At 70.0% G+C, this 115,343-nt stretch carries 103 protein-coding genes (1 of these 103 running past the window's edge); 49 read left to right on the top strand and 54 right to left on the bottom strand.

All coding sequences use genetic code 11. The features are described from left to right. Positions 1-736: the 3' portion of an isochorismate synthase gene (locus AAFO60_RS15305; protein ID WP_347957078.1), read on the top strand. The gene continues 383 nt to the left of window position 1, outside the view; the window shows 736 of its 1,119 coding nt (coding positions 384-1,119); its start codon lies off the left edge, out of view; the stop codon is at positions 734-736. Between the two features lie 257 nt (positions 737-993). Here the strand turns inward: AAFO60_RS15305 and AAFO60_RS15300 are convergent, their stop codons facing one another. From AAFO60_RS15300 to AAFO60_RS15290, 3 genes are read right to left on the bottom strand one after another with little or no spacing between them, the layout of a single operon-like run. Then, positions 994-2,193: an O-succinylhomoserine sulfhydrylase gene (locus tag AAFO60_RS15300; protein WP_347957077.1), complete on the bottom strand. Its 1,200-nt coding sequence runs from the start codon at positions 2,191-2,193 to the stop codon at positions 994-996. A gap of 14 nt (positions 2,194-2,207) precedes the next feature. Beyond that, positions 2,208-2,621, bottom strand: coding sequence for a rhodanese-like domain-containing protein (locus tag AAFO60_RS15295; protein ID WP_347957076.1), 414 nt, complete (start codon positions 2,619-2,621; stop codon positions 2,208-2,210). Further along, positions 2,618-3,094: a hypothetical protein gene (locus tag AAFO60_RS15290; protein WP_347957075.1), complete on the bottom strand. Its 477-nt coding sequence runs from the start codon at positions 3,092-3,094 to the stop codon at positions 2,618-2,620. The genes AAFO60_RS15295 and AAFO60_RS15290 overlap by 4 nt, the downstream gene beginning before the upstream one ends. A gap of 204 nt (positions 3,095-3,298) precedes the next feature. Between AAFO60_RS15290 and AAFO60_RS15285 the strand changes: the two genes are divergently transcribed. Then, positions 3,299-4,690 (top strand): FAD-dependent oxidoreductase, encoded by a 1,392-nt coding sequence (locus tag AAFO60_RS15285; protein WP_347957074.1) that lies wholly within the window; start codon positions 3,299-3,301, stop codon positions 4,688-4,690. 167 nt (positions 4,691-4,857) lie between these two features. Here AAFO60_RS15285 and AAFO60_RS15280 read toward each other — a convergent pair whose 3' ends face one another. Beyond that, entirely contained in the window at positions 4,858-5,361 is a 504-nt protein-coding gene (locus AAFO60_RS15280) for a hypothetical protein (protein WP_347957073.1), read from the bottom strand. Between the two features lie 133 nt (positions 5,362-5,494). Between AAFO60_RS15280 and AAFO60_RS15275 the strand changes: the two genes are divergently transcribed. Both AAFO60_RS15275 and AAFO60_RS15270 read left to right on the top strand, forming a co-directional pair. Beyond that, on the top strand, positions 5,495-6,481 hold the full coding sequence (locus AAFO60_RS15275; RefSeq protein WP_347957072.1) for a FecCD family ABC transporter permease: 987 nt from the start codon (positions 5,495-5,497) through the stop codon (positions 6,479-6,481). Next, positions 6,478-7,563 (top strand): FecCD family ABC transporter permease, encoded by a 1,086-nt coding sequence (locus AAFO60_RS15270; protein ID WP_347957071.1) that lies wholly within the window; start codon positions 6,478-6,480, stop codon positions 7,561-7,563. The genes AAFO60_RS15275 and AAFO60_RS15270 overlap by 4 nt, the downstream gene beginning before the upstream one ends. A gap of 137 nt (positions 7,564-7,700) precedes the next feature. Here AAFO60_RS15270 and AAFO60_RS15265 read toward each other — a convergent pair whose 3' ends face one another. Further along, positions 7,701-7,997 (bottom strand): hypothetical protein, encoded by a 297-nt coding sequence (locus tag AAFO60_RS15265; RefSeq protein WP_347957070.1) that lies wholly within the window; start codon positions 7,995-7,997, stop codon positions 7,701-7,703. Positions 7,998-8,140: 143 nt separating this feature from the next. On the opposite strand from AAFO60_RS15265, the gene AAFO60_RS15260 reads away from it, so the two are divergent. Beyond that, positions 8,141-8,560 carry a hypothetical protein gene (locus tag AAFO60_RS15260; RefSeq protein ID WP_347957069.1) on the top strand — a complete coding sequence of 140 codons (420 nt, stop codon included), beginning with the start codon at positions 8,141-8,143 and terminating at the stop codon, positions 8,558-8,560. Positions 8,561-8,619: 59 nt separating this feature from the next. On the opposite strand, the gene purT is transcribed toward AAFO60_RS15260, so the two are convergent. Next, positions 8,620-10,167: a formate-dependent phosphoribosylglycinamide formyltransferase gene (gene purT / locus AAFO60_RS15255; RefSeq protein ID WP_347957068.1), complete on the bottom strand. Its 1,548-nt coding sequence runs from the start codon at positions 10,165-10,167 to the stop codon at positions 8,620-8,622. 86 nt (positions 10,168-10,253) lie between these two features. Here purT and AAFO60_RS15250 point away from each other — a divergent pair, with 86 nt between their 5' ends. Then, positions 10,254-11,006, top strand: a complete 753-nt coding sequence (locus tag AAFO60_RS15250; RefSeq protein WP_347957067.1) for a DUF6544 family protein — start codon at positions 10,254-10,256, stop codon at positions 11,004-11,006. A 24-nt stretch (positions 11,007-11,030) separates the two neighbouring features. Here the strand turns inward: AAFO60_RS15250 and AAFO60_RS15245 are convergent, their stop codons facing one another. Together AAFO60_RS15245 and AAFO60_RS15240 are read right to left on the bottom strand one after the other, a co-directional pair. Then, complete coding sequence (locus tag AAFO60_RS15245; protein WP_347957066.1) at positions 11,031-12,572, bottom strand: adenylate/guanylate cyclase domain-containing protein; 1,542 nt, start codon at positions 12,570-12,572, stop codon at positions 11,031-11,033. Positions 12,573-12,612: 40 nt separating this feature from the next. Beyond that, entirely contained in the window at positions 12,613-13,899 is a 1,287-nt protein-coding gene (locus tag AAFO60_RS15240; protein ID WP_347957065.1) for an adenylosuccinate synthase, read from the bottom strand. 80 nt (positions 13,900-13,979) lie between these two features. On the opposite strand from AAFO60_RS15240, the gene AAFO60_RS15235 reads away from it, so the two are divergent. Together AAFO60_RS15235 and AAFO60_RS15230 are read left to right on the top strand one after the other, a co-directional pair. Continuing rightward, on the top strand, positions 13,980-14,615 hold the full coding sequence (locus AAFO60_RS15235) for a hypothetical protein (protein WP_347957064.1): 636 nt from the start codon (positions 13,980-13,982) through the stop codon (positions 14,613-14,615). Further along, positions 14,612-15,391: a site-2 protease family protein gene (locus AAFO60_RS15230; protein WP_347957063.1), complete on the top strand. Its 780-nt coding sequence runs from the start codon at positions 14,612-14,614 to the stop codon at positions 15,389-15,391. Before AAFO60_RS15235 ends, AAFO60_RS15230 begins: the two co-directional genes overlap by 4 nt. A gap of 7 nt (positions 15,392-15,398) precedes the next feature. Here AAFO60_RS15230 and AAFO60_RS15225 read toward each other — a convergent pair whose 3' ends face one another. From AAFO60_RS15225 to AAFO60_RS15215, 3 genes are all read right to left on the bottom strand, one after another. Beyond that, the gene (locus tag AAFO60_RS15225; protein WP_347957062.1) at positions 15,399-16,331 is read right to left on the bottom strand and encodes a cation diffusion facilitator family transporter; all 933 of its coding nucleotides are present in this window, start codon (positions 16,329-16,331) and stop codon (positions 15,399-15,401) included. Between the two features lie 69 nt (positions 16,332-16,400). After that, a complete protein-coding gene (locus AAFO60_RS15220; RefSeq protein WP_347957086.1) occupies positions 16,401-17,483 on the bottom strand; it encodes an FUSC family protein in 1,083 nt (360 codons plus the stop codon). Positions 17,484-17,580: 97 nt separating this feature from the next. Beyond that, positions 17,581-18,024, bottom strand: a complete 444-nt coding sequence (locus tag AAFO60_RS15215; RefSeq protein ID WP_347957061.1) for a DUF3151 domain-containing protein — start codon at positions 18,022-18,024, stop codon at positions 17,581-17,583. 117 nt (positions 18,025-18,141) lie between these two features. Between AAFO60_RS15215 and AAFO60_RS15210 the strand changes: the two genes are divergently transcribed. Then, a complete protein-coding gene (locus AAFO60_RS15210; RefSeq protein WP_347957060.1) occupies positions 18,142-19,218 on the top strand; it encodes a hypothetical protein in 1,077 nt (358 codons plus the stop codon). Positions 19,219-19,322: 104 nt separating this feature from the next. Here the strand turns inward: AAFO60_RS15210 and fbaA are convergent, their stop codons facing one another. Beyond that, entirely contained in the window at positions 19,323-20,357 is a 1,035-nt protein-coding gene (gene fbaA / locus AAFO60_RS15205; RefSeq protein ID WP_347957059.1) for a class II fructose-bisphosphate aldolase, read from the bottom strand. 148 nt (positions 20,358-20,505) lie between these two features. On the opposite strand from fbaA, the gene AAFO60_RS15200 reads away from it, so the two are divergent. Further along, positions 20,506-21,213 carry a DedA family protein gene (locus tag AAFO60_RS15200; protein ID WP_347957058.1) on the top strand — a complete coding sequence of 236 codons (708 nt, stop codon included), beginning with the start codon at positions 20,506-20,508 and terminating at the stop codon, positions 21,211-21,213. A gap of 187 nt (positions 21,214-21,400) precedes the next feature. Then, positions 21,401-22,291 carry a type IV toxin-antitoxin system AbiEi family antitoxin domain-containing protein gene (locus tag AAFO60_RS15195; protein ID WP_347957057.1) on the top strand — a complete coding sequence of 297 codons (891 nt, stop codon included), beginning with the start codon at positions 21,401-21,403 and terminating at the stop codon, positions 22,289-22,291. 32 nt (positions 22,292-22,323) lie between these two features. Here the strand turns inward: AAFO60_RS15195 and AAFO60_RS15190 are convergent, their stop codons facing one another. The 3 genes from AAFO60_RS15190 to AAFO60_RS15180 all read right to left on the bottom strand — a co-directional run bounded on the left by AAFO60_RS15190 (position 22,324) and on the right by AAFO60_RS15180 (position 24,670). After that, positions 22,324-22,989, bottom strand: coding sequence for a TrmH family RNA methyltransferase (locus AAFO60_RS15190; RefSeq protein WP_347957085.1), 666 nt, complete (start codon positions 22,987-22,989; stop codon positions 22,324-22,326). Positions 22,990-23,107: 118 nt separating this feature from the next. Next, entirely contained in the window at positions 23,108-23,668 is a 561-nt protein-coding gene (pyrE, locus tag AAFO60_RS15185) for an orotate phosphoribosyltransferase (protein ID WP_347957056.1), read from the bottom strand. 66 nt (positions 23,669-23,734) lie between these two features. Beyond that, positions 23,735-24,670, bottom strand: a complete 936-nt coding sequence (locus AAFO60_RS15180) for a hypothetical protein (protein ID WP_347957055.1) — start codon at positions 24,668-24,670, stop codon at positions 23,735-23,737. Positions 24,671-24,738: 68 nt separating this feature from the next. On the opposite strand from AAFO60_RS15180, the gene AAFO60_RS15175 reads away from it, so the two are divergent. Continuing rightward, the gene (locus tag AAFO60_RS15175; RefSeq protein ID WP_347957054.1) at positions 24,739-25,938 is read left to right on the top strand and encodes a M20 family metallopeptidase; all 1,200 of its coding nucleotides are present in this window, start codon (positions 24,739-24,741) and stop codon (positions 25,936-25,938) included. 108 nt (positions 25,939-26,046) lie between these two features. Then, entirely contained in the window at positions 26,047-26,502 is a 456-nt protein-coding gene (locus AAFO60_RS15170; RefSeq protein WP_347957053.1) for a hypothetical protein, read from the top strand. A 38-nt stretch (positions 26,503-26,540) separates the two neighbouring features. Here the strand turns inward: AAFO60_RS15170 and AAFO60_RS15165 are convergent, their stop codons facing one another. The 9 genes from AAFO60_RS15165 to AAFO60_RS15125 form a co-directional block, all read right to left on the bottom strand. Further along, positions 26,541-26,918 carry a PPOX class F420-dependent oxidoreductase gene (locus AAFO60_RS15165; RefSeq protein WP_347957052.1) on the bottom strand — a complete coding sequence of 126 codons (378 nt, stop codon included), beginning with the start codon at positions 26,916-26,918 and terminating at the stop codon, positions 26,541-26,543. Between the two features lie 422 nt (positions 26,919-27,340). Continuing rightward, positions 27,341-28,033 carry a response regulator gene (locus AAFO60_RS15160; protein ID WP_347957051.1) on the bottom strand — a complete coding sequence of 231 codons (693 nt, stop codon included), beginning with the start codon at positions 28,031-28,033 and terminating at the stop codon, positions 27,341-27,343. After that, entirely contained in the window at positions 28,026-30,572 is a 2,547-nt protein-coding gene (locus AAFO60_RS15155) for a DUF4118 domain-containing protein (RefSeq protein WP_347957050.1), read from the bottom strand. The genes AAFO60_RS15160 and AAFO60_RS15155 overlap by 8 nt, the downstream gene beginning before the upstream one ends. A gap of 10 nt (positions 30,573-30,582) precedes the next feature. Beyond that, on the bottom strand, positions 30,583-31,224 hold the full coding sequence (locus tag AAFO60_RS15150) for a potassium-transporting ATPase subunit C (RefSeq protein ID WP_347957049.1): 642 nt from the start codon (positions 31,222-31,224) through the stop codon (positions 30,583-30,585). A gap of 5 nt (positions 31,225-31,229) precedes the next feature. Continuing rightward, positions 31,230-33,314, bottom strand: a complete 2,085-nt coding sequence (gene kdpB / locus AAFO60_RS15145) for a potassium-transporting ATPase subunit KdpB (RefSeq protein ID WP_347957048.1) — start codon at positions 33,312-33,314, stop codon at positions 31,230-31,232. A 56-nt stretch (positions 33,315-33,370) separates the two neighbouring features. Continuing rightward, positions 33,371-35,149 (bottom strand): potassium-transporting ATPase subunit KdpA, encoded by a 1,779-nt coding sequence (kdpA, locus tag AAFO60_RS15140; RefSeq protein WP_347957047.1) that lies wholly within the window; start codon positions 35,147-35,149, stop codon positions 33,371-33,373. A gap of 11 nt (positions 35,150-35,160) precedes the next feature. Beyond that, complete coding sequence (locus tag AAFO60_RS15135; protein WP_347957046.1) at positions 35,161-35,259, bottom strand: potassium-transporting ATPase subunit F; 99 nt, start codon at positions 35,257-35,259, stop codon at positions 35,161-35,163. Between the two features lie 349 nt (positions 35,260-35,608). Continuing rightward, positions 35,609-36,397: an ABC transporter permease gene (locus AAFO60_RS15130; RefSeq protein WP_347957045.1), complete on the bottom strand. Its 789-nt coding sequence runs from the start codon at positions 36,395-36,397 to the stop codon at positions 35,609-35,611. Further along, on the bottom strand, positions 36,394-37,104 hold the full coding sequence (locus AAFO60_RS15125) for an ABC transporter ATP-binding protein (protein WP_347957044.1): 711 nt from the start codon (positions 37,102-37,104) through the stop codon (positions 36,394-36,396). The genes AAFO60_RS15130 and AAFO60_RS15125 overlap by 4 nt, the downstream gene beginning before the upstream one ends. A 231-nt stretch (positions 37,105-37,335) precedes the next feature. Between AAFO60_RS15125 and AAFO60_RS15120 the strand changes: the two genes are divergently transcribed. Continuing rightward, entirely contained in the window at positions 37,336-37,944 is a 609-nt protein-coding gene (locus AAFO60_RS15120; protein ID WP_347957043.1) for a hypothetical protein, read from the top strand. A 120-nt stretch (positions 37,945-38,064) separates the two neighbouring features. Here AAFO60_RS15120 and clpB read toward each other — a convergent pair whose 3' ends face one another. The 3 genes from clpB to AAFO60_RS15105 form a co-directional block, all read right to left on the bottom strand. Beyond that, entirely contained in the window at positions 38,065-40,620 is a 2,556-nt protein-coding gene (gene clpB, locus AAFO60_RS15115; protein WP_347957084.1) for an ATP-dependent chaperone ClpB, read from the bottom strand. Positions 40,621-40,891: 271 nt separating this feature from the next. Then, complete coding sequence (locus AAFO60_RS15110) at positions 40,892-41,341, bottom strand: hypothetical protein (protein WP_347957042.1); 450 nt, start codon at positions 41,339-41,341, stop codon at positions 40,892-40,894. Positions 41,342-41,668: 327 nt separating this feature from the next. After that, on the bottom strand, positions 41,669-41,983 hold the full coding sequence (locus tag AAFO60_RS15105) for a PaaI family thioesterase (protein WP_347957083.1): 315 nt from the start codon (positions 41,981-41,983) through the stop codon (positions 41,669-41,671). Here AAFO60_RS15105 and AAFO60_RS15100 point away from each other — a divergent pair. After that, positions 41,945-42,196, top strand: a complete 252-nt coding sequence (locus tag AAFO60_RS15100; protein ID WP_347957088.1) for a hypothetical protein — start codon at positions 41,945-41,947, stop codon at positions 42,194-42,196. The two genes, AAFO60_RS15105 and AAFO60_RS15100, sit on opposite strands and share 39 nt — an antisense overlap. A gap of 110 nt (positions 42,197-42,306) precedes the next feature. Here the strand turns inward: AAFO60_RS15100 and AAFO60_RS15095 are convergent, their stop codons facing one another. Further along, positions 42,307-43,488: an NAD(P)/FAD-dependent oxidoreductase gene (locus tag AAFO60_RS15095; protein WP_347957041.1), complete on the bottom strand. Its 1,182-nt coding sequence runs from the start codon at positions 43,486-43,488 to the stop codon at positions 42,307-42,309. Next, positions 43,485-44,024: a DUF2867 domain-containing protein gene (locus AAFO60_RS15090; protein WP_347957040.1), complete on the bottom strand. Its 540-nt coding sequence runs from the start codon at positions 44,022-44,024 to the stop codon at positions 43,485-43,487. Before AAFO60_RS15090 ends, AAFO60_RS15095 begins: the two co-directional genes overlap by 4 nt. Positions 44,025-44,221: 197 nt before the next feature. On the opposite strand from AAFO60_RS15090, the gene AAFO60_RS15085 reads away from it, so the two are divergent. The 7 genes from AAFO60_RS15085 (at position 44,222) to AAFO60_RS15055 (ending at position 51,518) form a co-directional block, all read left to right on the top strand. Further along, entirely contained in the window at positions 44,222-44,734 is a 513-nt protein-coding gene (locus tag AAFO60_RS15085; RefSeq protein ID WP_347957039.1) for a pyridoxamine 5'-phosphate oxidase family protein, read from the top strand. Between the two features lie 177 nt (positions 44,735-44,911). Then, positions 44,912-45,346 (top strand): hypothetical protein, encoded by a 435-nt coding sequence (locus tag AAFO60_RS15080; protein ID WP_347957038.1) that lies wholly within the window; start codon positions 44,912-44,914, stop codon positions 45,344-45,346. A gap of 104 nt (positions 45,347-45,450) precedes the next feature. Continuing rightward, the gene (locus AAFO60_RS15075; RefSeq protein WP_347957037.1) at positions 45,451-45,957 is read left to right on the top strand and encodes a mycothiol transferase; all 507 of its coding nucleotides are present in this window, start codon (positions 45,451-45,453) and stop codon (positions 45,955-45,957) included. 63 nt (positions 45,958-46,020) lie between these two features. Further along, a complete protein-coding gene (gene metA / locus AAFO60_RS15070) occupies positions 46,021-46,941 on the top strand; it encodes a homoserine O-acetyltransferase MetA (RefSeq protein ID WP_347957036.1) in 921 nt (306 codons plus the stop codon). A gap of 595 nt (positions 46,942-47,536) precedes the next feature. Continuing rightward, on the top strand, positions 47,537-48,811 hold the full coding sequence (locus tag AAFO60_RS15065; RefSeq protein ID WP_347957035.1) for a uracil-xanthine permease family protein: 1,275 nt from the start codon (positions 47,537-47,539) through the stop codon (positions 48,809-48,811). A gap of 33 nt (positions 48,812-48,844) precedes the next feature. Beyond that, a complete protein-coding gene (locus AAFO60_RS15060; protein ID WP_347957034.1) occupies positions 48,845-49,198 on the top strand; it encodes a WhiB family transcriptional regulator in 354 nt (117 codons plus the stop codon). A gap of 436 nt (positions 49,199-49,634) precedes the next feature. Then, positions 49,635-51,518: a YhgE/Pip domain-containing protein gene (locus AAFO60_RS15055; RefSeq protein ID WP_347957033.1), complete on the top strand. Its 1,884-nt coding sequence runs from the start codon at positions 49,635-49,637 to the stop codon at positions 51,516-51,518. 112 nt (positions 51,519-51,630) lie between these two features. Here AAFO60_RS15055 and AAFO60_RS15050 read toward each other — a convergent pair whose 3' ends face one another. Next, positions 51,631-52,188, bottom strand: a complete 558-nt coding sequence (locus tag AAFO60_RS15050; protein WP_347957032.1) for a TetR/AcrR family transcriptional regulator — start codon at positions 52,186-52,188, stop codon at positions 51,631-51,633. Positions 52,189-52,303: 115 nt separating this feature from the next. Between AAFO60_RS15050 and AAFO60_RS15045 the strand changes: the two genes are divergently transcribed. Next, positions 52,304-52,684 (top strand): hypothetical protein, encoded by a 381-nt coding sequence (locus tag AAFO60_RS15045; protein ID WP_347957031.1) that lies wholly within the window; start codon positions 52,304-52,306, stop codon positions 52,682-52,684. A 109-nt stretch (positions 52,685-52,793) separates the two neighbouring features. Next, positions 52,794-54,506: a dihydroxy-acid dehydratase gene (gene ilvD, locus AAFO60_RS15040; protein WP_347957030.1), complete on the top strand. Its 1,713-nt coding sequence runs from the start codon at positions 52,794-52,796 to the stop codon at positions 54,504-54,506. Positions 54,507-54,659: 153 nt separating this feature from the next. Here ilvD and AAFO60_RS15035 read toward each other — a convergent pair whose 3' ends face one another. The 3 genes from AAFO60_RS15035 to AAFO60_RS15025 are packed head-to-tail and all read right to left on the bottom strand — an operon-like array spanning position 54,660 to position 56,561. Further along, positions 54,660-55,631, bottom strand: a complete 972-nt coding sequence (locus AAFO60_RS15035) for a M56 family metallopeptidase (RefSeq protein WP_347957029.1) — start codon at positions 55,629-55,631, stop codon at positions 54,660-54,662. Then, positions 55,628-56,026 carry a BlaI/MecI/CopY family transcriptional regulator gene (locus AAFO60_RS15030; protein ID WP_347957028.1) on the bottom strand — a complete coding sequence of 133 codons (399 nt, stop codon included), beginning with the start codon at positions 56,024-56,026 and terminating at the stop codon, positions 55,628-55,630. The genes AAFO60_RS15035 and AAFO60_RS15030 overlap by 4 nt, the downstream gene beginning before the upstream one ends. After that, positions 56,016-56,561 (bottom strand): hypothetical protein, encoded by a 546-nt coding sequence (locus AAFO60_RS15025; RefSeq protein ID WP_347957027.1) that lies wholly within the window; start codon positions 56,559-56,561, stop codon positions 56,016-56,018. Before AAFO60_RS15025 ends, AAFO60_RS15030 begins: the two co-directional genes overlap by 11 nt. A gap of 121 nt (positions 56,562-56,682) precedes the next feature. Here AAFO60_RS15025 and AAFO60_RS15020 point away from each other — a divergent pair, with 121 nt between their 5' ends. The 6 genes from AAFO60_RS15020 (at position 56,683) to AAFO60_RS14995 (ending at position 61,463) form a co-directional block, all read left to right on the top strand. Beyond that, positions 56,683-57,387: a DsbA family protein gene (locus AAFO60_RS15020; RefSeq protein ID WP_347957026.1), complete on the top strand. Its 705-nt coding sequence runs from the start codon at positions 56,683-56,685 to the stop codon at positions 57,385-57,387. A 4-nt stretch (positions 57,388-57,391) separates the two neighbouring features. Next, positions 57,392-58,216, top strand: coding sequence for a cytochrome c biogenesis CcdA family protein (locus tag AAFO60_RS15015; protein ID WP_347957025.1), 825 nt, complete (start codon positions 57,392-57,394; stop codon positions 58,214-58,216). A gap of 429 nt (positions 58,217-58,645) precedes the next feature. Further along, positions 58,646-59,056 (top strand): helix-turn-helix domain-containing protein, encoded by a 411-nt coding sequence (locus AAFO60_RS15010; protein WP_347957082.1) that lies wholly within the window; start codon positions 58,646-58,648, stop codon positions 59,054-59,056. Between the two features lie 43 nt (positions 59,057-59,099). Then, a complete protein-coding gene (locus AAFO60_RS15005) occupies positions 59,100-59,960 on the top strand; it encodes a hypothetical protein (RefSeq protein WP_347957024.1) in 861 nt (286 codons plus the stop codon). A 1-nt stretch (position 59,961) separates the two neighbouring features. Further along, positions 59,962-60,516, top strand: a complete 555-nt coding sequence (locus AAFO60_RS15000) for a hypothetical protein (RefSeq protein ID WP_347957023.1) — start codon at positions 59,962-59,964, stop codon at positions 60,514-60,516. Next, entirely contained in the window at positions 60,513-61,463 is a 951-nt protein-coding gene (locus AAFO60_RS14995) for a hypothetical protein (protein ID WP_347957022.1), read from the top strand. Before AAFO60_RS15000 ends, AAFO60_RS14995 begins: the two co-directional genes overlap by 4 nt. A 12-nt stretch (positions 61,464-61,475) precedes the next feature. On the opposite strand, the gene AAFO60_RS14990 is transcribed toward AAFO60_RS14995, so the two are convergent. After that, a complete protein-coding gene (locus tag AAFO60_RS14990; protein ID WP_347957021.1) occupies positions 61,476-62,117 on the bottom strand; it encodes a hypothetical protein in 642 nt (213 codons plus the stop codon). A gap of 442 nt (positions 62,118-62,559) precedes the next feature. Here AAFO60_RS14990 and AAFO60_RS14985 point away from each other — a divergent pair, with 442 nt between their 5' ends. The 7 genes from AAFO60_RS14985 (at position 62,560) to AAFO60_RS14955 (ending at position 69,488) form a co-directional block, all read left to right on the top strand. After that, positions 62,560-63,558: an isopenicillin N synthase family dioxygenase gene (locus tag AAFO60_RS14985; protein ID WP_347957020.1), complete on the top strand. Its 999-nt coding sequence runs from the start codon at positions 62,560-62,562 to the stop codon at positions 63,556-63,558. A gap of 115 nt (positions 63,559-63,673) precedes the next feature. Continuing rightward, positions 63,674-64,537, top strand: coding sequence for a fumarylacetoacetate hydrolase family protein (locus AAFO60_RS14980; RefSeq protein WP_347957019.1), 864 nt, complete (start codon positions 63,674-63,676; stop codon positions 64,535-64,537). A gap of 54 nt (positions 64,538-64,591) precedes the next feature. Then, the gene (locus tag AAFO60_RS14975; RefSeq protein WP_347957018.1) at positions 64,592-65,242 is read left to right on the top strand and encodes an NAD(P)H-binding protein; all 651 of its coding nucleotides are present in this window, start codon (positions 64,592-64,594) and stop codon (positions 65,240-65,242) included. A gap of 162 nt (positions 65,243-65,404) precedes the next feature. Then, entirely contained in the window at positions 65,405-66,031 is a 627-nt protein-coding gene (locus AAFO60_RS14970; RefSeq protein ID WP_347957017.1) for a TetR/AcrR family transcriptional regulator, read from the top strand. 120 nt (positions 66,032-66,151) lie between these two features. After that, positions 66,152-67,072 carry a TIGR03564 family F420-dependent LLM class oxidoreductase gene (locus AAFO60_RS14965; RefSeq protein ID WP_347957016.1) on the top strand — a complete coding sequence of 307 codons (921 nt, stop codon included), beginning with the start codon at positions 66,152-66,154 and terminating at the stop codon, positions 67,070-67,072. A gap of 78 nt (positions 67,073-67,150) precedes the next feature. After that, positions 67,151-68,128: an ABC transporter substrate-binding protein gene (locus tag AAFO60_RS14960; protein WP_347957015.1), complete on the top strand. Its 978-nt coding sequence runs from the start codon at positions 67,151-67,153 to the stop codon at positions 68,126-68,128. A gap of 4 nt (positions 68,129-68,132) precedes the next feature. Then, positions 68,133-69,488, top strand: coding sequence for a SagB family peptide dehydrogenase (locus AAFO60_RS14955; RefSeq protein ID WP_347957014.1), 1,356 nt, complete (start codon positions 68,133-68,135; stop codon positions 69,486-69,488). 649 nt (positions 69,489-70,137) lie between these two features. On the opposite strand, the gene AAFO60_RS14950 is transcribed toward AAFO60_RS14955, so the two are convergent. From AAFO60_RS14950 to AAFO60_RS14905, 10 genes are all read right to left on the bottom strand, one after another. Beyond that, positions 70,138-74,700 (bottom strand): amino acid adenylation domain-containing protein, encoded by a 4,563-nt coding sequence (locus tag AAFO60_RS14950; RefSeq protein ID WP_347957013.1) that lies wholly within the window; start codon positions 74,698-74,700, stop codon positions 70,138-70,140. After that, a complete protein-coding gene (locus AAFO60_RS14945; protein WP_347957012.1) occupies positions 74,697-80,054 on the bottom strand; it encodes an amino acid adenylation domain-containing protein in 5,358 nt (1,785 codons plus the stop codon). The genes AAFO60_RS14950 and AAFO60_RS14945 overlap by 4 nt, the downstream gene beginning before the upstream one ends. 93 nt (positions 80,055-80,147) lie before the next feature. Next, positions 80,148-80,900, bottom strand: coding sequence for a hypothetical protein (locus AAFO60_RS14940; RefSeq protein WP_347957011.1), 753 nt, complete (start codon positions 80,898-80,900; stop codon positions 80,148-80,150). Between the two features lie 91 nt (positions 80,901-80,991). Continuing rightward, a complete protein-coding gene (locus AAFO60_RS14935) occupies positions 80,992-84,108 on the bottom strand; it encodes an SDR family NAD(P)-dependent oxidoreductase (protein WP_347957010.1) in 3,117 nt (1,038 codons plus the stop codon). Further along, complete coding sequence (locus AAFO60_RS14930; protein ID WP_347957081.1) at positions 84,101-85,411, bottom strand: polyketide synthase; 1,311 nt, start codon at positions 85,409-85,411, stop codon at positions 84,101-84,103. The genes AAFO60_RS14935 and AAFO60_RS14930 overlap by 8 nt, the downstream gene beginning before the upstream one ends. Before the next feature lie 8 nt (positions 85,412-85,419). Continuing rightward, positions 85,420-86,202, bottom strand: a complete 783-nt coding sequence (locus AAFO60_RS14925; protein WP_347957009.1) for a thioesterase II family protein — start codon at positions 86,200-86,202, stop codon at positions 85,420-85,422. Positions 86,203-86,561: 359 nt separating this feature from the next. Continuing rightward, a complete protein-coding gene (locus AAFO60_RS14920) occupies positions 86,562-87,209 on the bottom strand; it encodes a GNAT family N-acetyltransferase (protein WP_347957008.1) in 648 nt (215 codons plus the stop codon). Continuing rightward, positions 87,206-88,498, bottom strand: coding sequence for a SidA/IucD/PvdA family monooxygenase (locus AAFO60_RS14915; protein ID WP_347957007.1), 1,293 nt, complete (start codon positions 88,496-88,498; stop codon positions 87,206-87,208). The genes AAFO60_RS14920 and AAFO60_RS14915 overlap by 4 nt, the downstream gene beginning before the upstream one ends. Next, on the bottom strand, positions 88,495-91,986 hold the full coding sequence (locus AAFO60_RS14910) for an amino acid adenylation domain-containing protein (protein WP_424326307.1): 3,492 nt from the start codon (positions 91,984-91,986) through the stop codon (positions 88,495-88,497). The genes AAFO60_RS14915 and AAFO60_RS14910 overlap by 4 nt, the downstream gene beginning before the upstream one ends. 20 nt (positions 91,987-92,006) lie before the next feature. After that, positions 92,007-93,353 carry a salicylate synthase gene (locus AAFO60_RS14905; RefSeq protein ID WP_347957005.1) on the bottom strand — a complete coding sequence of 449 codons (1,347 nt, stop codon included), beginning with the start codon at positions 93,351-93,353 and terminating at the stop codon, positions 92,007-92,009. A 105-nt stretch (positions 93,354-93,458) separates the two neighbouring features. Between AAFO60_RS14905 and AAFO60_RS14900 the strand changes: the two genes are divergently transcribed. The 3 genes from AAFO60_RS14900 (at position 93,459) to AAFO60_RS14890 (ending at position 98,204) form a co-directional block, all read left to right on the top strand. Next, positions 93,459-95,099: a (2,3-dihydroxybenzoyl)adenylate synthase gene (locus AAFO60_RS14900; RefSeq protein WP_347957004.1), complete on the top strand. Its 1,641-nt coding sequence runs from the start codon at positions 93,459-93,461 to the stop codon at positions 95,097-95,099. Positions 95,100-95,852: 753 nt separating this feature from the next. Beyond that, positions 95,853-96,713, top strand: coding sequence for a hypothetical protein (locus tag AAFO60_RS14895; protein ID WP_347957003.1), 861 nt, complete (start codon positions 95,853-95,855; stop codon positions 96,711-96,713). 69 nt (positions 96,714-96,782) lie between these two features. Continuing rightward, the gene (locus tag AAFO60_RS14890) at positions 96,783-98,204 is read left to right on the top strand and encodes a sensor histidine kinase (RefSeq protein WP_347957002.1); all 1,422 of its coding nucleotides are present in this window, start codon (positions 96,783-96,785) and stop codon (positions 98,202-98,204) included. A 9-nt stretch (positions 98,205-98,213) separates the two neighbouring features. Here the strand turns inward: AAFO60_RS14890 and AAFO60_RS14885 are convergent, their stop codons facing one another. Beyond that, complete coding sequence (locus AAFO60_RS14885; protein ID WP_347957001.1) at positions 98,214-98,900, bottom strand: response regulator transcription factor; 687 nt, start codon at positions 98,898-98,900, stop codon at positions 98,214-98,216. Beyond that, entirely contained in the window at positions 98,897-99,736 is an 840-nt protein-coding gene (locus AAFO60_RS14880) for a sulfurtransferase (protein WP_347957000.1), read from the bottom strand. The genes AAFO60_RS14885 and AAFO60_RS14880 overlap by 4 nt, the downstream gene beginning before the upstream one ends. Before the next feature lie 142 nt (positions 99,737-99,878). On the opposite strand from AAFO60_RS14880, the gene AAFO60_RS14875 reads away from it, so the two are divergent. Beyond that, positions 99,879-100,451: a TetR/AcrR family transcriptional regulator gene (locus AAFO60_RS14875; protein ID WP_347956999.1), complete on the top strand. Its 573-nt coding sequence runs from the start codon at positions 99,879-99,881 to the stop codon at positions 100,449-100,451. On the opposite strand, the gene AAFO60_RS14870 is transcribed toward AAFO60_RS14875, so the two are convergent. Beyond that, a complete protein-coding gene (locus AAFO60_RS14870) occupies positions 100,436-101,305 on the bottom strand; it encodes an SDR family oxidoreductase (protein WP_347956998.1) in 870 nt (289 codons plus the stop codon). The two genes, AAFO60_RS14875 and AAFO60_RS14870, sit on opposite strands and share 16 nt — an antisense overlap. A 72-nt stretch (positions 101,306-101,377) precedes the next feature. Beyond that, positions 101,378-102,505: an amidohydrolase family protein gene (locus AAFO60_RS14865; RefSeq protein ID WP_347956997.1), complete on the bottom strand. Its 1,128-nt coding sequence runs from the start codon at positions 102,503-102,505 to the stop codon at positions 101,378-101,380. Positions 102,506-102,641: 136 nt separating this feature from the next. On the opposite strand from AAFO60_RS14865, the gene AAFO60_RS14860 reads away from it, so the two are divergent. Beyond that, positions 102,642-103,796 carry an FAD-binding oxidoreductase gene (locus AAFO60_RS14860; protein ID WP_347956996.1) on the top strand — a complete coding sequence of 385 codons (1,155 nt, stop codon included), beginning with the start codon at positions 102,642-102,644 and terminating at the stop codon, positions 103,794-103,796. A gap of 123 nt (positions 103,797-103,919) precedes the next feature. On the opposite strand, the gene AAFO60_RS14855 is transcribed toward AAFO60_RS14860, so the two are convergent. The 5 genes from AAFO60_RS14855 to dnaK form a co-directional block, all read right to left on the bottom strand. Continuing rightward, on the bottom strand, positions 103,920-104,318 hold the full coding sequence (locus AAFO60_RS14855; protein ID WP_347956995.1) for a DoxX family protein: 399 nt from the start codon (positions 104,316-104,318) through the stop codon (positions 103,920-103,922). A gap of 138 nt (positions 104,319-104,456) precedes the next feature. Further along, positions 104,457-104,873: a heat shock protein transcriptional repressor HspR gene (locus AAFO60_RS14850; protein ID WP_347956994.1), complete on the bottom strand. Its 417-nt coding sequence runs from the start codon at positions 104,871-104,873 to the stop codon at positions 104,457-104,459. A gap of 6 nt (positions 104,874-104,879) precedes the next feature. Next, entirely contained in the window at positions 104,880-106,058 is a 1,179-nt protein-coding gene (dnaJ, locus tag AAFO60_RS14845) for a molecular chaperone DnaJ (protein WP_347956993.1), read from the bottom strand. A 130-nt stretch (positions 106,059-106,188) separates the two neighbouring features. Beyond that, the gene (gene grpE / locus AAFO60_RS14840) at positions 106,189-106,791 is read right to left on the bottom strand and encodes a nucleotide exchange factor GrpE (protein WP_347956992.1); all 603 of its coding nucleotides are present in this window, start codon (positions 106,789-106,791) and stop codon (positions 106,189-106,191) included. Then, entirely contained in the window at positions 106,788-108,635 is a 1,848-nt protein-coding gene (gene dnaK / locus AAFO60_RS14835; RefSeq protein WP_347956991.1) for a molecular chaperone DnaK, read from the bottom strand. The genes grpE and dnaK overlap by 4 nt, the downstream gene beginning before the upstream one ends. 559 nt (positions 108,636-109,194) lie before the next feature. On the opposite strand from dnaK, the gene AAFO60_RS14830 reads away from it, so the two are divergent. The 7 genes from AAFO60_RS14830 (at position 109,195) to AAFO60_RS14800 (ending at position 114,446) form a co-directional block, all read left to right on the top strand. Then, positions 109,195-109,986, top strand: coding sequence for a hypothetical protein (locus AAFO60_RS14830; protein WP_347956990.1), 792 nt, complete (start codon positions 109,195-109,197; stop codon positions 109,984-109,986). 158 nt (positions 109,987-110,144) lie between these two features. Then, positions 110,145-110,651 (top strand): alternate-type signal peptide domain-containing protein, encoded by a 507-nt coding sequence (locus tag AAFO60_RS14825; protein ID WP_347956989.1) that lies wholly within the window; start codon positions 110,145-110,147, stop codon positions 110,649-110,651. 23 nt (positions 110,652-110,674) lie between these two features. Beyond that, positions 110,675-111,226: a hypothetical protein gene (locus tag AAFO60_RS14820; RefSeq protein WP_347956988.1), complete on the top strand. Its 552-nt coding sequence runs from the start codon at positions 110,675-110,677 to the stop codon at positions 111,224-111,226. Beyond that, complete coding sequence (locus AAFO60_RS14815) at positions 111,223-112,167, top strand: signal peptidase I (RefSeq protein ID WP_347956987.1); 945 nt, start codon at positions 111,223-111,225, stop codon at positions 112,165-112,167. Before AAFO60_RS14820 ends, AAFO60_RS14815 begins: the two co-directional genes overlap by 4 nt. A gap of 15 nt (positions 112,168-112,182) precedes the next feature. After that, positions 112,183-112,830, top strand: coding sequence for a SipW-dependent-type signal peptide-containing protein (locus AAFO60_RS14810; protein ID WP_347956986.1), 648 nt, complete (start codon positions 112,183-112,185; stop codon positions 112,828-112,830). A 7-nt stretch (positions 112,831-112,837) separates the two neighbouring features. Further along, complete coding sequence (locus AAFO60_RS14805) at positions 112,838-113,437, top strand: signal peptidase I (protein ID WP_347956985.1); 600 nt, start codon at positions 112,838-112,840, stop codon at positions 113,435-113,437. Beyond that, positions 113,430-114,446: a hypothetical protein gene (locus AAFO60_RS14800; RefSeq protein ID WP_347956984.1), complete on the top strand. Its 1,017-nt coding sequence runs from the start codon at positions 113,430-113,432 to the stop codon at positions 114,444-114,446. Before AAFO60_RS14805 ends, AAFO60_RS14800 begins: the two co-directional genes overlap by 8 nt. A 491-nt stretch (positions 114,447-114,937) precedes the next feature. Here the strand turns inward: AAFO60_RS14800 and AAFO60_RS14795 are convergent. After that, a partial coding sequence (locus AAFO60_RS14795) for an HNH endonuclease signature motif containing protein (RefSeq protein ID WP_347956983.1) occupies positions 114,938-115,343 on the bottom strand: 406 nt, incomplete at its 5' end.

The following is a 115,343-nucleotide window of genomic DNA, read 5'->3' as shown; positions in this document are numbered from 1 at the left end:
TGAGATGGTCGATCGGTTCGCGGCGACGGCGGGCGATTCGACGATCTTCGCCGCCGATCTGAGCGCGGCTCCCGGCCATGCCGGACGCTGGCTGATCGGGGCGAGCCCGGAGTTGCTGCTGCGCAAGCGCGACGGGATCGTCGAGTGCGTCCCCTACGCCGGGTCGGCGCCGCGGTTCGACGACGTCGGTCGCGAGATCATCGGCGCAGCAACAGCTTTGGAGCGTTCGGAGAAGGACCTGCGCGAGCACCGGTATGTCGTCGACTACCTGCTCGACGCGCTGCGACCGCTGTGTTCGACGATCACTGCGCCAGACGTACCGCAGCTCATCGCCACGCGGCACGTCTGGCATCTGGCCACGCCGTTGTCGGCGCAGCTGACCGATCCGTCGATCACCGCGCTGGAGTTGGCCGCGCTGCTGTCGCCCACGCCCGCCGTGTGCGGCACCCCGTCGCGGGCGGCCGCGCAGGTCATCGGCGAGGTGGAGGGCCACCGCGACTTCTACGCGGGCGCCGTCGGCTGGTGTGATGCGTCGGGAGACGGCGAATGGGTGGTCGCCATCCGCTGCCTAGAACTGGACGCCTCCGGCTCCCGAATCCAGGCGTGGGCGGGCGGCGGCATCGTCGCCGGGTCCGACCCGGACGCCGAGGTCGCCGAGACCACGGCGAAGTTCCAGACCGTCCTGTCGGCGCTCGGCGCGTCGAGTCGATCCCGAATCGCCGGGTTGGTCGAGTAGCCCACCAGGCTGGTCGAGTAGCCCGCGAACGAAGTGAGCGAGCACCCCAGGCTGGTCGAGTAGCCCGCGAACGAAGTGAGCGAGCGTATCGAGACCCCCACCACCGACGAACCAACCCCCAGGTCTCGATACGCCCTCGGCTAGCGCCTCGGCCTACTCGACCACCCTGAGGAGCGCCCCGGCAGGCCGGTCGAGCGCCCCATCAGGCTGGTCGAGTAGCCCGCGAACGAAGTGAGCGAGCGTATCGAGACCCCGCGTCAGCCGAGCGCGGAATCCAGGTCGCGGAGCAGGTCGTCGGCGTTCTCCAGTCCCAGCGACAGGCGGACCATCGAGTCGGTGAGGCCGATCGCGGCGCGACCCTCCGGCCCCATCGCCCGGTGCGTGGTGGTGGCCGGGTGGGTGATCAGGCTCTTGGCGTCGCCGAGGTTGTTGGAGATGTCGATCAACGACAGTCCGTTGAGGAACTCGAAGGCGCGTTCCTTGCCCGACGTGCCGGGCCGCTCCGCGAGCTCGAACGTGATGACCGTTCCGCCGCCCGACATCTGCGACCGCGCCAGCTCGTACTGCGGGTGCGAGGGCAGGAACGGGTAGATGGCGCGTGCGACCCGCGGGTCGGCGTCGAGGAACTCGGCGACGCGCAGCGCGGTGGCGACCGACTGGTCGAGTCGCAGCTTCATTGTCTCGAGGCCCTTGAGCATCACCCAGGCGTTGAACGGGCTCAACGCCGGGCCGGTGTGGCGCATCATGGCGCGGACCGGCCCGTCGATGAACTCGCTCGTGCCGAGCACGGCGCCGCCCATCACGCGGCCCTGCCCGTCGATGTGCTTGGTGCCCGAGTAGACGATCACGTCGGCGCCCATGTCGAGGCCGCGCTGCAGCAGCGGGGTGGCGAAGACGTTGTCGAGGACCACCGTCGCGCCCGCGGCGTGCGCCAGCTCCGACACCTTCCGCACGTCGACGAGGGTCTGCATCGGGTTCGACGGCGTCTCGAAGAAGACCGCGTCGGTCGGCTTGGAAAGGGCGCGTTCCCACTGCTGGAGGTCGTCGCCGTCGACGAACTCGGTCTCCACGCCCCAGGCCGGCAGGATCTCGTTGCAGATGACGAAGCAGGAGCCGAAGAGGCTGCGCGCGGCCACCAGCCGGTCGCCCTTCTTCAGCAGCGCGGCGAGCGCGACGAACACCGCCGACATGCCGCTGGCGGTCGCGAAGCACGCCTCGGTGCCCTCGATCTGACGCAGCCGCTCCTGGAACATCGCGACCGTCGGATTGCCGTAGCGGGTGTAGACGAACCGCTTGTCCTCACCGGTGAACGCCCGTTCGGCCGCTTCTGCGCTCTCGTACACGTAGCCGCTGTTCAGGTACAGGGCTTCGGAGGTCTCGAAGAACCCCGAACGCAGGATTCCCCCGCGCACGGCGACAGTTTCCGGCGACACCCAGTCGGGCAGCTCACGACTCATTGACTTCGAACTCCTTATGACTGTCGCCAAGGCAGCGACTCTGCCCGCCAACCGGCGCCGCCGCGATGTCCCGCGGCGTCGATCGCTCCTTCAAATCCGTCCAGAATGTTGTACGCCTGCTGGTATCCGGCCGCCACCGCGGCCTCCGCGGCGCCGATCGACCGGTGACCCGACCGGCACAGGAACAGCAGTTCGTCGTCGGCGGCGACACCCGCCTCGCGCAACTGCTCGACGAAGCGCGGGTTCAGCGCGCCGTCGGGGTAGTCGATCCATTCGATGAGCAGTGCGCGCTTGCCGATCGACGCGAGGTCGGGCACGCCGACGAAGCTCCATTCGGCCTGCGTGCGGCAGTCCACCAGGACGGCCTTGGGGTTGGCGTTCAGCCGCTCCCACGCCTGGGCGCACGTGAGGTCGCCGGTGTAGCTCATCGGCCGCACACCTTCCACTCGTCGCCCTGCTTGACCAGGGTGAACTGCGTCTGCTGCTTGTCGCTCTCGGTCTTCTCCCGGTGCCAGTGGGCGGTCACCGTCGACTTGTCGCCGACCACCTCGACGTCCATGCTCGGGACGACGACCTTGCCGTCGGCGTCGTTGGCGGTGCGGTTCTGGTCGGCGAACTGGACCGACGTCGGGAAGTCGGGGGCGCTCTGATCCGACTCGCAGAACGAGTTCCGGTACTGGTCGTAGTTCAGGGTGCCCATGGCGCTGTACATGTCGTTGACCCGATGCTGAACGAGCGTCGAATCGGTCAGCCGCTCGTCGGCCGGATTCACCAGATTGATGATCAGTACACCGGCGAGCAGGGACAGCATCAGCGCGCCTGCGATGATCATCGGCAGCGCGGACTTCCAGGAGCGCGGCTGGTCGTCGTCGTCGTCGACTGCCGGCTGATCTTCGTTCATGACATCCGATTCTATCGGCCCGCTTCCTGCGGATTCGAAGTGCGTACGCCCCACGAGGAGAAGTCCAACGGGCCGGATTCGTCAATAGTTTTCGGCACCCAGAATCCAACTGAGGCATACCTCACACGGAAATTTTGGCGCTGGGCAATCACGACCTAACGTGGAAGGCAACCTACGTCAAACCAGCTGAGGAAGCACCTGCTCATGAGTGACAACAGCCGCCCGTTGCGGGTCGCGATCATCGGCGCCGGCCCGGCCGGCATCTACTGCGCTGACGCGCTGATGAAGTCCGAGACCGCGTCCGAGCGCGGCGTCAGCATCGACCTGTACGAGCGCATGCCCGCACCGTTCGGTCTGATCCGCTACGGCGTCGCCCCCGACCACCCGCGGATCAAGGGCATCATCACCGCGCTGCACAAGGTCCTCGACAAGCCGCAGGTCCGACTGCTGGGCAACATCAATTACGGCACCGACATCACGCTCGACGATCTGCGCAAGCACTACGACGCCATCGTCTTCTCCACCGGCGCCACCGACGACCGCGGCCTCAAGATCCCCGGCATCGACCTGGAGCGCAGCTACGGCGCCGCCGAGTTCGTCGCCTGGTACGACGGCCACCCCGACTTCTCGCGCGAATGGCCGCTGGAGCAGGAGAAGGTCGCCGTCATCGGTGTCGGCAACGTCGCGCTCGACGTGGCGCGCGTGCTCGCCAAGACCGGCGACGAACTGCTGCCGACCGAGATCCCGGACAACGTCTACCAGGGACTCAAGGCCAACAAGGCCCTCGAGGTGCACGTCTTCGGGCGTCGCGGACCGGCGCAGGCCAAGTTCACCCCGCTCGAGCTCAAGGAGCTCGACCACTCGCCGAACATCGAGGTCGTCGTCGACCCCGAGGACATCGAGTACGACGAGGGTTCGGCGGTCGCACGCCGGTCGAGCAAGATCACCGACCAGGTCGCGACGATCATCGAGAACTACGCGATCCACGAGCCCAAGCAGGGTGCCATCCACAAGCTGTTCCTGCACTTCTTCGAGAGCCCCGTCGAGATCCTCGGCGAGGACGGCAAGGTCGTCGGCCTGCGCACCGAGCGCACCGAGCTCGACGGCACCGGCAACGTCAAGGGCACCGGAAAGACCCGCGACTGGGACGTCACCGCCGTCTACCGCGCGGTCGGCTATCTGTCCGACAACCTGCCCGGCATCCCGTTCGACGACCAGGCCGGCGTGATCCCCAACGAGGCCGGCCGCGTCTTCGACGACGGCGCGCACCTCACCGGCCTGTACACCACCGGCTGGATCAAGCGCGGCCCCGTCGGCCTCATCGGCCACACCAAGGGCGACGCGAGCGAAACCGTCGAGTGCATCGTCGACGACATGAAGAACGACCGCCTGAACACGGCGGAGGACGCGTCCGAGTCCTCGATCATCGAGCTGCTCGAGTCGCGCGACATCCCGTTCACCACGTGGGACGGCTGGTACCGCCTCGACGAGCACGAGCGCAAGCTGGGCGAGGCCCAGGGCCGCGCGCGGGTGAAGGTCGTCGAGCGCGAGGACATGCTGGCCGCGTCGGAGCCCGACAAGGTGAACAAGGGCTGATCGTGAACAGGGGCTGATCGACAACAGGGGCTGATCGACGCGCCGCGAAAGCAGACAGTCAGGGAGGGCGACCATCGGTCGCCCTCCCTGACTGTTTCGTCACTGCTGCGCGGCTGCCGCCGACCCGCGGTCCGCGTGGAGCGGGCGGCCGCGGGGAGCGTCGGCGACTACGACGAGGACGACGACGAGCCGTTGGAGTCGGGGAGGATCCGCTGCGGCGAGGCGCGACGCACGTTCTGCCAGAAGCCGACGTTGTTCATCGGGTTCTCCACCTGCTCACCGATGGTGTAGCCGGAGATCGACGACGGCCAGCAGCCCTTCCAGGTGGTGTCGAACGCGATGTAGGTCTTGCCCGGCTTCAGGGTGCCGACCTTGGTGCCCGCCTTCTTGTCGGCCGGGACCCACTTGGTGGCACCGTTGAACTCGGTGACGGTGACGCCGGTCATGGTCGATCCGCCGATGTTCTTGACGCCCATCCAGCGGTGCATCTGCCAGACGGGGCCGTCCTTCCAGTTGGGGCCCCACATCTTGAAGGTGCAGCTGACGCCTCCGATGATCTGAAGGTCGCCGGGGGCGTTCGCATGCGCCTGCGGGGTCGCGACAAGTGCGCCTGCACCGATTGCGCCGGCGGCGGCGACGGTCGCCGCTGCACGGGTGAGGGTCTTCTTCATGTCAAGAGCCTTTCGTCGTTCGGGCGGTAGGTCGACTAACATCTCCCAACCCTTACCCCTGTATCGAGGCCACGACGCCAGATCGTTACCCGATCGTTCACAGATTCTCTTAAGTTAGGTAAGGTAACCCTTCGTGAAGAAGGGGTTTGGGGCGATCCTCCTGGTTTTCGCGATCGGACTGGCGTTCATCGCGTCCATCGCGGTCGGCGCGCGTGCCGTGCCGCCGGCGGAGGTGTGGAATGCGCTCGTCGGTGCACCGACCGTCGGCGACGATCTGCCCGTGCTCGTGCACAGCAGGCTGATCCGGACCGTCCTCGGTCTGGTGGTCGGACTGGCGATCGGCGCGGCCGGCGCCCTGACGCAGGGGCACACGCGCAATCCCCTGGCCGACCCGGGACTGCTCGGCGTCAACGCCGGCGCCGCGTGCGCCGTGGTGATCGGCGTCTTCGTCTTCGGCACGTCCGGTCCGCTGACCAACACGGTGCTGGCCCTCGTCGGCGCGTTGATCGCGGCCGCCGCCGTCTTCGGGCTCTCGGCCGTCACCGGCTCGTCGCCGTTGACCCTGGTCCTGGCCGGTGCGGGCATCACGGCCTGCCTCAGCGCGGTGTCGTCGGCGTTGGTCCTGTCCGACGGCGCCACCCTCGACACCTGGCGGTTCTGGAACGTCGGTGCGATCGCCGGCCGCGGCGCCGACGTGCTGTGGACCACGCTGCCGTTCATCGCCGTCGGACTGCTGCTGGCACTCGCCGGCGGCTGGTTCCTGAACCTGCTCAGCCTCGGCGACGACATGGCCACCGCGCTCGGCGGCCGCGTCGGCTTGGCCCGCGCCCTCGGCGTCGTCGGAATCGCGCTGCTGGCCGGCGCGGCGACCGCGGCCTGCGGTCCCATCGTCTTTCTGGGTCTGGTGGTCCCGCACGTGGCGCGCGTGTTCACCGGCCCCGACTACCGCTGGATCGTCCCCTACTCGGCGCTCGCGGGCGCCCTGCTGATCCTGGTCTGCGACGTCCTCGGCCGCGTCATCGCACGCCCCGGGGAGGCGCAGGTCAGCGTCGTGCTGGCGTTGATCGGCGGCCCGATGCTCATGCTCATGGTCCGACGCAGGAGGCTGCCGACCGTATGACCGTCACCGCTCCCCCGTCGCACCCCGTGCCGACACGTCCGACGACCCTGCGGCTGGGACCGACCGTCTGGGTGATCCGGCCGCGCCTGGTCACGTGCAGCGTGACCGCGGTCGTGGTCGCCGTCGGCCTGGTCCTGGTCGGTCTGTCGGTCGGCTTCACCGGCCCGGTCGACGCCGCCCGCATCCTCCTCGGCGGGGGACGGGCGGCGGAGAACATCGTCGTCTTCGACGATCTGCTGCCGCGGGTGCTGATCGCCGCCCTCGCCGGTTTCGGCTTGGGACTGGCCGGTTGTCTGACGCAGGTGGTGACGCGCAATCCGCTGGCCACGCCCGACATGCTCGGCATCACCTCGGGCGCCGGAGCGGGCGCGGTGCTGGCGCTGACCTCGTCGACCACCGGTTTCGGCGCCGTGTTCACCCGGTTGGGGGGGCCGACGTCGGCGCTGCTCGGCGGACTGGTGACGGCCGCGGCGATGTACGCGCTGGCGTGGAGCCGCGGCCAGGTCGTCACGAGCACCCTGCGTCTGATCCTGATCGGCGTGGGCATGACGTGGATGATGCAGGCCGTCATCGGCTACCTGATCTCGCGCGCCGACGTCCACGACGCGGGCACCGCGCAGACCTGGCTGGTCGGCTCGCTCGCCGACACCGGTTGGCGTTCGGTCCCCGCGGCCGCGATCGCCGCCGCCCTCGGCATCGGGTGGACCGCGTTCACCGGCCGCGCACTGATCGTCAGCGGGCTCGGCCCCGACACCTCCCGGGGCCTCGGGGTCCGCCTCGGGGTCGTGACGTACGGAACCCTCGTGGCCGCCGTCGTCGTCGCCTCGCTGGCGGTCTCCGCGGCCGGTCCGATCGCCTTCGTCGGGCTCGTCGCCCCGCAGATCGCGCTGCGCCTGGCCCGCAGCGCCTCGCCGACACCGGTCTTCTCCGGTCTCGTCGGTGCCTGCATGGTGCTGGCCGCCGACGTCGCCTGTCGGTCGGTGCTGCCCGGCGGTCTCCCCGTCGGCGTGGTGACCGCGGCGATCGGCGGCCCGTTCCTCGTGTACCTGATCGTGCAGACCGCGCGAGGATCAAGCGTGTAGGTTTTGCCCACCTGGTGGACAAAACCTGCACGGTTAACCGCTGACCACCGCGTTTTCGGCGTTGTCCACAGAATTCGCCGATTCATCCACAACCGCCTCGTTCCCCTTCCGCGACGCCGTCGGCTCGGTCAGAGTCGTCACCCATGGGGACGGCGACGACGGGGAATGCACGACTCGACCGGCTGCTCGCAGCGCAGAACGGCGTCGTCACCCGGCGGCAGGTGCTCGGCTGCGGGCTCGATCAGGCGGTCTTCGACGCCGCGCCGGCCGCGCTCAGTCACCGGTCCGCGCTCACCGCCGCCGGCCTCGAGACCGGGCGCGGCACCGATCGGATCCAACTCGTCGTCGCGGCCGGCCGCCATGTGACGCCTCGGCCCGGCGGCGTCGTCCGACGGTGCGGTCGGTTCGCCGAGATCGCGCTCCTGGACGCTCATCCGCCGCGGGTGCGGCTGGAGGAGTCGGTGCTCGACGTGGCCGCGTCCGCGTCCGACGAGTTGGCGATCGTCGCTGTCCTGTCCGACGCGGTGCAGTCCCGTCGGACGACCGCCTGCTCGACGCCCTCGCGCGCCGCACCCGGATGCCGTACCGCGCGTTCGTCGCACAGGTCCTCGCCGATGTCCGCGAAGGCACCTGCTCGGCGCTGGAGCACCGCTACCTCACCCACGTCGAACGGGCACACGGGCTGCCCACGCCGGTCCGACAAGCGCCGACCGAATCCGGGCGGCCCGGCTTCCGCGACATCGCGTACCCCGAGTACCGGCTGGTCATCGAGCTCGACGGACGCCTGTTCCACAGTGAATCGGTCTCCCGCGACCGAGATCTGGAGCGCGACCTGGACGCCGCGGTCGGCGAACTCCTGCAGTCGGTGCGGCTCGGGTGGGGGCAGGGCGCGGTCCGTGTGTGCCAGGCGGCCCGCAAGGTCGCCGAACTGCTGCGGCGACGGGGCCGGTCGGGCACCCCGCACCCGTGCGCGACGCCGGGCTGCCCGGTCCGCTGAGTCAAGCGCGCGGGTTTTGACCACCTGGTGGTCAAAACCCGCACGCCTGATCCGAAACGCTAGAAGTGCCGCGGCGGAGGCGGCCCGGCCGGCCGCTGTCCGCCGGGTCCGACGGGGCCGCGCGGACCCGGCTGCACCATCGGCCCGGGGCGGTGCGGCGGGCCGGGCGGCATCGGCGGGCGAGGCATCGGCGGCGCCTCGCGCCGGATCGGCTGCTCCGGGAGGCGGACGACGCGGGTCTGCGCCGCCATCATGTCGGTGGCGACCTCGTCGGCGGGCGACGACGCCGTCTGCGGCCGCGACTGGGCGGACGCCCCATCTGCGGACGCCCCATCTGCGGACGCCTCGTCGGCGGGCAGCGGGTCGGCGGCGTCGGCGGGCAGCGGCGTCACCGCGGACGCCGCTCGGACGGCCTTGCGGCGCGCCAGCTCCGGGTTCGCCGCGGCGGCGACCGCGACCCCCATCCGACGACGAGCGAAACTCTCCGGCTTGCCGAACAGACGCAGGTCGACGTCCGGGTCGGCGAGGGCGTCGGCGACCCCGGCGAACTTGATCGCGGCGGCGTCGTGCCGACCGTAGATCACCGCCGACGCGCCCGGACTGCGCAGCATCGTGTTGACCGGCAGACCGAGCACCGCGCGGGCGTGCAGTTCGAACTCCGACAGCCGCTGCGTCGCCAGCGTCACCAGGCCGGTGTCGTGCGGACGCGGGCTGACCTCGGAGAAGTACACGTCGTCGCCCTTGATGAACAGTTCGACGCCGAACACGCCGCGACCGCTCAGGCCGGTGGTGTCGGCCGGATCGCCCATCGCGGTCGCGATGCGCGCGGCGATCGAGCGCGCCGCGTCGTAGGCGACGCGGCTCATCGGCTGCGGCTGCCAGCTCTCCACGTAGTCGCCGTCCACCTGACGATGCCCGATCGGGTCGCAGAAGTAGGTGGCCAGCCGACCGGTCGCCGGGTCGACCGCCCGCACGGTCAGCAGGGTGATCTCATAGTCGAACTCGACGAAGCCTTCGACGATCACCCGATCGTTGTTCACGCGGGCGCCGGTGCGCGCGAACTCCCACGCCGCGTCGACGTCGTCGGCGGACCGGACCACCGACTGCCCCTTGCCCGACGACGACATCACCGGCTTCACCACGCACGGGAAGCCCACACTCGACACCGCCGTCCGCATCTCCTCCAGCGAACCGGCGAATAGGTACGGCGAGGTCGGCAGACCCAGCTCCTCGTCGGCGAGCCGGCGGATGCGTTCGCGGTCGAGGGTCGCCGAGACCGCCTTGGCGCTCGGGATCACCTCGGCGACGCCCTCGGCCTCCACCGCTTCGACCGCCTCGGTGGCGATGGCCTCGATCTCGGGCAGCACGTAATTCGGCCGATGCTTGTCGATGACGGCCCGCACCTGCGCCGCGTCGGTCATGTCGATCACCTCGGCGTGGTGCGCCACCTGGTGCGCGGGCGCGTCGGCATAGCGGTCCACCGCGATCACCTCGACGCCCAGACGCTGCAGCGCGATCGTCACTTCCTTGCCCAACTCCCCCGACCCGAGGAGCAACACCTTCACCGCGGTCGGACTCAACGGCGTTCCGATCACCTTTGCAACCATGAGAAAAAGTCTACGGGGCGAACCGGACACCGGCCGCGCGCTGCTCACCCACGCGAATGACGACTCGGCGCCGATACACTCGGGCCATGTCCGGTTGGGAGGTTCCGCAAGCGGCCGCGCGGATTCGAGACCATTGGGACCGGTTGTCGGCGCCGACGGCCGACGTCGCCGGCCCGTTCTCGTCCGACGGCCTGCCCGATCCCGCCCGCCGCTGGCTGCGACACGCGATCGCGCCCGGCACCCCGCCGTCTCGCGCCGTGCTGCTGACGATGCACGGGAGAATCCGGATCGGATCGTGGCGGACCTTCGATGCCAGGCAGGTCATCGTCCCGTCAGCCGGGTTCATCTGGGCCGCCGACACCCGGATCGCGGGCCTGCCGGTCCGCGGATACGACCGCTACCGCAGCCCCGGGTACGGCGAGATGAGCTGGCGGGTGATGGGAGCGATCCCGCTCGTCCACGACGACTCCGCCGACATCGCGCGCAGCGCGGCCGGCCGACTGGCCGCCGAATCGATCTTCGTCCCCACCGCGCTGACCGGCGCGCAATGGCTGCCCGACACCGACTCGACCGTCGTCCTACGGCACCGGATCGATGCATTCACCTCCGACGTGACGCTGACCGTCGCCGACGACGGCGCCCTGCAGGCGGTGACGATGAAGCGATGGGGCCGACCGCCCGGTCGCGCGGTCGGCAATCACGACTTCCGCGCCCGGATCCTCGCCGAGGGCACCTTCGGCGGTCTCACCGTTCCGACGGAGGTCCGCGTCGGCTGGCCGACCGCCACCGACGACGGCGACTTCTTCTGCGCGACCATCACCGCCGCCGACCACCGCTGATCCCCGACGGTCCGAGCCGAGGACTCAAGCCGGCGTGAAGATCTCGGTCGGTTCGGCGCGGCCGCGCAGGGTGACCGTGGTGCGCGGTGCCCACCGCGACAGCTCGGGCTCGTGTGCGGCGTCCACCACGCGCGCCGACGCGAACGGCAGTCGGGGCTCCGCCTTGGCCTCCTCCGACAGTCGGGCGCTCTCGTTGACCGGGTCGCCGATCACCGTGTACTCGAATCGCTGGATCGCGCCCACGTTGCCCGCGACAACGTTGCCGTAGCTGACGCCGATGCCGGCTTTCAGCTCCGGCACCTCGGCGGCCAGCCGGTCGGCGATCGTCCGCGACGCGGCCAACGCCGAACCCGCCGGATCCTCGATCTTCAGCGGCGCCCCGAAGATGGCGAGGACGGCGTCGCCCTCGAATTTGTTGACCAGGCCGCGCTGCTCCTCGACGGCCTCGACGATCACTTGGAAGAACCGGTTCAGCACGTCGACCACCTCGGTGGGAGTGTGTTCGGTCGCCAGTGCGGTGGAGCCGATCACGTCGACGAAGACGACGGCGACGGTCCGTTCGGCACCGCCGAGTTCGGGGTCGCGTCGCAGGGCCGCCGCGGCGACGTCGCGCCCGACGTGGCGGCCGAAGATGTCGCGCATCCGTTCCTGCTCGCGCAGTCCGGCGACCATCGTGTTGAATCCGTACTGCAGCTCGCCCAGTTCGGAGGCGTCGTAGACCACCACGTCGACATCGGGGCCAACGTCGCCGCCGCGGACCCTGGCCATGCCGCTCTGGACGTTCCGGATCGGCCCGGTGACATCCCACGCGAACAGCACGGTCGCCAGCAGGCCGACGCCGCCGGCCACCATGACGAGCACGGTCACCGAGATGAACAGGCTCGCCAACGACACGTTGCCGCCGACCGCGACGAACAGGACGACGATGAAGATGCCGCTGAGCGGGACGCCGGTGCCGATGGCCCACGAGCTCAGCGCGCGCGAGCGCACCGAACTGCCGCGCACCGGGATGCCCGCCTGCATGATCCGCGCGTACACCGGCCGTAGCAGGACGTCGATGAAGACGTTGACCACCGCCGTCACCACCACGCCGCTCATCAGGATGATGAGCACCACTTTGGGCACGAGAGTGAGGTCGACGACGCCGTACCAGGTCCCCAGCAGCACCGCGGCGCCCGCCCACAGCAGGCCCTGCAGGGCGGTGAGACCGCGCCGGGCGCGCACCGTGCGGCGTGCGTCCTTGAGCGTCGGGATCTGATCGTTGATCGACCACTTCAGCGACCGGACGGTCATCACCGTGCCGATCACGACGCCGAAGACCATCGCGCCGACGATGTAGATCGGCAGCGCGACGGCATTGGCCCACAGCAGGTCCCGCCGCAGGAAGGTCGGCTCCGGGATCCCGACCACCGCCAGGGCGATGGCGATCCCGATGCCGATGGTCTGCGCGATGACCACGACCGAGGTCAGCAGCAGCTGAATCCGCACCCGCTGCCGGCGCGGTCCCTCGTCGACCGCGCCGAGCAGCGTGGAGCCGTAGTCGCGGCTCAGTCCGCGTCTGGTCACCGGAGCCGACTCATCGCTGCCGCCGACTCGTCGCCGTCGGTCAGACGAACTCGTGCCGGACGATCGTCTCGTCACGGCCCGGGCCGACGCCGATGCACGAGATCCGCGCACCCGACAGTTCTTCGAGTCGATGCACGTAGTCCTGCGCGTTCTTCGGCAGTTCCTCGAACGTCCGGCAGTGCGTGATGTCCTCCCACCAGCCGGGCAGGTTCTCATAGATCGGCTTGGCGTGGTGGATGCCGGTCTGCGTCATCGGCCACTCGTCGACCCGCTCACCGTCGACCTCGTAACCGACGCAGATCGGCACCTGGTCCAGGCCCGACAGGACGTCGAGCTTGGTGAGGAAGTAGTCGGTGATGCCGTTGACGCGCGTGGCGTACCGGGCGATGACGGCGTCGAACCAGCCGCAGCGTCGGGCCCGACCGGTGGTCACGCCCACTTCGCCGCCGTGCTTGGCCAGGTACTCGCCCCACTCGTCGAACAGTTCGGTGGGGAACGGACCCTCGCCGACGCGCGTGGTGTACGCCTTCAGGATGCCCAGGACCGTGGTGATCTTGGTGGGGCCGATGCCCGATCCGACGGACGCGCCGCCCGCGGTGGGGTTCGACGAGGTCACGTACGGGTAGGTGCCGTGGTCGACGTCGAGCAGGGTGCCCTGGGAGCCCTCCAGCAGCACGGTCTCGCCGCGCTCGAGCGCCTGGTTCAGCAGCAGCTGGGTGTCGGCGATCCGGTGCTTGAAGCCCTCGGCGAGCTCCAGCGTCTCGTCGACCACCTGCGCGACCTCGAGGCCCTTGCGGTTGTAGATCTTGGTGAGGATCTGGTTCTTGATCTCCAGGGCGGCCTCGACCTTCTGGGCGAGGATCTTCTCGTCCAGCACGTCGGCGACGCGGACGCCCACGCGGGCGATCTTGTCCTGGTAGCACGGGCCGATGCCGCGACCGGTGGTGCCGATCTTGCTGTTGCCCAGGAACCGCTCGGTGACCTTGTCGATCGCCACGTGGTACGGCATCAGCAGATGCGCGTCCGCGGACAGCATGAGCGCCGAGGTGTCGACGTCGCGGTCCTCGAGGCCCTTGAGTTCGGTCAGCAGAACGCTCGGGTCGACGACGACGCCGTTGGCGATCACGTTGTTCACGCCGGGCGTCAGAATCCCCGAGGGGATCAGATGCAGCGCGAACTTCTCGCCGTTCGGCAGAACGACGGTGTGACCCGCGTTGTTTCCGCCCTGGTAGCGCACCACCCACTGCAGCTTCCCGCCCAGCAGATCAGTCGCCTTACCCTTGCCTTCGTCGCCCCACTGGGCGCCGATAAGCACAATCGCAGCCATATCAGGTGCTCCTCCTAACGTGCTCACCCTACTGGGTCGCGCCCGATTCGTTGCCCTCAGGCGCGTATACCCTTGTCAGGGTGTCCTCTCTGCTGATCGCGATCGGCCCCGGCGACGACGTCCCGTCGGCCCTGACCCGCCGCCTGTCGAGCCTGCTCGATCTCCACGCTCCGACGCGACTGATCGTCTCACCCGGCACTGACACGACCATGGCGCCGGACCTGTTCCTGTCGCGCGTGGTGGCCGCCCTGATGAAGCTGGAGCGGCTCGACGTCGAGGTCGCCTATCTCGCCCCGCACGCCACCGCGGCCACCCGACGCTACGGCCTGCCCCACGGCGAGGCCGCCAGGCAGCTCGCCGAAACCGGTACCGCACAGGAGCTTCCGCTGATCCGCGACGACGCGGCGACCGTCCTCGTCGGACGGGCTCGGCACCTGGGCGCCGCCGGCGAGAAGTTGCACGGCGAGTGCATCGCCGATTCCGAGGTGATCTTCGACGGCACCGCGCGCGCCGTGGAGATCGAGCCGCTGCCCGTGGCACCGGGGGTGCGCGGGCGTCTGGCGCGGCGGCTGCCCGGCGGCTGGAAGACCGGTCGGGCGGTGCAGACCGGCGGCACCAATCTGATCGTCGAACGCGAGGGCGAGGTGACCGATCGGGTGGTGAAGCGCTCGACCTTCTACCGCCACCACGTCGACTGGCTGCTGGTGCGACCATGACCACCCCCGCCGTCGCCGCCCTGAAGTCGGTGCGCCCGGGCCCGGTCTTCCTCGGCCTGTGCGCGGCGTTCGGCGTCGGCGTCTACCTGCTGCTGCAGTCCGGCTCGCAGCGCAGCGCCCTGGGCATGTTCGGCGCGCTGCTGTTCGTGCTCAGCGGCTGGGTGATCTCACTGTCGCTCCACGAGTTCGCGCACGCCTTCACCGCGTTCCGGTACGGCGACCGGTCGGCGCAGATCCGCGGCTACCTGACGCTCAACCCGCTCAAATACACCCACGCCGGGCTGTCGATCGGGCTGCCGCTGCTGATCGTCGCGCTCGGCGGCATCGGCTTCCCGGGCGGCGCGGTGTACCTGAACACGGCGGGTTTCACGCGCGCGCAGCGCACCCGGGTGTCGCTGGCCGGCCCGGCAACCAACCTGATGCTCGGTCTGGCGCTGCTGGCGGTCCTGACCTTCACCGAGCCGTCGGCCCGCAATCTGAACCTGTGGGCGGCGACGGCCGCGCTCGCCTTCCTGCAGTTGACGGCGACGCTGCTGAACATCATCCCGATGCCGGGCTTCGACGGCTACGGCGCGATCGAGCCGTACCTGTCGCCGCAGACGCGGTTCACCGCGGAGAAGATCGCGCCCTTCGGGTTCCTGATCATCTTCCTGCTGTTGTTCATCCCGCAGCTCAACCGAGCCTTCTTCTCGGTGATCTACCAGGTCTTCGACGTCTTCGGGATCGACCCGGGCTTCGTCGGGTACGGCATCAGGCTGTTCGCGTTCTGGCTCTGACCCGCGCTCACCAGGTGAGCGTCTCGCACTGGCCTCCCGCACCGGGCCGCTCCACCTGAACGGTGGCGTGCTCGAGGCCGTGTGCGGCGAAGACTCCCTGGGCCGCGGCCAGCGCGTCGCAGTGGTCGCCGGAGCTGCGCAGGTGCACGGTCGCCACGTCCATCCCGGTGGTGACCGACCAGACGTGCAGGTCGTGGACGTCGAGCACCTCGGGCAGCTCCTCCAGTTCGCGGCGCAGCTCGTCGAGGTCGACGCTCTGCGGCGCCTGCTGGTTGAGGATCTTGAGCGCGTCGAGCGCCAGCTTCACCGCGCGCGGCACCACCCACAGGGCGATGAGCACGGCGACGATGAGGTCGGCGTAACCCCACCCGGTGGTCATGGCGACGACGCCGGCGATCAGCACGCCCACGCTGCCGACGGCGTCGGCGAGCACCTCGAGGTAGGCGCCGCGCACGGCGAGCGACTTGTCGGAGTCGGTGCGCAGCAGCGACATGACGACGATGTTGGCGATCAACCCGAGCGTCGCGACGACGATCATCGGCAGTCCGGGCACCTCGGGATTCGTCCCGATCCGCTCGATCGCCTCGTACAGAACGTAGGCGCCCACTCCGAGCAGCAGGAGTGCGTTGACCACCGCGGTGAACACCTCGGCGCGATACCAGCCGAAGCTGCGGCCGTCGGTGACGCTGCCGTGCCGCGCCAGCAGCAGGGCGACCATGCCCATCGACAGCGCGACGAGGTCGGTCGCCATGTGCCCGGCGTCGGCGACCAGGGCGAGCGACCCGAACATCAGGCCCGCCACCAGCTCGACGACGAAGAAGGTTCCGATCAGCCCCAGCGAGACGGCCAGCGGCCAGATCCGCCGGTGTGCGGCGTCGGGACGGGCCAGGTCCGCAGCGGTGGGCCCGTGAGAATGTCCGTGGTCATGTTCAGCACCCATGACCTCAATATATGCGTACTTACGCATATATTGCAAGGCATGGAGCTCCGGTCGGCGAGACGACGCCGCTCAGCGGTTCAGGTGCAGCTGCGCGATCGCCGAGGACCGCTTGAGACCGGCGACCATCAGCAGGTCCACCAGCAGCGACCGCAGTTCCACCAGCAGCGCCGCCTCCGACAGGTCTTCGACGTCGTCGGCCAGCGAGGTCCGCGCCTTCCGCACCACCGATCGCACCGCGCGGGCCGCGTCCGCCTGGTCGGGTTCCTGCCCCGGCTCGGCGAGCATCATCCGGCGCAGCACCTCGAAGACGTCGCCGATGTCGTCGATGATGTCGATCATCGGCTGCTCCACCTCGATGCCGCGCTGGGTGAGCCCGAGCGCGCGACGGGTGACGACGCGGAAGTTGCGGACGGCGTTGTCGATCGGATCGGCCGTCGCGGCGATCTTGCGCAGCCGGTTGCGCGAGGCCCAGTAGAGCGGCGAGAGCGTGCCGACCTCGCGGCCGGCGAGCACGTCTGCGCGCAGGGTGTCGATGGCCGCCTGGGTCCCTCGCGCCCGCGCCAACACCCGGTAGACGGCGTCCTCGTCGCGGGCGTGCAGGGCGCTGGCGAGGTCGTGGCTCAGGTCGCGGAAGGTGTCGAGGATCCCCGCCGCGTCACGCCGCGCGCGCCGCGCCGGATTGATCGGGACCAGCGCCCCCACCACGATGCCGATCAACCCGCCGACCAGCGCGTCGATGGCCCGCTCGTAGCCAGCGACGTCCCCGGGCGGCAGGAGCGTCGCGACCAGCACCGCCGACGACGCCGCCTGCGTCGGAAGCATCGGCCCCTTGTCGACGAACACGGCCACGGCCATCGCGGCGGCGACCACCACGCTGATCTGCCAGGCGCCCGATCCGATCTCGCTGATGACCAGATCGCCCACCAGGATGCCGATCGACACTCCGACGATCAGCTCGACCGACCGGCGCCACCGGCGGGCCAACGACAGTCCCAGCGAGGCGACGGCCGCGATGGGCGCGAAGAAGGGCCGGGAGTGATGCAGCACCTCGAGCGCGACGAACCACGCCAGGCCCGCTGCGATGGCGCACTGCGTGATCGGGACCAGCGACAACCAGAGTCGTCGGATGCGTGTGCCGAGGACCGGGTGCATCCCCTGCACCGCCTGCGAGCCGAGATCTCGCACGGTGAGCCGTTCGTCCGGCTCCTTCTCGGCGGGCTCGTCTACCGACACGCCGCGGCCCCGTCGTTCAGTTCAGGCCCAGTTCCTTGATGGCGCGCGGATCGCTGTCGTTGAGCAGATCCAGGCAACGCAGGTACTCGTCTTCCTCGCCGACCGCCTGCGCCGACCGTGCCAGCGCGCCGACGCAGCGCAGGAAGCCGCGGTTCTCCTCGTGGCTCCACGGCACCGGACCGAAGCCCTTCCAGCCGTTGCGGCGCAGCTGATCCAGGCCGCGGTGGTAACCGGTCCGCGCGTAGGCGTACGCCGCGACGACGCGTGCGAGGTCGGGTTCGGCGCCGTCGAAGGCACCGCTGAGCGAGGCCTCGGCGAGGTGGGCCCAGGCGATCGAGGCCGACGGGTGAGCGGCCGCGACGGCCGCGGGGTCGGTGCCGTTCAGCAATGCCGACTCGGCTTCGTCGTCGCCGGGCAGAAGCGTGGGCTGGGGTCCGAGCAGATCTCCGAATGACGTCACACCATCATTCAATCATTGACCTCCGACGCGCCGAAGAAGTCCGATCCGGACAGGTCCGATATCCTAGCGCTTGCGCGTCTAGCATCACCGACCCGACGAACATTGGAACTTGACTAAATGTCTGATTCGGACAACGACAACTCGGCGGCCATCGACAAGGCCGTCGACGCCTTCCGCGCCCAGCGAGAGCAGGGCAAGGCGAGTGCGCCGGAGGCAGACACCGATTCCGCGGCGGCGGCAGCCGAGCCGACCCCGGTGACCAAACTCGACGACAGCCCGACGCCCCGCGGCGGCGGCAGCTCGGATGCCCCGACCAAGGCGTTCAAGATTCCGGCCGCGCTGCTCGCCGAAGCCACGGCGAACCGGGACGCCGACAAGTCCGCGCTGGTGGAGCAGAGCGTCGTCGGCGAGCCGCTGTCGACCGAGCCGGCCGCCGAGCCCGCCCCCGGTGAGGCAGACCCCGACGAGGCGGAAGCTGCCGAGGCCGACGCGACCGCCGACACCGTCGAAGTCAAGAACGCGATCGTCGAGCAGGCCGTCGAGCTGCCGTCCCACGATGCCGCTCCGACCAAGAAGATCGCCGCCGAGGAGGTCGCCAGTGCGGCAGCGGCGACCGCCGCCGTGGCGACCCCGTCGTCCGCCGGGTCCGACAGCCCGACCGTGCCGATCCCGACGCCGAAGCAGCCGGCCGAGGCGACGCCCGCCGGGCCGACGCCGGCCGAGAAGCCCGCACCGCAGGTGGTCGCGCCCGCGCAGGCGACCGACGCCAAGCGCGGCCGCGGCAAACTGGCCGCGATTCTGGCCGCGGTCGCCATCGTCATCGTCGCGATCGCCGTCGGCCTCTGGTACGCGCTGGTCGGCAGCTCGACCGAGCACAAGGTCGCCGACGCCGCCAAGAGCTACCAGGACGCCATGGCCTCGGGCGACCTCGGCAAGCTGCGCGACGTCACCTGCGGCGAGGAGAACGCCTACTACGCCGACGTGTCGGACGCCGACTTCGCCAAGGCCGTCGCCGCGCAGAAGAACCGCAATCAGCTGATGACCTTCGACGACGTCAAGGCCGTCCAGGTCAACGGCGACACCGCCCGCGTCGGCGTCGACATGTACCCGTCCGGCGACCCGGCCAAGACGGTCGCCGCGCAGATCACCCTGCACAACGTCGGCGGCACGTGGAAGGTCTGCAAGCAGCCGTAGATCGTATCGACCGCACCGAGCCGAGATGGCAGAGGAGGGGCGCCCGGATCACTCCGGGCGCCCCTCCTCTGCTGCGCTGTCGAGCTCGCTGTGCAGACGCGGCGTCAGCGACCGATCGTCTTGCCCGACGAGCCGAGGTCGTTGCAGGCCTCGATGACGCGCTCGGTCATGCTCGCCTCCGCCTTCTTGAGGTAGCTGCGGGGGTCGTAGACCTTCTTGTTGCCGACCTCGCCGTCGACCTTCAGGACGCCGTCGTAGTTGCCGAACATGTGGCCGGCGACCGGGCGGGTGAAGGCGTACTGGGTGTCGGTGTCGACGTTCATCTTGATGACGCCGTAGCCGACGGCCTCTTCGATCTCACTCTTGGCCGAGCCCGAGCCGCCGTGGAAGACGAAGTCGAAGGGCTTGGCGTCGGCGTCGAGGCCGAGCTTGGCGATGGCGGCGTCCTGGCCCTCCTTGAGGACGGCGGGACGCAGCTTGACGTTGCCGGGCTTGTAGACGCCGTGAACGTTGCCGAAGGTCGCGGCGAGCAGGTACTGGCCCTTCTCACCGGTGCCGAGGGCGTCGACCGTCTTCTCGAAGTCCTCGACCGAGGTGTACAGCTTGTCGTTGATCTCGGCCTCGACGCCGTCCTCTTCGCCGCCGACGACGCCGATCTCGACCTCGAGGATGATGTTGGCCTCGTTGGTCTTGTCGAGCAGTTCCTTGGCGATCTCGAGGTTCTCGTCGATCGGGATGGCCGAGCCGTCCCACATGTGGGACTGGAACAGCGGGCTCTGACCGTTGGCGACGCGCTCACGCGAGATCTCGATCAGCGGGCGGACGAAGGTGTCGAGCTTGTCCTTCGGGCAGTGGTCGGTGTGCAGGGCGATCGTGACGTCGTACTTGTCGGCGATCACGTGCGCGAACTCCGCCAGTGCGACCGCGCCGGTGACCATGTCCTTGACGCCCAGGCCCGAACCGAACTCGGCGCCGCCGGTGGAGAACTGGATGATCCCGTCGCTGCCTGCGTCGGCGAAGCCCTTGATGGCGGCGTTGATCGTCTCCGACGAGGTGCAGTTGATCGCGGGGAACGCGTACCCTTCCTTCTTCGCCTTGGCGAGCATCTCGGCGTACTTGTCGGGGGTTGCGATAGGCATTCTCACGTCCTGTCGAGCAGGTGGATGTTTTCCACGCTTAGTATGGGGGTACCACCCCAGTTTGCCAGGTCCGCTGCCGGCCCGGGCCGGTCCCCCGCGTTCGGTGCGTTAAGGGTGTTGGAAGGTTTGCCCGGTAAAGTCGGAGCACGTGATCGACACTCTTCTCGCCGAGACCGCCACCAACGTGGCCCTGATGCCCGGCTTCATGGACCCGTTCAACCTGATCGGCTACTTCGGTGCCGCCGCTTTCTGGGGCCTGCTGCTGGTCATCTTCATCGAATCGGGCGTCCTGTTCCCGGTGCTTCCGGGCGACTCGCTGCTGTTCGTCGCGGGTCTCATCGCCGCGGGAAGTGCCACCGCCGAGCACGCCGAGAAGGTCGCCGACTCCGGCCTGACCCTGTGGCCGCTGGTGATCGGGGTGCCCATCGCGGGCATCCTGGGCGGCCAGGTGGGCTATTGGATCGGCCGCTACGTCGGCACGTCCATGTTCAAGCCGAACGCCCGCTTCCTCAAGCAGCGCTACCTCGACGAGGCGCACGTGTTCTTCGAGAAGCACGGTCCGATCATGATCTTCCTGGCGCGTTTCGTGCCGATCGTGCGCACCCTGGCCCCGATCGTCGCCGGCGCGGCCAAGATGAAGTTCGTCGTCTTCAGCATCTACAACATCGTCGGCGCGATCGTCTGGGGTGCGGGCATCGTCTTCCTCGGCTACTGGCTCGGCCAGTTCGAGATCGTCCAGAAGCTCATCGAGCCGATCTTCATCCTCATCGTCCTGCTGTCGGTGCTGCCGATGATCATCGAGTGGCTGCGCCGCCGCCGCGCGGGCCAGTCCGAGACGGCCGTCGAACTGGACTGACACCGAACTCCGGGTTCCCGCGGGCCGACGCCCGTCGATCACACACGGGCCGCGTCGGCTGCCCGGATGGTGAGCACCGCCTCGCAGGTCCCGCCTGATGCAGGTTTGAAGGTCCGCCCAGCAGCCCGATTCGCGCCGACCGGCGTGTCGGCGGAACCGGATCGGCGCCCGCTGCGTCCAATCCGATATGGGGGACTCAGGGGACGTCGCGGCCTTCCTCGCCACGCACGACGGGATCATCACCGCACCGCAGGCCTATGCGCTCGGGTTGTCGCGGGAGGAGATCCGCGGTCGCGTCGCGCGCGGTGAGTGGCTGGTTCCGGCACGTGGGATCTATCGGTCCGCGGCCAACGACTACTCCGAGGCGGCGATGGTTCGGATGGTCGTGCTCGCCTACCGGGGCGTCGCCGATCGCGGCACGGCGGCGTGGTGGCACGGCATGCTCACGGAACTGCCCGTCGGGATCACGTTGTCGTGCCGGTCGGCGCGGACCGACCTCCCGTCGTCCGTGCCCGTGCGGGCCACGCGTCGTTCGTACGATCCGCGCGACGTCCGCCTGGTGCGCGACCTCGCGGTGACCGCCAAACCGTTGACCGCGCTCATGACGACGGTCGACCTGCCCGACGGCACGGCCTTCCTCGATCGCATGCTCCAAGTCGGCGCGGTCGATCTCGCCGGTCTGCAACGCGCTGCCGACGATCACGCGGGCATGCGCGGCATCGGCATGGCACGCCGCATCCTGGCCGTCGCCTCCTCCGACAGCGAGTCGGAGGCCGAACGCCTCTTCGTCCGCCTCCTCGAGGAGCGGGGAGTCACCGGATGGGTGCAGCAGTACCGGACCGGACGTTGGCGCCTCGACTTCGCCTGGCCCGAGCGGCGGGTGGCCGTCGAGATCTCCGGCTGGGCGTTTCACCGCACCTCACGACGCCACGGAAACGACCTCGCCAAGGCCAACCACCTCGAGCACGAACGATGGCGGGAGCTGCAGTTCGACTGGCACATGCTCAACGACTCCGGCGCCGGCTGTGTTCAGCAGGTCATCGACCTGTTGAACGCCTCCGACCACTGCGCTTCCTGAACTTTCGTCGAACTACGGGGCGTGGAGACCCTTTAGTCGACGAAACTTCGTCCAGGGACTGACCAGGCGTGGTCGAGATCGGCGTGGTTCGCGATCCAGGTGTGCATGACGATCCCGGCGGCCACCCCGGCGTTGATGCTGCGCGTGGAGCCGAACTGGGCGATCGACACGGTGAGGTCGGCGCGGTCCTGGGTCTGCTCGCTCACCCCGGGCCCCTCCTGCCCGAAGACCAGCAGGCAGCGGCGCGGCAGCCTCGTGCGCTCCAGCGGCACCGAACCGGGCGTGTTGTCGACCGCGACCACGGTCAGCTCGTTCGTTCGCGCCCAGGCCATCAGCTCGTCGACGGTGTCGTGGTGCCGCAGGTGCTGGTAGCGGTCGGTGACCATGGCGCCGCGCCGATTCCAGCGTCGGCGCCCGACGATGTGGACCTCGGCGGCCATGAACGCGTTCGCGGTGCGGACGACGGTGCCGATGTTGGCGTCGTGCCCCCAGTTCTCGATCGCGACGTGGAAGTCGTGGCGGCGGGTGTCGAGATCGGCGACGATCGCCTCGCGTGTCCAGTACCGATAGGCGTCGACGACATTGCGCCGATCGCCGTCGGCGAGGAGGTCGGGGTCGTAGCGCGGATCGTCGGGCAGCGGGGCGCCGCGCTCGGCGAGCCACGGTCCGACGCCGACGGCGGGCCCGACCCCGGTGATCCACTCGGTGGGACCGGCGCTGGATTCGCCCGCTCCGGGCTCGACCGCCGCCGACCCGCCGGGTCCCGGCTGATCAGAACCGGACCGGTCGGGCCCGGATCGGTCAGGCCCAGATCGGTCAGGCAAGGCCGAGGTCGGCGAGGTTCAGCAGCGAACGGTAGGGCACGCCCAGCGCGGTGATGACGGCGTCGGCGCCGGTCGCGCGGTCGACGACGGTCACGACTCCGACCACCTCGGCGCCCGCCTCGCGGGCCGCCTCGACGGCCTGCGACGGGGACGCCCCGGTGGTGGACGTATCTTCGACGACCAGGACTCGTCGGCCGGTGATGTCCGGGCCTTCGATCCGGCGCTGCATGCCGTGGGTCTTGGCGGCCTTGCGGACGACGAACGAGTCGATGGCCCGACCGTCGGCGTGCATGATCGACGTGGCGACCGGGTCGGCGCCGAGGGTGAGTCCGCCGACCGAGGCGTAGTCCCAGTCCGCGGTCATCTCGCGCATCAACTGGCCGATCAGCCGGCTCGCCTCGGCGTGGAGGGTCGCGCGGCGCAGGTCGACGTAGTAGTCGGCGATCTTGCCCGACGACAGCGTCACCTTGCCGTGCACCACCGCCAGTTCGGAGACGAGTTCGGCCAGGCGCGCGCGGGCCGCGGGGTCGACAGCGGGAACGGCATCGGACATCGGTCACCAGCTCCTAGGAAAAGTCCGGGAAAGAAAAGGGTGGGGAGGATCTGCGGCGAGGCGCCGTCAGCGCTGCCGAGGGTCGTTCAGCGGCGGCAGGTCGGGCGGCGAGAAGCGGTCGCGGCCGGTGCGCGGCTCGGCGGCCGGGCGGGGCGCCGGTCGGCGGATCGGCTCGATCCGCGAGGTGCCGGTCGGCTCCGCGCGGCGCGGCTCGGCCGGGCGCGGCTGCGTCGGGCGCGGGGTGGCGTCGAGGCGCGACGGCCGCGGTTCGGCCGCGGCCTCCTCGGCGCGGCGCCGACGTTCCTTGTCGCGCAGCGACTCGGTCTTCTCGTCGGCCAGTTCCTCGTTGGTGGGGCCGTGCGGATCGCGCGGGTCGGGCGCGTCCTGCAGGACGGTCGCCGGCGGCAGCACCCGGAGCAGGTCGGCGAAGCGGCGGACCGCGTCGAGCGCGACGTCCAGGCGTTCCTCGTCGGTGGTGACGGGCATCGCGCCGAGCGCCCAGTTGCCCTCGTTCCACAGGATCTCGACGTAGGCCGGCGTGTCGGTGGCGAGGGTGACCATGCGGCGATCGCAGATGCGGCGGGCCGCGTCGAGGTTGCTGGCGAACATGACGCGCGAGCCCATCGCGCCGAGCAGGTCGACATCGTCCTCGGCCGGCGCCAGCACGTCCTCGTACCGCAGGTCGACGGTGACCGCGGAGGCCGCGGGCCGTCGAACGGCGACGACGGTGGCGGTCTCTTCGAGATCGAAGACCACGGCTTCGACGCCCTCGTACATCCCGTATGCGACATCACGCACCTGGACGTGCTCCGGGGCGTCCATCGCTGCGCGGTGGAACACGGTGCGCAGCTTGCTGTCGGTTTCGCGGAACTTGAAGGAATGCGTCTCGCCCCACACAGCACGCTGGTGGTGAACCTGTTGCGACCGGTTCCGGTCCAGCCACAACAGAGCGCCCGCCCCAGCCAGGGCGAGCACTGCAATCACGAAATACACAATGGCCATCGGGCATAGCCTACTATCGAGGGCCGCGTGTGCGCCCGACGACTCGTAGCTGTAAGGAGAATGGCCCGATGATCCCCCGATCGCGCGATGTCGTCGACTCGCTCGCCTCGTCCGTCGATCCCGCCGCGATCGAGGCGCTGACATGTGCGCTGGTCGCCGAGCCCAGCGTCAATCCCGGCGGCACCGAGGCGTCGGCCGTCGACGTGCTGGCGCGAGCCTGCCGCGACGCCGGTTTCGAGGTGGAGGTCACCGAAGCGGCCCCCGGACGCCCGAACCTGGTCGCGACCGTCAACGGCGCCGCCACCGGTCCCGGACTGATGTTCCTCGGTCACTCCGACGTGGTGCCGCCCGGCCCGGGCTGGTCGGCCGATCCGTTCGTTCCCCGCAGGCGGGGCGACCTGATCATCGGCCGGGGCACCAGCGACATGAAGGGCGGCATCGCCTCGGCGGTCGCCGCGATGACCGTCATCGGGCGGGCCGTGGCGCAGGGCGTGGCCGTCTCCGGGCCGGTGCGCCTGGTGGTGACGGTCGACGAGGAGGAGCACGGCGTCGGGATCGCGCACCTGCTGAAGAATCCGCCGCCCGGTGAGCACGTCGGCTGCATCGTCGCCGAGCCGACCCGGCTCGACGTGGTCCGCGGATGCCGCGGGGCGTCGTACTTCGACATCTCCGTGACCGGCCGCGCCGCGCACTCGGGTCGGCCAAGCGACGGAGTCAGCGCGATCGCCGCCGCGGCGAAGGTGATCGGACTGATCGGCGACGATCAGCGGGCGATGGCGGCCGACCCGGACCCGCTGCTCGGCCACGGCACCTGGAATGTGGGGACCATTGAAGGCGGACAAGGGATTTCGGTGGTGGCACCGGACTGCTCGATGGGCATCGACCGCCGGTTGATGCCGGGCGAGGACGTCGTCGAGATCGGACGCGTGCTGTCGGCGAAGATCCGCGACGCGGGCATCGAAGACGGCGGCGTCAGCGTCACCGTCACGCCCACCATGTACCTGCCCGGGTTCGCGACCGCCGCCGATCATCCGATCGTCACCGCTACCGCGCAGGCCGTCCGCGACTGCGGCGCGCCCAGCGAGGTGGGCGGGTGGACGGCCGCGTGCGACGGCGGGTGGACCAGTACCGCGCTCGGCATCCCGACGGTGGTGATGGGTCCCGGCGACATCAACGGCCAGGCGCATCAGCCCGACGAGTCGGTGTCGCTGACGGAGTTGGTGACCGCCGCGCAGGCCTACGTGCGCGTCGCGCTGGCCCTGCTGTAAACCCATCGCCGACCCGCCTCCCGGCCCGATTCGCGAACACCGGCAACGGTAGGGTTGCCCGAAAGATGCCGAATCCACCTGTTCGGGTGGGCATCAGGGGAGGAAGAAATGAAGAAGACCTTGACGACTGCGATCGCGGTCATGCTGACGCTGGTCGCCGCGATCGGCGTCAGCGTCGTCGGTGCCGGAACGGCCGAGGCCAAATGGCGCCCGACACCGATGTACTACAACATTTACGGCAACGAGATCTGGGCCGGGGGCGACTGCCGGGGATCGATGGGGATCGGCATCCGCAACGATCCCGCCAAGCCGGGCAAGATCCAGGTGACGGCCCGCAGTCACGGATTCGTCAAGGACGGCTGCACGGTCGGCTTGAAGGTCTACTGGATCAACGGTGCCTTCCCGCTCGGCGGCGAGCGGCATTTCAAGATCCGCAGCTCCCGCAAGGCCGGAAAACTGCTGCTGCAGAAGGAGATCTGGATCGGCTCCGGTCTGGCGCTCGTCGGTGTCGGCAACATCTACGCGCTGCAGAAGCCGATCAGCGGCTACATCTGGATTCCGTAGCGGCCCGTCGGACGCGCATCGGTCGGACCGCATCCGGGTCAGACGACGGCTCGGACCCGGATGCCGACGGTGCCCGATGCACCGCGCCGCAGCGACGATCCCCAGATCGTGAGTCGGCCGAGGATCCCGTATTTGCCGATGATCGCGTCGACGGCCGGTTGTCGGTTCTCGACGGTCGCGAGTCCAGCCACCTGCGGACCGATCGTCTTGCGGCCGCGTGCGTCGCACGCCTGCACCAGGACGCGATTGTCGCGCCGCAGCCGCTTCACCTTCCACGAGTCGGTGACCGTCCACAGCAGCATGTCCTCGCCGTCGGGCGCGGCCCACAGCGGCGACGACACCGGCGTGCCGTCCTTCTTGTAGGTGGTGAGCATGACGTACTGGGCTGCGGCGACTTCGACGACGGTTCCGGTCATGCCCGCGAGCGTACTTGCTCTGCCTCGCCACGCTCCCCCACTCCGTTCGCGCGTTACTTCCAGGGTTGTCGAGTAAGCGAGGGAGCGAAGCGACGAAGCGCATCGAGACGACGCCGGAGCCTCGATACACTCGCTCACTCCGTTCGCGGGCTACTCGACAAACCTGAGTGGCGGCCGCCGCGCAAGCGCCCACCCCAGGGTGGTCGAGTAGTCCGAGGCGCTAGCCGAGGACGTATCGAGACCCGGTGATCGCCAGAGGATTTGCGTCCGATTCGGTACCCGCAGCGAACAACTGCGGACGCAGATCGCGGCACGCCGTCTCGATACGCTCGCTCACTCCGTTCGCGGGCTACTCGACAAGCCTGGGTCCGTTCACGGGCTACAGCCTGGTGTCGAGCAGCGACGGAGCGCAGCGAGACGACTCACCGCACGAAGCGATAGCCCATCCCGGCTTCGGTGATCAGGTGCTCGGGGTGCGACGGATCGGCCTCCAGCTTCCGCCGCAGCGCGGCCAGGTAGACGCGCAGGTAGTTGGTCTGCGTCACGTACGTGGGACCCCACACCGCGGTGAGGATCTCGCGCTGGCTCACCAGATTCGGCTCGGCGCGCACCAGCAGTTCCAGCACGCCCCACTCGGTGGGCGTCAGACGCACGGGCGCGCCGTCGCGCAGGACGCGCTTGCCGACCAGGTCCACCTCCAGCGCACCGGCGCGCACCACGGGCGCCTCCGACGGCGCCGTCGTCGCGCTGCCGCGCCGGATCGCCGCCCGCAGCCGGGCCAGGAACTCCTCCATCCCGAAGGGTTTGGTGACGTAGTCGTCGGCGCCCGCGTCGAGCGCCTGCACCTTGTCGGCGGCATCGGTCCGCGCCGACAGCACGATCACCGGCACGGCCGTCCACCCGCGCAGACCGTCGAGGACGGTGAAGCCGTCCATGTCGGGCAGACCCAGATCCAAGACGACGACGTCGGGCGGATTCCGGCTCGCCGCGGCGAGCGCCTGCGCCCCCGTCGCCGCGGTGGTGACCTCGAATCCCCTGGCGCGCAGGTTGATCCGCAGGGCGCGCAGCAGTTGCGGCTCGTCGTCGACCACCAGGACGTGCCCGTGCTCAGCCATCGGCGGACTCCTCTCGCCCCGAATCCTCGACCGCTGGAAGCAGCACGACCATCGTGGTGCCGCCGCCGGGCGTCTGCTCGGCGGTCAGCGTTCCCCCGACCGCCGAGACGAACCCGCTCGCCACCGACAGCCCCAGCCCCACCCCCGACGACTGCCGGTGCTGGTCACCGTACTGGTGGAACGGGGTGAACACCCGCGACCGCTCCCCCGCCGGGATGCCCGGACCGTGGTCGACGACGCGGATCCGGCACCACGAGTCGTCCGACTCCCCCTCGCCGGCGACGAGATCGGTCCGCAACTCCACGCCGCCGCCACCGTGCCGCAGGGCGTTGTCGATGAGGTTGGCCAGGGCGCGTTCCAGCAGGCCCGCGTCGGTGGACGCCCAGTCGCAGGCGATCTCGATCGACAGCTCCGGAGCGCCGGGCTCCCAGCGCGCGACGGCCGCGCCGGCCCGGTGGATCACCTCCGGCAGATAGGTGCGACGACGCTGCGGGCGGACCACCCCGGCCGCCAGCCGCGACGAGTCGAGCAGATTGCCGACCAGCCCCGACAACTGGTCGATGGACTCCTCGACGGTCGCCAGCAACTCTTCGGTGTCCTCCTCGCTGAAGGTGACCTCGGTGCTGCGCAGGCTCGACGCCGCCGCTTTCGCCGCGGCCAGCGGCGTCCGCAGATCGTGGCTGACGGCGGTGAGCAGCGCCCGCCGCAACTCGTCGGTCCGGGCCAGTTCGTCGGCCTCGGCGGCCTCGGCCTCCAGCCGGTCTCGTTCGACGGCGGCGGCCACCTGGCTGGCGACCGCCGCCAGCACCCGCTGGTCGGCGGCGCCGACCTCGGGTCCCCGCAGCAGGAGCTGGTATTCGCCGCCCGCCGCCGGGCACACGGTGTCGGCTTCGGCCGCCGACCGGGGCGGGTCCTGCCCCACCGATTCGGCGACCGAGCCGCTCCGATCGTCGCGCCGGGCGACGGCGACCGCGGTCTGCTGGTAGGTCTCGCACACCCGCTCCAGCAGTCCGGCGACCCCGGCGCCGTCGAGGACCGCGCTGGAGAACAGCGCGAGCAGTTCGGCGTCGCGCCCGGCCCGCTGGGCCTGCCTGCGCCGGACCGTCGCCGAATCGACCAGCGCCGCAACGGCGATCGCGATGATCAGCATGACGGCGATCGTGATCACGTTGTCGGGTTCGGCGATGGTGAAGGTGAAGCGCGGCGGGGCGAAGAAGTAGTTCAGCAGCACCCCCGACAGCACCGCCGACAAGGCGGCCGGCACCACGCCGCCGAGCATCGCGACGGCGAGGATCACCACGAAGAACAGCGCCGTCTGACTGGCGAAACCGAGGTACGGGTCGAGGAGGGCCAGCAGACCGGTGAGGGCGAAGGGCGCCACCACGGCGAGGATCCAGCTGCCGGGCCGATGGAATCGAGTGTCGCGGATGTCGAGCCGGTTGCGCGCCGCCGCCTTCTCGTGCGTCACCATGTGCACGTCGATGCGGCCGCTGTCGCGGACCACGGCGGCGCCGACGCCCTCGTCGAACACCCGCCGCCACCGCGGCCGGCGCGACGTGCCGAGCACCAGCTGGGTGGCGTTCATGGCTCGCGCGAACTCCAGCAGCGTCTGCGGGACGTCGTCGCCGACCACCGAGTACACGCCGGCACCGATGTCGGCGGCCAGCGATCGGAGCGCGCCGAAGTCGGCCGAGCCGCGCTCGGCCAGGCCGTCGCCGCGGACGACGTGCACCACCAGCAGTTCGGCGCTCGACCGCGAGGCGATGCGCCGTGCCCGCCGGATCAGCACCGGCGACTCCGGCCCGCCGGTCACCGCGACCACCACGCGCTCGCGTGCCTCCCAGGTGTCGGTGATGGCGTTGGCCGCGCGGTAGGCGGCCAGCTTGTCGTCGACGCGGTCGGCCAGCCACAGCAGCGCCAACTCGCGCAGCGCCGTCAGATTGCCCTGCCGGAAGAAGTTGACGAGCGCACCGTCGATGCGGCCCACGTCGTACACCTTGCCCGCGGCCAACCGCTGCCGGAGCGCCCGCGGCTCGATGTCGACCAGCTCGATCTGGTCGGCGCCGCGCACCACCTCGTCGGGCACGGTCTCGCGCTGGGTGACGCCGGTGATCTGCGCGACGACGTCGTTCAGGCTCTCGAAGTGCTGGATGTTGACGGTCGAGAGGACGTCGATCCCCGCGTCGCGCAAGACCTCGATGTCCTGCCAGCGCTTCTCGTTGCGCATGCCGGGCGCATTGCTGTGCGCCAGCTCGTCGACCAGCACCACCGCGGGCCGGCGGGCCAGGATCGCGTCCAGATCCATCTCCGACAGTCTGGTGCCGCGGTAGTCGACGGCGAGCCGGTCGATCACCTCGAGGCCGTCGACCATCGCGGCCGTCGCGGCCCGACCGTGCGTCTCCACCACGCCGACCACCACGTCGACGCCCTCTTCGGCGAGGGTCCGCGCCTGCGCGAGCATCTCGTAGGTCTTGCCGACGCCGGGCGCGCACCCGAGGAACACTTCGAGCTGCCCGCGCTGCTCGTCCGATCCTGGCATGTCGCCGATGCTATCGGCAGCCGGCGGGTGCGGGCAGACGCGCAGCGATTCCGAGGTCACGATTCACCTGCTGAACGTTGACGCGCTCGGTCCCCAGGAATCCCCACTGCCTGCCCTCGGTGTGCGCGGCGACGATCCCGCGGACACGGTCGGGCGACAGTCCGGTGACCCGGGCGATGCGCGGCACCTGCAGGGCGGCGTACGCGGGGCTGATGTCGGGATCCAGACCCGACCCCGACGCGGTGACGGCGTCGGCGGGCACCTGCGCGGGCGACACGCCCTCGCGGGCGGCGATCGCGGCCCGACGCGCGGTCACGATCCGCACCAGTTCCGGGCTGCCCGGACCGAGGTTGCTCGCACCCGAGGCTCGCGGATCGCCGGGCGCCATCGGATCGTCGACGCCGCCGGCGACACGGTTGTGCAGGAAGGGATCTGGATCGCCGGGCCGGACCTGCTGGTCGACACCGAGCAGGTCGGAGGTCCGACAGCCGCGGGCGTCGGTGACGAACGACCCCTCGGCCGCCGTCGTGTCGAGGCGCGACAGGCCCCACACCGCCGCCGGGTACAGACCGCCGACCACCGCGGTCAACGCCAGCAGCGCCACGAGCGCGACGACGCACTGCCGCAGCAGTCCTCGGAAGGTGCTTCGCATGGTCCTCACCCCATCCCCGGCAGCAGCCGGACGAGAAGATCGATCAGCCAGATCCCGACGAAGGGCGTCACGACGCCGCCGAGACCGTAGATCAGCAGGTTGCGCCGCAGCAGGGTCGCCGCACCCGCGGCGCGGTAGCGGACTCCCTTGAGCGACAACGGGATCAGCGCGACGATGATCAGCGCGTTGAAGACCACCGCGGAAACGATCGCCGACTGCGCCGAATGCAGCCGCATGATGTTGAGCGCATCGAGCTGCGGGTACACCGAGCTGAACAGGGCGGGCAGGATCGCGAAGTACTTCGCGAGGTCGTTGGCCAGCGAGAAGGTGGTGAGCGCACCGCGGGTGATGAGCAGCTGCTTGCCGATCGCCACCACCTCGATCAGCTTGGTGGGATCGGAGTCGAGGTCGACCATGTTGCCCGCCTCTTTGGCCGCCATGGTGCCGGTGTTCATGGCCAGGCCGACGTCGGCCTGCGCCAATGCGGGCGCGTCGTTGGTGCCGTCGCCGGTCATCGCGACCAGCCGTCCGCCGGCCTGCTCGGACCGGATCAGGTCGAGCTTGTCCTCGGGCGTGGCCTGGGCGACGAAGTCGTCGACGCCGGCCTGCGCGGCGATGGCGCGGGCGGTGAGCGGATTGTCGCCGGTCACCATCACCGTCCGGATGCCCATCGCCCGCAGTTGGGCGAAGCGCTGCGCCATGCCGGGTTTGACGACGTCGGACAGTTCGATGACGCCGAGCACCGCGGCGTGGGCGCCGCCGTCGCGGACACCGACCACCAGCGGGGTGCCGCCGCGCTTGGAGATCTCCTCGACCTTCGTGGCGACCAGCGGGTTCACCGTGCCGCCGGTGTCGCGCACCCAGCGTTCGACGGCGTCGGCGGCCCCCTTGCGGTACTCGACCCGCGTGCGGTCGTCGAGCACGTCGATCCCGCTCATCCGGGTCTGCGCGGTGAACGGCACCACCGTGAACCGCGGATCGGCGCCCGATCGTGCCGCGGCCACCTCCGCTGCGCCCAGCGACGTCACCTCGTACCGCTCGAGCGCCAGGTCGATGACACTGCGGCCCTCCGGGGTGTCGTCGGCCAGGCTGCAGCGGTAGGCGACGTCGGCCAGTCCGACCACGGTCTCACCGCGCGCCGGATGGAACTCGGTGGCGCGCCGGTTGCCGAAGGTGATGGTGCCGGTCTTGTCCATCAGCAGGGTGTCGACGTCGCCCGCGGCCTCCACCGCCCGGCCCGACATGGCGAGCACGTTCCGCTGCACCAGCCGGTCCATGCCCGCGATGCCGATCGACGACAGCAGCGCCCCGATCGTCGTCGGAATCAGGCACACCAGCAGGGCGATCAGCTTCAGCGGGTCGGCGGCCTCACCCGCGAAGGCCTGCATGGGGCCGATCGCGACCACGGCCAGCAGGAAGATGACGGTCAGCGCGGTCAGCAGGATGTCGAGCGCGATCTCGTTGGGCGTCTTCTTGCGCGAGGCGCCCTCCACCAGCGCGATCATCCGATCGACGAAGGTGCTGCCCGGGTCGGCGGTGATCTGCACGACGATCCGATCCGAGAGCACCACGGTGCCGCCGGTGACGGCCGATCGGTCGCCGCCCGACTCCCGCACCACCGGGGCCGACTCGCCGGTGATCGCCGACTCGTCGACCGTGGCGATGCCCTCGATCACGCCGCCGTCGCCGGCGATCGTCTCACCGGCCTCCACCACGATCCGCATCCCGCGCTTCAGCTCGGAGCCGGGCGTCTCGGTGATGCCGCCGTCGTCGCCGAGGACGCGGGCGACGGTGTCGCGCTTGACCTTCCGCAGACTGTCGGCCTGCGCGCGGCCGCGTCCCTCGGCGACGGCCTCGGCCAGGCTCGCGAAGACCACGGTGAACCACAGCCAGACCGTCACCAGCCAGGCGAACACCGACGGGTGGATCACCGCCAGCACGGTGGTGATGAGCGCGCCCAGGTAGACCACGAACATCACCGGGTTGCGCGCTTGGTCGCGCGGACCCAGCTTGCGCAGGGCCTGCGGGAGCGACGACACCAGTTGTCCGGCGTCGAAGGCTCCGCTGCCCACGAGATTCTTGCTGTTCATCGCGTCCTTCTCGGATTCGCACTCGGATTCACGCATCGGCGTCGATCGGTACGTCGTCATCCCACGGCCTCCGCGATCGGTCCCAGCGCCATCGCCGGGAAGAAGGTGAGGCCCGCGACCAGCAGCGTGGTGCCCAGCAGCAGCGCCCCGAACAGCAGTCCGCTGGTCGGCAGGGCGGCGACGGCCGCGTCGGCGCGGGCGCGGAGAGCGACGCCGCCGGCCGGCGTCGCCTCGTCGGTCATGAGCGGCCCGGACGCGGTCGCATTCGGTTCGGGCGCGTTCTCCTTCGGTCGCTGCCGGGCCAGCAGCCCGGCCAGCGACAGGACCAGGACGATCGGGACCAGCCGCCCCAGCAGCATCGCCAGGCCGAGGGAGATCTGCAGCCAGTCACTGGTGGCCGTGAGGCCGCCGAAGGCGCTGCCGTTGTTGTTGGCGGCCGACGCGAAGGCGTACAGCACCTCGCTGAAGCCGTGAATCGCGCCGTCGGAGCCGCGCGGGCCGTCGTTGCCCAACGCCGACGGCGTGGCACCGAGCACCACCGTGATCGCCGTCCCGGCCAGCACCAGGGCGGGCATCACCAGCACGTACAGGGCGGCGGCGGTGATCTCCCTCTGTCCGATCCGCTTCCCGAGGAACTCCGGTGAGCGGCCCACCAGGAGGCCGCCGACGAAGACCGTGATGATCGCCAGGACCAGCATCGAGTAGAGGCCGGAGCCGACACCGCCGGGCGCCACCTCGCCCAGCAGCATGTTCCAGATCAGACCGCCGCCGGCCGCGGCGGAGAAGCTGTCGTGCGCGGCGTTCACGGCGCCGGTCGACGTGCCGGTGGTCGAGACCGCGAACAGCGCACTGCCCGGGATCCCGAACCGGTACTCCTTGCCCTCGAGCATGGCGCCCGCCGCCCGCGAGGCGAGCCCGTCGGTCCGCGACTCGAAGGTCCAGACCAGGGCCAGCATGGCGCCCCAGATGGTCGCCATCACCCCGAGCAGGGTGAGGCCCTGGCGCCGGTCGCCGACCATCGTCCCGTAGGTGCGGGTCAGGCTCACCGGGATCAGCAGGATCGCCAGCACCGACAGCACGTTGGTCACCGGTGTCGGATTGGAGAACGGGTGCGCCGAGTTGGCGCCGTAGGTGCCGCCGCCGTTGGTGCCGAGAAGTTTGATGGCCTCCTGGGAGGCGAAGGGACCCAATGGAATCCGCGAACCGGCGCCGTCGAGCATGGTGAACTCGGTGGCCGCGTGCCACGACTGGACCGCACCCTGGAAGACGAAGATCACCGCGAGGACGATCGCCAGCGGCAGCAGGACGCGCAGCGTGCCGCGGACCAGGTCGACCCAGAAGTTGCCGATCTGGCCGGCGCCGCGCCGCGCGGCGATCCCGCGGATCAGGGCGACCGCGACCGCCATGCCGACCGCCGCGGACAGGAAGTTCTGCGTCGCCAGACCCAGCATCTGCGGCAGATCGCTGATCGCGGTCTCCGGCTCGTACGACTGCCAGTTGGTGTTGGTGACGAACGAGATCGCCGTGTTGAACGAGGTCGTCGGCGACATTCCCGGCTTGCCGTCCGACCACGGGAGGTGCCCCTGCAGGCGCAGCATGGCGTACAGGACCAGGATGGAGACGGCCGAGAAGCCGAGCACCGACAATCCGTACGCGCGCCAGGTCTGATGGCTGCGCGGGTTCACCCCGATCGCGCGGTAGATCCACCGTTCGGGCGGCAGGTCGCGGGCGGAGCGATAGGTGCGCGCCATGTAGTCGCCGAGCGGTACGTACAGCACCGCCAGGATGGCGAGGACGAGAGCCGACTGCAGCAGGCCGGCAGCGAGGTCTGACACTGTGCGCGCCCCTAGAACTTGTCCGGATACAGCAGCGCGCCGATCAGATACGCCAGCACCGCGGCCGCCGCGATCAGCAGGATCACCGCCAGCGTGCCCGCCCCCGTCATCGATCCGCTCCGCGTTCGAGCGCATACAGCAGCGCCGCGCACGCGGCGATCGCGAGCACCGCGACGCCGACCATCACGACATCCATCTTCCGTCTCCTCGATCCAGTGCCCGCGCCGTCGGCGGGTGCACCTTCACGCTCGTCCCGCCGATTGCGTTGCGCCAGATGTCTTAACGCGTTCCATACGGGACCGGCCGAGATCTTGACGAACGGTTCACGGGGCCGCGCCCGGATCGCCCCGTGGTCGACGCGATCGCCGAATCCTACGAGTCGGCGGTGGTCTGGGCGGCTACGGCTCGCCGATCAGACACCGCCTCGCCGGGCCCACGATCCGCCCCGCCGACGCCCGGTCACGGTGTCCGGCGCCGCAGCGTCGCCGCGGCCGAGGCGAGCGCGACGACGATGCAGCCGAGGATCACCGCGATGTCGCGGACCATCAGCCCGGTGAGGGACGGGTGCGCGGCCACCTCCTGCAGGGCCTGGACCGCGTAGGTCAGCGGCATCGCCCGCGACAACCCCTCCATCCATCCCGGCAGCGCGTCGCGCGCCACGAACAGGCCGCACAGGAAGAGCTGGGGTATCACCACGATCGGCAGAAACTGCACGGCCTGGAACTCGGTCTGGGCGAAGGCGCTGCACAGCAGGCCCAACCCGACGCCGAGCATCGCGTCGAGCATGGCGATCAGGAAGACCCACCAGATCGATCCCTGCACCGCGAGCCCGAGGAACCAGTACGAGACGCCCACCGCCAGGATCGCCTGCACGGCGGCGACCACTGAGAAGGCGAGGCCGTAGCCGCCGAGCAGGTCGACGCGGCTGATCGGGGTGGTCAGCAGGCGCTCGAGGGTGCCCGACCGCCGCTCGCGCAGCATCGCGATGGAGGTGATGAGGAACATCGTGGTGAAGGGCAGGATGCCGAGCATCACGGTGCCGATGCGGTCGAACGGGTCGGGGGCCGCCGGGCTGTGCGGCGCCTCGGAGAACATGTAGTGGAGAAGCACCATCAGCAGGACCGGGATCACCAGGATCAGGCCGACGGTCCGAGGGTCGGCGCGCAGTTGGCGAAGCACTCGCACCGCCGTGCCCGTCAGGAGCGCCGGCCGCAACGGCGCCGGGCGTGCCGAGGTCTCGGCGGTCATGCCATCGCCCCCTCGATCAGCAGCAGGAAGGCGTGTTCGAGGTTCGTCTCACCGGTCCGCGATCGGAGTTCATCCGGGCTCAGCTGCGCCACCAGGGCGCCCTCGCGCATCAGGATCAGCTCGTCGCAGTGCGCGGCCTCGTCCATCACGTGGCTGGAGATCAACAGCGTCACACCGGATCTCGCAAGGTCGGCGAACCTCCCCCACAGGTCGGCGCGCAGCACCGGGTCGAGCCCGACGGTCGGCTCGTCGAGGATCAGCAGGCGCGGCCGGGTGACGAGCGCGCAGGCGATCGACACCCGGTTGAGCTGGCCCCCGGACAGGTCCCCGGCCCGCTGGTCGACGTACGGCCGCAGGCCGACGGCGTCGATCGCCTCGTCGACGTTCTGGCGCGCACCGAAGAGCATGGCGAAGTACCGCACGTTCTGCCCGACGGTGAGGTCGGTGTAGACCGACGCCGCCTGCGTCACGTAGCCGATCTCGCTGCGCAGACCGGGCGCGCCCGCCGGTCGGTCGAGGACGGTGATCCGACGGCGGACGTTCTTCTGCGTGCCGACGATCGCCCGCATCAGGGTCGTCTTTCCGCAGCCGCTGGGGCCGAGGAGGCCGGTGATGGATCCGGTGGGCACCGAGACGGTCAGGTCGTCGACCGCCATCGCACGGCCGCGTCGCACGGAGACGTTCTCGCATCTGATCGCTGAACTCATCACGGCCTCGATCCGTCGGAACGAATTAATTCATCACATGGTGAATTAAAGCCCCGGTCGCGCAGCGCCGTCAAGGGCTACTGCGCCACCAAGGGGGACGGGGATTCGAGCGCACGCTCACCGGCGTCGATTTGCGCGCATCGTCCGGACCGGTTCTAGTGGAGTGTGATCCAGCACGTTCCAGATGACTCGACATGTCCAGTGGGAGTCATGACACGAAGGAGTCATCCGTTGAAGCGCAGTCTCAAGCTCGCCGCCGTGACCGCCGCCGCGGCAGCGGCCGCCACCACGGGCGTCGCGCTTGCCCCGGGCGCCGCCGAAGCCGGCACCGTGGGCAAGTACCAGCAGCCGGCGTCGGGCGCGGTGTCGATCACCTCGGGCATCAACGAGATCAACGTGATGATCATCAATCGCAAGGACGCCGACGAGTGCACCGTCACCGCCACCCGCAAGGACGGCGCGACCGGCACCAAGGAGCTCAAGCGGACGGTCAAGCTCACCAAGCTGAACCAGCGGACCGCGATCGCGAACTTCGCCGGCATGCTCGACAAGACCGACTACACGGTCTCGGGGACCTGCACCGGCCCCAAGGCCACCGCCCCGGATGCGACCGAGGGCGACCAGGCGGCCACTGCCACCAAGGTCGCTGAGACCACCGAGACGGTGACCACCAACCTCCTCGGCGGCACCAACAAGGTCGTCGTCAAGGTCGACAACTCGGTCGTCCCCAAGTACGACCAGTGCCTGCAGATCGTCAAGGGGATCTCGTGGGACCTCGGACTGCGCGGCGCCCCGCTTCAGCTCGTGATGAGCATCGCGACCGGGTTCTGCCCGCGGTAAGCCCTCCAGACGAAAATTGCGTCGACTAACGGGGCGTGGAGCCCGCTAATTCGACGCAACTTCACTCGACGATGCGAACGGTCCCGCTTCCCCAACCCCGGGGAAGCGGGACCTTCGCTGTCAGCCGACGACCAGGCTCTCGCCGTCGCCGCTGACGTCGACCGGGACGGTGTCCCCGTCGCGGACCCTGCCCGCCAGCAGGGCCTTGGCCAACTGGTCGCCGATGGCCTGCTGCACGAGCCTGCGCAGCGGGCGCGCGCCGTAGAGCGGGTCGAAGCCGCGCTCGGCCAGCCATTCCTTGGCCTTGGGCGTGACCGCGAGTTCCAGACGGCGCTGCCGCAGCCGGGCCGCGAGGTTGTCGAGCTGGATGTCGACGATCCGAACCAACTGCTCCGGGCTCAGCGCATCGAAGATCACCACGTCGTCGAGGCGGTTGATGAACTCCGGCTTGAACGCCGCGCGGACGGCCGCCATCACCTGGTCCTTGTCACCGCCGGCGCCCAGGTTGGACGTCAGGATGAGGATGGTGTTGCGGAAGTCCACCGTGCGCCCCTGGCCGTCGGTCAGACGCCCCTCGTCGAGGACCTGCAGCAGCACGTCGAAGACGTCCGGGTGGGCCTTCTCGACCTCGTCGAACAGGACCACCGAGTACGGGCGACGCCGCACCGCCTCGGTCAGCTGGCCGCCGGCCTCGTAGCCGACGTAGCCGGGAGGCGCGCCGACGAGCCTGGCGACGGAGTGCTTCTCGCCGTACTCGCTCATGTCGATGCGGACGATCGCTCGTTCATCGTCGAACATGAACTCGGCCAGCGCCTTGGCGAGCTCGGTCTTACCGGTGCCGGTGGGGCCGAGGAACAGGAACGAACCCAGCGGCCGGTTGGGGTCGGCGACGCCGGCGCGAGCGCGACGGACCGCGTCGGAGACGGCCTTGACCGCATCGAGCTGCCCGATGACGCGCTTGCCGAGCTCGTCTTCCATGCGCAGCAGTTTCGCGGTCTCGCCCTCGAGCATCTTGCCCGCGGGCACGCCGGTCCACGCCGAGACCACCTCGGCCACCTGGTCCGGACCGACCTCCTCCTGCAGCATCACATCGCCCGTCTCGGGGTCGCCGCCGCTCTTCTCGATCGCCGCCTCGAGTTCCTTCTCCAGGCCGGGGATCCTGCCGTAGCGGAGTTCGGCCGCCTTGCCGAGGTCGCCGTCGCGTTCGGCGCGATCGGCCTCGCCGCGCAGTCGTTCCAGCTCCTCCTTGACGTCGCGGACGGCGTCGATGGCGGTCTTCTCCGACTGCCAGCGCGCCGACAGCTCGTTCAGCTTCTCGCGGTGGTCGGCCAGTTCGCGGCGCAGCGCCTCCAGCCGTTCCTTCGACGCGGCGTCGGTCTCCTTCTCCAGGGCGACCTCCTCCACCTCCAGGCGGCGGACGATGCGCTCGACCTCGTCGATCTCGACCGGGCGCGAGTCGATCTCCATCCGCAGGCGGGAGGCGGCCTCGTCGACCAGGTCGATGGCCTTGTCGGGCAGGAATCGCGAGGTGATGTAGCGGTCCGACAGCGTCGCGGCCGAGACCAGCGCGGAGTCGGTGATGCGCACACCGTGGTGCACTTCGTAGCGTTCCTTCAGTCCGCGCAGGATGCCGATGGTGTCCTCCACCGACGGCTCGCCGACGTAGACCTGCTGGAAGCGCCGTTCCAGGGCGGCGTCCTTCTCGATGTACTGGCGGTACTCCTCCAGGGTGGTCGCGCCGACGAGCCGCAGTTCGCCGCGGGCCAGCATCGGCTTGATCATGTTGCCCGCGTCCATCGCCGATTCGCCGGTCGCGCCGGCGCCGACGATGGTGTGCAGTTCGTCGATGAAGGTGATGATCTGGCCGTCGGAGGCCTTGATCTCGTCGAGGACGGCCTTGAGCCGTTCCTCGAACTCGCCGCGGTACTTGGCGCCGGCGACCATCGAACCCAGGTCCAGGGAGATGACGGTCTTGCCGCGCAACGACTCGGGCACGTCACCGGCGACGACGCGCTGGGCCAGCCCCTCGACGATCGCCGTCTTGCCGACGCCGGGCTCGCCGATCAGCACCGGGTTGTTCTTGGTGCGCCGGCTCAGCACCTGCACCACGCGCCGGATCTCGGAGTCGCGGCCGATCACCGGGTCGAGTTCGCCGTCGCGGGCCCGCTTGGTCAGGTCGGTCGAGTACTTCTCCAGGGACTGGTAGGTGGCTTCCGGGTTCTCGCTGGTGACCCGCGCGGTGCCGCGAACGGCGACGAACGCCTCGCGCAGCGCCTCGGGGGTCGCCCCCGCGCCGGTCAGCAGCTTGGCCGCGTCCGAATCGCCCGTCGCCAGCCCGACCATCAGGTGTTCGGTGGAGACGTACTCGTCGTTCAGCTCGGTCGCGAGCTTCTGGGCGGCGGTGATCGCCGCGATCGACTCGCGTGAGAGCTGCGGCTGCGCGCTGGCGCTGGAAACGGTCGGCGCCCGATCGACGAGGTTCTTGGCCTCGTTGCGGATGCGCACCGGGTCGACGCCGACGGCCTTGAGCAGCGGCGCGGCGATGCCGTCCGTCTGCTCCAGCAGTGCGACGAGAATATGGGTGGGCCGCACGTCGGGGTTGCCTGCGGCGGCCGCGTCTTGGACGGCTGCCTGCAGCGCAGCCTGCGTCTTGGTGGTGGGGGTGAAGCTGTCCACTGACATTCGCCTCTCTGTTGGTCTGTCACGCTCGACTCACTGCCGAACTTAAGTCTACGAGGCTCAGGTTGGCCTCACGGCTGGTTCAACCTCATTGGAGTTGAGCGTATTCCACTAAAGTTTGAGGTTTTGGTGATGTGCGCCACGGAGTCGGAATTGCTGCCGTCCCGCACCTCACCCAGCGCGTTCGCCGAAGCGCCGCTTGACCGTGTGTCCGCGATCTGAGACCGAAGCGAGGTGTCCGACGACAGCGGCCGAAGTCCGGCCGCGACTATTTCCCCGTTCGGGGCGTATCCGCGAGTCCGCGAAGGTATGCCGACACCGTTGGGGCGATCTCCACCGGTGCCCCTACGATCACCGACCGCATGAGGAGCGCATCACAGAGAGTCATCACCTCTCGCGCATGGTGAGCCGGCGCTTCGATGTCGCACACCTCGAGGGCGTCGGCGAGCCGCTGCACCACCGCTTGCTGAACCGGAGACTTCTCCGCGAGTGTTGCGCGTGCAGGCTCGTCTTCGTCGAGTTCGAGCAGCAGGGCGTACCTGGCCTTGAGCTCGTCTGGCCGTCGGGCGAATGCAGTAACGGCTGATTCGAGGACATCCAAGAGCTCCTTGCGGGCATCGGGCACCGACATCCCGCCGGGCATCACCAAAGCGCGCGCCGCCTCCTCGAGATCGGCAATCGAATGCTCGGCCAACACCCTCACGATCTCGTCGATCAATGCGCGACGCGTCCGGGCGTAGTACGAGGTCGATCCGAGGGGGAGGCCCCGTTCCTCGTCGATCGCTCGGTGCGTCAGCGCGCGAACGCCGCGCCGCGCGATGATCCGGATCCCCGCCTCTGCGATCTGGTCTCGGCGCACACTCCGAGTACCTGAGCGGTCGTCGGCTGATTGCTTCACGCACCAGACTTTACATGTGTAGTGGACGCCGCCGGACTGCTACTACATAAATAGAGGATCTGTCTTCGTGCGGATCGGAATCGTCGGTGCAGGCATCGCCGGGCGTTGGGGCTTCGGACGGATTACGACCTTCCCTGGTGTCCTGTATCAGATCGGAGCCGTCTGACGTCCGACGGTGGATGCGGCGCCTTGACCGACTGCACACGTGCGAGTCGAACCATCCCGCCGCACCTCATCGACGGTCACGGTCGCTACTGCATGGCGGTCGGTGTGGGCGGTGACCGTGGCGGTGGCGCGAAGCTGTCCGTCTCGCGCACCCTCGAGGTAGGTCACGCTCAGACTGCGGGTAACGATGTCAGGCCCGAGGATCGATCCGCACGCGAACGTGAGAGCGTTGTCGACAAGGTATGACAGGACGCCACCGTGGACCAGACCGTGTTGTTGGCGGTGGTGGTCGGTGATCTCGATTTCGAGGACTGCTCCACCTGCATCGAACCGGCTGATAGTCGCACCGACAAGGTTGCTGAACGGCTGAGCCCGAAGGACCGAATTCCCCAACTCCAACGTCGCCTGGGTCGTTTGCCTTCCTGCTGCGGGTGCCGACCGATCGTGGTTTGTCACCTCATGCTCCCTTCTTGGTTCCTGTCTGCCATCTTCTTTGCAACGAGAGGTTGATATCGGCGATTACCGCCAATGAAGTCGCGGCTCATTCGTTGTCACACCGGCCGACGACCTTGATTCGGTCGCCGTCGGCTTGGCCGGAGGCGACAGACGGTTCGCCGTCGTCAGACGACTGCTTTTCGGCGCGGCCTCAACCCGGTCACCTGCCACGTGACGAAGTAGTTGACGAGTTCTTTGAACCTGGCCGCGGTCCGGCCGGAGAGGAAGATCGGCAACGGGCGGTCGTCCCAGTGAGTGAATTGAGTGATCCCGTCACGTCGGCCGAGACTCATGTTGCGCCACACGAATCGTGGATGGTGGGCCTGCACGGGTTTGCCTGCGATCTCTCGGCCGAGTCGTCTGCCCAGCCAGGAAGCCATCACCACCGCGGTCTGGCAGCTCATCCTCGCCAGGCCGTCAGGCCCATCGATGACTCCGGCGTCACCGATGGCATAGATTCTCGGGTCATCGATTGACCTGAGACGGTCGTCAACGATGACTCTCCGTTGTCGGTCCACACGGAGACCGGCGTTCGCGGCCAGAGCCGATGCGATGAACCCGACCGACCAAATCACCAGGTCCGCATTCAGGCGCCTCGCATTCCCATCTGCGTCGACTTCGTGGAACCCGCCATCAGAACCGGCTTCAACCCGGACTCCCTCTCGGACCGAAACGCCGAGGGCGTGCAGGGAAGCGCGTGTGCGACGCCCCGCACCGGGCGTCATGCCTGCATCGACAGCGCCGCGGCTGATCAGGTGCACGTCCAGGTCATTTCGTCGTTCGGCGATCTCACTGACCGTCTCAAGGCCCGTCAAGCCGCCGCCGACGACGACTACCCGACCGCTTCGCAGGTCGGACAGTTGCTGTCGTAGCCTGCTCGCTGATTCCAAATCGGCGACGGCGATGGCGCCTTCGGGCGCCCGCAGAGATCGGCTGCCCAGCGCGTAGACGAGGTAGTCGTAATCGATTCGCCGACCGTTCTCAAGGCTTACGCACCGGCCGTCCGTATCGAGCGAATCGACGGTACCGATGACGACGTCGACCCCGGTGTCGCTCATCGACTCGGTGAGGGGAATGTACGGGAGGACCTGCCCTGTGGCGAGTTGGTGCATTCGCATGCGTTCGACGAATCTGTCGAGCTCGTTGACCAGAGTCAGCTCGGCGCTCTCAGGCAGATGCCGCGCAAGAGACCGAGTGACGAGCAGGCCCGCGTACCCGGCCCCGAGCACGACGACTCGTTGCCTTTCACCGCCTGCCGCGGCGTTACGACCCGCCTGACGGGAAGCCATACGATTCGTGCCGTTCATGAGTCCTCCCGGGTCGCGCTCGCGAGACCTTTGGCGACCATCCGCGGAACGGCGAAGCCATGGAGAGGCTCGATCACCTTCCAGATGACCTTTCCGCGAGTGGTGTCGAAACGCACGCAGGTGATCGATTCGACTCGTTTGTCGACAGCAGTCACGATGACTCGCAGCGACAGCACCGAGGACGGCGTCTCGAGTGAGATCCGGTGGTCATCGCGATGCGTGATCCGCCAGCCGGCGACCAGATCTCGAGAACGTCGGCGATCCAGCCGTCCGCGGAACGCCACCTGCCAGATCAGGATCTCCGGCAGATTCGGCACGTCGCCGAGAATCGTCCGGGCCCAAGACTCCGCAGTTCGGCTGGGTCCTCCTTCGACGGAGACCACGTCGGCGAAGTCGATGCGATCGAGCCCGCAGTACTCGCGAACCTCAACTGGCAGTGCGGCCACGCCGACAGCCCGGAACGGCGGCGGCGATTTCGCCGATGCTCCGGCCCGAACAGTCGACCGCAGGTCGTGTTTCGGTCGTTCGATTGCCATGGAGTCAACTCCTCGATTGGGATGGCGGCGGTTCGCGTCCTTGACTGCGATTGAGGTTTCAGCTCCCCTGATCACTCCCTCTATTTTTGTAGTAGAGTAGCACGTACATCTACATTTGTAGAGACTCAGTACGGCGCGATCAGCCCGACGAGAACGGGAGTCGGCGCGGGCGTCTCGAGCGGCCGAGGAGGCAGGCAATGGGGCTCACAGACGAACAGTGGACTGCGGCCAGGCGGGTGGTGCACCGAGCCATCCGCAGCTCTTTGCACTGCAGCATCACATCGCTCAACGCCGATGGATCGCCGCATGTGACGCCGATCGGTTCGTTCTTGCCGACAAGCAAGGGGCGAGGCATCTACTTCGACGCCTTCAACAAGCAGCTCGCCGCGAATGTCGATCGTGACCCCCGCGTGACGATTCTGGCCGTCGACAGCGGCCCCGTGATGTGGGCGAAGTCGCTGCTCCGCGGTCATTTCGTGTCCGCACCCGGTATCCGACTCGTCGGAACGGTCGGTGAGCAACGTGAGTCCACCGAGCGAGAGGTCCAACGATTCCACGACCTCGTCGGCCCACTCCTCAAAACGAAGGGCGGGGTGCGAATGTGGGGGTCGCTGCCACTGGCTCGAGATGTCGTCATCGAAAGCATCGAGCCGATCCACATGGGGCCGATGACAGCAGACTTCCGCGCCTTCGGCTCGGCAGGTCAGTGACAACCCGCCTACACCGCAGTCAAGTGCCGGCCCCCACCGAGCAAGGCTGAGCACATCAGTCCCGGATGCGCACCGAGGCTGCGTCGGACGCCAGGTACCGCGCGCAGCTCCCGCGCGTCGGTCCGGGAGACTCCCAAACACGCCATACCCGTGCAAGAACGTCGATACGCTCGGTCAATGCAGCTTCGATCAAAGTTCGTTCGCGTCTTCGGCAGCTGCCTGGCTGCGACCGCCCTCGGCCTGACCTTGTTGACCGGAGCACCCGCGAATGCGGCCCCCGCCGCGCGACATGACGCAGCCACCGTCGTGCGCAGTTGCTCGGGCGCCAAACAGGTCCAGCCGCGAAACCTCACGTCGATCTACTGCGGCGACATGGGCGTCTACGTCACCGACATCACCTGGCTCGGCTGGACCGACAATTGGGCGGCCGGATTCGGGACCGAGCACCGAAAGCTCTGCGTTCCCAACTGCGCTTCCGGCGGGGTCGCAACCGCGCCGGTGGGGATCTGGTTGTTCGCACCGCACCGGGGCGACTTCACGCGCGTCTCGCTGTACTCCTCGGTGACCGCCCCGCCGCAGACCCATCAGCTGACGGGCCCACGCTCGCGCTGACCCGATTCCGACGCCGAGTCCCGAGCCCCACGGCACGACGAACCAGGCCGGCTCATGGCGCCAAGTGCCCTGCATAACGGCGAGCGCAAGCGCAACAATGGACTATGGACGTCACCGACCTGCTCTCCGACATGGCGCAACGACCCGTCGCCGCCGCCGAAGCCCTCCCGCTGCTGACCGTCGACCAGCTCAACGCGCACCCCGGCGATCACCCCAACTCCGTCGCGTGGCTGCTCTGGCACAGCGCACGCCAGGCCGATGTGCAGTTGGCCGACCTGACCGGGGCTCCGCCACGCTGGTCCGACTACCGCGACCGCTTCGACCTCGGCCCGATCGGCGACACGATGGGGTACGGCCACACTCCCGAACAGGCAGCGCAGATCAGGGCCGTCGACCAGCAACTGCTGATCGACTACCTGCGCGAGGTGTTGACCGAGCTGAGCCGCTACGCCGCCACCCTCTCGCCTGCCGACCTCGACGCCATCGTCGACCGCCGATGGGATCCGCCGGTCGCTCGCGGCGTCCGGCTCGTGTCGATCATCGACGACGCCGCCCAGCATGTCGGCCAGGCGGCCTACGCCGCGGGAATCCTCACCGCCGACGACGTGTGACGCCGACCGCTCCGACCGCGTCCGATCCCCGACAGCACAATCGAACAGTGGCACCATGAACTCATGCCGGTGAACATTCCGCGAGATCTTCCCGCCCGCACGATCCTCGAAGACGAAGGGATCTTCGTCATGTCCGACGAACGCGCCCGTTCGCAGGACATCCGGCCGATGCGCATCGCGATCCTCAACCTGATGCCGACCAAGAAGACCACCGAGACGCAGTTGCTGCGCGTGCTCGGCAATACGCCGCTGCAGGTGGAGGTGACCCTGCTGCACATGGCCAGTCATGCCTCGCGCAATACGCCGGCCGAGCACCTGAAGGCCTTCTACCGGACCTTCGACGACATCGCCGACCAGTACTTCGACGGCATGATCGTGACCGGCGCCCCGATCGAGCGGCTCGAGTTCGAAGACGTCGACTACTGGCCGGAGATGACGAAGATCCTGGACTGGAGCCGCGACCACGTCTACTCGACGATGCACATCTGCTGGGGCGCCCAGGCGGGCCTGTACCGGCACCACGGCGTGCAGAAGTACGAGCTGCCGAGCAAGCTGTCGGGTGTCTTCGAGCATCGCGTGGTCCGCCCGGACTCGGCGCTGCTGCGCGGATTCGACGACACGCTGGTGACGCCGCAGTCGCGCTTCACCGACGTGCATGCCGCCGACATCGAGGCGACCGGTGCCGTCGACATCCTCGCGGTCGGCGACGACGCCGGCGTGCTGCTCGCCGCGACCCCGGACCTGCGGCAGATCTTCATCACCGGCCATCCCGAGTACGACCGCGACACCCTCGACCTCGAGTACCGACGCGACTCGGAGGCAGGCATGAACCCCGCGCCGCCGACGAACTACTACCCCGACGACGACCCCGCCCGCGAACCCGCGGTCACCTGGCGCAGCACCGGCGTCCTGCTCTACGGAAACTGGCTGAACCACTGTGTGTACCAGCGGGTCCCGTTCGAGCAGGAGCTCGGCGAGCGCTGACCGACGGGTCTCGATACGCCGCCTCGCTGCGCTCAGTGGCTACTCGACCAGCCTGAAAAGGCACGCCAGACTGGTCGAGTAGGGCAAGGCGCACCCTGAAAGACGCACACCCAGGCAGGTCGGAGCAGACCCCGCCCCCAGGCTGGTCGAGTAGGGCGAGGCGCTAGCCGAGACCGTATCGAGACCCCGCAGGTCTCGATACGCCGCCTCGCTCCGCTCGGTGGCTACTCGACCACCCTGAAAGGCGCCCCAGACTGGGCGAGTAGGGCAAGGCGCACCCTGAAAAGGCACGTGCCCCAGGCAGGTCGAAGCAGACCCCGCCCCCAGGCTGGTCGAGTAGGGCAAGGCGCCAGCCGAGACCGTATCGAGACCCCACAGGCCTCGATACACCGCCTCGCTCCGCTCGGTGGCTACTCGACCACCCTGAAAGGCAGGGCCCCAGGCCGACCGGAGCAGACCTTCAGGCTCATCGAGTAGCCCGCGAACGGAGTGAGCGAGCGTATCGAGATGCCGGCCCGCTCCACCGCGAGCCGGCTCCGCGCAACCGGGGAGAACAACGCTCCCGGCAGCGGTTTCACCGGTTAATCTGCAACGCATGCTCACGTGGAAGCAGGTCCCGGCCGACGCCGCCGTCGTCGCCCCCGATGAACGTCTGTCATGGGCGCGAACCGTCGGCATAGGCGCCCAGCACGTGGTCGCCATGTTCGGCGCCACCTTCCTGGTCCCGGTTCTGACCGGCTTCCCGCCGTCGACGACGCTGCTGTTCTCCGGCATCGGCACCATCACGTTCCTCCTCGTCACCGGCAACCGGGTGCCCAGCTATCTGGGTTCGAGCTTCGCGGTGATCGCTCCGGTGATCGGCGCGGTCGGCGCACACGGAACCGGCAGCGCTCTCGGCGGCCTCATCGTCCTCGGCGCGACGCTGGTCGTCATCGGCGCCGTGGTCCACGTGGTCGGCACGCATTGGATCGACGTGGTGCTGCCACCGGTGGTCACCGGCGCGATCGTCGCGCTGATCGGGTTCAACCTGGCTCCGGCGGCGAAGAACAACTTCGAGAAGGGGCCGGTCGTCGGCCTGGTCACCCTGGTGCTGATGGTCCTGGTCCTGGCCTTCTTCCGCGGCCTGCTCGGCCGGCTGGCGATCTTCGTCGCGGTCGTCGCCGGGTATCTGCTGGCGCTGGCGATGGGCCAGGTCGACACCTCCGCCATCGCGTCCGCGGCGTGGATCGGCCTGCCCGACTTCCAGGCCCCCACCTTCCACCTCTCGGTGCTGCCGCTGTTCCTGCCCGCGGTGATCGCGCTGGTCGCCGAGAACATCGGCCACGTCAAATCGGTGGCGCAGATGACCGGACGCGACCTGGATCCGGTCACCGGCCGCGCCCTGATCGGCGACGGCCTCGCGACGATGTTCGCCGGTGCGGGCGGCGGCACGGCGACGACCACCTACGCCGAGAACATCGGCGTCATGGCCGCCACCCGCGTCTACTCCACGGCCGCCTACTGGATCGCGGCGCTGGTCGCCATCGCGCTGTCGCTGTGCCCGAAGATCGGCGCCGTCATCTCCGCGGTGCCGGCGGGCGTCCTCGGCGGCGCGACCGTCGTTCTGTACGGGCTGGTCGGCATCCTCGGCGTCCGGATCTGGCTCACCAACCACGTCGACTTCTCCCAGCCGATCAACCAGATGACGGCCGCCATCCCGCTGATCATCGGAATCGCCGACTTCACATGGCGCATCGGCGATCTGACGTTCACGGGCATCTCCCTCGGCTCGATCGCCGCGCTGGCGGTCTACCACGGGATGCGGCTGGCCTCGGCTGCGCGCGGCGGTGCCGACGACACCGTCGAATCGACAGCTGCGCCGAGCCGATAGTGCCGGGCCGCGCAACCTGCCGCAAGCGCGATAATGACAGTCATTACCATTAGATGCATGGAGAGCCCCGCCCAGACGCCCCGCGCCGCACGCGGAACGACCATCGCACGACCGTCGCCAACCCAGCGTCACGGCGGGCGCGACTGGCCGAGTCGCGCCCGATGCCGAGACAGCCCGGTCGACGCCTTCTACCCTCCCACCGGCGAGAGCCGAGGCCTGCGCAGACGGCGAGAAGAACTCGCGAAACAGGTGTGCGCCGAGTGCCCGGTGCGACGACAGTGTCGCGACTACGCGCTGGCCGCCGACGAACCCTACGGCGTCTGGGGAGGGATGACCGAGACCGAGCGCCGACGGCAGATTCACCGAGGTCGGCCCGGGCCGGAATAGGTTCCGCTCCCGCGCGGTTGACTCAGCTGGATCGGTTGCGTTCGTGTCCCCCGGGCTCAACCCTTTGCCTTCGCAGAGTTCCGTTCGGCTGGAGCTGCGTTGCGCCTTTCGCCGAGAGGCGACCGAGCGCGCCGGTCCCCTACTTCGCCGGAGCCCCAGGGTTCAGAAGGTCGGGTGCATCTGCCCGGCCCCACGCCGCACAGATGCACCCGAGACCCTCGCGATCTACCGGCGGTGGCACCCCGACGCCAATCCGGGCCGAATGACGCCAATCCCGGGCCACCCTTGGTTACCCGCGAGTAACAACGGCGCCGAGGTCGGCTACGATTGCCGCACATGTCCTGAACGCATCGGGGCCGCCGGTAGTCTCGACGACCCTGGTCGTCGACTCGCGTGCCGCTGATGCGATGTTCGTCGATCGCCTCGGGAGCAAGCCATGACCACCGCACCACCCACACCGAAGATGCAGAGATCGCGGCTCGTCCGGCTGATCGTCGCGTTGCTGGTGACCATTCCGCTCGTGTTGGCCGCCGTCTACATGTGGGTTCTGTGGGATCCGACCAAGAAGGTCGACCAGATGCCCGTCGCGATCGTCAACAGCGACGCCGGCTACGTCAAGGACGGCGAGCCGCTCGAAGCGGGCGCCCAGGTGGCGAAGAATCTGGTCGACTCGAAGTCGTTGGGCTTCAAGCTGACCGACAAGAACGACGCGTACTACGGGCTGAAGACGGGCCACTACTACTTCGTCATCGAGATCCCCGAGAACTTCAGCGAGACGCTGGGCACCATCGCCACTGCGGCGCAGGCCCCGGCGCTGATGACCGTCACGTTCAACGACTACGACACGCTCAAGGCCTCCCAGATCGGCGGCTCGGCGATGGAGAAGATCCAACAGTCGGTACTCAAGGGCGTCGCCGCGACCACCGTCGGCGGCCTGGTCGACGGCGTGCAGACGCTCGGCGACGGACTGCGGACGGCGGCCGACGGTTCGGTGCAGCTCTCCGACGGCACCAAGACCCTGTCCGAGGGCACCCAGACTCTCGTCGACGGCATCACCGGCGAACTGCAGCCCGGCGTCGGCACGGCGCGCGAGGGCGGCGCCAAGCTGGCCGACGGCGCGGGCACCCTGTCGGCCGGATTGGTGACGCTACAGGGCGGCACCGACAAACTCGGCGACGGCGCCACCCAGGTGGCCGACGGCATCGAGAAGCTGACCGGCCAGATTCCGCTCGCCGAAGTCGAGAAGCTGCTCAAGCAGGCGCAGGCCGCGCTCCCGAACTCCTCGCAGTTGTCCACCGTGATGACCCTGATCGACGGACTGCAAGCGCTGAAGGCGGGCAGCCGTCAGATCGCCACCGAGCTCACCGACCCGAACGCGCAGTACCGCGGCGGACTGAACAAGCTGGTCGACGGCGGTGCGCAGCTCAGCAGCGGCGCCTCCGAGCTGTCGGCCGGTCTGGTCAAGATCGACGCGGGCGTGGCCAAGGTGGCCGACGGCGCGGTCCGCCTCAACGAGGGCGCCAAACAGCTCGACGCCGGCGCAGGCAAGCTCAGCACCGGCCTGGTGGCCGGGTCGGAGAAGGCCCCCGACTTCGGCGACCAGGACGCCCGCGTCTCGCTGGCCCAGCTGATCTCGACGCCGGTCGCCAAGCAGACCGTGCACGTGGCTCAGGCCCAGTTCCAGGGTCCGGGCGGCGCGGTCACCATTCTGATCATCGCCACCATGCTGATCCCGATCGTCGTGTTCATGAGCTTCCGCGGCCATCGCTTCGTCACCGACGACGAGAGCCCCCGCAGCCTGCGGACCGTCGCCCGCCGCGGCCTGGCCGTCAGCGCCATCAGCCTGGCCGGCGTCCTGGTGGCGGGCATCGGCGCCTGGCTCTGGCTCGATCCGGCACCGAACCCGGTCCACCTGTGGCAGGTGATCCTGATATCGGCGGCCGCCACGTTGATGAACGTGGCCCTGATCTCGATCCTGTTCACCCTGTTCGGGTACATCGTGGGTGCGCTGAGCTCACTGGCCTGGATGATGCTGCAGCTGTTCTCGTACGGCGGCATCTGGATGATCCAGACCGTGCCCGCCCCGTTCCAGTGGCTGCATTGGATCTCCCCGATGACCCTGGTGCGCCACGGCTACATCGCCGCGTTCAACGGGGTGCCCGGCTTCGCCCCGACGCTGGTGAGCCTGCTGCTGCTGGCCGTCGCCGGTGCGGGTGCGACGCTCGCCGCCGCCCGCTACCAGCGCAAGCGGTACGCGGACGCGGTGTCGCCGGAGGCCGACCCCCGCGACGAGCAGGTGCCGGAGCCGACTCCGGTGTAGCCGGACCGTCGCGCCGTCACCGAGGCCGCATCTCGCCCCACTCGGGGCCCGAGGTGCGGCCTCGGCGCATTCGGCCCCCCCGCGCGTCCGACGGTTCCGTCCCCGTACCCGACTACCGCCCGTCGACCACGACGCCGCGGTGCAGTGCCACGAGCCGGTCGACCAGATCGCCGGCGATCTCACCGGTCCGGCCGTACTCGGCCAGCACCGCGCCGACGATCGAGTCGACCATCGTCTCGATGTCGCCCTGCAGTCGCAGTGAACCGTCGTCGATCCCGGCCTGCAATTCCTCGGCGAGCGCTCGCCGATGGACCTGCAGCACCGAGCGGAAGGTCGTGGTGAAGGAGGGGTCCGCATTCGACAGCAGCGCGGCGAAACCGCCGAAGCCGATGCCGTCGAGGATCATCGCGACAGCGTGCTCGACCACCCAGCGGAGTCGGCCCTCGCCGGAGATGTCGTGCTCATCGGGCCCCAGCGGGTCGGCGAGCTCGGTGAGCGCATCGGCCAACATCTCGTCGCGGTCGGCGAACCGCCGATACACCGTGGTCCGGGCGACGCCGGCGTGCGCGGCCACCCGCTCGATGGTCACCGCCGACGGCCCTTTGGTACGCAACAGTTCTCGTGCAGCATCGGCGATCTTGGCCGAACTGGCCGAACGCGGCGTCGTCATCTGAGCACTCCCACCGTCGAATTGAGACTCATCGGCCCTAACGGTACACTGCGTGTATCGCTACACTACATGTAGCGTTTTCTTCCAACTTTCTCTGAGCCTGGGAGGTTCCCGCATGTCCTCATCCGCTTCCGCCGCCGTCGCACCGGCAGACGTCGCCCCCGCCAAGGTCACCCCGCTGTTCATCGGCTACGCGCTGATGCTGGTGCAGTTCATCCTGCTCGGCCTGTTCCTGGCCGGCCTCGCCTTCGACGTCGCCGCGAGCACCATCACCGCCCTCGGCATCGCCTGGGGAATCCTGCTCGTCCTCTCGCTGGCCGCGATGACCTTCCAGGCGGTCGTCAACCGACGCCAGGAGGCCGACGGCGCCTTCCCGAGCCCGCACCTGCTTATCCCGACCGAGTCGCAGCACCGCGTCTCGCAGTACATGGTCCTGTACCGCGACGAGGCGAGCGCCGCACCCGCCGAGGTCGAGACCGAACGCATCGCCGCCTGACCACGGCTATCTCGCGGGCGGCTGCGACGGATCGACGGCGGCGCCACCGTCCGTCCCCGCCCCCGCCGAACCCGAACCAAACCCGGCGCACAGTTCTATCGTGAGACTCATGGCCACCGACGAGAACAGCACCGGTCCGGATCTCAAGCCGCGCAGCCGCGACGTCACCGACGGTCTGGAGCGGTCCGCAGCACGCGGCATGCTCCGCGCCGTCGGGATGGGTGACGACGACTGGGCCAAACCGCAGATCGGCGTCGGTTCCTCGTGGAACGAGATCACCCCGTGCAACCTGTCGCTCGACCGCCTCGCCAAGGCCGTGAAGGAAGGCGTTCACGAAGCGGGCGGCTATCCGCTCGAGTTCGGCACCATCTCCGTCTCCGACGGCATCTCGATGGGTCACGAGGGCATGCACTTCTCCCTGGTCTCGCGCGAGGTGATCGCCGACAGCGTCGAGACCGTGATGAGCGCCGAACGACTCGACGGCTCGGTGCTGCTGGCCGGCTGCGACAAGTCGCTGCCCGGCATGCTGATGGCGGCGGCGCGGCTGGATCTGGCCTCGGTGTTCCTGTACGCCGGCTCCACCCTGCCCGGCTACGCCACGCTCTCGGACGGCACCGAGCACCAGGTGACGATCATCGACGCCTTCGAAGCGGTCGGCGCCTGCGCGCGCGGACTGATGAGCCGCGAGGACGTCGACACCATCGAACGATCCATCTGCCCGGGCGAGGGCGCCTGCGGCGGCATGTACACCGCCAACACGATGGCCAGCGCCGCGGAGGCCCTGGGCATGTCGCTGCCGGGCAGCGCCGCCCCGCCGGCCCCCGACCGTCGCCGCGACCGTTACGCCCGCGAGTCCGGCGCCGCCGTCGTCGAACTGCTGCGCCGCGGCATCACCGCCCGCGACATCATGACCAAGGAGGCCTTCGAGAACGCCATCTCGGTGCTGATGGCGCTCGGCGGCTCCACCAACGCGGTCCTGCACCTGCTGGCGATCGCCTACGAGGCCGACGTCGATCTCACGCTCGCCGACTTCTCCCGCATCGGCGCCCGCGTCCCGCACCTGGCCGACGTCAAACCCTTCGGCGCGCACGTGATGACCGACGTCGACCGCATCGGCGGCATCCCCGTGGTGATGAAAGCCCTGCTCGACGCGGGACTGCTGCACGGCGACTGCCTCACCGTCACCGGGGCGACGATGGCGCAGAACCTCGCGCACATCGCGCCGCCCGACCCCGACGGGCAGGTCCTGCGTGCCCTCGACTCCCCGATCCACCCCACCGGGGGCATCACCATCCTGCACGGCAGCCTCGCCCCCGAGGGCGCGGTGGTGAAGTCCGCGGGCTTCGACACCGACGTCTTCGAGGGCACCGCCCGCGTCTTCGATCGCGAGCGCGCCGCCATGGACGCCCTCGAAGACGGCACCATCACCGCCGGCGACGTCGTCGTCATCCGGTACGAGGGCCCGAAGGGCGGTCCCGGCATGCGCGAGATGCTGGCGATCACCGGCGCCATCAAGGGCGCGGGACTCGGCAAAGACGTGCTGCTGCTGACCGACGGTCGGTTCTCCGGCGGCACCACCGGCCTGTGCGTGGGCCACGTGGCGCCCGAGGCCGTCGACGGCGGCCCCGTCGCCGCGGTCCGCGACGGCGACCGCATCCGTCTCGACGTGTCGGCGGGCACCCTGGACGTCCTCCTCGACGACGCCGAGATCGCCTCGCGCCTCGACGGTTTCGAGCCGCTGCCGCCGCGCTACACCCGCGGCGTGCTCGCCAAGTACGCCAAGCTCGTCACCTCGGCGTCGCAGGGCGCGATCTGCGAGTGAGCCCTGAGCGACCGCCCCGTCGGCAGCCGCGATGCTCGGGTTCACCCGCGATGCCGGACGACATTCGAGACGCTCCGGAGCATCTCGAATGTCGGTGAGCGTCTCGAACGCCACCGCGGAGCGTCGGCACGACGGCGGTCGGCACCGCGACCCTCACGCGCACCCGCTCGTCATTGCGACCAGCCAGGGCAGCAGCACCGAGCCGCTGAGGACGGCCAGCACCACGCTCTGCGCAGACGTCGCGACCACCGTCGTGCGACCGCGCGCGGGCCTGTTGTCCCCGACCAGCGTGCGGATCCGATGCGGCCCCACCGCGTGCAGCGCCGTCCCGTGCATCCGAGCCGGTCGGTCGGCATCGTCGGCGCTCAGACGCAGCAGCGCCGACACGAGCGGGCGGGTGCCCGAGCGGGCGCGGGCGGCGTTGTCGGCGGCGATCTCCAGATACAGCGGAATGGCCGCCGCCACGGCCCGGATCAGCGGAACCGGCCGCAACACGACCCCGACGTGCCTGCTCAGCGCTGCGATCAGATGATGCCGCTGGGCGATGTGCGCATGCTCGTGCGCCAGGACCGCGTCGAGCTCCTCCGGTCCCAGCGCACACAGCGCGCCCTCGCTCACCACGATCCCGCCGCGATGCGCCGGCAGCGCGAACGCCTCGGCGCAGTCGTCGTCGATCACCAGCACCCGGTGTCCGCTGATCGACCGCACGACCGCGCGTTCGCGGATCCGGGCCGCCGCCTGCCCGGCGCTGATCTCGCCCGCGGCCAGCCGCGCCCCGACGACCACCAGCGCACCGAGCACCAGGAGCGTCGGCCCGGCCAGCATGACGAACGCCGGAATCCCCAGATCGAGCACCGGCTCGGCCCACGGGTTCGACGACTCCAGGCAGCGCCGACAGGCCCCGTAGCTCCCCTCGGCGGCGGTGCCGGTCAGCAACCACGCGAACAACGGCCCGACCGCCACGAAGGCGATCAGCCACACGAGCACCGTCGTCGTCAGCAGGGCGACAGCCGCGCGCGGCCACCGAGCCAACGCCGGCGACGCCGCCTGAATGAGCCGCGGACCGGTCAACGCCGCGGTCACCAGCACCACGACGAAGGCCGCCGCCGACATCGCCGCGGTCACGGCTGCTCGTCGGATTGCGCGTCGGGCTCCTCGCCGGGTGGCGCGGCGCTGAGGTACCGGCGCAGCAGCTCGGCGTCGTCGTCGGAGATCCCCTCGACGAAGTGCAGCATCGACGCGGCGCGGTCGCCGCTGGCGGCCAGGGCCTGGCTCATCAGGTTCGCCGCGTGGACGTCGCGGCTGTACCGGGCGTGGTAGTGAACCGAGCGGCGCCGACGGTTGGCGCCGACGAACTTCTTGCGTTCCAGATTCCGCAGCACCGTCGCGATCGTGGTGTAGGCGGGGGTCGTCGGCAGCGCCTCGATGATCTCCCGGACGGTCGACGGCCCGTTGTCCCACAGCACGTCGATGACCTGCTGTTCGAGGGTGCCCAACCGCACGGGCTTGTCAGCGGCCATCGGTCGCCCCTCCCACTCGGACCGGGCACTGCTCGCGCACCTGCAGTCGGACCGCGATCGCGGTCCACAGCAGGCCGAGCCCGGCGACGGCCAGCACCGGCTGCATCGGCGCGAACCACGTCTGCGCACCCGCGTAACCGAAGGCCAGGAGCGCGAGCTTGTTGCAGACGGGGCAGCCGACGGCGAACCACGACGCCACCGCGCCCAGCCCGCCGAGCCTGCCCGAACCGGCGTCCGACGAACAGTCGCGCCCGTCGCCGGTTCCGGTGCTGTCGACCGACACATAGGTCGCGGCCAGCAGTCCCGACAGCAGCGACGCCGCCACCAGCACCGGGTAGTTCCACGCGACCGGCGCGATGTCGCGGCCGAAGACGTCGTTCGGGATCAGGACCGTGGCCCATCCGACGAACAAGCCGACCGTGAGGGCCACCACCGCGGCCGTCAGCGCCTGCCGCGGCGTCGCCGAACGCACCGCGTCGAGGGCGAGTCGTCCGGATTCCCGCCACGCGCGACCGAACCGAACCGAGGGAGCCATGCCGTCGATTATGCACAGTTGACGACTATCTTGCATAGTTGATTACTATCCGACTTAGTAATACCGGCGAGCGCACCGCGCCCCGACCCCCTCGGCGATTCAGATGGAAGTGGAGCAACCCTTGTCCCAGCACTCGACGAAGCGCAACCGCTGGCTGGTGCCCGGCCTGGTCGTCGTGGTCGCCGCCGCCCTGATCGGTTTCGTCGCCTTCCTCAACACCGGCGACGACGACGGGGCCGCACCGCAGGCCGATTCCGGAGCGACGTACCCGTACGACATCGGGGTGGAACGGCGCGACGCCGCCGATCCCCTCGCCTTCGGCCCAGTGGACGCGCCGGTCACCATGGTCGTGTTCAGCGACTTCCAATGCCCCTACTGCGCCAAGTGGTCGCAGGAGGCCTTCCCCGCACTGCTCGAACGCACCGAGAAGGGGCAGCTGCGCATCGAGATGCGCGACCTGAGCATCTTGGGCGAGGAGTCCCGTCTGGCGGCGCAGGCCGCATACGCGGCCGCCCTGCAGGACCGCTACCTGGACTTTCACGGCGCGCTGTTCGCGAACGGCAAAAAGCGACCGGCCGACGAGCTGACCACGGACGCCCTGGTCCGGACCGCCACCGGCCTCGGCCTCGACGCCGACCGATTCCGCGCCGACATGCTCTCCGCGAGCATCGATGCCGCGGTCGACGAGAACCAGCGGACCGCCGAGGCGGTCGGGGCGTACTCCACCCCGTCGTTCATCCTCGGCGGCCAGCCCATCGCCGGCGCCGCTCCCGCGCAGACCTATCTCGACAAGCTCGACGCGCTTCTACCGTCGGACGGAGAGTGACCGCGTGGACATCGGTCTGCTCGCCGCCTTCGTCGGCGGCGTCCTCGCTCTCCTGAGCCCCTGCAGCGCACTGCTGCTGCCCGCCTTCTTCGCCGCGACGGTGGGGGCGCGCGGCAAGCTCCTGGTGCACGGCGCCGTCTTCTACGTCGGACTGCTGATCACCCTGCTGCCGGTCGGCATCGGGGTGGGCGCGCTCGCCGGGACGCTCGCCGCGCACCGGACCGCGGTGATCGCGGTCGCGTCGATCGTGATCGTGGCATTGGGCGTCATCACGATCGTCGGCCGCGGCTTCGATCTGAGCCGAGCGGTTCCCGGCGTCCCGCGCCTGCAGGAGCTGTCCATGCAACGCGCAGGCCTGGTCAAGACGCTGCTTCTCGGTGCCGTCAGCGGCGTGGCCGGCTTCTGCACCGGCCCCATCCTGGGCGCCGTCCTGACGATGGCGGCATCGCGCGGGATGGGCGGGGCGGGAGTCCTGCTCTGCGTCTACGCGTTGGGCATGGTGGTTCCCCTGCTGCTGATCGCCGCCCTGTGGAGCCGGATCGGCGACCGCACGCGCACCCTTCTGCGCGGCCGCGAACTCTCGTGGGGTCGGGTCCGCCTTCACACCGTCAACCTGGCGACCGGACTCCTGCTGATCGTCGTCGGCGTGATGTTCTGGTTCACCAACGGATTCATCACGCTGCCCGAGCCGGTCGATTCCGACACTCAGTTGCGCCTCCAGGACGCCGCGTCGTTCCTGTCGAATCCGGTCGTCGACGTCATCGCCATCGTCGTCCTCACCGCGGCCGTCCTCGGCCTGTGGTGGCGCGCTCAGCGACGCGCCGACTGATCCTCCCGACCGACGGTACTCGAGGCCCGACGGTGGAGGGCCGGTGGCGGGCGCTCCCCCCAAGGATTTCACCCGCCACCGACCCGGACACCGCACGATCCGCCGACAGTTCCGGATCGGCCGTGCCCGTCGTACTCAACCGAGCACGCAGTTATCATACAGCAAACACCTACCGGTGAGTAAGACGAGGCCTGCGAGAAAATCGGTCAATGAGGTGAACCCCGGCGAAACACTAAGTCGGACCGCGGAATCCGCACAGCAAACCGGCCGAGACGACCGCCGCTGCGCCACACCGGAACGGTGAAACCACACAATGCGCCGCACGGTTGCTAACATTTGCCAGGGCAGTGCAGGCGGCCCGACCACGGAGCGGCCGCAGAATCGCTACGCGATCGTCCGCCGCACCACACGAACGAGCAAGAAGGCATGATGGACAACGGCTTTGCAGACCGGCTCAACCGGCTCTTCGAGACGGTGCATCCCCCGGGCCGGAAGCCGCACACCAACGCCGAGGTCGCCGCCGCACTCTCTGCGGACGGCTACAAGATCTCCAAGCCGTACCTCTCGCAGCTTCGCAACGGTCACCGCACCAATCCCTCGTCGGAGACGGTCACCGCGCTGGCCCGGTTCTTCAAGGTCAAGTCCGACTACTTCTACGACGACGTGTACGCGGCACGGATCGATCACGACCTCGAGCTGCTCTCCCAGCTGCGCGGGCACGGCCTTCGCCGACTGTCGAGCCGGGCGTTCGACCTCTCGCCGGAGTCGCAGGAGATGCTCTCGGCGATGGCCGACAAGCTGCGACGAGGCGAGGGACTGCCGGAGAGCACACAGGACTGACAGCTACCGTCTCGCGATCTGAAACCGAAGGTAAACTGACTCGATGCTGGTTCAGAGTTCCTCGCGTGCGAAGCGGCCGCTGATCGTCGCCGCGATCGCTCTCGGTTTCGGTCTGACCGTCCCGGCTGTGGCAGCCGGCGCCCCACACCACGACCACTGCCACCGGCACTCGTGTGACGACGGCCCGACGAGCACCCCGTCGACGACGAAGACGACTCCCTCGACCACGGTCACCTCGACTTCGACCCCTTCGGTCACCTCGGTCACCACCGCGACGGCCGAGTCGACCGGTGACGAGCAGCCGGACGAGACCGGTTCGACGTCTCCGGAGCCCCCGACCTCGACCGGGTCGAGTTCCACCAGCACGAGTTCGGCAGGCACGAGTTCGGTCAAGCCGACGAGCGGCCGACCCCCGGCGGGCGGCGGGTCCGGCGGACCGAACGTCGACATCGGCCACGTCGGCGACGGAGCCGGCGCGAATCCCACCGTGACGGTGACCCGCGAGCCGCAGCGCCCGCCGCTCCCCGACTCCGCGCCCGTCCCGAACGCCTCGTCCAGCAAGTCGCCGCGCCGGACCGGCTCGGCCCGCGAGTCGGGCAGCACTCGGGCCCGGGCAGACCGCGCTTCTGCAGACCGGGCCTCGACGAGCCCGCCACGCAGTTCCGCCGACCGGTCGACGGCGCCCGTCGCACCCGTCGACACCGCCGGCGGTCCGCCGGCCGCCACGTCTACGGCCGCCGTGCGCCTGACCGCCGCCCAGTACGCCGCGGCGGGCGGCGGCGTCGCCGCGCTCGTCGTCGTCGCAGGCTGCACCGGAGTGATGACCTTCCGTACCGCGCGGGCCGGGCGGGCCCGGATCGACGCCGCCCGAGCCGAGTTCCTGTCCCCGAACGGGAGGCCGTGACATGGGCGCCGACCACGACATTCCGCAGCGGCGCTCGCACCGCCGCGTGCACGCCGCCGTCGACGCCGTGCTCGACGTCGCCACGCACAGCAGTCCGGGATCGCTCGAAGACCTGGTGCGCGCGGTGGGCGAGAGTCGGCGCCGCCCGATCGTCGTCGCCGTCGACGATCTGGCGCCCGGGGTGTGGGGACAGCGTCGCGAGTACGCCGATCACGACGAGATCGTGTTGGCGCGGTCGCTGCCGAGCGATTCGCGCACGCTGGCTCACGAGTTGGGCCACGTCGTCTTCCGACATCCGGGAGCGACCGTCGCCGCGGCGACGGTCGCCGCAACGGACGACCTGATCGCCTACATGCTGGGCATGTCGACCGACGCGGGGCCGACCGCCGAGACATCGGGCGCCGAGACATCGGGCGCCCCGGTCTCGGCCGCTGAGGCCGACCTGCACGAATGGGAGGCCGAGGCGTTCGCGGCACGTCTTCTGCAACGGTTGAGTCACCTGGACCGCGGACGGTCCTGGCGCCCCCTGATCCGCTACGACGAGGCGCTCGGATGACCGCGCTGACGTGGGTCATCGCGGTCCTGTGCTCCGCGGCGGTCGGGGCTCGGCTCGGGCGACTGACGGTCCGACCGCCGTCCCTGGGACGCACCTCCGTGGCGATCGCGGCCGTCGCGACGTCGGCGGCCGCCGCCGTCCGCACACCGACCGTGTCGGTGATCCTGGGACCGCCGGGCAGTCAGGCGCCGACGCTGGCCTTCGCCGCCTGCTGGGTCGCGGTCGCGGCGGCGACCGCACTGATCGCGGTGTCCGCGTGGCCGCCGATGGGTCGCCGATCGCTGCGGGTCGCGGCGGTCGTCGTGCCGACGGCGGCCGTCGCCGACGTCGTCGCCATGTCCGTCACGGGGCAGGTCGCCGTCGCGTCGGTGTTCGTGGTGGCGGCCGGGCTCTTCTCGTTGGCGGTCGGCGCACGGTACGTCGCATGGACTCCGCTCGGCCGGGCCATCGCCTACTATCTCGCGGGCGTGGCGATGGCCGTCGCCGTGCTGCTCACCGACCTCACCCGCATCGATCCGACCAGCGGCTGGTGGGCCGCGGTGATCATCGTCCTGAGCGCGGCCTGCTGCTCGGTGATGGTCGAATCGTGGTTCGTCGCCCGCCGCGACCTCCGCAAGACCGACGCCCTCTGGGCCACCATCGAGGCGTCCCACCCCGAGATCGCCGACCCCGACTACCGGTCGACGACCACGGTTCTGCAGGCCGACGACCGCGTCTCGCAGATCCTCGACGGGTTGTACCTGCACGCGGGCGCGGGACTGGCGGCACCGACGGCCTCCGCCGACGAGGCCGATCCGCGGACGCGGGCCCGGCAGATCGCGGCGTGGCTGGGCGAGGGCGCGGGTACTCCGCTCGCCCCGGAGATCCTGACCACCCCGGAGCAGTTCTCCGATCGCCGTTGGGTCCGGTTGCTTGCCCACGAGTACGCCCGCGTCGACGCCCGGTAGCCGCGCCGGCGGCTACGACGCGGCGTGCCTGCGCGGGATCCGCACGGCGGCCGGCGGTCGGTCGGACATCATTCCGTACATCATTCGCCCGCCCCATTCGGCGGTGTCGAACTGCTTGCCGTCCCAGAGGGCGCACAACCAGTCGCGAAGGGGCGGCGAACCGGTCCACGCGTAGAAGGGGCGGTCGTTGGCGTGGCAGAACTCCTCGACCGACGACATCATGTCGATCAGCACCCGCCCGCCGCGATCGCCCTCGTCGACCACGGCGAGCACGACGTTGACGGCGTCCTCGACCGGCAGCGGCAGCGGCTGCGAGGTCCACAGGGTCAGGAGCCGCTCGCGCAGACCCGGCGTCCGGGCGGCGACGGCGACGTCGTCGGGGGTCAGCGGCGGGGTGCCGTCCGGCGAGAGGTTCACATCGTGCGGCTGCCACGCGAGCAGACCGACGAGCGTGCCGTCCAGCCACCCGCCCGTGACGCAGCCGACGCGGAGCAGCGGCCGCAGGATCAGCCCGGCGAGCCATTCACGCATGTCGGCCTCGTCGACGTGGGGGCCGAGGAGCCATTGATAGAGGGGGATCTCGCCGATGCTGCGAGCGGCCAGTCGGACCACGTCGTCCGCATGTGACTCGTCGAGGGTCGATATGTCTGCCATGTGCTGATTCGCCACCTTCGTGATCGTCTTGAGTCGGGACGCAGCCCGCGTCAGAGAACGAGACGGGCCGCCCCGCGTGAGCGAGGCGGCCCGTCTCGTGGGTCAAGTCGACTTACGTGTCGCTGCTACCACCCGAGGAGCCGAGCGCTTCCAGGATCGGCCCGAGGAAGTCGATTTCGAGGCGGAGAGGTCCTTCAGCCATTTGCGTGCTTCTTTCTATTTAGGGAGGGTGATACGTCCGATTCTGTCGATTGAACGCATCCATCACGTTGTACCCCCGTGTCAGATGGATCACGTCGAATGTTTCATTCGTTATCGAACCGTTATATCCGACGAACTGGTCGATCGTCACGATTCGCGATGCGACAACCCGGACGATTCCGCAACGACCCGGTGTCACCTGACGAGATGACGAACTCGTGCCACCTGGCAGGATGGGGAGATGGCCTCCCCTGCACTCCCCGTCGTCGACATGGCGGCCGCCGCCGGTGACGCCGCCGCCCGCGCCGAGTTCCGCGCCGCGCTGCGGGCCGCGACGCACGACGTCGGCTTCCTGTACCTCACCGGGCACGGCATCCCCGACGCCGTCATCGCCGACATGTTCTCCGTCGCCGCCCAGTTCTTCGCCCTCGACGACGACGCCAAGGCCGCGGTGGAGATGACGAAGAGCCCCCAGTTCCGCGGCTACACGAGGTTCGGCGGCGAGTACACGCAGGGCCGGATCGACTGGCGCGAGCAGATCGACATCGGCGCCGAATACCCGTCGCTGGGCGACGAACCCGACTATCTCCGCCTCGACGGCCCCAACCTCTGGCCCGCCGAACTGCCTGCGCTCAGGACCGCGATCGACGATTGGCAGCGGCGATGCACCGCGATCGGCCGGGTCCTGCTCCGCGAATGGGCGGCCTCGCTGGGCGCGGCTCCGGACCTGTTCGACGCCGCCTTCGGCGATCGCCCCTCGTCGCTGATCAAGTTGGTGAAGTACCCGGGCCGCGACTCCGCCGACACCCAGGGGGTCGGCGCGCACAAGGATCCCGGCGTGTTGACGCTGCTGATGGTGGAGCCGGGCAAGGGCGGCCTGCAGGTCCAGCGCGGCGACCGATGGGTCGACGCGCCGCCGGTGCCGGGCGCCTTCGTGGTGAACATCGGCGAGTTGATGGAGTGGGCCACCGACGGCTATCTGAAGGCGACGATGCACCGCGTCGTCTCCCCGCCGCCCGGGCAGGTGCGACTGTCGATTCCGTTCTTCTTCAATCCCGCGCTGTCGTCGACGATGCCGCACGTCGATCTGCCTGCCGACCTGCGCGCCCAGGCCCCCGGCGTCACCCTCGATCCGGCCAACCCGATCTCGGGGACGTTCGGCGAGAACATGCTCAAGGCGCGCCTGCGCGCTCACCCGGACGTCGCGCAGATCCACCATCCCGACCTGCTCGGACGCTGACGCCGACCGCGAGGGAGCTCCCTCGAACCGCCCCGAGGGCGCATGTCCGACCCGAATGCGATGATGAGGACATATCGACCATCGCATTCGCCCGACATCTCGTGGAGGAGATCCCATGCACCTGGCTACGATCCGGACCGGCGACACCACCGTCGCCGTCACCCGCACCGAACGCGACGGCGCACAGGTCCTCGTCGCGCTGCCGCACGCGGATCTGGGCGAGCTCCTGAGCGATCCCGACGGGCTGTCGACGGCAGCCGCCGTCACCCGCGGCGAGCAGCCGGGCGGAGCCGTCTACAACGAGGGCGCGGTCGAGTTCGCCGCGCCGGTGCCGGCACCGAGCAAGGTCGTGTGCGTCGCCCACAACTACGGTCAGCACCTCACCAAGCTGGGGCTTCCCGTGCCGCAGCACCCGCGGCTGTCGACCAAGTTCGCCAGTTCGCTGATCGGCCCCCACGACCCGATCACCCTTCCCGCCGACGCACGAACCCTCGACTGCGCCGCCGAACTGGCCATCGTCATCGGCGCCTCGGTCCGGCACGCAGACGACGCCTCAGCGGCCGCGGCCATCGCCGGCTTCACTGTGATCAACGACGTCGTCGACCGCGACCTGGAGTTCGAGGCCCACGAGTGGGGAACGGGCAACGTCTGGGACGGCTGCACCCCCGTCGGCCCCTACCTGGTCACGCCCGACGCCCTTCCCGGTGCGGAGTTCCCGCAGGTGAAGCTCTCGACCACGATCGACGGCACCGTCGTCCAGGAGGCGTCGACCGCCGACCTGCACTTCGACCCGATCCACCTGGTCCGGCGGATCTCTCGATTCCTGACGCTCGCGCCCGGCGACATCATCGCCACCGGCAGCCCGTCCTCGCCCGGCGCCGACCACGGCCTGCACCTGACCCCCGGACAGGAGATCGTCACCGAGATCGAGGGCATCGGCGCCTGTCGCAACCGCGTCGCCGCCATGGCCGTCGACTGATCACGGGACCCGCACCTCGCGTCACAGCGCCGGATTCGCGAGTACGGTCGGGACATGCCCGACATCACGATCATCGGCGGTCACGGCAAGATCGCCCTCCTACTGGCTCCGATCCTCGTCGCTCGCGGCGACACCGTGACCTCGATCGTGCGCAACCCCGCGCACGCCGACGACGTCGCCGCGACCGGCGCGACACCGCTGGTGCTCGACATCGAGACCGTGACGCAGCAGCAGCTCGCCGACGCCCTGCGCGGCGCCGACGCCGTGGTCTTCAGCGCCGGCGCCGGCGGCGGCGATCCGGCCCGCACCTACGCTGTCGACCGCGACGCCGCGATCACGTCGATGCACGCCGCCCGATCGGCGGGCGTGCATCGCTTCGTGATGGTGTCGTACCTCGGCGCGGGCCCCGACCACGGTGTGCCAGAAGACGATTCGTTCTACCCGTATGCGCAGGCCAAGGCCGCGGCCGACACCGCGCTGCGGGCCACCGACCTCGACTGGACCATCCTGATGCCGGGCCGCCTCACCCTCGACGAACCGTCGGGTCGCATCGATCCGGCCGCGGTCCGCGCGGCCGACAACCCGGGCACCTCCCGCGCCAATGTCGCGCAGGTGGCCGCGGCCGCCCTCGCCTCGCCGTCGACGATCGGCAAGGACGTTCCGTTCACCGACGGCGACGTCCCGATCGACGACGCATTGGGTTGACCGACAAAGCACGGGGCTGATCGGAAAAGCCGTGGGCTGACGGGGAGAGGCACGGGGCTGATCGACACAGCACCGGACCGATCGGCGCACAGACCCGACACCGGGACGCCAGGACGCCGAGGTTCCACGACGCCGGCCGTCGACCACTAAACTCACCTCCTGATGCCTCCCCAGAAGTCCCGCCGACAACGCGCCGAGCACCTCGGACCAGAACGCCGCCGACCCCAGATCCTCGACGCCGCACTCGACATCGCCGCCGACGACGGTGTCTCCGCGGTCACCGTGGCGTCGGTCGCCGAACGGTTGGACGTCACCCGACCGGTGGTCTATGCCTGCTTCGCCAACCGCGTCGACTTGATCGCCGAACTCGTCGAACGGGAGGAGGGGCGGCTGCGCGGCGCGGTCACCACGATTCTGCGGCGACGCGCGGTCGACGCCGACGAGGCCGTCTTCGTCGACGTCCTGCGCGCGCTCCTGCGCACGGTCGGCGAGCAGCCCAAGACCTGGCGGCTGGTCTACGGGTCACCGGACTCGCAGGTCGCCGAGTTCTTCGGTCGCGGCCGCGCCGACGCCATCGCCCGGTGCGCCGACCTGCTGCGCCCCACGCTGGTGGCGTGGGGAATGCCGGAGCCCGACGTCGAGAAGAAGCTGTTGCCGCTGGTGGAGCTGTGGGTGTCGGCCGGTGAGGCCGCCGTGCGAACCCTCCTGGCCGACGACGCGTGGACCCCGGACGAGCTCGCCGAGTTCCTGGGACAGAGCGTCTACCGCGCTCTGCGCCACGCGATCTGACGTATCGCACCCCTTCCGTTCTGCGCCCCGTGTCGCGACCGGGTGCGCTGACCGAACGTGGTGCGAGTTCGTCCCGACTAGGATCGACAACCAAGCAACTCGACCACAGGGAGCTTCGGCATGCAGATCAGCGTCGTCTGGACCATCAACGCCCGTACTGCCTCCGCCGATCGCGCGGTGGAGCATCTCGCCGAGATCGCCGAGGAGGGCTTCCGGCGCGTCTGGTGCACCCAGATGCCCAACGAACCCGACGTGCTGACCATGCTCACCGTGGCCGGCTGGGAGGTCCCGGAGATCGAGTTCGGCACCAGCGTCCTGCCGATGCAGGTGCAGCATCCCATGCTGCTGGCGCAGCGCGCCCTGACCACCAACGCCGTCATCGGTCCGCGACTGCACCTGGGGCTGGGACTGAGCCACCAGGTGGTGACCGAGGGGATGTGGGGCGTGTCGTACAAGCGTCCGGTCCAGCGGACCAGCGAGTACCTCGACGGGCTGCTCCCCCTGTTGAACGGCGAGAAGGTCAGCGCCGCAGGCGAATTGATCACCACCCGCGGCTCGCTGACACTGCGCGACGTGCCCGCGCCGCCGGTGTACCTGGCCGCACTCGGCCCCAAGATGCTCGGCATCGCGGGCAGCCGGACGTCGGGGACCGTGACCTGGATGACCGGTCCCAAGACGCTGCGCGACCACATCGTCCCGAACCTGCGCGCGGCCGCCGTCGGCGCCGGTCGCGAGGAGTCGGCGGTGCGGACGGTGGCGATGCTGCCGGTCGCGGTGACCGACGACGTGGACGGCGCCCGCGCGGCGGCCGGCGAGCAGTTCGCCATGTACGACAACCTGCCCTCGTACAAGGCGATGCTGGACCGCGAGGGCTTCACCGGACCGGCCGACGCCGCGATCATCGGCGACGAGGCGAGCGTGGCCGAGCAGATCACCACGTTGGGCTCCTACGGCGTCGACGAGTTCGTGGGCATCCTGTTCGACCGCGACCCCGAGGTCCGTGCCCGCACCCGCGCACTGCTGCGCACCCTGGACGAGTGAACCGGCGCCGGACGCGACCCACCGATACATGAGGGCTGCCTAACTTCAATTAGGGCAGGCTACGTTATGCTGTCCCGCATGAAGTCGACCGCGAAGACTCTCGTCGCACTGATCGCCGGCCTCCTGGCCGTGATCCTGGCCGTGTCCGCCTGCAGCCCGCCCGCCGAAGAAGAGGCCGCCGGAGGCCCGATTCAGGTCAACACCGCGCAGGGCCCGGTGACGATCAAGGGCACGCCCAAACGGATCGTCGCCCTGGGCGCGCAGTGGATCGACACCGCGCTCGCGTTCGGCGTCCAACCCGTCGCCTACCTCGACAACATTCAGATCCTCACCGGCGCACCGTCTCCGTGGACCGCCGACAAGCTCGACGGCGCGACCGCCCTGAACCCGGAGAATCTGGTCGCCGACATCGCCAAGGCCGAGCCCGATCTGATCCTCGCCGAGGGTTACATGCCGACCTCGCAGCCGGCCGACTTCGCCAAGATCGCCAAGATCGCGCCGACCATCCCCGGCGTGACCGGCAAGCAGGTCGACCCGTGGCAGGACCTGGTGGCGCTGCTGGGAACGCTGCTGCGCCAGGACGGCAAGGCCAAGCAGATCACCGATGGGGTGAACACGCAGATCGCGGACTTCAAGAAGGAGCTGCCGGGCCTGGCGGGCAAGACGTACGCGATGGCGTACATGTTCTCCACCGATCAGATCCAGGTGATGGCCGACCCCGCCGACGGCGCCGCCTACCTGTTCAACGAGCTCGGCATGAAGGTCGCCCCGAAGTTGCTCGCCGAGTTCGAGAAGACGAAGAACCCGCGGTTCCCGATCTCCGTCGAGAACGTCCCGATGCTCGACGCCGACGTCCTCATCGTCACCGCCAACACCCCCGCGTTGCAGCGAGCCCTGCACGCCCTGCCCGGGTACTCGAACCTGCGGTCGGTTCAGAACGGCGCCGTCGCCGATCTGTCGGTGGCCGACATCAGCGGTCTCAATCAGCCCACGCCGCTGGCGATTCCGTATCTGCTAGGCAAGCTGAAGCCGGCGTTCACCAAGGCCGTGAAGTAGCCCGGTGTCCGCCTCGAACCTGCGGACCGTCTACACCTGGCGCACCGGGTGCCGAGCCGTTCTCGGTGCGCCCGGAACGGCGACCGTGCTGCCGACCCGGCAGCGCCTCACCGAGCTCGACCCGACGGCGGGCGGCGCGCTCCTGGCCCTCAACGCCGGTCCGATCGCCTTCGACGCCGTCCCGCCACCGCCCGTCGCCGCTCTGCTGTCGGAGCTGGTCTCGGCGGGTTCGGTGCAGGTGAGCCTCGCACGCGGCGAGCGGCCGCTGTACACGCTGCGCCCGTTCCGCGCGGCACCCTCACCCCGCCCGGAGCCGGGACCGCATTCGGGCGTGCTGTCGAAGTTCACCGTCCTGCGGCGCGACGGCGACGAGATGGTCGCCGAACATCCGCGGTCCTGGTGCGACGTGGTGTTCCACGACGCGGAGACGATCGCAGCGGTCGTCACCGGCTCCGGGGACGATGAGGCACTGACCGAACGACTGTGGTCCGACCTGCACTGGACCGGACACGGTGTCCCCGACGCCGGAACCGAGGACGCCGAGTTCGAGACCGCGTCGTGGAGTCCGCACGAACTCTGGTTCCATCGCCGCAGCACCGTCGGCGATCGCGGCACGAGTTGGGCGCATTTCGGCCCCACGCGCTGGGCCGACGGCCGGTTCGCGCCGATCCCGGCCGAGCCCGATCCCTTCGCGAGCGAGCCGCTCGCTCTGCCGCGGCCCGACCTCGACCGGCTCGCGACCACCGACGTCCCCCTCACCCGCGTGGTCGAGGAACGTGTCTCCACGCGCAGTTTCGACGACGCCTCGCCGGTCACGATCGCCGAGCTCGGCGAGCTGCTGTACCGCGCCGCCCGGACCCGCGGCACGCGCGTGGTCGACGATGCAGGCACCGCTCGAACCGAACTCCCCTCGCGCCCCTACCCCTCCGGCGGCTCGATCTACGAGCTCGAGCTGTACCCGGTGGTGCGGACGGTCGCCGGCGCGGAGCCGGGCATGTACCACTACGACTCCGTCCACCACACGCTGCGCCGCGTCGCCGACCTCGCCGATCCCGCGGTGCAGCGGCTGCTGTCACCGGCCGCGCTCACCCTGTCGGACGGCGAGCTGCCGCAGGTGATGCTGGTGCTCGCGGCCCGCGTCGGCCGGATCATGTGGACTTATGAGCAGATGCCGTACGCGGTGATCCTCAAGCACGTCGGGGTCTTGACCCAGACGCTGTACCTGGTGGCGACGGCGATGGGTCTCGGCGGCGTCGCGCAGGGCTACGGCGACACCGCCGCCTTCGCCGCGGCGACCGGCCGCGACGAGCTCGTCGAGTGCAACGTCGGCACCTTCGTGGTCGGCCGCCCCCGTCGCTGACGGCGACGTCTGCGTCTCCTCCCCCAGGTCTCGATACGCTCGCTCACTCCGTTCGCGGGCTACTCGACCACCCTGAAACGAACCGAATCCCAAAGGCTGGTCGAGTAAGCGGAGGAGCGCATCGAGACCCACGAGCCGCACCAGGCCTCGATACACTCGCTCACTCCATTCACGGGCTACTCGACCACCCTGGAACCGACCCGCGCCCCCAGGCTGGTCGAGTAGACCGAGGTGCTAGCCGAGGACGTATCGAGACCCCAGGCCTCGATACACTCGCTCACTCCGTTCGCGGGCTACTCGACCACCCTGGAACCGACCCGCGCCCCCAGGCTGGTCGAGTAGACCGAGGTGCTAGCCGAGGACGTATCGAGACCCCAGGCCTCGATACACTCGCTCACTCCGTTCGCGGGCTACTCGACCAGCCTGGAAGGACCCGCGCCCCAGGCTGGTCGAGTAAGCGGAGGAGCGAAGCGGAGGAGCGCATCGAGACCCACGAGCCACCCCAGGCCTCGATACACTCGACCTCCCTGGAACCGACCCCGAAGGCCGAGTCCCCCGAAGACTGCCGATCGGCAGGGATTCGCGTCGGATGTTGTACCTCCAGTGAACAACTCCCGACGCAGATCGCGGCGGCGGGGACCGCACCCGGCTATCCCGCCGCAGCCAGGGCGATCACCGACCTCGACCACAGCGCCGACAGTCGCGCGACGTCCGGTTCGGACAACACAGTGGAGCAGTACCGCCAGTTCGTCACCAGTTGCGGACCGCTGTCCGTCCCGCGCACCACGGCCACGACGTCGAGGGCGTAGCGCAGCGGAAGGTCGGGTTCGGGATCGGTGGGCAGGTTCTCGTTCAACTCCAGGTCGAGAACCGGCTGCCACGCGCCGGGGGCGCCGTCGGCGGCGCCCAGGTCGAATCGGCCCAGGTAGTTGAACTCCACCTGCGGATCGACACCGCCCACCAGCCCCGGATCGGGCTGCGCGTATCGCAGCAGACCGTAGTCCAGACCTCGATTCGGAATCGCCTCCAGGTCGGCGATCACCCGATCGAGGAGGCGACGCCCCACCCGCGCATCGGCCTCGACGTCGGCGACCGTCACGGTCTCCCCGGCCGCGAGCCGGACCGGAAAGACCGTGGTGAACCAGCCGAGCGTACGGCCGGTGTCGACGTCGTCGCCGACCGTCGCGTCTTCGCGACCGTGCCCCTCGAGCGCGATCAGCGAGCCGGCCGCACTCTCCTGCCCGCGCTCCGAACGCCACGACGCGAAGGTCAAAGCCAGTGCGGCCAGCAGGAATTCGCGCATCCCGATCCGCTGACCGACGACGTCGAGGATCCGCGCCGTCAGTTCGACATCGGTCCGCACGGGCGCCGACCGCAGCGCCGCCCACGTGTCGCGCCCGACCTCCGGGACCCGGGAACCGATCACCGGATCGGCGCCCGTCACCTGGCGCCGCCAGTACTCGCGCTGCGCGAGGACCGGTTCGGTGCCGGCCCGGCCGAGCAAGCACCGGCTCCACGCGCGGTAGTCGGTGTACTCGGCGGCCAAGGCGATCGGCTCGCCTGCCGCGACCGCCGCCCCGGCCCGGGCGAGATCGCCGAACAGGATCTGCCAGCTCACCGCATCGACGGCCAGGTGATGGATCGCGAGCAGGAGCAGATCGTCCCCGTCGCCGACGACCACCCGCACCGCCGCGACCAGGTCGCCGCGGTCGGGATCGATCGACTCGTTCGCCTGCCGCGCGGCCTCGGTCACGGCGATCCCGAGCGAGCCCCCGAGCGAGCCGCCCTGCCCCACGTCGAGCGCCCAGAACCGGTCCGCAGCGACCACCGCACCCGGCGCCCGAGTCACCACCGTGCCGGATGCGCGCGTGGCCCGCAGCATGTCGTGTGCATCGAGCACCGCCTGCAGCACCTCGACGACCTCCGCATCGGCGCACCCCGCGGGCAGCCGGAACAGGACCGTCTGCGTGAACCGACGCCAGCGGCCACCCTCGTACATCCACTCGACGACGGGCAGCGGCGGCACCTCGCCGTATTCGCGCTGCGCCGCGGCTCGGGCCAGACGGTCACCGCGGCGCACCGCGGCGGCCAGATCGCGCACATTGGGGAACGCCATCACCTCGCGGGCTGCGATCTCGTCGCCTCCCGCACGCAGCGCCGTGACCAGCGCCATCGCGACGATGCTGTCCATGCCGAGGTCGAAGAAGTCCTCGTCGAGGCCCGGGCGTGATCCGAGCACGCCCGCGGCGGCGTCGGCGACACGCTCCTGAACCTCGTCGAAGCGCTCGTCGGCCCCGCCGCCCGCCAGCGCGGTGCGCGCCGACTCCCGCAGGACCGCCGTGTCGAGCTTGCCGTTCCGGTTCACCGGCAGCACCGGCAGCGTGATCACCCGACTCGGAATCAGGTGGGCGGGCAGCGTCTGCGCCAGCACCGACCGTACCGACGCCGCCACCAATCCCGCCCCGGCGACGAAGCCGACCAGCGCGGCACCGATCGGGCGGTCGACGACGATCACCGCCGCCGCCCGCACTCCCGGCACCGCCCGCAGACCGGCCTCCACCTCGCCGACCTCGATCCGATACCCCCGGATCTTGATCTGGTCGTCGCCGCGCCCGACGAACACGATGTCCCCGCCACCGTTGCGTCGCACCAGGTCGCCGGTGCGATACATGCGTGCGCCGGGGCGGAGCGGGTCGGCGACGAAGGCGGCCGCCGTCTGGCCGGGACGGCCCCGGTAGCCGCGGGTCACCTGGTCGCCGGTCAGGTACAACTCGCCGACGACCCCGTCGGCGACGGGCCGCAGCCGCGTGTCGAGCACCCGCGCGCTCATCCGATCGGTGGGACCGGCGATGGTCGGCACCGGGGAGTCGGACACCCGCGCAACCATCGCCTCGACGGTGGTCTCGGTGGGTCCGTAGCAGTTGAAGACGGCTGTGCGCGGCAACGATCCGAGTGTCCGCCACAGCGCCGGTCCGATGGCCTCGCCGCCGAGGGCGAGCACGGTCAGGGTCGGCCGCCCGGGCTCGCCCGACACGAGTCCCGCCGCCGAGAGCTGGCCGAACATCGACGGGGTGGTGTCGATCATGTCGATGTCGCGGTCGCCGAGGGCGGCGACCAGACGGGCGGCGTCTCGCATCTCGTCGTCGGAGAACAGGTGGACCTCATGCCCGTCGAGCAGTGCCGCGAGGGGCTGCCAGGAGGCGTCGAAGGAGAAGGTCCACGCGTGCGCGACCCGCATCGCTCGCCCGAGCCGCTCCCGGCCGACGGCGAGGACACGATCGCGATGATCGCGCGCATAGCCGGCCAGCGCACCCTGCGTCCCGACGACGCCCTTCGGCTCCCCGGTCGATCCCGAGGTGAAGATCACGTACGCCGCGTCGTCCGGACCGAGTTCGGTCGCGACGAACGACTCCGCTCGGCGTTCTGCCAGCCCTGCCCAGTCGGTCAGCACTGTCAGCTCAGCCGGCACTGCCCGATCAGTCGGCGCGGCCCGACCCACTCCTTCGGCACGACCGGCGAACAGCGGGACGAACTCCGGGTCGGTCAGCACGACGGCGGCCCCCGACTGTGCCAGCAGGTTCTCGATGCGTGCGGCAGGCAGCGCGACGTCGATCGGCACGTAGGCGGCGCCGGCGAGCATCGACGCCAGGATCCCGGCGACGGTGCGGCCGGACCGCTGCGGCGCGACGGCGACGACGCTGCCGCGCCCGATGCCCGCCGCCCGCAGCCGGGACGCCAGCGCGGCCGCCCAGTCGTGCAGTTCGGCGTACGTCCACGACCCGTCGTCGGCGACCAGTGCGACGGCGTCGGGCGTGGCCTGCACCTGCCGGGTGAACAGTCCGACCGCCGTGGTGCCCACCGGGAGCGGCTGCCCGCCGGGCGGTCGCCCCACCCAGTCCCGCTCGTGGTCGAGAAGCACTTCGAGCGAGGCGGCCGGTGCGTCGGCGGCCGCGGGCAGCTGCTCGAGCACCGCGAGCACCCGATCGAGCACTTGAACCGGGTCGATCGATCCGAGCGCGCCCGGCACCGATTCGCTCATCACCACCAGTTCTCCGTCGAGTTCGTAGGCGACGACGGTCAGCGGGTAGTGCGACAGCGATTCCATCGCCAGCGGCAGGAATCGGGTGCCGTCGGCAGCGGTGACGGGGTCGGTGGCCGAACCGATGGGCGCGTTCTCGTAGACGAAGAGGGTGTCGAAGAGGTTCGGGCTGCCTGCGGCGCGCGCGATGTCGGCCAGGCCGACGAAGCCGAGGTCGCGCATCGTCGCGGCCGACCGCTGCAGTGCGACCGCCGCCGTCGCGACCGTCGGCTCGGCCCCCAGATCGATTCGGACGGGCACCGTGTTGATGAACAGGCCGACCGTCTCGCCGGCCCCCGGCAGCTGCTGCGGGCGACCCGAGATGGTGGTCCCGAAGACGACGTCGTCGCGGTCGGCGAGGCGGCCGAGGACCACCGCCCACGCGTACTGGGTGACGGCGGCGGGGGTCAGGCCGTTGCCTCGCGCCCACCGCAGGACGCGCGCGGTGGCGGCCGCGCCGAGGGCGCGACGATGCCGCACCGGCTCGGTCGCGGGCGTGCCCGGCGCCCCGATGAGCAGCGGCGACGCGCCGTCGAGGTACTCGGCCCACGTGTCCAGCGCGGCCGTCGAATCCTGCTGCGCCAGCCACGCGATGTAGTTGCGATAGGGTCTGGCCGGCGCCAGCCCCCGGTCGCTGCCGCCCGCGTCGTAGACCGCGAGGAGTTCACGGAAGAACAGGGCGACGGCCCACCCGTCCATCAGGATGTGGTGCGCGGTCAGCAGCAGCCGATACCGCCGGCCGGGCAGGTGCGCGAGCACCACGCGCATGGCGGGACCGCGCCGCAGGTCGAAACGCTGTGCGCGCTCGGCGCGGGCGAGTTCGTCGAAGGCGCCGGGTTCGGTCCGCACCTCGCGCCACGGGACGGTGACCTGCGAGGGCACGATCTGCACCGGGTGTGGAACGCCGCGGTCCCACAGGCTCACCCGCAGGTTGGGGTGGCGGCGCAACAGCACGCCGACCGCCTCGCGCAGCAGTGCGGCGTCGAGCCGGCCGCTGATCTCGACGACGAACTGCATGCTGTAGACGTCGAGTCCGTCGCCCGCCATCTCCGACAGCGAGAACAAGCCCGCCTGCAAGGGTGAGAGCGCCAGAACGTCTTCGACGGCGGCCGCGCGCTCGGTGTGTGCGGTCACTGCTGGGCCTCCCACGCCGAACCGAGGGCCGAGAGCAGATCGGCGGACAGCCCGGATGCCGACATCGGTGCCGCGTCGGACGGTGCGGCGTCGGCCGGTGCCGCGTCGTCCGGACCGTCATCGCGGGCGGCGTCGACGGCCGCAGCCAGCTCGCCGATTGTGTAGTGGTCGAAGATCTGCTGCGGATCGAGCGCGATGCCCGACGCCGCCGCTCGCGCCGACCACTGGATGGAGATGACGCTGTCGCCGCCGACCGCGAAGAAGTTGTCGTCACGTCCGATTCCCGTGACGCCGAGCAGCTCTTCGAGCATGACGATCAGGGCCCGCTCGGTGGCGGTGTGCGCGCCGCCGCCGACGGTGAACACCTCGGCGACCGGCGAGGAGGGCGCGGCCGCGTGGTTGTCGATGACCAGCGATCCCGGGGACAGCGCCCGCAGGGTCTCGGTGAGGGCCCCCGCGGCACCCGGACCGTCGACGATCCAGGTCGCGACCGACGCACAGTGCGTGAGCCCGGCGTGCGGGAGCCCGGCCAGCGTGGCCGGCTTCGCCTGCACGCGCCGCGGCGAACCGGCGGCGATCAGCTCGGCCAGCCGAGCGGGGTCCTCGGCGTGTGCCGAGGCGTCGACGGCGCCGGGCATCGGACGCAGCGCGACGTCGGCCGGCGTGCGGTCCGGGTCGTCGGCGAGGGCGTCGAGCAGTCGGGTGAACCGGGCGGCGATGCCGCGCGCGGCGTCCTCGTCGTAGAGGTCGGCGCACGCGATCAGGCGCCCGCTCAGGCCGCCGTCGTCGCGGCTGGTGACGATGAGATTCAGGTCTAGGTATGAGGTGTCGATCGTCATCGGAAGCAGCCGCATCGACGTGTCGTCGGCCAGCATCACCGGAGATTCGGAGGCGGCGTCGCGGAAGTGGATCATGCTCTGGAACAGCGGATTGCGCGCGCGGGTGCGGCGCGGATTGAGCGCTTCCACGAGTCGCTCGATCGGCACCTCCTGATGCGCGAAGGCGTCGAGGACGGTGTCGCGGGTGCGGCGCAGGAGTTCGGCCAGGGTGGGCTGTCCGCTCACATCGGTGCGCAGCACCACCATGTTCGCCAGCAGCCCGACGAGCCCGTCGGTTCCCGGGTCGACCCGTCCGGCGGCCGGGGTGCCGACCGCGATGTCGGTGCCCCCGCCGAGCGTGTGCAGGGCGGCCGACCACATGGCCGTCACCGCCATGAAGTCGGTGACGCCCGCGGCTCGGATCACCGCCTTGAGCTGCGAGACGCGTTCGGCCGGAAGGTGGAAGTCGACCGCGGTGCCGCGCCGACCGAGACCCTCCGGTCGAGGTCGGTCGGCGGCCACCAGGATCTCGTCGGGCAGGCCCGCGAGCCGTTCGCGCCAGTGGTCGAGCTGCGCGCGACCGTAGCGTCCCGCGGCGCTGTCGGGGTCGGCGTTCAGCCCGAACACCGCGTGCTGCCAGCGCGCGAGATCGGTGTATCGGGGAGCGGTGTCGAGCGGTCGGTCGGCGGGCCGCACCGCTGCCCCGGTCCGCGCCCGATAGGCGGCGGCGAGGTCGGCGACGATCGGCGCGACGCTGCCGTGGTCGACCACCATGTGGTGCATCACCAGCACGAGCTTCGAGGTCGCGGGGGCGCGCACCAGCCGGGCTCGGACCAGCGGGGCGTGAGCCAGGTCGAAGAGCACGTCGGCCGCCTCGTCGAGCAGCCGCGCGGCCTCGGCCTCCTCGGCGGCGTCGACGACGGCGAACTGCACGTCGACCGCGGCGTTCACCAGTTGGACGGGCAGACCGTCGATCTCGGTGAAGGTCGTCCGCAGCGACCGGTGGCGCGCCACCACGTCGTCGACGGCGCCCCCGAGGGCCGCGGCGTCCACCGGACCGTCGATCGCGAAGGTCAGGACGATGTTGTCGTCCGCGCGGGCGCCGGCGATGCGCTGGTTGAACCACATCGCCAGCTGGGAGAACGACAGCGGCACACGGTCGCCGGGACCGTCGGCCACCAGCGGTGGTCGGGCCGCGGCTGCCGGGGCGACCGCGGGAGCAGGAACGGTCGCCGGAGCGCCCATCGCGACTCCCCCGAAATCGGCACTGGCCCAATCACTTCCGGCCCAGTCGGCATCGGCCCAGTCGGCGCCGACCGGCGATTCGGTGTCCGCGTCGAGGTCGATGCCGAGCTCGGCGCCGGCCCGCTCGACGAGGTGGGCGGCGAGTCCGGCGACGGTCGGTGCGTCGAAGGGTGCGCGGACGTCGACGGCGAGGCCGAACTCGGCCGACAGCGCGGTCACCAGACGCGCGGCCAGCAGCGAGTGACCACCGAGGTCGAAGAAGGAGTCGTCCGCACCGATCGTGCGACCGCCGAACAGTTCCGCGAACACCGCAGCCACGCGCCGCTGCGTCGGCGTCGCCGGCGGGACGAAGTCCGGTGCGGCGAGTGCGGGCACCGGGAGCGCGGTGCGGTCGAGCTTGCCGTGCACCGTGAGCGGCACCTCGTCGATGACGACGACGGCGTCCGGCACCAGGTGGTCGGGGAGGCGTCCGGCGAGGTCTTCTCGCACGGCGACGGGGTCGGGGTCGGCGCCGACCTCGACGATCACGTACGCCAGGAGTCGGTCGTCGATCACCGCCACCAGGGCGCGTTGCACGTCTGCGCGCGAGTTGAGGGCCGCCTCGATCTCGCCCGGCTCGATGCGGAAGCCGCGGACCTTCAGTTGGTCGTCGGACCGGCCGACGAAATGTAGTTGACCGTCGCCGCCGCGGCGGGCGAGGTCGCCGGTCCGGTAGAGCCGGGCGCCCGAGCCGAACGGGTCGGCGATGAAGCGCGCCGCGGTCGGTCCGCTGCGCCGCAGGTAGCCGCGCGCCAGCTGGCGACCGCCCAGGTACACCTCCCCCACGACGCCGTCGGGCACCGGCTGCAGGTCGGGGCCGAGCAGATGCGCGGTGACGCCCGGATTGGGGCGCCCGATCGGGACCACGGCGCCGCCGCGCGGACCGTCGACGCGATGGTGGGTGGCGGCGACGACGGCCTCGGTCGGCCCGTAGTTGTTCGACAGGTCGGCGGTGAACGCTGTGGTGAAGGCGTCGGCGACCTCGCCGGGCAGTGCTTCGCCGCCCACCGGAACGGTGCGCAGGGTCGTCCACTGTTTCACCTCGGGGATCAGCAGCAGGGTGGAGAGCATGCTCGGCACCATGTGCATCACCGTCACATTCGCGCGGACCAGCAGGTCGGCGAGGTAGGCGATGTCGGTGAGGGCACCGCGCCTGGGGATCACCAGGGTGGCGCCCGCCGTCAGCGTCGCGAAGATCTCGAAGACCGACGCGTCGAAGCTGACCGACGAGGTCTGCACCAGCCGATCGTCGCGGCCCACCACGCCGGTCGCCGCGAAGGCTCGCAGGTGTTCGGCGATCGCCCGGTGTTCCACCGCCACGCCCTTGGGCACGCCGGTCGATCCGGAGGTGTAGATGAGGTAGGCCAGGGACGCGGGGGCCGGCACCGGCAACTGCGCGCCCGCCACCGGTTCGGCGCGCAGCCGGGCGACGTCGGCGGCGTCGAGGACGAGGACGGGACGGGCGTCACCGAGGAGGAGGGCGGCGCGGTCGGCGGGGTAGTCTGGGTCCACCGGCAGGTACGCGGCCCCGGCCTTCAGGACGGCCAGCGCGGCGACGACGAAGTCCTCACCGGCCGACATCCGCAGGGCTACCACCGAATCCGCGGTCAGAGTCGCCCGTCCCGCATCTTCGACGATGCGCCGGGCCAGGTGATCGGCGGCAGCGTCCAGATCGGCGTACGTGACGGTGCCCTCGTCGGTGACGAGCGCAGGGTGGGAGGGGCGCTCGGCGACGGCGGCGGCGAACATCGCGACCAGCGTGTCGGGCGCCTCGTCGACGGTCGGACCGCTGGCTGCGGCTATCGCCGCCCGTCGCCCCGGGCCGTCGAGCAGCCGAGCGTCGCGGATCGGCGCGTCCGGGTGGGTCAGCGCGTCGGCGAGGAAGGTCGCATACGCCGACAGCAGGGCGCGTGCCTCCGGTTCGGCGAATCGCTCGGTCCGGTACTGCAGTTCCAGGATCGGCGCGTCGCCGGTGACGACCGCGAACTCCAGCGGCAGTTGGGCGTTGGGGGCGTGCAGGTGATCCAGGTGGGTCGCGGCAACGTCCTCGAGATCCGGTCCGGTCAGTTCGCGGCGCAGGGTGAGGCTGGCCGCGGCGAGCCCGGCGAGTCCGGCGCGGCGGTCGTCGGCGACCTCGGCGACCACTCGGTCGACGGGGACGCGACTCGCGGCCAGTGCCGCGGTGAGCGCGTCGTGCGCGGCGTCGGCCAGTTGTTCTGTCGAGGCGGTGGCGGTGACCGCGCCGCGGAGCAGGACGGTGTTGCCGAAGTAGCCGATCAGGTCGTCGGCGCCGGCCGGCCGGACCGCCGTCGGCACCGCGAGGGTGACGTCGTGGGCACCGTAGATCCGGTGCAGGAAGGCCTGGGTGGCGGCGATCAGGACCGCGAACACCGTGGTGCCGCGGCGGCGAGCGAGGTCGGCGGCGGCCTCGGCGATGTCGATGAGCTCGCCCGCGTCTTCGGTCTGCGCGAGCAGGCTCCGGTGCAGACGACCGCTTCCGGCGGCGGAGTCCGCGGCCGGCAGGTCGAGCGGCTCCGGCGCCGGGCGCAGAACGGCGGTCCAGTGCGCGAGGTCGGCGGCGAGGTGATCGTCGGTGGGATCGAGCAGGTCGGCGTACTGCACGGCGAGCGCGGGCAGCGGCCGACCGCGGTAGGCGGCGGCGAGGTCATGGAAGAAGACCGCCCATGATTCGTCGTCCCAAGCGATGTGATGGACCGTCAGCAGCAGCACCCGGTCGTCGACGGCGCGGGTCACCAGCCTGACGCGCAGCGGCGCGTCTTCCGCGAGCCGGAACGGCGTCCGCGCTTCGCGGGCGGCGAGAACCTGCAGCCTGCGTTCGGCCGCGGACTCCGACAGCTCACTCAGATCTGTTTCGGCCCAGTCGATCTCCGCACTGGCGCGGTGCTCCATCTGGGGTTCGCCAGCGGCATCGGGGAGGTAGCGGGCACGCAGCGTCTCGTGTCGCGCCACCACCGCACCGAGCGCTCCGCGCAGGCGTTCGACGTCGAGCGCTCCTCGCAGGGCGAAGGCCACCGAGACGTTGAGCGAGGTGTCGTCGGGGTCGCGGTGGCCGACGAACCAGAGACGGTGCGCCGCGATCGGGAGGCGGGTTCGCGCCCGGTCGGCGCGAACCGAAGCGGGTCGGCCCGACCGGCCACCGGCGGCGTCGTCGCTGCCCCCGTGAGTCAGACCGCGGTCCTCGAGTCGCTTCCGAAGCAGTTCTCGTCTGCGGGCGGCAAGGTCATTCGTCATGGCTAGATTTTAGCGTAGCCTTACCTAACCTATAGCCTCGGGTCGGCCTCCGGCCTCCCGGCAGCGAGCTGCGGAAGCCGTCGCGCCGCTCCGTCACAGATTGCAGGGGATGCTCGCGTACGAGCCCAGCTCGCAGACCGAGCCGTTCGTCAGCTTCCACCGGCCGTCCTGCCACACCCACTTCAGCGTCAGGTAGGTGGGCTGATAACCGGGCGAGCTGAACTTGATTCGCGCAGTGGCCGTTTCGCCGCTCACCGCGACCGGGTCGACGACCTGGTACGCGAAGCCCATCGGCTTGAACCGCTTGGCCAGCCCGAGGATGCCCTGGGCCTGCCCGACCGCGCGGGCGCCGCCCTCGAGGCGTTGCGCCTTCTGCGCATTGGAGGCGCCGGAGCTCAAATAGTCGAGATCGGCCTGCAACTGCGCCGCCGTCGGTGCGGTGGGCGCACTCGCAGCCTGCGGCTCGGCCGTGGCGGGCGTCCCCGCGGACGACGCTGCCGGCGCCGGGGCCGCCTGGGCCTGATCCGGCGCCGCAGCCGCCGGCGTCGGGGCGCTCGGCGCCTCCGAGGCCGCCGCCGAACTCGTCGCCGCGGGCGCGACAGCTTGCGGCTGCCCTTGCTGCGCACCGAGATTCACCACTGTCGCCGGCGCCTCCACAGCCGCCGCCCGACCGTTGCCGACGTCGCTGAGCAGCAGCCCGACGAGGCCGATCGCCAGGACGATCGCCGAGATCACCGCCGACACTCCCGCCGCCATCATCACCGTCGGCCAGTTCACCGACGATCCGGTCTCGACGGTCGCCTGCTCCGTCGGCGATTCCGGCCCCACCTGCTGTTCGTCATACATGCGGCAATTCAACCAAACCTAAGGAAGGTAAGTCTAGCCTTACAAATAGGTTGGTGGTCACACGCGACGGCGCCGGCGTCGCGCTCCGAGATCACGCCGAGGCGCCCATCAGCGTCACCACCTCGTCGAGGCTGGCCCCGCCCAGAATCGCCTCGACCGGCAGCTCGCGCGCCAGCGAAGTCTGTACGCGCTTGCGGAAGTCGAGGGCCTGCAACGAATCCATGCCCAGCGCCACCAGCGGGACACGCGGATCGACCTCGGCCGCCGCCAACCCCAGGGCCACCGCCAACTCGTCGACGAGACCGGCGGTCAGGTCGGCGGGCGGGTCGATGGGCGGCGCCGCGGCCGCCATGTCGACGGCGGCGACGACTGGCTCCTCGGCGCTCCCCTCGGCCGACGCCGCGAGCTCCGCGGTCGCTGCCGGTTCGGTCGCCGGCTCCGGTGTCGCCGACGCCGCAGCGCCGTCGGGGACCTCGGCGAGCAGTGCCGCCGAACCCGTCATCGACAGCAGCGCGCGCAGGTCGGGCCAGGAGGCGGCCAGCACCTGCACGTCGGTGCCCTGCGCGCGCAGTCCGGCGTCGAGGGCGGCCGCCGGCGCCATCGGCACCACGCCGGCCGCGGTCACGCGCGCCACACCCGCTTCATCGAGCGGGCCCTGCACCGCCCAGAGCCCCCAACCGATCGCGGCGGCGTCGACCCCCTCGGCGCGCAGGGCGGCGGCCCGCACCTCCAGCAGCCGATTGGCCGCCGCATACGGGGCCTGGTCGCGGCCGCCGAGAGTGGCCGCCAACGACGAGCAGATCAGCACCCGGGGCGAGCCGGCCACGGCCGACAACAGGTGGTCGAGACCGGTCGCCTTCGCGGCGAGCGCCCGTGCGACGTCGTCGGCCGTGAGGTCGGCGAGGGGCCGGTCCACGTAGTCGAGTGCCGCGTGCACGATGGTCGTGACCGGGGCGAGGTCGGCCGTCGCCGAGGCGATCGCCTGCGGCTCGGTGAGGTCGCATCGACGCAGGTCGACGCGCACGCCGTAGCGGCGGGTGAGCCGATCGGCGAGCCGACGAGCGTCTTCGCCGCCTCCCGATCTGCTCAGCAGGGTGAGGCGCCGGGCACCGTCGCGAGCGAAGCGTTCGGCGATCACCGACCCCACCCGGCCGGTGCCGCCGGTGATGAGGGCGTGCCTCAGGTCGAGGGCCGGCCCCGGCGAGGACTCCGCCGGCACCAGTCGTTTGGCGAAGACGCCGCCCTCGCGCACCGCGACCGCCGTCTCGCCCGCGAGGTGCAGGGTGCCGAGGACGTCGTCGACGCAGTCGTCCGCCTCCGCCGGCAGATCGAGTTGGGCCACCCGCACTCCGGGCTGTTCCACGGCCAGGCACCGCAGCGCGGCCATCGCCGCCGCGTGCACCGGGTCGGCGACGTCGTCGTCGACGACGGTCTCGGCACCCCGCGTGAGCACCCAGCACGTGGCGGGCAGGTCGGTGAGCCCGCCGCGCCAGGCCCCGTCGGCGAGGATCGCCGCCAGATCGGCGCCGATCGCACCGGTTCCGGCGGGCAGCAGGATCACCGCGGCGTCGGCGGCATCGATTCGGTGGTCGTCGCCGACCTGCCAGGCGGTGGCGCCGTGCTGCGGCGCGGCCCGGCACAGTCGTTCGGCGAATGCCCGGTCGGCGCCGGGGCCGACCACGACGGCCAGGCGTTGCGGGGCGACGAGGGTGCGGCTGGTGAGCCGCCGCCACTGCGTGCGCAGGACGCGCACGTCGTGGTCGGTCGGCGGCGAAGCCCAGCCCGACCGGTTGACGTGCTCGTCGGCACCGGCGTCGAAGCGGGCCCACAGGCGGGTGCGGCGCATGGGCGAGTTCGGGAAGCCGTCGAGCGGCAGTTCTCGGACGCGGTCCGGAAGCGCCCAGGCCGACCAGTCGAAGGCGGCGTCGGACGCGGCGACGCCGAGCAGGTTGCGGGTGAACAGCGTGTGGTCGGCGCAGTCGCGACGGCGGGTGCCGACGATCGTGGCACCCGGCGTGGCCGCCAGGGTCTCCGACATCGCCAGCACCAGCGTCGGATGCTCGGCGATCTCGATGAAGACGTCGGCGCCCGCGGTCGCGGCGGCGTCGACGGCGCGGTCGAAGCGGACGCGGTTGCGCAGATTCCAGAACCAGTAGTCGCGCACCGGCATCGACGCGTCGACGGCCTCGCCGAGGGTGGCGCCCAGGCACGGCAGCTGCGGAGTCGAGAAGTGTTCGGGCAGCCCGTAGTCATCGAAGGCGGTCGACAGTTCGGTCCGGAATCGGCTGACGATGCTCGTGTGCGCCGGGTAGGCGACGCGGATCTCCTTCGCGAACCTGCCCTGCGCCTCGAGTGCGGCGACGAGGGAGAGCACCGCCGGTCGTTCTCCCGAGACGCACACGATGTGCGCGGAGTTGACCACCGACAACTCCAACCAGCCCGAGTTGCGGGCCAGCAGCGCCTCGGCCTCGTCGACGTCGATCCCGAGCACCGCCATCGTGTAGCCGTGCGGGGCGACCGCCGTGACGGTTCGTGCGCGCATCGTGACGACGACCAGCGCCTCGCGCAGCGTCGCGATGCCGCTGCGGACGGCGGCGGCGATCTCGCCCTGACTGTGACCGACCGTCATCGCCGGGCGCACCCCGGCGGCGTCCCACATCGCCGTCAGGCCCAGCATGTGCATGAACAGGGCCGGCTGCACCGTCCGGACGTCGTCGGTCTCTGCGGCGTCGCCGCGGCCGAGGACGTAGTCGATCGGCGAGGTACCGAACAGCGCCGTCGACTCGGCGTGGCAGGCGTCCACCGCGGTCCGGTAGGCCGTCGAACTCCGATAGTCCACCGCGCCCATGCCGGGCCGCTGGCTGCCCTGGCCCGGATAGACGTACGCGAACCGGCGCTCGCCTGCCGCGGCGCGGACCGTCGCCGGATCCGGGCGTCCGTCGGCGAGCGCGTCGAGCACCGCCAGCAGGTCGTCGCGCCCGGTGACGGCGGCGACCGCCCGGTGCTTGCGGACCGGGCGCGCATCGAGCAGGTGGGCGGCGATCCGGTCGGCGGTGAGGTCGGGACGACGACGCACGTAGCTCGCGATCGAGGCCGCGTACCGGCCCAGGTTCTCTTCGGCGTCGGCGGAGACGACGAGCGGGATCCGACCGTCGGGCAGCCGGTACTGGGGACGCGGGTCGCGGGGTGCGGGGCGGGTGTCAGGCACTGGGGTCCTCCGGCATGTCGACGATGAGGTGAGCGTTGGTTCCCGAGACGCCGAAGCTGGACACCGCGGCGAGGCGGCGGCCGGCGCGGGCGGGCCACGGGCGGGTGGTCGCGGGCAGTCGCAGTCCCGCGGTCTCCCAGTCGATCCGGTCGGTCGGCTCGTCGGCGAACCGAGTGGCGACGATGCTCGCGTTCCGGCCGCACTGGAGCACCTTGATCAGGCCGAGGACGCCGGAGGCAGCTTGCGCGTGGCCGGCGTTCGACTTCACCGATCCGACGGCGGCGGGGGTGCGCGGGTCACGGCGCGCGCCGTAGGTGGCCGCGAGCGCTTCGAGTTCCATCGGATCGCCGAGCGTCCCGGTCCCGTGGCCTTCGATCAGGTCGACGTCGGCGGCGTCGACCCCGGCCGCGGCGAGGGCGCCGTCGATGACCCGCCGCTGTGCCTGAGCACTCGGCACGACGATCGGCGCTCCCGATCCGTTGTGGTTGACGCGGGACCCGGCGATGATCCCGTAGATCCGCCGACAGGCGCGGCGGGCCGAGGCCGCGGTCTCGATCACCACCGCGCCTGCACCTTCGCCCCACACCGTTCCGGTGGCGCCCGCCGAGTACGAGCGGCACCGACCGTCGGCGGCGAGCGCGCGGTTGCGGGAGAACTCGAAGAAGGCGCCGGCCGACCCCATGACGCAGACTCCGCCGGCGAGCGCGAGCTCGCATTCGCCTGCCCGGACTGCGGCGGCGGCCTGGTGGATCGCCGTCAACGACGACGCGCACGCCGTGTCGACGGTGATCGACGGCCCGATCAACCCCATCGCGTGCGAGATCCGGCCGGACACCGAGCCGAGGGCGGTTCCGGCGATCCGGTGCCCGGAGTACTCGTTGACGGTGGCCGCCCGCGGGCCGTACTCCATCATCGACGCACCGAAGTAGACGCCGATCTCCCGGCCGCGCAAGGACTCCGGGTCGATGCCCGCGTTCTCCACGCCCCGCCACGCCACCCGCATCGCGACGCGCTGCTGCGGGTCCATCGCGGCGGCCTCGCGCGGGCTGACGCCGAAGAACTGCGGGTCGAACTCCGCTGCACCGCACAGGAACCCGCCAGCGTCGGGCACCGCGCCCCAGCCCGGCACGCGGTCGAGGGCGAGGAGTTGGTCGACTGGCCAGTCGCGGTCGCGCGGCAGGGGGCCGATCAGGTCCTCCCCCGCGGCCAGCGCGGCATGGAAGTCTTCCGGGGTGTCGATTCCGTCCGGCGCCTCGACACTCATCCCGGTGATGACGATCGCGTCGTCGTCGATCGCCGACATCGCGCCGGTCACCGCGCCTGCTCCTCGACTCGACGGTCCGGGATGGCGGCCGCGGTCACGAGAAGCTCGGCCAGTTCGGCCGGGTGATCGTTGAGGTAGAAGTGCCCGCCGTCGACGACGGTGACCGCCACGTCGTCGGCGTGGTCGGACCAGGAGTGGAGCTGATGCGGCCGGATCACCGGGTCGTCGGCGCCGCCGATGACGCGGATCGCCGACGCCACCCGGACGTCTACCCCGCAGTCGTAGGCGTCGAACGCTCGGTAGTCGGCCCGCAGCGCGGGCAGCGCCATCCGCAGGACGGCGTCGCTGCCCATCACGGCGCCGCCGGTCCCCTGCAGTCCGGTCAGGTGCGCCAGCAGTTCGTCGTCGGAATCGGGATGCTTCGGCAGCGCCGCGACGCGGCTGGGCGCGGTCGCCGCCGACACCACGAGCGCCGCCGGCGTCCGCGCGGCGTCCTCGAGCCGTCGGGCGACCTCGAAGGCCACGATCGCGCCCATGCTGTGCCCGAACACGACGACGGGTCGTCCGTCGAGGTCGGGGGCGGCGCGGAACGCCTCGAACGCCTCGTCCGCGAGCTGCGGCAGTCGCGCCGCCGCGGGTTCACGCATCCGGTCCTGCCGACCGGGGTACTGCATCACGCGGACGTCGAAGTGATCCGAGAGCCGTTGGGACAGGTCACGATACGACGACGCCCCGCCGCCGGCGTGCGGAAAGACGAGCAGAACCGGTGCGTCCGACCGCGCCGGTCGATGGAAGGCCCGCAGGACCGGAACTTCGTGTGTTTGCGTCATGGATCCTCCTGACTGTGGTGTTGGGAGAGGCGACCGCCTCACCCCCTTCGTGTCTCCCCCCGTGCCGGTCGCCTCGATGCGCTCCGTCACTGCGTTCCTCCGCTCAGCGAACGCCCCCGGGTCTCGATACGCCCTCGGCTAGCGCCTCGGCCTACTCGACCACCCTGAAAGGCCGCCGCCACAGGCTGGACGAGTAAGCCCTCCCACAGGCTGGGCGAGTAAGCCCTCCCACAGGCTGGGCAAGTAAGCCGTCCCATAGGCTGGGCGAGTAAGCCCTCCCATAGGCTCGGCGAGTAAGCCCTCCCTCAGGCTGGTCGAGCAAGCGCATCGAGACCCCCGCACCACCTCCATGCGCTCCGTCACTCCGTTCCTCCGCTTACTCGACAACCCTGAACAATCGCCGGGCGGGCGAGCAGGTGGAGGGCGATGCGGCGGTCGGGGCGGATCTGGAACTCGCCGACCTCGCGCCAACCGCGTTTGCACAGCGCCCGACGCATCGGGACGTTGTCGGCAGCGGGTTCGACGGCGATTCGACCGCACCTCGGCTCGGCGACGAACAGCGCGTCGGCGAGGTCTCGGATGAAGCCGGAGACGAGGCCGCGGCCCAGCAGCTCCGGGTCGGCGGTGGCGATGTGCAGTCCCAGATCGTGCGGGTCGGCGGGATAGATGCGGGCGATCTCGTCGCGGGCGGGCCGGTAGATCTCCAGGTAGCCGACCGGCGTCCCCCGGTACGAGAAGATGACCGGACGCGAGTAGTCACCGCGGAGACGATGGGAGGCGTCCGCACGCCAACGCCGCGCCGACCACTCCTGTTCCCACGTGCGGACCAGGTGCGGCCGCGCGAACCACTCCGCCAGATGCTCCGCGTCGTCCCCGGCCGGATCGACCGACCGCAACGCGAAGTCGCCGACGACGACGGGCACGGGCGGCCCACCGGCGGCGCGGATCTCAGCGGAGACCTCGGTCAGCTCCCGCGCGATCACATAGCTCGGATCGGAGCGCGTCATCGTCCCACCGCCTGGCGCACCCGGGCCCGGTCCGCGGCACTGCGCAGCACCCGGTTCGACAGTTCGCCCAAGCAGCTGAGGTTCGGGAAGCCGGGCCCCTGCGCGAATCCCGCGAGATTCGGCAGGTACAGGGCCTGCCGGAGCCCGCTCACGGCCAGATCGTGTCCGATCGCCCCCTCCAGCGCCGCCAGCTCCGGGCTCGCGCCGAGGGCGAGCTCCAGTTCGTCCAGGCTCTCCTCGTCGAACAGATCGAGGAACCACAGCGGACGCCCGCCCGTCGCATCGACCACCAGATCGAAGACGTGCTCGGCGTCTCCCCGCCCCGGATTGGCGAGCGTGAGCACGACGGACTCGCCCACCCGTCGCGCAGCCCCGACCCGACCCCGCAGATGGTGCACGCGTTCGTCGGCCAGCAGGCTCTCCTGCACGCTGACCGAGAACACGCCGCGGTCGGTCCGTCGGATCACCTCGCGGCGTTCGGCGGCGGGCAGCGACGGCCACCCCGTCGGATCGGAGAAGACGGTGTTCTCGAAGTAGCTCTCACCGCGCGTGTAGATGGTGGGTGCGGGCGAGATCACCGACACCGACATCACCGAGTGCCGCACCAGTTCGTCGAGCGCGGCCGCGGCCGTCTCGCCGCCGCCGATCACTGCGGCGCGCGACGACGCCGGAACGGCCTTGCGCGACACCGTGTCCCAGAACTGTGCGACGGACAGGACGCGGTCGTCGCGGAGCAGTGGCTCGTCGCTGGAACCGGGGCCGGTGACCAGCAGCCCGTCGCCGTGCAGTACTGCTGCCGCGCCGTCCGGGGTCGTGTACTCGACGCGCCAGCCGTCGTCGGCGACGCCGACCCGACCGACCGTCCCGACCCGCACCTCGGCGCCGGCTTCGGCGGCCACCCAGTCCAGATAGCGCGCCCACACGTGATGGTGCGGGTTGGGCCGGCCGCGGTCGATCCACTCGGTGTACGTCTGGTGCGCCACCAGGAACGCCATCCAGCTGAACTCCAGCATCCCGGCGTTGATCTGCCCCGCATGCTCGCGATGCGGGGCGCCGCGGTACGGGAAGCCGATGTCCTTCTCAGGGCTGGTGCCGAGGCGGTGCCGCCCGTCGGTCCAGCCGCCGTGAGGCAGCCAGTTGCCGCCGACGCCGTACCGGTCGACCATGACGACCCGCGGGGCGGGCAGGCCGAGGTCGGTCATCACCTTCGCTTTCGCCGCCACCGCAAGGGCTTTCGGGCCGGCGCCGATGACGATCAAGGTGCCGGTCGAGGACCTGTCACCGGTCACTGGGCCATCAACTCCTCGTCGTCCATCGCGACGATCTCCAGGTAGAGGCCCGCAACCTGTGTCAGCCTGCCCGGGCGCTCGTCGGCGTCGTCGAGTCGTTCTGCCAAGGCGGCGACGGTGCGGGCGGCGAAGATGTCGGCGACCCCGGCGTGGGGTGCGTCGAGCAGGTCGCGGACGCGTGCGATCACGGTGGTGGCCAGGACCGAGTCGCCGCCCGCGGCGAAGAAGTCGTCGTCGACGCCGATCGCTGCGCCGCCGAGCACCTCGACGACGATGTGGAGCAGAGCCTCCTGCAGGTCGTTCTCGGGTTCGCGTCGCGCACCCGAGACCGTCTCTGGGGCGAGATCTCGGGTGATCGCCGCGCGGTCGAGTTTGCCGTTGCCGGTCAGCGGCAGGCGGTCACGCACCGCGAGCACGCTCGGGATCATGTACGCGGGCAGCAGCCGGCTCACCTCGTCGCGGAGCTCGTCGGCGTTCGGTGCGTCCGCGGGATCGGCGGTGACGACGGCGGCCAGGGTCGGGGGTCCGCCGCCCGCCAGCAGGACCGCGACCGCCTGTCGGACGCCGGGCAGGGTGCGCAGGACGCCCTCGATCTCGCCGAGCTCGACGCGGAATCCGCGAATCTTGACCTGGTCGTCGGCGCGACCCAGGAACTCGATCGTGCCGTCGGGCCAGTATCGCGCCAGGTCGCCGGTGCGGTACCAGCGGCGTCCCTCGAAGTCGACGAACCGCTCCGCGGTGCGCTGCGGTTCGCCCCGATAGCCGTGCGCCACACCGTCGCCGCCGACCCAGAGCTCGCCGGTCACCCAGTCGGGGCAGTCGGCGCCCAGTTCCCCGACCACCCGGCAGACCACGTTGTTCAGCGGGGTGCCGAACGGGATCGCTGTCCAGTGAGCGGGCGGCCGCGCCGCGTGACCGCCGGGCACCTCGCACACCGTGCCGTGAATGGCGATCTCGGTGGCCCCGCCGAGTCCCGCGAACCGGGCACCGGGTGCCAGGGCCCGCAGCCGACCGGGGAGGTCGGCGCCCACCCAATCGCCGCCCAGGAGCACCGCACGCAACGAATCACCCAACGCCCCTTCGCCTTCCGGCTCGGCGATGGTGAGCAGCATGTCGAGTGCGCTCGGCACGCAGGTGAGGATGCTGGCGCGGTGCGCGACCAGCAGTTCGCGCCAGGCCACCGGGTCCTTGGCGTCGGCGGCATCGATCGCGATCACCGCACCGCCCGCGCTGTACAGACCGAAGAGGTCGTAGACGGAGATGTCGAACTCGAGCGCCGCGACGGTGAGCGATCGATCGTCGCGCCCCACCGCGAAGCGGGCGTTGAGATCGTCGATGGTGTTCATCGCCGCCCGATGCGGCACCTCGACCCCCTTCGGCGTGCCGGTGGATCCGGAGGTGAACAGCACGTAGGCGACGTCCTCCGGGTCGGGCAGATGCGGCCCCGGCAGCGGCGACGCCGTCAGCGCGTCATCGAGTTCGAGCACCGGCACCTCAACCGACGCCGCGTCGACGACGCCGTCGGTCAGCAGCAGTCGCGCGCGACCGGTGCGCAGGATCGTCGTCCGACGCGCGGACGGCTGGTCGTAGCTGATCGGTACCCACACCGCGCCCGCGGCGTACACGCCGAGCGTGGCGATCACCTGTCGGTAGCCCTTGTCGAGTTGAACGCCGACGGCCTCGCCGGGCTTCACCCCGGCCGCACCGATCGCAGCCGCCACCGCGAGGGCCTGCTGGGCCAGACGGCCGTAGCCGAGGACGCCGTCGCGCCAGATCAAGGCGATCCGCTCCGGGTCGGCGGCGGCGGTGGCGAAGAACTCCTGGTGCAGCACCCGGCCGCTGACGGGAGCGGCGGTGGCGTTGACCGCCGAGCGCACCGCACGCTGATCGGCGGGCAGTTGCGGGAGCGCCTCCCCCAGCCAGCCCGCGCCTGTTCCGGGCGCCGCCAGCTGATCCAGCGTGGCGGTGAAGTGGGCGAACATCGCCTCCACGACACCGTCGGGGAACTGATCGATCCGCACGTCCCAGTTGGTGAGCAGACCGCCGGCGACCTCGGTGACCTGGGCGTCGAGCAGGACCTGCGGTCCCTGCGAGATGAGGTGCACCGGGTCGCCGAGGGTGCGGTAGACGTCGTCGGCGAACAGTTCGCCCAGCCCGAGGGCGCTGGTGAAGACGACGGGCGCCAGTACGGTCTCACCGCGGAGACGGCCCAGGTCGCGCAGGACCTCGAGCGCGCCGTAGGCGCTGTGCGCACCGGCGGCGTGCATCCGGCGCTGGAGGTCGCGCGCCAGGTCGAGGACGGAGTCGCGGCCCGGCTCGGTCAGGAGTCGCAAGTCGACGTCCACCAGGATCGACGAGCTGAAGTCGCCGGCCACCGCATCGATGTCGGGGTGGATCGGCAGTCGCTGGAAAAGCGGCACGTTGAGCAGGAAGTGCGGGGTCGTCGACCACGCGCCGACGCTCGCCGCGTAGACGGCCGCGACGACGGCGGCCGGCGTCAGGCCGTGCCGGTGCGCCGCCGCCTGCAGGTCGGCCCGCCGCTGCGGGTCGAGCCAGTGGTTCATCCGCACCACCTGCGGGGCACCGGCCGGTTCCTGCCCCGCCGGGCGGGTCGGGAGCACCGGGCCGCCGGGGAGGTCGGCGAGTTTGTCGGCCCACCAGGACAGATCCGCCTCACGTGCCGAATCCGGATGCTGCGCCCGATGTTTCAGGTAGTCGCGATACTCGATCGTCGGCGTCGGGAGGGTCGCGCCGTCGTACAGGGCCACCAGGTCGCGCAGCAGTGTCCGATAGCTCATCGCGTCGGCGGCGAGCATGTCGATGTCGAAGTGGAGGCGGTGTCTGCCGCCGGGGAGCAGGGTCAGGACCAGATCGAAGACGCGGCCGTCGGCCACCGGCAGCAGTTGGTGGCTCATGGCGGTGCGACGCTCGCTCAGCGCCCGCTCGACGTCGGCGGCGCAGGCCGCGCGGAGATCGTCGATCGCCAGGGCCGGGCCGGGCAGCTCCGGGAGGACCCGCTGGGTGCCGTCGGCCCCGAAACATGCGCGCAGCATCCCGTGTCGGGCCGCGAGCTGTTCGGCGGCGGCGGCCAGCCGATCGGGAACCAGCCCGTCACCGTCGAACTCGACATACAGGTGGGCGGCGACCCCGCCCAGGTCGGCCGCGCCGGTGCGGCCGACCCAGTAGGCGTGCTGCATCGGTGCGAGCGGGAACTCCGCACCGGCCCAGTCCGCCTCGTCGAAACCGGTGGCGGGGACCGCATCTGGCCGCGGCGCGGTGGGTGTCAGCAGGTCGGACCAGGCGGCCAGGGTCGGGGCGGCGGCGAGGTCGGCGAAGTTGACCTCGTAACCGTGTTTGCGCCAGCCGCCCGCCAGCCGCATCATCCGGATGGAGTCCAGGCCCAGGCCGATCAGGTCGTCGGTGTCGGCGACGGTGTCCGGGTCGAGCCCGAGCAGCGCGGCCACCTCGTCACGGAGGGCGGCGATCACCGGGCCGTGCGCGAGCGCGCTCACCGGGCCGACCGCACGACGTAGGGCGCCACGCTGCCGAGCTTCTCGCAGGTCTCCTCGAACTCCCGCTCGGGGCGGGACTGCCCGACGATGCCTGCGCCGGCCCGCAGCCAGGCGCGACCGCCCTCTGCGAAGACGGTGCGCAGGGCGAGCGTCGCCTCCAGTTCGCCGCTGGAGTCCGCCACCAGGACGGCCCCCGAGTACAGCTCGCGACGTCGCGTTTCGAGTCGATAGATCGCTTCCAGCGCAGGGGCTTTCGGGATCCCGGACGCGGTGATCGAGGGGAAGAGGACGCCGAGCGCCCGCCACGGCCCGGCGTCGGGGTCGAGCCGTCCGGAGACCGTCGACGCCAGGTGCTGCACGCTGCCCCGCTCGCGGACCACCATGAACTCGTCGACCACCGTGGTGCCCGAGAGTGCCACCGATTCGATCTCGCTGAAGCAGGCGCGCACCGACATCGCGTGCTCGGCGATCTCCTTCTCGTCCGACAGCAGCTCGGCGCGAGCCGCGGCGTCGACTTCGGCCGATCGACCGAAGGCGCGGGTGCCGGCGAGCGGCTCGGTGACCACTGAGCCGAGTCCGTCCGCCGCCACCACGAGCTCCGGGCTGAAGCCGGCCGCCGCCAGGCCGCCCAGGTGCAGCAGATACGAGCGCGCCGGATTGTTCCCCTTGCGACCGCGAACATAGGTGGCCGGGATGTCGACGTCGAAGCCGATGTCGACGGCGCGCGAGAGGATCACCTTCTGGTAGCGGCCCTCGTTGATCTCGCGGACCGCGGTCGCGACGCGGCCGCGGTAGTCGTCCGGGTCTGCGGAGACGTCGATGGACTCCTCGTCACCGGAGGCGGCGTCGTCGGCGACGGCTGTGTCGGCGAGTTCGTGCAGGCGGGCGAGGGTCGCCTCGTCGGCACCGTGAGCGCTGATGCCGTCGGCGTCGACGAAGGCCTCCAGGCCGGGCACGATGAAGTGGGCCATCACGACGTCGTCGGGCACGTGCCCGAGCAGCCCGTGATGCGGTGCGCAGTAGTCGAACCCCACCCAGCCGTACAGGCGCCACCGCGGCAGCCCGAGACTGTCGAAGGCGCGCTTCAACGCCGCCGCGGGCTCACCCTCCCAGTCGACCTCGCGGCGCCCGTCGGCCGGTGCGTCGACGATCACGCGATCCTTGGTCAGCACGACGCGCGCCTGCGGTCGGGCCGCGAACGCCCAGCGACCGTCACGCTCGTAGACCACGTGGTCGCCGAACTCGCCGGACCTCGCCCAGGCGCCGCACACCGCGGCAGCGCGGGCGGCGAGGTCGTCATTCGAATGCGTCTCCGCCGCCGGAGATGCAGGTGCCACAACCATTGCTCAGTCCCATCATCCATCGCATGTAAATTAGGTGAGGCTAATCTATATGATCGTCAGAATGTAGGTTAGGCTGCCCTAGTCTACGAGTAGCTAGGACTGATCATGCCCCCTTCCGCCGACGACCTCGCCAGCGGCTTCACCCCGCATCGACCCGAACTCGCCGCTCGGTACCGCGCCGCGGGCCTCTTCGACGACCGCCCGCTGTGGTCCGCGCTGGCCGACAGCGCGCGATCCCGGCCCGACGCCCCGGCGGTCACCGACGCCGCGACCGGAGACCGTCTGAGCTATCGCGAACTGCTCGCCGCCGCCGACGGCCGCGCCGCGGGCTTCGCCGAGGCGGGGCTGCGACCCGGCGAGCGCGTGGTCGTGCAGATCCCCAACTCCGTGGAGTTCGCGGTCTCGTTCTTCGGCCTGCTCCGCGCCGGACTGGTGCCGGTGCTGGCGCTGCCCGCTCATCGCATCCACGAGATCGCCCACCTGGCAGGCGCGTCCGGCGCGCGCGGCTACCTGTGCGGCGCGACGGTCGGCGGTTCCGACTGCCTCGGGCTCGCCACCGAACTGCAGGCCGCGGTCCCCGCGGTGGAGCACGTCTTCGTTGACGGCGACCCGGGCTCCTTCGCTCGCCTGCCGTCCCGTTCCGGCCCGTGGACTCCGCCCGCCGTCGACCCCGACCTGCCCGCGCTGTTCCTGGTCTCCGGGGGCACCACGGGACTGCCGAAGCTGATCGCACGAACGCACAACGACTACCGGCTCAATGCGGCCCGGTCGGGCGAGATCACCGGTCTCACCGACGCCGACGTGTACCTGGCCGCGTTGCCTGCAGCACACAACTTCCCGCTGTGCTGCCCGGGACTGCTGGGCGTCGTCGCCGTCGGCGGGCACACCGTGTTCACCCAGAACCCGAGCCCGGACGCGGCCTTCGAGGTCATCGAGACCCACGGGGTCACGGTCACCGCCCTGGTCCCGGCGCTGGCGCAACTGTGGTGCGCGGCCACCGAATGGGAGCCTGCCGACCTGTCGTCTCTGCGACTGCTGCAGGTGGGCGGCTCCAAGCTGGCCGCGGCAGACGCCGCCGCCATCGACGCGGCGATGGGGCCGGTGGTCCAGCAGGTGTTCGGCATGGCGGAGGGTCTGATCTGCTACACCCGCCTCGACGACCCGCGCGAGTCGGTGCACGTCAGCCAGGGCGCACCGATGAGCGACTTCGACGAGATCCGCATCGTCGATCCCGACGGCCGCGAGGTCCCCGCCGGCGACGAGGGCGAGCTCCTGGTGCGCGGTCCGTACACGTTGCGCGGCTACTATCGCGCGCCCGAGCACAATGCGCGCTCGTTCACCGCCGACGGCTTCTACGCCTCCGGCGACCTGGTACGACTCCTGCCGTCCGGACACCTCGCGGTCACCGGGCGGATCAAGGACACCATCGTCCGGGCCGGCGAGAACGTCGCGGCCGACGACGTCGAAGAGCACCTGCTGGCGCATCCGGCGATCGCGCACACCGCGGTCGTCGGGCTGCCCGACGACGCTCTCAGCGAGTCGATCTGCGCCGTTGTCGTCCCCGCGCGGGAGATGCCCGCGCCGACGTTGCCGCAGGTCCGCGAGTTCCTCACCGCCCGTGGCCTGGCGTCCTTCAAACTCCCCGACCGCGTGCAGACGCTCGACACCCTGCCCCTCACCTCCGTCGGAAAGGTCGACAAGGCGACGCTGCGCGACAGGCTCTCCCGCCGCGCGTCGCATCGCTAATCGGCGCCTCGCCAGTCGATGCTCAGGCAAGCAGGACGCTCAGCCACCGCCACCTCCGGCACCAGGCCCACGTCAACCAAACCGGCCGAAACCTCGACTCCCGGGCTCATGCTCCCGCAAACAGGACGCTCACCGGCCACCTCCGGAACATTGCCGGCGGAGGCCCGTGAGCGTACTGCTTGCGGCGATACCCACCCGGCCGCGCACCACCCCTCAGCCGAGCCCGCGTCCAGACTGCGGAGGCCCTCGAACCCCAGCGGCCGTTCCACGCATCAGGTCCGCCGCGCGAGAAGGCTCCCACCCCGAGAAGAGTGGTCGCCGCCCCCCCGGACGCAGCGGGCCCGCCTGTCGCAGACGGCCACCGACAGCGACGCGATGCGGCGCCGACCTCTCCCCACCCTCCGGCCCCACACATCGGGCCGCCGACCCCGGCACTCGCCGACAATCACACCCCCGCACCCGCACCCGCCTACCGAACCTCCACCGCGAGACCCGCCAACCACCGCACCCGACACCACAGCCCACGCCACGCCCCCTGACCGACACCCCGACCCCGGGCACCCAGCGCCACACTCCCGCAAACAGGACGCTCACCGGCCACCTCCGGAACATTGCCGGCGGCGGCCCGCGAGCGTACTGCTTGCGGCGGTATCTCAGCGGGTACCGCAGCAGATCGGCTTCCGGCGGTCGCCGAGTCGGTGGGGCACCGGCGAGTTGCGGAACCGTTCGGCGTCGGAATGCGTCTAAAGGAGCGTGAAGGACCCGGGGATCTACACCTCCAGACAACTGACGACGATGCTGGGCTACACCGATGCCGAGATTCGCTCGGCGGTCGCGAGCGGCACCCTGATCCGGTTGCGGCGGGGCTGGTTCGCCGCCCCGATCCATGACGCGCGGGCGGCATCGGCGGTCCGCGACGGCGGCATCCTGACCTGTGTGGATGCCCTCCGCTTTCACGGTCTGTGGGTGCCGCCCGACCACGACGGCCTGCACCTGCGCCGCAGCACCAACCTGTCGGGCAAGCACCGCGGATGTCGGCCGCTGCGCGGCGCACTGCGCTCCGCGACACAGGCCGTCGACCCCATTCCTCAGGCGCTGAGCTGCGCGGCACGGTGCCTCGACCCCGACGAGTGGATCGCGGTGTCCGACTCGTATCTGAACATCACCGGCAAGAACCGGGGCGACCTGCGAGTCGAGCTCGACGGCGCCGGACCCACCGTGGCCCGACTGATCGACAAGACGGACGGTCGGTCCCAGTCGGGCACCGAGAGCATCGCGCGCGTGCGTCTCCGGAGCGAGGGCTTCGAGGTCGTCGTCCAGCCGACCGTCGACCGTGTCGGCCGCTGCGACCTGCGCATCGGACTGTTGATCATCGAGTGCGACAGCAAGCTGTATCACGCCACCCGCGCGGGCTACTTCAACGACCGCCGCCGCGACCGTCGAGCCCTGGGCGACGAGTGGCTGCCCTTCCGGTTGACCTACGACGACGTGCTATACGGCTGGACCGAATCGCTCGAAGACATCCGGGAGATCACCGACCGCGAGCGGCATCGCGCGCGGTCGGCGCGCAAGATCGCGCTGGTTGAGAAGTCTGTCCGACAATCCGCCCGGTGAGAACAGGATGCTCGGCGTGCGATCGCGCCGCGGGTCCCTCCCGACGCCCGAACCGGATACCGTCGACAGGTGATCTCTTCGACGCGCGTCACCCGGATTCGGGCGCGTCTGCGCCGACTCACCGGACCGGTCCGCAATCGCCTCACCGTGTTGGCGACGGTGCTGGTGCTCCTCGCCCTGCTGGTGGCGGGCGGTGTCATGGTGCTGGTCGCCCGAAATCTGCTGTACGGCACCGCCGACAGCGCGGCATCGGCGCGGGCACACGAGATAGCGAGCATGGTGCAGACCGAGGGGGTCGGCGGCATCGACAAGGCCACCCTGAACCTCAACCAGTACATCGACATCGTGCAGATCTATCAGCGAGACGGCGCCCCGCTGATCTCCACGTTCCACGGCACCACCCGGCCCCTGGGTCCGTTCGTCTCCCCCGGCACCGAGCAGGTGATCGACGACACCGCGCCCGCGCCGGACGCGCCAGAATTCCGCACCACGCTGCTTGGTGTCGTCACCCCCGACCACGGCCCGGTGACGATCGCGGTCGGCACCTCGGAGGGACCGCTCCACTGGCTGCTCGCGGTCGTCGCGCTGCTGTGCGGCCTGATGTTCCCGATCATCGTGGTGCTGATCGGCGTGCTGACCTATTACTTCGTCGGCCGCTCACTGGAACCGGTGGAGGCCATTCGCCGACGGGTGGACGAGATCTCGGTGGGCGACCTGCACCAGCGCGTCCCGGTCCCGGCCACCCGAGACGAGATCGCGACGCTCGCGGTCACCATGAACCAGATGCTCGACCGCCTCCAGGAGGCCCGCGCACGCGAACTGCGGTTCGTCGGCGACGCCTCGCATGAGCTCAACAGCCCGCTCACCACGCTGGTCGGACTGTTCGACCTCGCGGAGATGCGCGGGGAGGGCATCGACCGCGAGACCGCCCGCGAGGTGATGGCCCCGGAGGCGCGGCGGCTGCAGTACATGGTGGCCGACATGCTGCTGCTGGCCCGCGCAGACGAGAGCGGCATCCCGCTGCGGCTGGGTCCGGTCGATCTGGACGACGTCGTCGAATCCGAGATCCGCAGGCTCACCGCCGTCCGCGAGCTCGCGGTCGGCGAGCTGACGATCAGCGCCACCGTCCTCCCCATCCAGGTCACCGGTGACGAGGAGAAGCTGTCGCGCGCTGTGCGGAATCTGGCCGACAACGCGATCCGCCACGCGCGCAGCCGAATCGCGATCGAGATGGTCGCCGACGACGACACGACGGTCACGGTCACCGTCGTCGACGACGGCCCGGGCGTCTCCGACGAGGACAAGGAACGCATCCTCGACCGTTTCGTGCGCCTGGACTCGGCACGCACCCGCACCTTCGGCGGCGCGGGCCTGGGCCTGGCGATCGTCTCGGAGATCGTCCGCGCTCACGGCGGCGAGATGATCATCGACGACGCTCCCGGGGGCGGCGCGCGGATCGGCTTCACCCTCCCCCAGCGCCCCGTTCAGTGAGCAGACGCGTTACCCGCCGATGCCGCCGTCCGGGTCGAGCCGGTAGCCGACGCCGCGCACCGTCTGGATGGATTTGCAGCCGAAGGGCGCGTCGATCCGCTTGCGGAGGTAGCTGATGTACACCTCGACGACGTTCTCGTCGCCCGCGTAGTTGACGTCCCAGACCGAATCGACGATCTGCGTCTTGGTCATCGCCTGCCCCTTGTTGCGCATGAGGAACTCCAGCAGCGCGAACTCCCGACGGGTCAACGAGATCTCGGTGTCGCCGCGCCGGACGAGGTGCGCCGCCGGGTCGAGGGTGAGCGAACCGGCCGTCATGACGGCGGGCCGCTCGGGGGCGCCGCGGCGGGCGAGCGCACGCAGTCGCGCCACCAGCACCACCGCCGAGTACGGCTTGGTGAGGTAGTCGTCGGCGCCGAAGTCGAAGGCGTCGGCCTGGTCGTACTCTCCGTCCTTCGCCGTCAGCATCAGGACCGGCGTCCAGACGTCCGCTTTACGCAGGTCACGAACCACTTCGTAACCGTTGCGGCCGGGCATCATGATGTCGAGGACGACGACGTCGAAGGGCTCCGACAGCGCCTTCTGGAGCCCGGTGAGGCCGTCGGTCGCGATGTCGACCACCCAGCCCTCCGAGACGAGGGTGCGGCGGACGGTCTCGGCGATCGCGGGATCGTCGTCGACGAGCAGGACCCTCATCGGCCGACCGCCACGGGTCGGGCGGCGTCGGCCGACCACTGCGAGTACGACCCGGGGAACAGGGTCGCCGGGATCCCGGCGATCGCCAGGGCCGCGATCTGGTGTGCGGCGGTGACACCGGAGCCGCAGTAGACGACGACCTCGCGGTCGGCGGCGCCCAGCGCGCCGAAGCGGTCGCGGAGTTCGGCTTCGGGCCGGAACCGTCCGTCGGCGGTCACGTTGGCGCCGGTCGGCGCGCTCACCGCCCCCGGGATGTGGCCCGGCCGGGGGTCGACCGGCTCGGTCTCCCCGCGGAAGCGTTCGGGGGCCCGCGCGTCGAGCAGCAGCGTCGACGCCGCGTCGACCGCCGCGACGTCGTCGATCCCGATGGTGGGCAACTGCCCGCCGGTCAGGACGACGTTGCCCGCGCGCGGGGTCGCGTTGCCGGTCGAGACGCGCATCCCCGCCGCCTGCCATGCGCCGAGGCCACCGTCGAGGATCGTGACATCGGTGAGACCGCCCCAGCGCAGCAGCCACCAGGCACGGGCGGCCGCCTTGCCCTCCCAGTCGTCGTAGACGACGACGCGGGAGCCGACGCCGACGCCCCAGCGGCGAGCCGCGGCCTGCAGGTCGGCGAGTTCGGGCAGCGGGTGCCTGCCTGCCTCGGCTGTCGCGGGGGCGGCCAGTTCGGTGTCCAGGTCGACGAAGACCGCCCCGGGCAGGTGCCCGGCCCGGTAGTGGTCGCGGCCGGCGGGGTCGCCGAGCTGCCAGCGCACATCGAGCACCACCGGCGGCCGCGACGACAGCATCGCCTCCACCAGTTCGTCGACCGTGATGAGCACCTGCTGGGACGTCATCGAATCAGCTCCCTTGATCGTTCGGCCGTCTCGCGGTCGTGCCTGCATGTCTGCCTCGACTGTATGGCGTCGCCGCCGCCGCGGGTGCGCACAGTACCGCCGAGCGACCTTTCTCCGGCCAACCGCATGCGAGAATCAGGCCATGTCCCATCCGTCATCGACCGCCGAACAGCTTCGCGCGAGGTTTCTCGACGCGGGCATGCGGGTGTTGGCCCGCGACGGTTACGGCGGTTTCAAGCAGTCGGCCGTGTGCGCGGAGACCGGCCTCACGACCGGCGGCTTCTATCACTCCTTCGCGAACTGGAAGGATTTCGAGGCCGCGCTGATCGAGTTCTGGAAGACCGAGGAGACGGCGAACGTCGTCGCCCAGCTGCGCACCATCGGCAGTCCGGTCGACCGCATTCTGGCGGTGCTCGACGCGGCGATGTCGCTGCCGCACCACACCGAGCGGGCGGTGCGCGTGTGGGCGGCCAAGGATCCGGTGGTCGCCGAGGCCGTGGTCGAGGTCGATCGCACGCGGCGCGACGCGGTCGCCGAGTTCATTGGCGACCTGATCGCCGACTCGGAGGAGGCGGCGCGGATCGCGTCGCACTCCATGCTGGTCCTGGTCGGCTACCAGTGTTCGGGGATCAGCGTCGAGGACTTCTCGTGGGCGATGCACAACATCGTCGAACGCACCCTCAGCCTGCCCCGCCGGGATCAGATTCCGGAGTAGTCGGCCACCTGCCCGGTGCGCGGCGCACGACGCAGCGCCGCGATCATGCGCGGGAGTCGGCGCAGCGGCAGGGGCGACGGCCAGTCCGTCGGGCGCAGCAGCGCTTCGGTGCCGCCGTCGACGGTGACCACCGAGCCGGCCATGAAGTCGGCGGCCGGGGACAGCATGATCATCACCCACTCGGCCAGTTGCTCGGGCGTTCCGTACTCGCGCACCGGAACCGGGTACGACCGCACGGCCCTGCCCGACGAGCTCGACAGCTGGTCGCGCAGCAGCGGAGTCAGGACGGGGCCGGGTGCCAGCAGGTTGAGGCGGATGCCGGCGCCGGCCCACTGGTCGGTGACGGCGTGGCGGCGGACCCATCGGCTCACCGCGAGCTTGGACGCCGCGTACGCCGCCGGGCCCGACAGCGGGCCTCGTCGCACGATGATCCGGGTGGCGCGTTCGGTGTCGCCGGCTTCCAGGGCCGCGATGGCCCGACGCGGCACGAAGGGGGTGGACGTGGTGGAGTTCGAGCCGAAGACCACCACTTTGGCATTGCCTGCGGCGGCGAGCTCGGGCTGCAGTGCCATCAGCAGTTCGGTGACGCCCAGGACGTTGACCTCGACGGTCAGCCGTTCCTTGCCGCGATGCGCTCCGACGCCGGCAGCGAAGACGGCGCCGTCGAGCCGGCCGTCGGCCGCGGCCATGACGTCGCGGACCGCCTGCGATCGGCCGTCGCGCGTCGACAGGTCGGCGACCACGTCGGCGTCGGCGAGGTCGACGCCGATCACCCGGTGGCCGTCCTCGCGCAGCCGCTGCGCGCTCGCCTGCCCCATGCCGGACGCCGATCCGGTCACCACGTAAGTCCCCATTGTCGCTCCTTCGCCGAGACGGTCCCTCGATTCTAGAACACGTTCTAAATCAGGCGTCCGGCTTCGCGTCGTTCACGGCTCGATGCGGTAGATGCGCTGCGCGTTCTTCGCGAACAGCTGCTGAAGCAGGTGGTCCCCGCGCCCGCCGAGGACGTCCAGGAGTGCGCCGACGGTCATCGCGATCGGCGCATTCGGTCGGTCGACCGGCGAATCTGAGCCGAACATCACCCGATCGGGACCGAAGTGGTCGACCACGTGCAACAGCAGCGGACCCATCATGTCGGCGAGCACGTCGCGGCTTCCGATGTTGCCCGAACGCTCGCGCCCGTACCCGAGCAGGCCCAGCCCGAGACCGGAGACCTTGACCACCACGTTGGGGCGCATCGCGATCATCGCCATCCGCTCGCGCCAGAGGCCGAGGATCTCGGCACGGACCGCCGCGGTCGTCCCCGTCTGCGTCCCCACCGGCCCGAAGACGCCGATCGGCAGCCCGAGGTGCTCGATGGCGATCGTGGTGTCGGGGAAACGGCGGGCCAGCATGTCCAACTGGCCCAACTGATGCGAGTAGGCGAAGGAGACGAAGACGAGCCCGCGTTCGGCGAGCGCCTCGAATCCCTTCAGAAAGCCGGTGGAGGCCAACACGTCCGGCTCGTCGCACCAGTCGGAGATGGCCGGATCGGGATGACGCGCCCACTTGAACCGGACCCCTCTGACCGACTCCGAGTACGCCAGGTGGCGGTCGAGCTCCCCCGCGAACTCCGGGTACCGCGGGTCCGCGGCGATCACCGTCGCACCGAGAGACGGTGTGTTGCGCCGGTGCGGGAGGCCGCACAGGTACTGGAGTTCCTCGAACGACGACGCCATCAGCGACTCCGGACCGTTCGTCGGCGTCCAATGCGATTCGACCTGCACCACGCTCGTGATCGGGACTCCCGCCACCGAGACGACCGACGCGGCGTCGACCGCGTACTGCGCCGGCTCGTAGGGAGCGCCCACGATGCTGGGGTCGAGGCCGTTCATCATGCCTTCGCGCCGCCCGAAGCTCGTCACCATGCGGACGACGGGCAGCGGCATGAGTCGCCGCGCCGGGAACGCGGCCAGGCGCGCGAACCGTGCCAACGTCCACGCCGACCTCGTGGGATGGAAGTAATGGACGTGCGCGTCGACGATTCCGGGGAGCAGTCCATCGAGCGTCGTCACTCTCAAAGCGTGCCACAAGCCACCTGCGACGTGGCGCGCATCATCGGGGGCCCGCGCGTCGGCGCGACTACAGTGGACGCTGTCGGACGCTTCGTCGGCGTCCCCCGGCACTGGAACGGAAGATCGAGGAGAACGCGTGCCCCAGCCCGAACCGCCGAGCCTGCCCCAGGCCCGAGCGTTGGTGGCCAGTGACCCGGATCGGTTCGCCCGCAGCGTCTTCGCGCGGATGTTCGCCGCGCGGCCGAGTCTGCGCGAGTTGTTTCCCGCCGAGATGGGCGGTCTGCGCGTCGCCTTCACCGAGGTCCTCGACCATGTGCTGGAAGCGATTCCGGCGCCGGACGGGCACGGCGAACTCGTCGAGTTCCTGGCACAGCTGGGCCGCGACCATCGCAAGTACGGGGTCACCAGCGACCACTACTGGCTGATGTACGACGCCCTCATGTCCGAGTTCCAGTACGCCTTCGGCAGCCGCTGGACACCGGATCTGGAGGAGACCGTCAGCCAGGCGATGCTGCTGACGACCGGCGTCATGCGCGGCGCCGCCGAGAGCGTGTCGGGCCCGGCGAGATGGCATGCGCGGGTGGTGCAGAAGTACACGATCACCCGCGAGCGCGCCGTCGTCCGGCTGGTCGCGACCGGGCCGCACCCGAGCTTCGCCGCCGGGCAGTACCTGGAGACGCAGATTCCGCAGTGGCCGCGGACCTGGCGCAACCTCTCGCCTTCGATTCCGTCGAATCCACAGGGCGAGTTGGAGTTTCATGTCCGCGCCGTGCCCGACGGCCGGGTGAGCCGGTCGATCGTCCGCGACACCGCGGTCGGCGACGTGTGGACCTTCGGTCAGCATCACGGCACCATGCGCGCCGATCCGCGTCGCCCGGCGCTGCTGATCGCCGGCGGCACGGGCCTGGCGCCCCTGCGGGCCCTGCTGATCGACCGCGCGCAGTACGTCGACGCCGCCCCCACCCACCTGTTCTATGGCACGCAGTATCCGGGCGAGCTGTACGAGCTGGGTGTCCTGGTCCAGCTGGCGGCCACCAACCCGTGGCTGCGGATCACCGCGGTCACCGAGAACGTCGACGATCCGTGGTGGCTCACCGGCGCCACCGACCCCCGCAGCTGGGGCACCGAGCTGTGTTACGGCCGCGTCGGCGAGGTGGCCGCGCAGTACGCCGACTGGTCCGACCGTCAGGTGCTGCTGTCGGGCCCGGCACCGATGGTCTTTCACACCGCCCTGCGGATGCGGGCCGCCGGCGTCGACCCGGCCGCCATCTCCCACGACCCGCTCAACTGAGCCGACGGCCCCGCCAGACGCCGCATCCGCGTGGTTCGCTGACATCCGCGGTGGCACAGCCAGAGCGGATGTCGGCGAACCACGCGGATGTGCAGACGCCGGACGACGACGCGCCCGCCGAACCTACTTGCGGCCGGCGGCAGCGGCGACGGCGAGCGCGCCGCCGATCATCGCGATGTTCTTGTAGAAGTGGGTGCGGTGCGCGTTGCGCGCCATCGCATCGTCCATCTCCCAGTAGGCGTGACCGGCCGCGGTGGTCGGGATCAGCGACCCGGCGACGACGGCGGCGCCGACGCGCGGTGCGACGCCGGTCGCGATCAGCGCACCGCCCACCACCTGGGCGGCACCGTTGGCGCGAACGACGGCCTCGTCGTCGACCGGGATCGGCAGCACGCCGCGCACCTGGCTCAGGAGGGGCTCGGCCATGCCCACGCGCGGTCCGGGTGCCGAGGCGGCCTCGTAACCGAACAGGATGAAGGGAGCGCCGGTCAGGACGCGGGCGGCGGCACGAAGGAGGGCCATGCGGGAAACCTTTCGGATGAAGTAGGCAGCCGCGCGCCGAGTCGGTCACGCGGTCTCGGACCCGACATCGGGCCCCTCTCCACAAATAGCTCAGGTGCACCGGTCGGGGCACCTGAGCTCGCCTGTGATCTTCGACGGTCAGCGACTGCGCTTGCTGCGCGGCTGCCACACCACCAGCGCACTGGTGCGCGGCACCGGGACCAGCTCGCCGTGGCGGGCACGGGCAGGCGACTCGAGCTCGCGCGTGAGGTCGGCGACGCGTTTGCGCAGCGCATCGACCTCGTCACTCAACTCGATGATCCGCTTGATTCCCGCCAGGTTGACGCCCTCGTCCTGCGAGAGTCGCTGGATCTCGCGGAGCATCTCGACGTCGCGGTTGGAGTATCGGCGACCGCCGCCCTGCGTCCGCTGCGGGGTCACCAGACCGAGCCGGTCGTAGGTGCGCAGCGTCTGCGCGTGCATGCCGGCCAGCTCCGCCGCCACCGAGATCAGCAGGGTGGCGGCGTCGCCGACATCGTCACGCCGTGGTTTGTCGCCTCGCGTGTTGCCTGCCATAGGTCATCACCGCCCCCATCCGGCGCGGGGGTCGAAGCCGCTGGCCTTCTCGGCCTCCGCATACTTCTTCATCGCTTCGACGGCGGCGTCGTCGAGCTTGGCGGGTACCGCCACCTTCACCGTCACCAGCAGATCGCCCGACCCGCCCGACCGCTTCGGGACGCCTCGACCCTTGAGTCGCAGCGTGCGGCCGTCCGACGTGCCCGCCGGGATCTTGACGCCCACCGAGCCGTCCAGGGTCGGCACCGAGACGGTGGCTCCCAGGACCAGTTCGGAGATCGACACCGGCAGCGTCACCTTGAGGTCGTTGCCGTTGCGGGTGAACACCTTGTCGGCCATCACGTGCACGGTCACGTACAGGTCTCCCGACGGCGCCCCGCGCATGCCGGCCTCGCCCTGCCCGGCCAGCCGGATCCGCTGCCCGTCCTCCACGCCCTGCGGGACGCGGACGTTGATCGTGCGGGGTCGCACGGTGATGCCCGAGCCCTGGCAGTCGGGGCACGGATCGTCGATCTTGGTGCCGGTGCCCTGGCAGTCGGGGCACGGTTCGGAGAATCCGAAGTGTCCCTGATTGCGGGTGACGAATGCCGACCCGTTGCAGGTGGGACAGGTGCGCGGGCTGGTGCCCGGCTTGGCACCGCTGCCGTGACACTTGGTGCACGGTGACGGACTGGTGATCCGCAGCGTGACCGTCGTGCCCTGCACCGCGTCGCGGAAGGCCAGCGTGGTCTCGGTCTCGAGGTCGTTGCCGCGCCGCTGACGCTGCCCGCCTGCACTGCCGCTGAAACCGCCGCCGCCGCGGCCGCCGAGCAGGTCGCCCAGCATGTCGCCGAGACCGCCGCCGCCGCGACCGCCCCCACCGCCGCCGCCGAACAGGTCGCCGAGGTCGAAGCCGCCCTGCGCGCCGCCGCCGCCGAAGCCGCTGCCGCCGCGGAAGCGGCCGCTCGACATCAGGGTGCGCGCCTCGTCGTACTCTTTGCGTTTGGTCTCATCGGACAGCACGCTGTGTGCTTCGGAGACTCGTTTGAAGCGTTCTTCGGCCGCCTTGTCGCCCGGGTTGGCGTCCGGGTGCAACTCTCGGGCGAGCTTCCGGTACGCCTTCTTGATCTGGTCGGCGGTGGCGTCGGAAGAAACGCCGAGGTCGGCGTAGAAGTCTCGTTCGAGCCATTCACGCTGTGGTGCCATCAGACGTCACCTCCTTGAAAAGTCTGTGGTTGTTATCTGTCGCTCCTGTTCGGAGACATGATGTCAGTGCAGTCGCGGGGCGCGGGTCGATACCGCACCCCGCGACCGGTTCACTGTCGCTCCCGCGCACTCACTGCTGCGCGGCGGCGTCGCCGTCGCCGGGTGCCGGGTCGGTGACCGTCACCATCGCGTGGCGGATCACCTTCTCCCCCAGCCGGTAGCCGGTCCGGAACACGTTACCGATGACCGGGGTGTGTCCACTGCCGTCGTGCTGAATCGCTTCATGCAGTTCCGGGTCGAAGACCTCGCCCGGCTCCGCGAACTTCGCCAGCTTCTCGCCGGCAAGGACGTCGTTGAGCTTGTCGGCGAACGCCCGCAGCGGTCCTTCTTCCAGGTCGCCGTGGTCGCGGGCCCGGTCGAGGTCGTCGAGGATCGGCAGCAGCTTCTCCACCAGGATCTGCTTGCCGCGAGCCACCGACTGCTGCTTCTCCTCGTCGGAGCGGCGCCGGAAGTTGGCGAACTGAGCGCGTTCGCGCTGCAGGGCCTCGGTCAGCTCTGCCACCTGCGCGTCGGCAGGTGCCGCCTCGTCACCGGTCGGCCCGGCCGCTGCATCGGCTGCAGCGGCCGCGGCCTGCTCGGTGGCCTGACTCTCGCGCACCTGGCCCGTTTCCGGGTCGACGCGACGGTTGTCGGTCACCGTGACCGGCTCGTCGGCGTGGTTCTCCGACGTCACTTGTTCTCGCCTTCAGCCGGATCGTCGACGACCTCGGCGTCGACGACATCGTCGTCGGCTCCGGCGGCGCCTGCACCGGCACCGGCGGCCTCACCTTCGGCCTGGGCGCTGGCGTAGATCGCCTGGCCCATGGCCTGCGACTCCTCCGACAGCTTCTCGATGGCACTGCGGATGGCGCCGGTGTCGGTGCCCTTCAGCGCCTCGTTGGCTCCGGCGATGGCCGCGTTGACCTTGTCCTTGACGTCGGCGGGGACCTTGTCCTCGTTCTCCTTCAGGAACTTCTCGGTCTGGTTGACCAGCGACTCGGCCTGGTTGCGGGTCTCGGCCTCCTCGCGGCGGGTCCGGTCCTCTTCGGCGTGAGCCTCGGCGTCCTTGATCATCCGGTCGATCTCGTCCTTCGAGAGGCCCGAGCCGTCCTGGATGCGGATGCTGTTCTCCTTGCCGGTGCCCTTGTCCTTCGCGGTGACGTGCACGATGCCGTTGGCGTCGATGTCGAAGGTCACCTCGATCTGCGGGACACCCTGCGGGGCCGGCGCGATGCCGCCCAGGTCGAACGAGCCGAGCAGCTTGTTGTGCGAGGCGATCTCGCGCTCACCCTGGTACACCTGGATCTGCACCGACGGCTGGTTGTCTTCAGCGGTGGTGTAGGTCTCCGAGCGCTTGGTCGGGATGGTGGTGTTGCGCTCGATCAGCTTGTGCATCACGCCGCCCTTGGTCTCGATGCCCAGCGACAGCGGGGTCACGTCGAGCAGGAGCACGTCCTTGACCTCACCGCGGAGCACACCGGCCTGCAGTGCGGCGCCGACGGCGACGACCTCGTCCGGGTTGACGCCCTTGTTCGGATCCTGACCGCCGGTCAGCTCCTTGACCAGTTCGGTGACGGCGGGCATGCGGGTCGAGCCGCCGACGAGCACCACGTGGTCGATGTCGCCGACCGAGATGCCCGCGTCCTTGATCACGGCCTGGAACGGAGTGCGGGTGCGCTCGAGCAGGTCGCTCGTGATCTTCTGGAACTCGCTGCGCGAGAGCTGCTCGTCCAGGAAGAGCGGGTTCTTGTCGGCGTCGACGGTGATGTACGGCAGGTTGATCGAGGTGCTCTGCGAGGCAGACAGTTCGATCTTGGCCTTCTCCGCAGCCTCACGCAGACGCTGCATCGCCATCTTGTCCTTGGTCAGGTCGATGCCCGAGCTGGCCTTGAACTTGTCGACGAGCCATTCGACGACGCGCTCGTCCCAGTCGTCGCCGCCCAGGTTGTTGTCGCCCGAGGTGGCGCGGACTTCGACGACGCCGTCGCCGATCTCCAGCAGCGAGACGTCGAAGGTGCCGCCGCCGAGGTCGAAGACCAGGATGGTCTGTTCCTTCTCACCCTTGTCCAGGCCGTAGGCCAGGGCCGCGGCGGTGGGCTCGTTGACGATGCGCAGCACGTTGAGGCCCGCGATCTGGCCGGCTTCCTTGGTGGCCTGACGCTGCGAGTCGTTGAAGTAGGCGGGCACGGTGATGACCGCGTCGGTGACGTCCTCGCCCAGGTAGGCCTCGGCGTCGCGCTTGAGCTTCATCAGCGTGCGGGCGCTGATCTCCTGCGGGGTGTACTTCTTTCCGTCGATCTCGACGCTCCAGTCGCTGCCCATGTGGCGCTTGACGGAGCGGATGGTGCGGTCGACGTTGGTGACGGCCTGGTTCTTGGCGGGCTGACCCACCAGGACTTCACCGTTGCGGGCGAAGGCGACGACCGACGGGGTGGTCCGCGAGCCTTCCGCGTTGGCGATGACGGCGGCCTCGCCGCCTTCGAGAACCGACACCACGGAGTTGGTGGTGCCGAGGTCGATTCCGACAGCACGTGACATGTGTGTTCCTCCTAGATCCGGCTCGTTGGTGAAGGCCGGGTAGTTCTTGGGCCGGTTAGGGCCTGCAGGTCTGCTTGGTCTGCGAAACCTCAGCGCCTCAGACTCAGGTTTAATCGACGGTTCCGTCGACGTCAACTTACTTGAGCCCCGTTCACTCAGGTTTCTCGATTGGTTCAACCTAGCAAGGGGGTCGGACATTCCACAGAGTTGAGTCAATATCGCTCAACTTGACGTGATGCTGCCCACACCACGACAACGACACGTGGCGGATCGACGACGAGAACAGCCGCAGCCGACCCGCTACACCCGCGCCCACCTGGACAGACACCTCGCACCCCGCCCGGCGTGCGTGCGAGTTTGCGTCATCGTCACTTTCGTTCCGCACGGATCCGCCGCCAAACCCGTGCCAGCTTCCATTCATCCGAACGAATAGTGATCATCACCACTCTCACAGAAGGGCGCGTCGCACAGCACACGAATCGGCGCTGGAAGCGCAGGTCGGTCGCCCCGTGTCACCGATTCTCACCACCGCGCGCACCCTTGGCACGAAACCGTCGAAATGCCCCACTGTCCCCTGAAAGGGGACGTCAGAGAAGCCGCGCGGCAACCCATGATTCTCCTCATGGCAAACACCGCACGACTGATCTCCACCGCACGACGCGCAGCCGTCGTCGCTGCCGCAGGCGCTGCGGCTGTCTCCCTCGCCGGCCTCGGTGTCGGCGCCGCGAATGCGGCGGTCGGGGACGACCTCGACGCCTGCATGGCGTTCTCACAGGACGGCGGCACCACCTGGGGCAACCAAGCGTCGCTGCAGTACAACAACATCAATCCGATCCCCGGCAGCTTCGCCACGCACACCTCGTTCAAGGTAAAGAACACGTGCAACGCTCCCGCCGAGTTCTCGGTCCTTGCCGGCTTCTGGACCGTCGGCGGCGGCTCCGCTCAGTTGCGCGCTGACATCGCCGGCAAGACTGGTACACCGGCGACCATCTCCGGCACCTCGACCGACGAGGCCGATATCAAGAACCTCGGCAAGTCCGGCCGCCTCGACAAGGACAATTCAGTCTCCGTCGACCTGATGATCGGCCTGCCGCAGGGTGAATCCGCGCAGGGTTTCACCATTGATCCCGGCTGGGGCCTCTTCCTGACCGAGGTCGCACCCGACACCCCGACTGATCCGGGCACCGGTGGCGGCACCAACCCGGGCGGCGGCAACGACAACGGCAGCCTCGGAAGCCTCAGCGGCGGCTCGCTCGGCGATCTCTTCGGCAGCGGTTCGTCCTCGGGCAGCCTCGACACCGTTCTCAAGGGCAAGTTCTCTTCCGCTCCGACCGTCGTCGCGAACCACTGACCCGTTGAGCCGTCGGTGACGGCACCTTCGGGAGGAGCCACTGCTCCTTCCGACACAGACTTCGGCCGCCACCAGGCCGAGAAGCGCGGCACAGCCGCACCCTCTCCCTCACTGATCGGGGAACACCTCGGTCAGCCCCTGACAAGAAACGGGATCACATGAACAAGGCAACCAAGGGCGCCCTCGCCGCCGCTGCCGCCGCAGCCATCCTCGCCGGTGGTGCGGGCACCATGGCCGCGTGGAACAGTAGCGTCAACACCAACGGCGGCACCGTCACCGCAGGTTCGCTGAACCTCACCGCCACCGATGCGGGCTCGTGGACCTGGGTCGGCGGCACCAAGAACGGCACCGTGTTCAACGCCGCCACCGACAAGCTGGTCCCGGGCGACACCGTCCGCAACACCGCCAAGTACAAGATCACGGCGGTCGGCACCAACCTGACGGCAACCCTCACGCCGTCGCTCGGTGGAGTCACCGGTGAGCTCGCCGGACAGCTGGACGTGACCCCGGCCAACGGCGCCACCATCAGCATCACCTCGGCAGACAACAACACGGAGAAGACCGTCCAGACGGACATCACCTTCAAGTCCGACACCACCGGCACCACCGGTCAGGGTAAATCCGCTGATCTGTCGGGTGCCTCGGTCGTCTTGCAGCAGAACTAGACCCCTCCACCTAAGAGGAATTCGTGAAGCCCCAAATCAATTGGGCGCTCGCAGCGGCGGCGGTTCTGCTGGTGGGATTCGTATCCCTCCAGCAGACCGGCGCCTTGTGGCGTTCGGAAGTAACCACAAACGGCGGCACAATCACTGCCGGCACGTTGAAGATCTCCGCTGGAAATGAAGGCGTTCAGTCGTTCAATCTTGACGGACTGACCCTGTCAGATGCGGCGGCCGGCGACAGCGTGCAGAAGCCGCTGCCCGTCATCAACTCCGGCAATGTGACGATGGCGTACAAGCTCAACGGCGTCGCCGTTGCCGCAGCCGACAACAAGACCGCGGCACCGCTCATGGTCCGGGTGGCGAAGGTCAGCAGTCAGGCGGAGTGCACTCCGACAGGTGATGTCGGCCAGCAGCTGTACTCCGGTGCAGCGAACGGCGCGGCCACCGCTGCGCGCAACGTCGCGGCTGGAGCCACCGAGGTGCTGTGCCTGCGTGTGACGATCGCCGGCAGCGCGGCCGCTTCGCAGGCGTCCAAAGCAACCTTCACCTTCGGCGCGAATTCGGTTTCGGGCGCATGATCTCCAGTCGAGGGAAACACCGCGCCGCCGAGACTCAGGACACCCCTGACGTCGGCGGCACGTCGGCGTCGACAACGGACCCGGGCAGCGACTCGACTCCACCGATCTGGTGGGTCAAGACCATCGCCTCCTATACGTTGTTGGCTGCCGCCGTGGCACTGCTCGCAGTGCTCGTGGTGATTCCTCGACTGAGCGGATCCACCGCTTACACCGTGCTCACCGGTTCGATGACACCGACGTATCAACCGGGCACGCTGATCGTGGTGAAACCGACTCCGGGCAGTGAGCTCCAGGCCGGCGACGTCATCACCTTCCAGCCAAAATCCGGTGATCCATCGGTCACCACGCATCGGATCATCAGCATCGTGTACGACGCCAGCGGTCAACGCCGGTTCATCACGAAGGGCGACGCCAACAACGCGACCGACCCGGTCCAGCTCGTCGAGGAACAAGTTCGGGGCAGACTCTTGTACTCCGTGCCCTACCTGGGCCGAATCAACTCGATTCTCTCCGGCTCCAGCCGAAGCATTCTGATGTTCCTGATCGCGGGCGGTCTCGGCGCGTATGCGCTCTGGATGTGGATCAGCGGTCTCCGCGACCGCAAGAAGCCCGACGAGAAGGCTCCGGCCCCGGCAGCAACAGCACCGGAGCCCGCCGAACCGCCGACCCGGTTCATTGAGACAGCGGCACCGACCGCGCATGTGGCACCGCCTGTCCGTCAGGCAGCACCGATGGTGCCGACATGTCATGCCTGCGGCGCCCCGCAGAGTTCGTCGCATCGGGGTTCGTCTCAGCAGAGTTCGCCTCCCGTGGCGTACTCGGCAGGGGCGGCGCCACTGGCGTACTCGGCCACAACAGCTCCGGAGCACCGGCACCGCAGTCCTGATGAACCGATCACCCAGCCGATCACCGTCTACACACCGTCTTCCTCCCACAACTGACTAAGGCAGCAAACAATGTCTTCACCCACAGAAACTCGAGACCGCGTGCGGTCCGGGGCGCGGCTGCGCGAGCGCTTCGGCGATACCGGATGGGCTCGCGTGCGGGCCGTCGCCTCACTCGGCATGATCTTCGGCCTCGGCGCCGTCGGGACCCTAGCCGCATGGTCGGACACCGCGACCGCCAGCACCGGCACGTTCAGCACGTCAGCGATCTACGTGCAGATGGATCTGGCCGGTGACCGACCAGTCCACGACTTCACCTCACTGGAGAAGACCAGTCTTCCGCGCGGCGGCTCGGTGGCGAGCATGTTGCCCGTGAACAACATCGGTACCGCGGACTTCAACTACGCCGCCAAGGTGAGCGCGTCGAACGCCGGCACCGCCACCTATGGCGGCGCGGATGCGAGCACGTATGCACAGAACCTCACCCTCGCCGTGTTCCGCGGTGGTTCCAGCAGCGGCACCGCTTGCTCCGGCGGCACCCCTGTCGATTCGAAGACCCTGCAGCTCGACACTGAGATCGATGTGGTCCCGTCACACCGCGTCAACGTCGGCGACAGTGACAACCTCTGCTTCCAGGTGACGCTGAACGCGAACGCGCCGATCGCCGCACGGATGTCGTCGGTGTCACTCGACTTCGACTTCGTAGCCACCAAGGCCTGATCCAGCGATGAATCAGCAGGAGACGGGAAGGACGCAGCAGCATCGCCGGCGTGAGCTCGCGCTCAACATCGGTGCGATCGCGGGTCTGATCTGCATTGTGATCGCCGCCTTGTCGATGCTGTTCGGCATCAAGCCGCTGGTGTTCCGGTCGGGTTCCATGTCGCCGCAGATCTCGACCGGCGCGCTGGCCCTGGCCCGCACCGTTCCCGCATCCGAGATCGAGGTGGGCGACGTCGTGAGCGTCGACAACGAGGTCGGCACGCGGATCACACACCGCGTCGTGGCGGTGGACCCCGCCGGTGACGGCAAGGTCTCGCTGACGCTGAAGGGCGACGCGAACCGGGTGGCAGATCCGTCACCGTATGTGGTCGATGAGGCAGACCGGGTGTTCGCCAGCGTGCCACTGCTCGGTTACCTCGCCGCATGGTTCTCCAGCAAGACCGCGATCTTTCTCGGCGGCATCCTCGCCGGTGCCCTGCTGATGCTCGCCTTCGGCCCGATGCGCCGTCCAGGCAGCGATGCGTCTGACGACGCACCCCAGACCGATACAACCGATGAGCCCGCCGACAGCAGCGAGGCCAAGCTCCAGGAGGCCCACCGTGGCTAATCTTCGTCAATCCATTCGCGGCAAGCTCCCGTCCAAGCGGGCATTGCTCACTGTTGGCGGCGCAACCGCCCTCGTCGCGGCAGGCATCGTCCAGACCACCGGCACCATGGCCGCCCCGACTGACGGCGTTTCAGCCAGTGTTTCGAAGATCGCGAGTCAGAACTTCTTTCCGACCAAACTGACCTCGAGCGTCACTTGCAGCACCAGCGGCGGTACCCTCACGCAGAAGCGAGCGAATATCAGCTGGTCGGCTGTCGCGGGCGCCACGGGCTACCGTCTGGAGATCGTCCGACGCAGCGACGGCGCGGTGCGACAGTCCTATGACGTCACCGGGACGTCGTACAATGGCATCTCCGACTCCAGCCGAGACGGCGGCCTGTACGCCAGGGTTCGAACGATGAACAGCGGCGCCATCTCGTCTGGTTACACCGTCTCGAACACGGGGATGAGCTTCAAGGACTGGGTCTCGGGTCGTACCGAGTGTGAGGGAAGCACGGGGACCAACCTCGCGAATCAATCGTGGGAAGACTCCTCGGACTGGGAGCCGGCAAGCATCCAGATGTTCGGCCGGGCAGCACCTCAGCCCCGGATGCTCATGAGCGATTCGGGGGCTCCGACTAGCGTGGCACCGCCAACGGAGGCTTCACCGTCGTCGAGTGCGGCACCGTCTTCGAGTGAGAAGCCGTCGTCGAGCGCTTCGCCCGAGAGCGGGACCTCATCTCCGTCGGCGAGCGAGTCGCCGTCGAGCAGCGCCGCCGCTTCACCTTCGGAGTCTCCGTCGGCGAGCACCGAAGCTCCGGCACCGACTGCGGAGGCCAAGCCCGACATCAAGATCGCGGTCAAGGTCACCGGTACCGACCGCGAGCTGATCATCACTGTCGACGGCAAGGAGAAGTGCACTCTTCCGCTTGCTGCCGGTGATGCGCCGACTGTCGGCAGCGACTCCGTCACCATCACCAACGGCGACTCGCTGAAGACCGTCGATCTCGACACCTGCACGGCTTCCTGATCTGATCCGTCTCTCTGCCGAGAAAGCGCGCCCGGTCCTGGACCGGGCGCGCTTTCTCTGTCATGGCCTCCGGCAAGCCGGTCCCGCCCCAAGTTGGGCGGGCTCCCGGGCTGATCGCTTCCAGACGGCGATTTCCCAGGTTGGTCGAGTAAGCCTGCGAGCGGAGCGAGCAAGCGCATGAGACCCCGGGGCGATCGCGTCGGTGTGCAGGTCTCGATACGCCGCCTCGCTGCGCTCGGTGGCTACTCGACCAACCTGGGGGCAGGGCCGTTTCACGGTGATCGAGTGCCACTTGTAAAGCCGGTGACCTTCCCAGGTTGGTCGAGCAAGCGCATCGAGACTCCAGCCACCCAACATCTCCGCCCGGCTGCTTCCCAGGTTGGTCGAGTAAGCCTGTGAGCGGAGCGAGCAAGCGCATCGAGACCCCCTGTCACCCGGCTTCCCACACCCGGGGGCACGCCGAGACTCCTGACCGGCGGTGGTGCCGCCGGTCAGGCGGCCAGGAGGCGAGCCAAGTACGCCTCGGCCCGCGAGTCCTCGTCGGAAGGTGGGGCATTCGGCCCCTGAATAGGCAGCAACTCCGCGTGGTGCAACGGGTTGACCCGCCACACCGGTTTGCGGCCTGCGGTGACCGGCCGCCAGGCGACGCGCCCGGCATGCGGGCCGTCGATCAGCACGACGGTCTCCCAGTCGCCCACCTGGCGCCCGACCGACCGGTTGTGGCGCCCGCACGCCGCCCCGAGGTTGCCGATGTCGGTGCGGCCCCCGTCCTGCCACTCGCGCAGGTGGTGGGCTTCGGTGCGGGCGAACGGCGCCGCACAGCCCGGGGCGGTGCACCCGCGATCACGGGCGAACAACATCAACCGCTGCGCCTTCGACGCCAACCGCCGACCCCGC

Origin of the sequence: Gordonia aichiensis (genome assembly GCF_039946255.1) — a bacterium.
In the GTDB taxonomy this organism is placed as follows: Bacteria; Actinomycetota; Actinomycetes; order Mycobacteriales; family Mycobacteriaceae; genus Gordonia; species Gordonia aichiensis_A.
This window is presented reverse-complemented; position numbering and strand designations above follow the sequence as displayed.

Coding starts and splice junctions, on each gene's coding strand:
- AAFO60_RS15300 (WP_347957077.1), bottom strand. CDS start 2,193: ATGAGTCGTGAGCTGCCCGACTGGGTGTCGCCGGAAACTGTCGCCGTG.
- AAFO60_RS15295 (WP_347957076.1), bottom strand. CDS start 2,621: ATGAGCTACACCGGCGACCTCACGTGCGCCCAGGCGTGGGAGCGGCTG.
- AAFO60_RS15290 (WP_347957075.1), bottom strand. CDS start 3,094: ATGAACGAAGATCAGCCGGCAGTCGACGACGACGACGACCAGCCGCGC.
- AAFO60_RS15285 (WP_347957074.1), top strand. CDS start 3,299: ATGAGTGACAACAGCCGCCCGTTGCGGGTCGCGATCATCGGCGCCGGC.
- AAFO60_RS15280 (WP_347957073.1), bottom strand. CDS start 5,361: ATGAAGAAGACCCTCACCCGTGCAGCGGCGACCGTCGCCGCCGCCGGC.
- AAFO60_RS15270 (WP_347957071.1), top strand. CDS start 6,478: ATGACCGTCACCGCTCCCCCGTCGCACCCCGTGCCGACACGTCCGACG.
- AAFO60_RS15265 (WP_347957070.1), bottom strand. CDS start 7,997: ATGAGCGTCCAGGAGCGCGATCTCGGCGAACCGACCGCACCGTCGGAC.
- AAFO60_RS15260 (WP_347957069.1), top strand. CDS start 8,141: ATGCCGTACCGCGCGTTCGTCGCACAGGTCCTCGCCGATGTCCGCGAA.
- purT (WP_347957068.1), bottom strand. CDS start 10,167: ATGGTTGCAAAGGTGATCGGAACGCCGTTGAGTCCGACCGCGGTGAAG.
- AAFO60_RS15250 (WP_347957067.1), top strand. CDS start 10,254: ATGTCCGGTTGGGAGGTTCCGCAAGCGGCCGCGCGGATTCGAGACCAT.
- AAFO60_RS15240 (WP_347957065.1), bottom strand. CDS start 13,899: ATGGCTGCGATTGTGCTTATCGGCGCCCAGTGGGGCGACGAAGGCAAG.
- AAFO60_RS15230 (WP_347957063.1), top strand. CDS start 14,612: ATGACCACCCCCGCCGTCGCCGCCCTGAAGTCGGTGCGCCCGGGCCCG.
- AAFO60_RS15225 (WP_347957062.1), bottom strand. CDS start 16,331: ATGGGTGCTGAACATGACCACGGACATTCTCACGGGCCCACCGCTGCG.
- AAFO60_RS15220 (WP_347957086.1), bottom strand. CDS start 17,483: ATGCACCCGGTCCTCGGCACACGCATCCGACGACTCTGGTTGTCGCTG.
- AAFO60_RS15210 (WP_347957060.1), top strand. CDS start 18,142: ATGTCTGATTCGGACAACGACAACTCGGCGGCCATCGACAAGGCCGTC.
- fbaA (WP_347957059.1), bottom strand. CDS start 20,357: ATGCCTATCGCAACCCCCGACAAGTACGCCGAGATGCTCGCCAAGGCG.
- AAFO60_RS15195 (WP_347957057.1), top strand. CDS start 21,401: ATGGGGGACTCAGGGGACGTCGCGGCCTTCCTCGCCACGCACGACGGG.
- pyrE (WP_347957056.1), bottom strand. CDS start 23,668: ATGTCCGATGCCGTTCCCGCTGTCGACCCCGCGGCCCGCGCGCGCCTG.
- AAFO60_RS15180 (WP_347957055.1), bottom strand. CDS start 24,670: ATGGCCATTGTGTATTTCGTGATTGCAGTGCTCGCCCTGGCTGGGGCG.
- AAFO60_RS15175 (WP_347957054.1), top strand. CDS start 24,739: ATGATCCCCCGATCGCGCGATGTCGTCGACTCGCTCGCCTCGTCCGTC.
- AAFO60_RS15170 (WP_347957053.1), top strand. CDS start 26,047: ATGAAGAAGACCTTGACGACTGCGATCGCGGTCATGCTGACGCTGGTC.
- AAFO60_RS15165 (WP_347957052.1), bottom strand. CDS start 26,918: ATGACCGGAACCGTCGTCGAAGTCGCCGCAGCCCAGTACGTCATGCTC.
- AAFO60_RS15160 (WP_347957051.1), bottom strand. CDS start 28,033: ATGGCTGAGCACGGGCACGTCCTGGTGGTCGACGACGAGCCGCAACTG.
- AAFO60_RS15155 (WP_347957050.1), bottom strand. CDS start 30,572: ATGCCAGGATCGGACGAGCAGCGCGGGCAGCTCGAAGTGTTCCTCGGG.
- AAFO60_RS15150 (WP_347957049.1), bottom strand. CDS start 31,224: ATGCGAAGCACCTTCCGAGGACTGCTGCGGCAGTGCGTCGTCGCGCTC.
- kdpB (WP_347957048.1), bottom strand. CDS start 33,314: ATGAACAGCAAGAATCTCGTGGGCAGCGGAGCCTTCGACGCCGGACAA.
- AAFO60_RS15135 (WP_347957046.1), bottom strand. CDS start 35,259: ATGACGGGGGCGGGCACGCTGGCGGTGATCCTGCTGATCGCGGCGGCC.
- AAFO60_RS15130 (WP_347957045.1), bottom strand. CDS start 36,397: ATGACCGCCGAGACCTCGGCACGCCCGGCGCCGTTGCGGCCGGCGCTC.
- AAFO60_RS15125 (WP_347957044.1), bottom strand. CDS start 37,104: ATGAGTTCAGCGATCAGATGCGAGAACGTCTCCGTGCGACGCGGCCGT.
- AAFO60_RS15095 (WP_347957041.1), bottom strand. CDS start 43,488: ATGAACGGCACGAATCGTATGGCTTCCCGTCAGGCGGGTCGTAACGCC.
- AAFO60_RS15090 (WP_347957040.1), bottom strand. CDS start 44,024: ATGGCAATCGAACGACCGAAACACGACCTGCGGTCGACTGTTCGGGCC.
- AAFO60_RS15085 (WP_347957039.1), top strand. CDS start 44,222: ATGGGGCTCACAGACGAACAGTGGACTGCGGCCAGGCGGGTGGTGCAC.
- AAFO60_RS15080 (WP_347957038.1), top strand. CDS start 44,912: ATGCAGCTTCGATCAAAGTTCGTTCGCGTCTTCGGCAGCTGCCTGGCT.
- AAFO60_RS15075 (WP_347957037.1), top strand. CDS start 45,451: ATGGACGTCACCGACCTGCTCTCCGACATGGCGCAACGACCCGTCGCC.
- metA (WP_347957036.1), top strand. CDS start 46,021: ATGCCGGTGAACATTCCGCGAGATCTTCCCGCCCGCACGATCCTCGAA.
- AAFO60_RS15065 (WP_347957035.1), top strand. CDS start 47,537: ATGCTCACGTGGAAGCAGGTCCCGGCCGACGCCGCCGTCGTCGCCCCC.
- AAFO60_RS15060 (WP_347957034.1), top strand. CDS start 48,845: ATGACAGTCATTACCATTAGATGCATGGAGAGCCCCGCCCAGACGCCC.
- AAFO60_RS15055 (WP_347957033.1), top strand. CDS start 49,635: ATGACCACCGCACCACCCACACCGAAGATGCAGAGATCGCGGCTCGTC.
- AAFO60_RS15050 (WP_347957032.1), bottom strand. CDS start 52,188: ATGACGACGCCGCGTTCGGCCAGTTCGGCCAAGATCGCCGATGCTGCA.
- AAFO60_RS15045 (WP_347957031.1), top strand. CDS start 52,304: ATGTCCTCATCCGCTTCCGCCGCCGTCGCACCGGCAGACGTCGCCCCC.
- ilvD (WP_347957030.1), top strand. CDS start 52,794: ATGGCCACCGACGAGAACAGCACCGGTCCGGATCTCAAGCCGCGCAGC.
- AAFO60_RS15030 (WP_347957028.1), bottom strand. CDS start 56,026: ATGGCCGCTGACAAGCCCGTGCGGTTGGGCACCCTCGAACAGCAGGTC.
- AAFO60_RS15025 (WP_347957027.1), bottom strand. CDS start 56,561: ATGGCTCCCTCGGTTCGGTTCGGTCGCGCGTGGCGGGAATCCGGACGA.
- AAFO60_RS15010 (WP_347957082.1), top strand. CDS start 58,646: ATGGACAACGGCTTTGCAGACCGGCTCAACCGGCTCTTCGAGACGGTG.
- AAFO60_RS15005 (WP_347957024.1), top strand. CDS start 59,100: ATGCTGGTTCAGAGTTCCTCGCGTGCGAAGCGGCCGCTGATCGTCGCC.
- AAFO60_RS15000 (WP_347957023.1), top strand. CDS start 59,962: ATGGGCGCCGACCACGACATTCCGCAGCGGCGCTCGCACCGCCGCGTG.
- AAFO60_RS14995 (WP_347957022.1), top strand. CDS start 60,513: ATGACCGCGCTGACGTGGGTCATCGCGGTCCTGTGCTCCGCGGCGGTC.
- AAFO60_RS14990 (WP_347957021.1), bottom strand. CDS start 62,117: ATGGCAGACATATCGACCCTCGACGAGTCACATGCGGACGACGTGGTC.
- AAFO60_RS14985 (WP_347957020.1), top strand. CDS start 62,560: ATGGCCTCCCCTGCACTCCCCGTCGTCGACATGGCGGCCGCCGCCGGT.
- AAFO60_RS14980 (WP_347957019.1), top strand. CDS start 63,674: ATGCACCTGGCTACGATCCGGACCGGCGACACCACCGTCGCCGTCACC.
- AAFO60_RS14975 (WP_347957018.1), top strand. CDS start 64,592: ATGCCCGACATCACGATCATCGGCGGTCACGGCAAGATCGCCCTCCTA.
- AAFO60_RS14970 (WP_347957017.1), top strand. CDS start 65,405: ATGCCTCCCCAGAAGTCCCGCCGACAACGCGCCGAGCACCTCGGACCA.
- AAFO60_RS14965 (WP_347957016.1), top strand. CDS start 66,152: ATGCAGATCAGCGTCGTCTGGACCATCAACGCCCGTACTGCCTCCGCC.
- AAFO60_RS14960 (WP_347957015.1), top strand. CDS start 67,151: ATGAAGTCGACCGCGAAGACTCTCGTCGCACTGATCGCCGGCCTCCTG.
- AAFO60_RS14945 (WP_347957012.1), bottom strand. CDS start 80,054: ATGACGAATGACCTTGCCGCCCGCAGACGAGAACTGCTTCGGAAGCGA.
- AAFO60_RS14940 (WP_347957011.1), bottom strand. CDS start 80,900: ATGTATGACGAACAGCAGGTGGGGCCGGAATCGCCGACGGAGCAGGCG.
- AAFO60_RS14930 (WP_347957081.1), bottom strand. CDS start 85,411: ATGTCGGCGATCGACGACGACGCGATCGTCATCACCGGGATGAGTGTC.
- AAFO60_RS14925 (WP_347957009.1), bottom strand. CDS start 86,202: ATGACGCAAACACACGAAGTTCCGGTCCTGCGGGCCTTCCATCGACCG.
- AAFO60_RS14920 (WP_347957008.1), bottom strand. CDS start 87,209: ATGACGCGCTCCGATCCGAGCTATGTGATCGCGCGGGAGCTGACCGAG.
- AAFO60_RS14905 (WP_347957005.1), bottom strand. CDS start 93,353: ATGGTTGTGGCACCTGCATCTCCGGCGGCGGAGACGCATTCGAATGAC.
- AAFO60_RS14900 (WP_347957004.1), top strand. CDS start 93,459: ATGCCCCCTTCCGCCGACGACCTCGCCAGCGGCTTCACCCCGCATCGA.
- AAFO60_RS14885 (WP_347957001.1), bottom strand. CDS start 98,900: ATGAGGGTCCTGCTCGTCGACGACGATCCCGCGATCGCCGAGACCGTC.
- AAFO60_RS14880 (WP_347957000.1), bottom strand. CDS start 99,736: ATGACGTCCCAGCAGGTGCTCATCACGGTCGACGAACTGGTGGAGGCG.
- AAFO60_RS14875 (WP_347956999.1), top strand. CDS start 99,879: ATGTCCCATCCGTCATCGACCGCCGAACAGCTTCGCGCGAGGTTTCTC.
- AAFO60_RS14870 (WP_347956998.1), bottom strand. CDS start 101,305: ATGGGGACTTACGTGGTGACCGGATCGGCGTCCGGCATGGGGCAGGCG.
- AAFO60_RS14855 (WP_347956995.1), bottom strand. CDS start 104,318: ATGGCCCTCCTTCGTGCCGCCGCCCGCGTCCTGACCGGCGCTCCCTTC.
- AAFO60_RS14850 (WP_347956994.1), bottom strand. CDS start 104,873: ATGGCAGGCAACACGCGAGGCGACAAACCACGGCGTGACGATGTCGGC.
- dnaJ (WP_347956993.1), bottom strand. CDS start 106,058: ATGGCACCACAGCGTGAATGGCTCGAACGAGACTTCTACGCCGACCTC.
- dnaK (WP_347956991.1), bottom strand. CDS start 108,635: ATGTCACGTGCTGTCGGAATCGACCTCGGCACCACCAACTCCGTGGTG.
- AAFO60_RS14830 (WP_347956990.1), top strand. CDS start 109,195: ATGCCCCACTGTCCCCTGAAAGGGGACGTCAGAGAAGCCGCGCGGCAA.
- AAFO60_RS14825 (WP_347956989.1), top strand. CDS start 110,145: ATGAACAAGGCAACCAAGGGCGCCCTCGCCGCCGCTGCCGCCGCAGCC.
- AAFO60_RS14815 (WP_347956987.1), top strand. CDS start 111,223: ATGATCTCCAGTCGAGGGAAACACCGCGCCGCCGAGACTCAGGACACC.
- AAFO60_RS14810 (WP_347956986.1), top strand. CDS start 112,183: ATGTCTTCACCCACAGAAACTCGAGACCGCGTGCGGTCCGGGGCGCGG.
- AAFO60_RS14805 (WP_347956985.1), top strand. CDS start 112,838: ATGAATCAGCAGGAGACGGGAAGGACGCAGCAGCATCGCCGGCGTGAG.